The sequence below is a fragment of the Vibrio sp. 10N.222.52.B7 genome (assembly GCF_041474275.1).
GTDB lineage: Bacteria > Pseudomonadota > Gammaproteobacteria > Enterobacterales > Vibrionaceae > Vibrio > Vibrio crassostreae_C.
Genome location: NZ_JBFRTU010000011.1, coordinates 111,892 through 199,910, shown reverse-complemented (window position 1 = coordinate 199,910; position 88,019 = coordinate 111,892). Strand labels below are relative to the sequence as shown.

Sequence of the window (88,019 nt, the reverse complement as noted above, 5' to 3'; positions counted from 1 at the left end):
CGTGATAGGGAATCTCGCTTTCCAATCAACTACCAACACCACAACTCCCCTCTCTTCTCCAAATTTCAGGCAATAAAAAACCCAGCCGAAGCTGGGTCTGTTTAGCGCTCATCTCTCACCACGAGCTAATTTGTGGAAGCCTAACGTCAACACTATCGGTCAACGTGGCTTTTCAATCGATTAACCTAGTAGGCTAAGTGCCGAGTTCGGTGCTTGCTTCGCTTGAGCAAGAATCGAGCTTGAAGCTTGAGAAAGGATCTGAGACTTAGTCATCTGAGTCGTTTCTTTCGCGAAGTCGGTATCTTTAATACGGCTCTTAGATGCGTTAACGTTCTCGTTAATGTTGTCTAAGTTGCTGATAGCGTGGTCGAAACGGTTTTGGAAAGCACCTAGCTCAGCACGGTGACTGTCTACATACTTAAGGGCCGCATCGATTACTGCTACAGACTCTTGTGCGCCGCCAACAGATGTTACGTCGATAGTATCAACCGTTACGTCTTTAGCTGCTTGAATACCTAGCTCGCCCGCAAGACCGCCAGAGAAAGACACATCGCCGCTCACTTTGTTGTTGCCTGTGAACATTTGTAGCTTGCCGTCTTCAGTAACAGACGCTTTAACAGAATCTTGTTGACCGTTGATGTAAGTCGCTAGCTCTTCGATGTCATCACCCGCTTTTGCGCTGATGTCGATTTCTTGTGCTTGGCCGAAGTTGTCAGTGAACGACAGTTTTAGGTCGTTAGAGCCCGCTTGAACGTTCCAGTCTTTGTCTTTCGCGTTCTCAGTTTGGTAGCTCTTACCACCCATCTGAGCGTTATCAGAGCGCATGTCTTTCAGTTGAAGCATTACAGCTTCACCGTTATCCGCACCGATTTGGAATGATTTAGTACCGTGAGTACCGTTAAGCAGCTTGTTACCACCAAAAGACGTCGTTTCCGCGATACGGTTCAGTTCGTCGTTCAGTGCTGTTACTTCTTCTTGAATCGCTACACGCTCAGATTTTGAGTTTGAGCCGTTTGAAGATTGTAGAGACAAATCACGCATACGTTGCAGGATGTTAGTCGTCTCGTTCATTGCACCTTCAGCAGTTTGTGCAATTGAGATACCGTCGTTCGCGTTACGTACAGCAACATCAAGGCCACGACTTTGAACGTTCAAACGGTTCGAGATTTGTAGACCCGCAGCGTCATCTTTTGCGCTGTTGATTTTTGAGCCAGAAGCTAGACGCTCCATTGATGTTTGTTGTGCGCTGTTTGCATTGTTTAGGTAACGTTGCGCTGTCATCGCTGAAACGTTTGTATTTACATTCACTGCCATGGTGACTTCTCCAATTGATTTTCCGGTATAGCGGTTTCCGACGTCTCGGAAAACCAAGTAGTTATCTCTAAGTTACTTTTAATAACGGCGTGATTGGCGAAACCTTTAGGAAAAAAACAACAAATTTAAAGAAATAGCGGTAAAACAGAAGAAAGCGTGACTGGTCGTAAAATTATAGAAAAAAGATGAGAAAATCGCTAAAGTTGCCGGGAAGTCAGTCGAGTGAGAAATTGTATTTTTATTCGCCAAAAAGCACCGGCCAAGCTGAAATGCTTTTATAAGATTGTAGGTAATTCATTAACCTAATAACGTTAAAGCTAGATTCGGCGCTTGCTTGGCTTGAGCGAGTATCGTTGTGCTCACTTGCTGCAGTATTTGTTGCTTGAGCATTTGAGTGGTTTCTTTGGCGTAGTCGGTATCTTTGATTCGACTGTTTGATGTCGCCAAATTCTCATGAACGTTTTCAAGATTGTTAATGGCATGATCAAAGCGGTTTTGCATTGCCCCTAATTCAGAGCGATGGCTATCGACATACTTCATCGCCGTATCCAAAATAGAGACGGCGCGCTGAGCACCACCCACATCCGTTACATTGATGTCATTAACTGACTCGTAATAGCCCGCTGACATCGAAAGCTCACTGGCTAATGAACCTGAAAAAGAGATGGTACCCGCGGTATCTTCACCTGACATATAAATCTGAAGTTGTCCGTCATCATTAACAGAAGCCGATAAGAGATCCGTTTGACCATTAATGTAAGTCGCCAACTCTTCGATATCATCGCCCGCTTTCGCATTAATGGTGATCTCTTGAGGCTGACCAAAACGATCCGTAAACGACATCGTCATATCATTCTGGTTTGATTTCACTTCCCATGAATCACTGGCCATGCCATTAGCAACGTAGCTAAAGCCGCCCATGTTGATGTCATCAGTACGCATGCTTTTCAAACCAATCTGCACAGCTTCGCCCGAACTGCCGCCGATTTGAAACGAGGTGTGCCCAAAACTGCCGTTAAGGAGTTTTTTACCACCGAATGAAGTGGTTTCGGCAATTCGATTCAGCTCGTCATTTAACGCGGTGACTTCTTCTTGAATAGCGATTCGTTCCGATGAACTATTCGAGCCGTTACTCGCTTGTAGGGATAAGTCTCGCATGCGCTGCATGATATTAGTGGTTTCATTCATAGCTCCTTCTGCAGTCTGCATAATGGAGATACCGTCGTTAGCATTTCGAACAGCAACATCAATGCCACTCATCTGTGCTTCTAATCGATTTGAGATCTGTAAGCCAGCCGCATCGTCTTTAGCGCTGTTAATACGACTCCCTGAAGCCAAGCGCTCCAAAGATTGGTTCAGCATGTTATTGGCATTAGAGAGGTTTCTCTGGGCCACCAGCGCTGAGACATTGGTATTAACAGTTATAGCCATAGACCTTCGCTTACAAAAAGAGGAATAAAACTCACGATTGCTCTTATATCGACCAATTCATATAAAGCTTTAATAAAAAAGGAGCCCTGAGGCTCCCTTTGTTTATTCTTTTTGAGACGACTTACTTAATCGTTAATGCACTCAACATCTCAGTTGAAGGAGCAAAGTAATACGCGCCAGTCACCGCTTTAGTAAAGCGAAGCAGTTGGTCTGTTTTGCCATCAGTTACGCCGTACATGCTCTCTAACATCGCATCGAAGTTATGACGAACGTTACAGTAAGCAATGAACAATAAGCCGTGGTCGCCCGTAGCAGTACCGTAAGGTAGACTGTGGCGAACAATCTTAAGCCCCTTGCCTTCTTCTTTGATATCCACACGGCCAACGTGAGACGCCGCAGGAACATCATCTAACTCAATTGAATCAGGTTTAGTTCGGCCAACCACTTTCTCTTGTGCCGATACATTCAATCGGTTCCAAGCAGGTAGGTTATGCACAAAACGTTGCACCATCACATAACTACCACCAGCGAACTCACCTTCAGGCACAATCGCCACTTCAGCGCGCTGTGCGTCTTTCGGGTTTTCTGTGCCATCAACGAAATCGGTCATGTCACGTGAATCTAGGAAGCGGTAACCGTAGGTTTCATCTACTACTTCAACGTCCGCTGCTACTTCAGATAGCAATTTACGTAGGATGAAGAAGTGCAGATCGTGTCGATTTGAATGACAGTGAATCAGAACATCAGACAATGTGCTCGGTGCAGTGACGTCACCCTCACCAAGCGCAGGGAAATCAATTAGATCAGAGGGAGCAGCTTGCTCGAACTTATCCCAAAAAGCTTTTGAGAACGCAACCGACGCCGTTAAGTTCGCATCTGGTTGAGTTTGGTTAAGCTCGTCGATTAGAGTCGGAAGCTTTTGAATTTCAGCTAATACGTTAGCAGCGTTAGCATTCACTTTTAATTGAACGTAAAGAGCGAAAGGCCCAGCTTCTGGCAAGATAGCACTTTGAACGTTAGGCTGCTCATTTGAGATGTTAAGCATAGATTAATCCTTTCATTTTTAGCTTCTAAGTATAATTGTGAATGGGACAAATGTTTTGATAAGAATCAGTCTTCGAGCTCAACCACTTTAAAGCAATCCCTAGCGGCATGACTATTGGTTAGAAAAAGCGCTAACCATAGGAGCAACAACAGGGTGATGCCATTTGACCAACGGAACCATCCGTTATCCAAATAGATTAAATAAACGGTATGAGACCCCTGCGCCAAGATAGCCATCATAGTGACCCAACGCCCCCAAGACACGACTTTATTGAGGCGTTTTCTATCTGGTGTTCTAAGTCCAAACAACCACATCAGTAGCAAGCTAGGGATACTTAAAGCAATTCCGACATAAAACATCTGATGGTCAGGGTAAATTATTTCGAGGATATCCGTTCCCGACTCTCGGCTTGCGCCAGCAACAATGAAAACGACCAAAGCTTTCGCCAGAAATAGCCAACCTAACCATAATAAGATCGGGGCTTTCAAAAAGCCGTGTTTGTCGTATTGTTCTATGGAGTACCGCACAAATCTCACTTTCACTTATTTTCAAACCAACACTTTAACGCAAATCATTCATACTTAACTAGGTTTGCGTTATCTTATTGGTTAATCCGTTTTAATTATCGAACTCAGTATGAAAAAGAAAACTAATACACCGTCTGTTGAATCTCAACAAGAAGCACTGAAGATAGCCAAAGCGACGCAAAAGCCAGCTCAAACCAAAGAACAAACGAAGTTGATTGCTCAAGGTATCGAGAAAGGCATCGCACTTTACAAGAAACAGCAAAAAGAACGCAGTCGCCAAGCTGATAAAGCAAAGAAACGTGTACAGAAAGAGAAGCAGACTCAACAAGCTAATCTAGACGAAGAGAACAATGTAGACACGAGTATTGAAACAACATCAAATCACGCCAGTAAATTGCCGTGGTTACTATTGATCGCAAGCTGGGTTGGTTTCGCGATTTATTTGATGAAATAGCAGGGTTGACGTATGAAAAAGGAATTAGTCGCTTTCACTATGACTGGCATGTTATTAGGGTGCACGACACCGACGACAGTCCCGCATAGCGAAGCTGACCAAGTACAAATGGATTATCACGGACTGATTAATATCAGCAAGTGCGAGTACAAAGGGGAAGTCACCGGCAGCGAAGGCCACTGGTACAGCTACCTATTTTTCCCAAATGACACGCTGATTCAAGGCGCAATGAACGAGTTAAAATTCAACGCCATTGAATTAGGTGCGGACACCGTTATATTCACACTTCCCCAAGACTTTAGTACTTCCGTCACTATGCTTGGCACAGCCTATCTGTGTAAGGGATAAAGTTAATCAGTAAATCGGCATCTCGATATGCTTTGATTTTATGGCGCCCAAAAGAAAGCCAGCTTTCGCTGGCTTATGCACTAAATCCAAGGCTTGTTGCTATATCGCCTTTACGTTCGATCACCCATTGACTATCAAATGGCCCCCAGTCGGATAACTGGTAATAACCATCATTATGACGTCGCCCATCTTGAACAAACATAAGTTCGATACCGATCCCCGGTAACGCCTTGAGTACATCTTGAATAGTACGACGAGGCCAACCCGTTTTTTCGATGAGTTTAGGCACATTTGGCCTATCAAGGCTTTCCACTAACAATGCTAAATATAGCCGCCTTGCAAAAACAGGACTCAACTCCATTGACACCTCCTATATATGTGCAACTCAATTATTTCTTTTTTCGCTGACAACATGTTGAGGCTGATCAATAAGTCTCCAATAGTGACATTTTCTTACTGTTTTTTTTCACTCTATGAAATATTCCTCACTCTATTTTGTCTGAATTGCAGCTTCCTGATAGGATTCAACTCATAACAACGAAATAAAATCACCCAAAGGAAGAATAATGACTATCACTATGTTTGGCATTCCGAACTGCGACACCATCAAAAAAGCAAAAAAATGGCTAGAAGCTGAAGGTATTGAGTTCGAATTTCACGATTATCGTAAACAAGGCATCAACGAAGAGCTGGTAAAAACTTTTTGTTCAGAACTTGGTTGGGAACTGGTGCTAAACAAACGTGGTACGACTTATCGCCAACTGACTCAAGAACAAAAAGACACGCTAACGGAAGAAAAAGCAGTGGCTCTGCTTGTTGAACAACCGGCAATGATCAAGCGCCCAATTTTGAACGTTGATGGCAAGCTTCACATCGGCTTTAAAGCTGATCAATATGCCGCTATTTTTGCGTAATTAGTAGTATTAGAATAAATAACAAAGCGTTGAACCTCCCCTATTCAGCGCTCAACAATTAATGACTAGACGTTTTATTTAAACAAGGAATTCAAGGATGACAGATAGCCCAACTTTGGCTCTGGCAAAAGACCTAATCAGCCGTCAATCGGTAACCCCTGAAGATGCAGGCTGCCAAGATCTGATGATTAAACGCTTAAAAGCATTAGGCTTTGAAATCGAAGTGATGGTATTTGAAGATACGACGAACTTCTGGGCGCGCCGTGGTACAGAAGCGCCTCTCTTTGCCTTTGCTGGCCACACTGATGTTGTACCTGCTGGCCCAATTGAGCAATGGAACACTAAACCATTCGAACCGACTATCGTAGATGGCTTCCTGCACGGTCGCGGCGCGGCAGATATGAAAGGTTCTCTAGCTTCAATGATCGTTGCAGTAGAACAGTTCATTGCTAAACACCCTGATCACACCGGCTCAATCGGTTTCCTTATCACGTCAGATGAAGAAGGTCCTTTCATCAACGGTACGGTACGTGTTGTTGAAGCTCTGATGGCTCGTGGCGAGAACATCGACATGTGTATTGTGGGTGAACCATCAAGTACTGAGTACGTCGGTGATGTCGTGAAAAACGGCCGTCGTGGTTCTATCACGGGTGATCTAACAGTTAAAGGCACACAAGGTCATGTTGCTTACCCTCACCTAGCGAACAACCCGGTACATAGCTCTCTGCTTGCGATCAATGAACTGGCTACTACCGAGTGGGATAAAGGAAATGACTACTTCCCGCCAACCAGTTTCCAAATTCCAAATGTGAGTGCGGGTACTGGTGCTTCAAACGTGATCCCTGGTGAGTTTAATGTTCAGTTTAACCTACGCTTTAGTACAGAGTTAAGCAACGACATCATCGTTGAGCGCATCACAACGACACTCGACAAGTATGATTTCGAATACGACCTAAGATGGACATTCAATGGCGACCCGTTCTTAACAGACGCAGGTTCACTGCTTGATGCTATTGTTGATGCAGTGGGTCACGTCAATGATGTGAAACCAGCACTGCTAACGACTGGCGGTACATCTGATGGTCGCTTTATTGCACGTATGGGCGGACAAGTGGTTGAACTAGGCCCTGTGAATGCAACGATTCACAAGGTTAACGAATGCGTGAAGGTAGCCGATTTAGAAAAGCTAACTGACATGTACGAAAGAACATTAGTGAACCTATTCGCTAAATAGTCTTTCATCAGCGATTCATAGCATCCAATTATTGAGAGACTCGTTATGACACCAGAGCAGCTTACCGGACAATCAGATTCTCATCTAGAGCCTAGCCTGATCGGCACCAAGACCTTCTTGGTTCACAGTGAGGTTAAGAATGACCTGAATAATTTGATTGAAGCTGCTCAGCTCGCTGGTTTTAAAATGGAGATTGCCAGTGGCTTTCGCGACTATGAAAGGCAATCTCTGATTTGGAACCGTAAGTTTTCTGGCGAAGCTCCGATATTAGATTCAGAAAGCCAACCTCTTGATGCTTCAAAACTGACCGAACAACAAAAGCTATCGGCTATCCTGAGATGGTCTGCGCTTCCCGGCGCGAGTCGTCATCATTGGGGTTGTGACTTCGATGTCTTTGCTCGTAACCACTTACCTGAAGGCATACATCTGCAATTAGAACCATGGGAATACCTTACTGGCCACCAGCAATCGTTTTACCAATGGCTATCAGTTCATGCTGCACAATTTGGTTTCTTCTTTCCTTACAGCCAAGATTTGGGTGGTGTGGCGATCGAACCATGGCATATCAGTCATCGCAAAGTATCGGAGTCGTGTTTATCACAGTTATCTCCGACTTTACTTGGCAAGCAACTCCAATCTAAGCCAGTATTAGGGTATGAGATTATTATGGAGCAGCTAGACGAGATCTATGCACGCTTCGTAGCGAATATCAGTCATTAGGAGCGCTTATGTTGGAGTGGCTTACAAACCCTTGGGTTATCATCATCATCGTAGTTAGCGTTGTTGTGGGTAACATCGCAGCGCTCAAACAGACAGCCAATATGGATCTGACGGGGCGTGGTAAAACTGAGCGAGATTTAGATAAGCTCAATCGCTCGGATAAACTTAACCAAGAGAAAGCTGAAAAAGAAGAATCCAAAGACAATAAAGACGCATAGCCTTTTGCTTTGGCTAATCAGCTTGATTGACCAATTTTGATTGACCAATGTAGCCTGATGACAACGAATACAATAAAAAAGAGGACACAGTGTGTCCTCTTTTTTATTTGCTTTTGCTAATCACAAGGCTGATTTAACTCAGCTTGTGACGGCTTGAATGACTACTCAGCTTTCGCTTCTTTGTCATCTTTGGTTTGGTCAGCAATATGCGCTAATACCGGAACCATAGACTTAAGCAGCTCTTCTTCTACTGGCTTACCTGATGCATCCGTTACGTTGATTGACGTACGGTTGCCAAGGTCACCAAATAGGAAGTTGTAAGTGCCTGGCGCTAAATCGATAGGCTGTAGGCCAATTTCTTCCCAGAACTCATCATCTGGTGCTGCGTACTTCGCCTTCACCGTACCCTGAGATTGATTGCGTTCTTCAAGCTCAAAGCCCATAGCAGGCAACAAGTTAGGCAGGCGCTGCCAGAATACATTGTATGGTGTACGAGCAATAATCACAGGGAAACCACTGCGGTCCGCACCCATTGAGATTGGGATTCGCTTCACCAACTCTTGCGCTTTCAGCGCTGCTTCAGCACGAAGGTTTTCATCGTACTTAGCCATAACTAGGTTAGTCAGAAACGCGTTGTAACGCTCTTTATTGGTTGCCGTTACCGGTTTCTCTTCAGTACCTTCACGCCAATCAATCAGGTTAATCTTGAAGCCGTGACGGTTGTTCGCTTGGAAACGAGACATAGAGTAACGACTACCAATCTCTACGTCTTCATCTTCAGAAACCCAAGTTACCCAATCGGTCTCAATCTCATTCTCTGATTGCTCACGAATACCAATGCCACGCTGAGCCAGCATATCTACAGCCGTTTGCCACACGCGGTCTGCCTCTTCTGCGCGAAGAAGCCATAGTGTCACTTCACCGTTTTGACGCTCAGCACGAGCACCCGGGATCAGTTCAAGAACCTGTTGCGGTGGACGAATATCCACTTCACGACCAGTACCACCACTGAATTCACCGCTTGGGATGTCAAAATTTGGGTAGAACTGAGGCTGAGCATCTACAGGCAATTGCCATTGTGAAAACTCAGGTGTTTCTAAGTATTCGAAATCATCTTTGGCTTGGCGACGTTGAGTCGGGTTGCCAGAACATGCTGTAAGAACGAAAACAGCCAGTGACCCAATCACTAGCTGGTGAGAATACTTCATTTATACTCCTAAATGCCGAAGGTTCGCTTCGGCATCACTTCATACGTTTTAGTAAATGCACGCTTCAGTCATTGCTTGAGCAACAACAGGTTGAGCTGGCTCTGACAGTTCAGTCAGCGGTAGACGTAAGCCACCTTCAGCAATCAGACCCATTTTATGAACCGCCCATTTTACGGGAATAGGGTTAGACTCAACGAACAAATTCTTATGTAGAGGCATCAAACGCTCATTGATCGCTTCCGCTTCTTCAAACTTACCTTCTTTTGCTAGCTTGAACATGGTTGCCATATCAGCGGCTGCAACATTGTTCGTTACAGAGATCACGCCATCGCCACCACGCTTAACAAATTCTAGGCCTGTTAAGTCATCACCACTTAGTAAGATAAAGTCTTCGCCACAAAGTTCACGGTGAATTGCAATTCTGTCGAGATCACCCGTCGCATCTTTCAGTGCAACGATGTTTTCGATCTCAGCAAGACGAGCAACCGTTTCTGGCAACAAGTCTACCGCAGTACGACCTGGAACATTGTATAGAATTTGTGGAACGTCACTGACTTCAGCAATCGCTTTGTAGTGTTGGTACAAACCTTCTTGAGTCGGTTTGTTGTAGTAAGGCGTTACGCTCAGGCAACCAGCAATACCAGAACCATTCAACAAACGGCTGAATAGAACAGATTCATGAGTTGCATTTGCACCTGTACCAGCGATAACGGGAATACGACCATCAGCAAATTCAACGATCTTGTTGACGACTTTGACATGCTCTTCAATAGTGAGTGTTGAAGACTCACCTGTTGTGCCAACCGCAACCAGACCATCACTACCTGCAGCAATATGGTGCTCAACTAACTTTTTAAGGCTGTCGAAATCCACTTCACCATCTGTATTAAATGGCGTAACTAGCGCAACGATACTTCCTGAAAACATGTCTATCTCCCTTAATTTATTCTTTTTGCATGTTACTGTAAGCCAATCAATAAACACAAGACATTAAAGTGGCTTACCGGCAACATCTGCATTAAATATTGTCGTATGTTTGAGGTAAAACGACTTCTAACGGCGTTCTACCTAGAATTTGGGTAACCTGCACTCAATCTAGCGGATAGCACATCACTGGATGTCAGTAACAAGTAAGCTGTGCTCTCATCGCTCTATCTCATTTTTTAACGCGCTCGATATTCTTATCATTGGTTGCATGTTCGAAGCAAGGTCGCACATAAAAAGCCCCGCACGCACGCTTATTCCACGAGCTAACTGTGCTAACATGCATGAATCAATGGAATATAAAGAGACGTGATTTTATGACTCAACATCTAGTAATCACAGCTGTGGGCACTGATCGCCCAGGTGTATGCAACCAAGTGGTTCATTTAGTCACCCAATCAGGCTGTAACATTATTGATAGCCGTATCGCCCTGTTTGGCGAAGAATTTACGCTTATCATGCTGCTGTCTGGAAAGGCAAACAACATTACCCGCGTTGAAACCACCTTGCCCTTGCTTGGACAAGAGCACGACTTGATTACGATTATGAAGCGAACCTCAACTCATGATGTTATTGAGAACTCTTACACAGTAGAGGTGTTCGTTGAGTCAGACGATAAAATCGGACTTACTGAGCAGTTTACCCAGTTCTTCGCAGACCGAAACATCGGCCTCGATTCGTTAAGTGCACGAACCATCAATAAATCTAAGGTTCAACTCGACAACGACCAATTCCATATCTCTATTACCGCTTCTGTGCAATCAGAATGTAATTTGATGCAGCTACAAGAAGAATTCGATTCGCTGTGTCAGAGCCTATCAGTCCAAGGCTCGCTCAACTTTATCAAAAACAGTCTTTAAAAAGGAAATGTCATGAATACGCTAACGGCTGGTGTTCCAGCACCTGCTTTTTCTCTTCCAGATCAAGATGGCAATATCGTATCTCTTGGGGACTTCAAAGGTAAAAAAGTACTTTTCTATTTTTACCCTAAAGCAATGACTCCAGGTTGTATTGTGCAAGCGGAAGGCCTGCGTGATATCAAAACACAGCTTGATGACCTAAATGTGGTTGTTCTAGGTGTGAGTGTTGACCCAGTAAAACGTCTACCAAACTTCGTTGAGAAGAAATCTCTAAACTTCACCCTGCTATCTGATGAAGACCACAGCGTTGCTGAACAGTTTGGCGTTTGGGGCGAGAAAAAATTCATGGGTAAAATCTACGACGGTCTGCACCGTATTAGCTTCCTAATTGATGAAGAAGGTCAGATTGAACATGTCTTCAACAAGTTCAAGACTAAGACTCACCACGAAGTGGTTCTAGATTACTTCAATCAAGAAGCTTAAGGGCGATTTGAGTGAGTTAATGACTTAGATTCATCACTTTCTAAGGCAATAGCAACACTCATTAAGCTAATGATTAAGCTAAGAGCAAAAAGGCCGAACATCATGGATGTTCGGCCTTTTTCTATAACAAGATCAATTACTTTTGATGTTCGGGGTCATCGTCTAATGCGTGACTCGGTAAGGCATTCCAAACCGCCTTAACTAACGTTGCCAACGGGATAGCAAAGAACACGCCCCAGAATCCCCACAGTCCACCAAACACTAACACGGCAACAATAATGGCCACTGGGTGCAGGTTCACCGCTTCAGAGAAAAGAACAGGAACGAGCACGTTACCATCTAGCGCTTGGATAATACCGTAAGCGAGAAGCAACCAGTAAAACTGAGGCTCTAATCCCCACTGGAACAAGCCAACAATCGCTACTGGAACAGTCACAGCCGCCGCGCCGATATAAGGAATCAGTACTGAGAAACCAACCGCGACAGCCAACAAGACTGAATAACGCAGATCCAGAATCGCGAAGGTTACGTAGCTGACACCACCAACGATTAAAATCTCTAAGACTTTACCGCGAATATAGTTCGAGATTTGCTGGTTCATCTCTTCCCATACTTTGGTCGCTAAACGACGATTTCGAGGAAGTACACCGCTCGCCATTCTGATCATCTCTTCTTTGTCTTTTAACAAGAAGAAAATAAGCAGTGGTACAAGAATCAAGTAAACCACTAAGGTCGCTAAGCTCACAAGAGAAGCAAGAGAACCTTTGACAACACTTTCACCAAAACCTAACGCTTTGTTCTTGGCGTTAGACATAATGGACTCAACGATCTGCAGGTTAGCTAATTCTGGATAGCGTTCAGGAATCGTCGCAATGAAGTTTTGCAAGCTGCCATACATGCTTGGGATATCATTAATTAGATTGCCCACTTGTTGCCAAATGGTTGGTACCAAGCCAAAGATCGCAAGTAGCATCACGCTAAAGAACATCATGATCACCAACATCACCGAAGGCGTTCTTGGAACACCGAGTCTTTGAAGTTGGGTAACAGGCCACTCAAGCAAATAAGCCAACACAATCGCAACCAAGAGTGGCGCAATTAGGTGACCAAAGAAGTAGATCGTAATAAAGCCGAAGAGAATGATGGCAACCAAACTGACAGCATGGGGATCAGAGAAACGTCGTTTATACCAACGATTGACCATTTCAAGCATCTGACTGCAATTCCTTTTTAGTGACGAGGAGATGATGGTAATTAGAGCAAACCTCAGTGATGACGTCATAGGCTTGCTTAGACAAATAAGTAACAATATCTTTCATCGAACTGTTATCAGACACATAAATTGACAATGACTGCCCTACTTCTAACTTTACACTGTGACGCTTGGCTAATAATAGCGCCATTGGACAGCGCTCTTGGCGTAAATCTAGAATATTAGGTGTCATTCTTGAGCTCGATGCTTATTATAAGGGTCGTATTGTAATCTGTTTTTGAAAACGCGCCATCATTCATTCATCCTCCTTCATGATAGCGCACGCACTTGGCAAAGGTTAAATCAGATAAAGAACCAATTTCCATTGCACTTGTCTTACTGTCAGAAGAAACGGAGTATTACTGACTAATATGTTTAAACGCGCTCGCTCAATTGCTTGCTTATGCATCGCAGCTACATTAAGCACCCCAACTATGGCGAATACCAATAGTTTGGAGCTACCAGATATCGGTACCGCTGCTGGCGGCACACTCACTATCGACCAAGAGCTTATCTATGGTGATGCCTACATGCGCATCATCAGAAGTAGCCAGCCTATCGTAAACGACCCAGTTCTAAATCTATATATTGATACTCTTGGCCATCGTCTGGTCGCGAACGCAAATGATGTAAAGACACCTTTCCAGTTCTTTATGATCCGTGACCGCAACATCAACGCCTTTGCTTTCTTTGGTGGTTATGTTGCTTTGCACTCAGGTCTATTCCTGCATGCACAATCTGAAAGTGAATTAGCTTCTGTATTAGCGCACGAAATCGCGCACGTAACCCAACGTCACTTAGCGCGTAGTATGGAAGACCAAGCGCGCCGCTCTCCAGCAACCATTGCAGCGCTAGCAGCCTCTGTATTACTGGCAATTGCAGCTCCTGAAGCCGGCATTGCAGCCCTAACGGCAACGACTGCGGGTAATATGCAAAGCCAAATCAACTACACCCGTAGTAATGAAAAAGAAGCCGACCGCTTTGGTATCAACACGCTAGCAAAAGCTGGGTTTGATGTGAATGCGATGCCACGTTTCTTTGGCCGTTTAGCTGATGAATATCGCTATGCGAGCACACCACCGCCAATGCTACTGACTCACCCATTACCAGAAGACCGAATTACCGATTCACGTGCTCGTGCTCGTAGTTACCCGCCACTGAAACTGGCTCCCTCTCTGGACTACCACCTAGCAAGAGCCCGCATTGTTGCGCGCTATGCTGGCATTAATAATGATGCTGCTCTTGATTGGTTTGAGCGTCAGCTAAAGAAAGCCCCTAAAGCTTTGGTTCCGTCATTAGAATATGGCCAAGCACTGGTTTACCTAGACTCTAAAAAATTAGACAAAGCAGAGCCCATCCTGAACAAGCTGATTAACAGCGATCCAACCAACCTATTTTATCTAGATGCTATTTCGGATCTGCACATCGAGAAGAAGCAGCCTGAGATTGCGATTAAAGAACTTAAATCGGCACTGGTTCGTCAACCAAACAACCCGGTTCTGACCATTAACTACGCCAACGCACTGATTGAAAATGAAGATCTTCAAGAAGCGGTTCGCGTATTGCAGCGTTACACGCACGATAACCCGAATGACACCAATGGCTGGCACTTACTTTCAAAAGTAAATACGAGCCTTGGTAATAGCGACGAAGAACTGGCTGCTCGTGCAGAAATTTTGGCACTGCAAGCCAACTGGAACAAAGCGATTCAGTACTACACGCAAGCAAGCCAAATCGCAGAATTAGGAAGCCTAAAACAAGCACGCTACGACGCTCGAATTGATCAGCTAATGATTCAACGAGAGCGCTTCTTGTCGCTACAATAGAGTGTTTACTGGTAACAGCTCGTTACCAGAATAAAAAGAAAGCTCAACGTTACACAAAAAAGAAGTCACCCCTGGTGGCTTCAGCTAAACAACTAAATCAAAAATAATAATGAGGAAGAACCATGTCTGTCGTGATTTATCATAACCCACGCTGCTCAAAGAGCCGTCAAACTCTAGAAGTGCTTCAGGAAAACGGCGTACAGCCAGAGGTCATCAAATACCTGGAGACTCCGTTAACAGTTGAACAGCTGAAAGTACTGTTCACTCAGCTTGGTTTTGACAGTGTTCGCGACATGATGCGCACCAAAGAAGCGGACTACAAAGAAGCAAACCTTGGCGATGCTTCAGTTACTGATGAAGATCTTTTCGCCGCGATGGCAACCAATCCAAAACTGTTTGAGCGCCCAGTCGTTGTCGCGAACAACAAAGCAAAAATTGGTCGTCCACCAGAGCAAGTGCTAGAGATTCTGTAATCCAATATGAGCATTAACATTCTTGTTCTTTATTACAGTCGCCACGGCAACACACAAGCTCTAGCAAGGCAGATTGCACGAGGGGTTGAATCCATCCCGAACTGCGAAGCTATGCTAAGGACGGTGAACGACGTGTACACAGTAGAAGAGCAGCCTGATTCGCGTTATCAACCAACCGATCCTATTGCCTCGTTACAAGAACTTCGATCTTGTGATGGTTTGGCGCTAGGCAGTCCGGTTTGGTTTGGTAACATGGCCGGGCCAATGAAGCACTTTTGGGATAGCACGACATCAATGTGGATCAATGGTGATCTCATCGATAAGCCAGGTTGTGTATTTACCTCTTCTTCATCATTGCATGGTGGTCAAGAGACAACACAACAAAGCATGATGTTGCCCCTGCTTCATCACGGCATGTTAGTCGTGGGCATCCCCTACTCAGAACCGGCGCTGCACACCACTCAAACTGGTGGTACGCCTTATGGTGCAAGCAGTACTGGAGAGAGCGCTTCACTTAGCAAAGAAGAGATTGAGTTGGCGCAAAACCTAGGTAAACGCCTAGCGCGCATCGCAATAAATCAGAAGGGAATTTCTCAATGATGTATATGCCAGAGAAGGCTATGTCTCCCAAAACCAAGCTATTTCGCTACCTTGCTTTAGCGGGCAACTTGTCGCTTTTATTCTGGGTGGTGGCTTGGCAGATGACGCTTTCACCGCACCCTCATCTCAGTAATGTCACACTGGCGATTGCTTGGGCTATCCCGCTGTTATTGCCATTACCGGGCATTTTAGCAGGAAAACCTTATACGCACGCATGGGCAAATTTCGTCTTGATGCTCTATTTCCTACACGCATTAACTATCTTGTATGTAGACGATGGTGAACGTTTATTAGCGGCTGTAGAACTGCTTCTGACGACTCTAGGTTTCGCGGGCAATATCTTATTTACTCGCTTTAGAGCCAAAGAGTTAGGCATCAAGTTGAAGCGTCTTTCTGAAGTAGAAAAGAGAGAAAAAGCTAAGTTCGAGCAATAATATTGAGCCCATGCTTTTAAACTGACCGCTTACAAACAAAAAGCCCTGCGAGATTGCTCTTGCAGGGCTTTTTTCAAGTTTTCATTTCAATCAGTCATGTCAGCTGACAATTATGAGCGAACCCACTCGTATACCAAGCTTGGCTTAGCATGTACTGGCGCAGTGATGGTTAGATCTTCTGTACTAGAATCCTCTAACGTTGCGTCAGGCGTATTCGTTAGCTCAGCATCCTCAGATACCTCGTTGCCCTTAATCACTTGTACGCCTGAGTCAGTTTCGTCACCAACGACTTCAGCAGCGTCTGTTGAATCATCACCTACAGACATTGTGTTGTCTTGAGTTTCAAATTCAGGGCTCACTTCAGGCTCAATGTAAGATTCTTCAACCTTCGCAACTTGGCGAATACTTGCTACTTCTTGCTCAAACTCTTGTTGAGTCGACAATAAGTGAATTCGGAAAGTGACTTCGTTGTTCTGAATCTTCAGAATATCTAGGCTTGCCACCGAGTTTAGACGCTTAAGTGCGTTCTCTAACTGGAAGAAGTCTTGAGCATTATTCAGGCTAATAAACTGCGTTAAAATCGATTCTGATGACTCACTCGCTACCGTCACAGCACTTTTGCCTGCGTAGTAGTTACTGATTTGGTCAACTAACTTCTTAGAAGTCGTGTCGCTGTTACCCGATAGTGAACCACTTACAGGCGATGTTGGTGCACTCGTCAATTGACTTGGCTTTTGATCGTATAGAGCCCAACGTAGGCCTGAAGATTGAGCCTTTATCACCAACACAGCATCAACAGGATAACGCTGACTCGCTTTACTGATTGGCGTAACAAAGCTACCCCACAAATCAGAAGTCGCAATACCCGTAATATCGTCAAAGTCACCCACAGGCAGCGTTAGAGGCAAGCCACGCTCTTTTGCGTTCGCTTGTAAGCTAGCTGCTAACTGTGAGTTAGAGTGTTCCCATACGATGTTCTTGTCGTAGTTGTCCTCTTCCACAAGCCAAACAAGGATGTTTGAACGCGTGTCAGGCCAGTAAGGTAACTGTGCTTGAGTCAACAGAGAACGGATTTGAGCACCGTTAAAACGCATACGCAATGTTGATTGGTCATTGCTTTCGCCAAAACTCATTTGAGACATGTACTGCGAACTCTTGCGCATCGCCTTTTGAATCGTCTCATTCGAAGCGACATCAGTTTGGCCAGTCGCACGTATCAATACCTGCTCCATACCTGTATTTCTTGCCACTTGTTCTGGCTGTTTGTCTTCAGCGTTAATCGCAACTTCAGCACTAAAAATATCTACTTGAGTTAAGGCATAACTCGGAGAGGCTAATAGTCCCATCAACAACAATGCTATGTAGCGCATACTGATCCTAATATTCAAATCTTGTGCCTAGATGATAAGCAACTATGGATTGAGGGGCAAGGTCGATAGCGCCCACTGTGTTTAATAACCACAAAATATCACCTGGCCATGATAAATCGCTCACTTATAAACTGAATTTCTAGGGCTTAGATGGATATAAAACATCACTAAGATAAATAAATTTGATCTATTTGGTGTAGCAATCGATTGCCAAGTGATAGAATCCCGCGAATTTTATTTTTCGCTTTTCATATAACGACCATTTTAAGGACATAACATGAAAAATGCTCTGCAAGGTGCGCAAATGCTGTTTGTAGCATTTGGTGCGCTTGTACTCGTGCCGCTACTAACAGGACTTGACCCCAACGTTGCACTCTTTGGCGCAGGTATCGGTACCCTTTTATTCCAACTTATTACACGCCGTTCAGTGCCAATCTTCTTAGCATCTTCTTTTGCATTCATCGCGCCTATCATGTTTGGTATTCAAACTTGGGGTGTCGGTGCAACCATGGGCGGCCTAATGGCGGCAGGTGTTGTGTATGTACTAATGGGCGCGTTAATTAAAGTTCGTGGCGTTGGCTTCATCCATAAACTGCTTCCACCAGTCGTTGTTGGCCCTGTGATCATGGTTATCGGTTTAGGTCTTGCACCTGTTGCAGTTAACATGGCGCTAGGTAAGACAGGCGATGGTGCGGTTCAGCTTGTTGATGCAGACGCTGCCCTGTGGATCTCTTCAATTTCACTGTTAGTGACGATTGTCATCAGTGTGTTTTCAAAAGGCTTCCTTAAGCTACTGCCAATCTTCGGTGGTATTGTTGCGGGTTACATCACCAGCTTGGTATACGGCGCGGTAGACTTCACTCCAGTAGCGCAAGCATCTTGGTTAGCACTGCCAAACTTCACAACGCCAGAGTTCAACATCAACGCTATCTTTTTTATGGTATTTGTCGCGATTGCACCTGCCGTTGAACACGTAGGTGATATGCTTGCGATATCTAACGTGACCGGTAAAGACTACCTTAAAAAACCAGGTTTACACCGCACTATTACTGGCGACGGTGTGGCAACAATTGCCGCTTCAATGCTGGGCGCGCCGCCAAACACTACGTACAGTGAAGTAACAGGCGCAGTAATGCTTACCAAAGCATTCAACCCTGTGATCATGACTTGGGCTGCAGTCACAGCCATCGTTCTTGCATTGGTTGGCAAGCTAGGCGCACTACTTCAAACGATTCCGGTTCCTGTAATGGGCGGAATCATGATTCTACTGTTTGGCTCTATCGCAACAGTGGGTCTTAACACGCTAATCAAAAACAATGTTGACCTACACAAATCACGTAACCTTGTGATTGTGGGCATTACTTTAGTCTTTGGTATTGGCGGCATGGCCTTTGGTATCGGTGACTTTAGCCTACAGGGCGTAAGCTTGTGCGGTATCGTTGCGATTCTACTTAACCTAGTACTTCCAGAAGAGCTAGGTGACAACACTGTGGTAGATAAAGCTCAAATCGATTAATGAGTCGGTAAGGCTAGATTCCAAAGAATCACAACCTAACAAGATCAAAAAAGGGAGAGCATCGAATGCTCTCCCTTTTTATTAATACCGTTAATTCAGCGAGTTAAGGAACTGTTTAGAGTCACTTAAGCTGAAACCGAATTACTTAGTACCGAAGATCTTATCGCCAGCATCGCCAAGACCAGGAACAATGTAGCCCTTGTCGTTTAGCTTCTCATCGATTGCAGCCGTGTAAAGCTCAACATCTGGGTGCGCTTTTTCTAGAGCAGCGATACCTTCAGGAGCAGCAACAAGCACAAGAATCTTAAAGTGCTTACAACCTTTCTCTTTCATCAGGTCGATAGTCGCGATCATAGAACCACCTGTCGCAAGCATTGGGTCTACCACTAGAGCAATACGCTCATCGATGTTAGATGCAAGCTTGTTGAAGTATGGTACTGGCTCAAGTGTTTCTTCGTCACGGTAGATACCAACAACGCTGATACGTGCACTTGGGATGTGCTCAAGAACGCCGTCCATCATGCCTAGACCAGCACGTAGGATTGGCACTACCGTTACTTTTTTACCTTTAATTTGGTCAACTTCTACTGGACCGTTCCAACCGTTAATCGTCACACGCTCAGTTTCAAAGTCTGATGTCGCTTCGTATGTTAGAAGGCTACCCACTTCTGTCGCTAGCTCACGAAAACGCTTAGTGCTAATCTCACCTTCACGCATCAGGCCAATTTTATGTTTTACTAGCGGGTGTTTCACTTCAACAACTTTCATTTCCAACTCCGGCAATATTTAAACAAACCTGTAGATTATACACGAACTCTAAGGTTATTTCAGAATCTTTATTCTAATAAAAAAAACCGCGCAAACGTTTGCTCTTCATATTCAAGCCCTGTTAGAATAGCGCCGTTTTCACATCCAACTTAAGTTCGAGGACTATCCCGTGAGTGGTAATACTTCTTCTCTAAGCTACAAAGACGCTGGTGTTGATATCGACGCAGGTAATGCACTAGTAGACCGTATTAAAGGTGCTGTTAAACGCACTCGTCGCCCTGAAGTAATGGGCGGTATTGGTGGCTTTGGCGCCCTATGTGAACTTCCAACGAAATACAAAGAGCCAGTACTTGTTTCAGGTACTGATGGTGTTGGTACTAAACTTCGCCTTGCTTTGGATCTGAAAAAACACGACACCATTGGTATCGACCTAGTGGCAATGTGTGTGAACGACCTAATCGTTCAAGGTGGTGAGCCTCTATTCTTCCTAGACTACTACGCAACAGGTAAGCTAGATGTAGACACAGCAGCAGACGTTGTTTCTGGCATCGCTGAAGGTTGTGTTCAAGCTGGTTGTGCACTTATCGGTGGTGAAACTGCTGAAATGCCAGGCATGTACGAAGGCGACGACTACGATGTAGCTGGCTTCTGTGTTGGTGTTGTAGAAAAAGCGGACATCATTGACGGCACTAAAGTAGCAGCAGGCGACGCACTTATCGCTGTTGGCTCAAGTGGTCCACACTCAAACGGTTACTCTTTAATTCGTAAAGTCCTAGAAGTTTCTGGTGCTGATAAGAGTGAAGAACTAGAAGGTCGCACTATCGGTGAGCACCTACTAGAACCAACTAAGATTTACATCAAATCGGCACTTAAGATGATTGCAGAGCATGACATTCATGCTATCTCACACATCACAGGTGGTGGTTTCTGGGAAAACATCCCACGCGTACTTCCTGAAGGTACTAAAGCAGTCATTGATGGCAAGAGCTGGGAATGGCCTGCTATCTTCAACTGGCTACAAGAGAAAGGTAACGTGGAGACATTCGAAATGTACCGCACTTTCAACTGTGGTGTAGGCCTAGTTGTTGCTCTACCTAAAGATCAAGCAGACGCTGCTGTTGAACTACTGAAAGCTGAAGGCGAAAACGCTTGGGTTATCGGTGAGATCGCAAACGCTGAAGCTGGCGAAGAGCAAGTTGAAATTAAATAAGTGATACGCTCACTTACTTAGTTAATCAATGAGGACCTAATGGTCCTCATTTTGCTATTTAGCCCGCAGAAAACCTTAGTTTATGTAGGTACATTGTAAACAATTCAGTTAATCAATCGTATGACCCACTCTATGAAAAACAATCACTCAAATAAAACCAGTCACTCTCAGAAAAACATCGTTGTGTTAGTTTCAGGAAGCGGAAGTAACTTACAGGCTATTTTAGATGCCTGCGATAGCGATATGATTGATGCATCGATTAAAGCTGTCTTCTCAAACAAAGCAGAGGCTTTTGGATTAGAACGAGCGAAAACCGCAGGTGTTGACGCTCATTCAGTGAATCCAAAAGACTTTGGTTCACGTGAAGAGTTTGACCATGAATTGATGGTTCAGATCGATGCTTACCAGCCAGATTTAATCGTACTCGCTGGCTACATGCGAATCCTGAGTTCAGAGTTTGTTCGTCACTATGCAGGGAAAATGGTCAACATCCACCCTTCTCTGTTACCGAAATACCCAGGCCTACACACCCACCAGCGTGCCATTGATGCGCAAGACAAAGAACACGGTACTAGCGTCCACTTTGTTACCGAGGAGCTCGATGGCGGCCCTGTGATCTTGCAAGCTAAGGTGCCGGTATTTGAAGATGATGATGCTGATATGTTGGCAAGCCGAGTGCTGACTCAAGAACACTGCATTTACCCTATGGTCTGCAAGTGGTTCGCGGAAGACCGTTTATCAATGGTCAATGGACAGGCTGTGTTAGACGGTAAAGCATTAGGTAAACACGGTTACGCAGAAGAGTAATTCGTCAAACGACTCTCAGACAACAAATTGCTGAAAAACAAAAAGGCCGCTTACTGACTGGTTAGTGCAGTAAGCGGCCTTTTTTATACGGTTCAAATAATACTATTCGGGATACTTAGCTCAGCTCAATGGTTCAGTTGGCGCTTGGCTTGCTACCTTCTTCGGCGCATAAGCGACATCTTCCAACGCTTGATGGTTATTGCCAATCAGCTCACCAAAATGAAACAGCGCATATTCGCCCGGCTTCATTCTAAACCACTCTTCATTGTCCGTAAGAGGTTGAGTTGCTACCACCGTCACCACATCATTTGGCGTAGTCTCTTCTTGGAAGTTTATCTCAACATCTTCATCAATCAGGCTCGCATTACCAAAAGGTGCGCGTCTGGTTATCCAGTACAAATGGTTAGTACAGTAAGTCATCACATACTCACCATCACTCAATAACATGTTAAATACGCCTTTCTCGCGTAGCTTGTCACAACACTCAGCCACGAAACGAAACATGCCTTCCATGTCTTGAGGTGGTTCAGGAAAACGTTCTTCTAGTTGTTTCAGTAGCCAACAAAAAGAGAGCTCACTGTCCGTTTCGCCGACAGGTCTAAAACGCCCACTCACCAGATCATCGTAATCTGATAATTGACCATTGTGAGCAAAGGTCCAATATCGCCCCCAAAGCTCACGGGTAAAAGGGTGTGTATTTTCTAGATTAACGCCACCACGGTTGGCTTGACGGATATGACTGACAACAGCTTGGCTTTTAATTGGGTAGTTTTGAACCAACTCAGCGATCTTAGATTCACAGCTCGGATTCGGATCTTTGAAGGTACGAAAACCCTTTCCCTCATAAAAGGTAATACCCCAGCCATCACGATGCGGGCCAGTGTTGCCTCCACGCTGCATAAGACCAGTAAAGCTAAAACAAATATCAGTTGGCACATTCGCGCTCATACCGAGCAATTCACACATGGTTTAATCTACTCCCTATTAAAACCAATGGAGCCAAAAAGCTGGGCTCCAAATGTCTGTAAAACTATTATTCCATCTCTTTTTCGACAAGCTGAATCACAATGTGGATGATCTTAATGTGAATCTCTTGGATGCGATCTGCGTAGCCAAAGTGTGGTACTCGGATTTCGATATCCGCACAACCCGCCATTTTACCGCCATCTTTACCCGTCAATGCAATCGTCTTCATGCCTTTCGCTTGAGCCGCTTCAATCGCTTTTAGAATATTGGCAGAGTTACCTGAAGTCGACAGACCGAACAACACATCACCTTTACGACCCACCGCTTCTACATAGCGAGAAAAGACATGGTCGTAACCAAAATCGTTACTTACACAAGACAGGTGGCTAGGGTCTGAAATCGCAATGCCAGCGTAGCCCGGGCGATTTTCACGGTATCGGCCTGTTAGCTCTTCCGCGAAGTGCATCGCATCACAGTGTGAGCCACCGTTACCACAAGAAAGCACTTTGCCTTCTTGTTTGAATGAGTCAGCAATCAGTTTTGCAGCCGCTTCAATTTGAGCAATGTTGTGATCATCACTCAAGAACTTGTTAAGAACGTCAGCAGCTTCGTTCAATTCACTTTTGATTAGGTCTTGGTACATAAGGCTTATCTCTTATATTTTTTTTACGCAACTTAAGGTACGTGAAATGAGAGCTGAGGGTTTTTCCCTCTTTTACCTGAGTTTACCCACAAACATGAAATAGTGTCGACACTTAAGCCCAAAGATTGCCACCTTAATTAACTTGTCGTTGTAAATCCGTCCAAATATTCGCCACCAACCTCTCACAATTAGAATTTTAACTCTATTGAGATCACTTTTTACTCACCTTGGAGTTTTACAAATATTTAATATTTTGTTTACACTTAACTGGTTAGACCTCTTACCTAAAACTTAATAACAATAAGTGATCTCTGAAAAGGAAATCGATCATGAACATATTGCTCTCCCTACTCGGCATGACCGCCATCTTAGGCGTCTGTCTTTACCATAGAGTTAGTCTGGTACGTGCATTAGTTGTATTAACCGGCGCAATGGTAGCATTAACACTGCTTGGCGGCGTGGCTGTTACCGGCTGGCTTTGCTATCTATTAGCCGTTGCGATCTTTGCTGTACCGACCATTCGTCAGACACTGATCAGCCAAAAAGCACTCTCTTTATTTAAGAAAGTTCTACCGGCGATGTCTCAGACAGAAAAAGAAGCACTAGAAGCCGGCACAGTATGGTGGGAAGCAGAGCTGTTCAAAGGCAAACCTGAATGGAAGAAACTTCAGAACATTGCTGACCCGAAACTCTCTGAAGCTGAGCAAGCGTTTTTAGATGGTCCAGTAAATATCGTGTGTGAAATGGTCAATGATTACCAAGTCACTCATGAGCTTGCTGATTTGCCACCAGAAGTATGGCAATACCTGAAAGACCATAAATTCTTCGCCATGATCATCAAGAAAAAATACGGCGGCTTAGAGTTCTCAGCTTACGCTCAATCTTTGGTTCTACAGAAGCTAACAGGCGTTTCTAGTGTATTGTCATCGACAGTTGGCGTACCTAACTCATTAGGCCCTGGTGAGCTTTTACAACACTACGGTACAGAAGAACAAAGAAACCACTACCTGCCTCGCCTAGCGGAAGGTAAAGAGATCCCTTGTTTCGCACTAACTAGCCCAGAAGCTGGCTCAGACGCTGGCTCTATTCCAGATTACGGTGTGGTTTGTAAAGGCGACTGGCAAGGCGAAGAAGTACTCGGCATGCGCCTAACTTGGAACAAGCGTTACATCACTCTCGCGCCTGTCGCGACGGTATTAGGCTTAGCTTTTAAACTTCGTGACCCGGATGGCCTGCTTGGTGATCAAAAAGATCTTGGTATCACTTGTGCGCTTATCCCAACGGATTTAAAAGGCGTAGAGATTGGCAACCGCCACTTCCCACTAAACGTACCTTTCCAAAATGGCCCGACGCAAGGCGACGATATCTTCGTGCCTATCGATTTCATCATTGGCGGTCAGAAAATGGCCGGTCAAGGCTGGCGTATGCTGGTTGAGTGCCTGTCGGTTGGTCGTGGTATCACACTGCCTTCAAATTCAACTGGTGGCATCAAGTCTGCCGCGCTTGCAACTGGCGCTTACGCTCGTATCCGCCGTCAGTTCAAACAGCCTATTGGCCGCATGGAAGGGGTTGAAGAGCCACTTGCACGCCTTGCAGGTAACGCTTATGTAATGGACGCTGCAAGTAACCTAACCGTTGCGGGCATCGACCTTGGTGAAAAGCCTTCGGTTATCTCTGCAATCGTTAAGTACCACTGTACTCACCGTGGCCAGCGCAGCATCATTGATGCGATGGATATCGTCGGTGGTAAAGGCATTTGTTTAGGCCCATCGAACTTCCTAGCTCGTGGCTACCAAGGCTCGCCTATCGCGATTACGGTTGAAGGCGCAAACATCCTGACTCGTTCAATGATCATCTATGGTCAAGGTGCGATTCGCTGTCACCCTTACGTACTGAACGAAATGGAAGCGGCTTATTCTGAAAGCAGCGATGCGCTTGATAAGTTTGATTCAGCGTTAGCAGGGCACGTTAGCTTTACGATGAGCAACCTAGTCCGCAGCTTGTGGTTTGGTTTAACCGATGGTCGTGGTTCTGATGCGCCAACACCTTCAAATAAAACAGATAAACAGACACAGCGTTACTACCAACAGCTAAACCGCTACAGTGCAAACCTAGCGCTACTGTCTGATATTTCAATGGCAGTTCTAGGCGGATCACTGAAGCGTAGAGAACGTTTATCAGCAAGACTGGGTGATATCTTAAGTCAACTTTACCTCGGTTCAGCAACGTTGAAGCGCTTTGAAAGTGAAGGCAGCCACGCTGAAGATCTACCGTTAGTACATTGGGGGATGCAAGATAGCTTACGTCAGACTGAAGTGGCGATTGATGAATTCTTAGCGAACTTCCCTAACCCTGTGATTGGTCGTCTGCTTCGTGTTGTGCTAATGCCATTTGGTCGTATCCGTCGTGCTCCAAACGACAAGCTCGATAGCAAAGTTGCGCACATTCTACAAACACCAAGCGAAACACGCTCTCGTATAGGTCGCGGCCAATACCTAGAAGCGACGGAATACAACCCAGTAGGTAAGATTGAAAAAGCGCTAGAAGTGATTCTTCAAGCTGAACCTCTGTTCGACAAAGTCTGCAAAGAGACACATCAAAAACGTGCCTTCTTACGACTTGATCTTGTTGCTCAGTTGGGACTTGAGAAAGGTATCTTAACGCAAGACGAAGCAAATCTTCTGATTAGCGCTGAGGAACATAGACTGTACACGATTAACGTGGATGACTTCTCACCAGAGGAGCTTGCAGCAAAATCTCAGTACCCAGACCAATCGATTGATAACGTCGCTTAAGGCCAGAAAAAGAAACAAAAACGGGACTACTATGAGTCCCGTTTTTTTGTTCATGATTTCGTTGCCACAAATTCCAATGCTTTATCTAGCAGCTTATTCTCTCTAGACAATCTAATCATCTAAGCGAGTTACTTGGGCGCCTTGAGCTGCATCTCAGGTAACGCTTTTTTCTTCGCCTTGACCTTACGAACCACAAACCAAATCAATAAGCCCAATAGAATAGCGACCACATTACCCACCGCAATAATGATCATACTGCGCTGTCTGTCATCTTCACGTTTTTGAAGGATCATCAACTCTGTTGCGATACGCTTCTGTTCAGCAAGAGCTTCTTCTTGAAGACGTCGTGACTCTGCTAAGTCGATATCTTCAACAACGCTGTACGACTGCTCGGTAATTGGAAAAATCAGCGGGCGCTGACTTGAAGCATCAGTGGCATAAACCATCCCTGACCAATTATAAATTCCTAAATCGCCATTATAAGGCACCTCTAAAGCGACTTTCATTGCGTCGACTTCAGCTTGCCCCTGCTTGTACATCACATATTCATCAGAAGCCTTGTGCTCAACATGAACCGCTAACGAGCTCGGTGCGATCATCCCCTGTTCACCAGACACCACAATAGTATGAGGTAAACCCTCTTTTCGTGATTGAATGAAGGTGCTAGTGATCGGTGTTGGGTAAACCAAGACTTCTTGCTCTTGCGCTCGCAGGAACACGCCATTACCAGAGGTAATACGCGCTCGGTATTTACCGGGCTCGATATCAATTGGCAAAGAGACAGTGAACACACCATCTCCGGCCTTTTCATCAAGATCAGCGCCATCATCGGCAAACTCGCCCATCACAACCGGCACCGGGCGCGCTTCTCTCACCAAAGACTCTTCGTTTTCAACAAACTTAGTAAAGGTAACCTTAAGCTTCACGCGATCGAGAAAATCGCGCAGCACCAGCGGCTTGCCATCAGAAGTCAGTCGAGCGGTAAATTTGATGCGCTCTGTTTGATACAACTTATCTGGGAACTCATTAGCATCCAAAACAAGATGAGACAGCAGCTTGATATTGTTCTTAGGGGAAACTTTACCTATCGCTTGCCAAGGGCCGGGCATCGGATTGTCGATAGAGATAATGTCCATGGACGATTCTTCGTACCAACGGACATTATCAGCATTGCGCCAAGAGTAGTATTTCTTGCCATCAGGGCGAACCAAAACGACAGGTTTAGAGTTATCGGCTCGATAAATCACAAAGGTGACTTGTTCAATACTGGGATCAACTCTAAAACGGTTGTCCAATAAACTCATAACGGATTCTGTTGCTGCATGTAAGCCAAAACTTAACAGCAATAAGCAACCGGTAGCCAATACCCTTAACATACTTTCTCCCTACTGACGCCAGAGGCAGCTTCCGCTTTTCTCGACGAGATCTAAACGACTTTGATGCGCTTCTACTTCATCGGCCGTAGCTCGTAAAACCTTTAGGGATTTTCGACCACTTTCTACTCTTCGTATGCTTTCGGCTTCGCCTTCCTGTTGACCAGCGTTAAATTGCAGCGAAGTTTGACCACCCGTCATCAATAAGTAGACGTCGGCTAGGATCTCCGCATCGAGCAATGCGCCGTGGAGAGTACGGTGCGAGTTATCGATACCGTAACGGTCACATAAGATATCTAGGTTGTTTCTTTTACCTGGGAATATCTTCTTCGCCATTGCCAAGGTATCGGTAACTTTACAGTAGTCATCCGTTTTACCTATCGCTGGGTTGAGCTTCTCAAACTCATAGTCCATGAAGCCCGTATCGAAGGGCGCGTTATGAGCCACCAGCTCCGCACCTTTGATAAAGTCGAGAAACTCTTTATGAATGTCTTGGTATTCAGGCTTATCAATCAAGAATTCATCGGTAATACCGTGAACGCCAATCGCCTCTTCTTGAATCGCACGATCGGGCTTGATGTAGACGTGGAAATGACGCCCGGTCAGCCTACGGTTGATGATCTCTACTGCACCAATTTCAACGATGCGGTGACCCATATAGTGAGGGCCACCTTCTGTATTCATACCGGTGGTTTCGGTATCGAGTACAACAATGCGCTTATTTTCGTTCGAACTGTTTTTTTCGTTCGTGCTTTGTTCTGGAGTGCTACTGGTATTCATAAGGATAACTGTGTCAGACTATGCCGATAATGTGCTTGAGGTAATAGTATCAAATCATGACGAAACAAGTTGAAATTTTCACTGATGGTTCTTGTTTAGGCAACCCTGGTCCCGGCGGCTATGGCATCGTACTTCGCTACAAAAAAGTCGAGAAGACGCTAGCAGAAGGTTTCACGCTAACAACCAATAACCGTATGGAAATGCTCGCCGCTGTCGTTGCTCTCCAAGCCCTCAAAGAACCTTGCTCTGTGATTCTGACCACAGATAGCCAATACGTGCGTCAAGGCATCACACAGTGGATTCATAACTGGAAAAAGCGTGACTGGAAAACAGCCGACAAGAAACCGGTTAAAAATGCCGATCTGTGGCAAAGGCTCGATAAAGAAACCGCTCGCCATAACGTTGATTGGCGCTGGGTAAAAGGACACGCCGGACACAGAGAAAACGAAATGTGTGATGATTTAGCGCGAAATGCAGCGGAGAATCCGACTCTAGAAGATACGGGCTATCAACCAAGCTAATCGTCTTTTTAATTAGACGCACATTTCAGAAAGCGATTTATAATTTCTTAAACTAATTGACAATTTCTCAATCGAATTGATAGATGAAAAGCCGACAACTAATCGGCTTTTTCTGTTTTTAGCGGATATGACGCTTTGGCTGAATCCATTGTACGGCGCGTATTGGTTCTAAAACTTGCCCCAACAGGCGAGAAACGTCGCTTAAGGTGCCAATGTGGTTTGATGGGTTTTAGCGGGTAAGTACGCTTACGAGCAACAATAAAGTATTGGCTTCCGGCGAAGGATGCACAACCACCTAAGCTGTTCTCCAACCACGTCCACATCGCTTGATACTTACTCATCGGAAACAGCGCGTAGGTGTCACAATGAATTACTTCATAGTTAAGTACACCTAACCAGTCTTTAATTCGACTTGGCGTGTACATACGCCCACTCCAAGGCAAGCTGTTCTTTCGCCAAGGCATCAAACTGGCAAGCCCAGTGACACTGATTGGGTTGAAGCCCGTGATAATGATATAGCCATCGTCCATCATCACTCGATCGACTTCTCTCAATAAGCGATGCGGGTCATTGCTATAATCTAGCTGATGACTCAGTACTACAACATCAAAGCTTTTCTCCAAAAAGGGTAAATTATAGCCATCCGCTATCACATTATGTAATGGGTTCTGGATATCTAGGTTTACTTGATGTTGAATGTTGCATGTGCAGCTAGAAATCTCACTACTGAGGCCACCGAGCTTGAGCATATGGTAACCAAATAGCTTTGGGCACCACTCATCGAGTCGAGTTTGAATAGATTCTCTCAACCAGTCCCCATTGTGCAATTGCGCCCAAGTGTAAGGACGTTCAAACTTCTTTCTGCTACGTGCTGGCTTCATCAATAATCTGTCTCACTTATTCTGTCGCACTAATAGTGACTGGAGAACCAATAATGTTACATATCAAAAGCATACCTGCATTTAACGACAATTACATCTGGCTGATTCAAAATAGCGATCGCCGTTGTGCTGTCGTCGACCCTGGTGATGCGGCTCCAGTATTAGAGTACTTGGCACACCATGAGCTAACTTTAGATGCAATCTTGATTACACACCACCACCACGATCACATTGGTGGTGTTCCAGAACTCGTTAGACAATTTCCCGGCGTGGATGTTGTCGGTCCAAGGAATGAACCTATCCCTACCTTAACTCATCCGGTCGATGATGGTGATCAATTAGAACTGTTTGGCGAAGTATTCCTCGTCCTAGGGCTCAGTGGCCATACTGCGGGTCATATTGGTTATGTGGGCGATGCCAAACTGTTTTGTGGTGATGTGTTGTTCTCTGCGGGCTGTGGCCGAATCATGGAAGGCACACCACAACAGATGTTCGATGCACTGAATAAGATCACGGCTCTGCCTCAAGAAACCGAAGTTTATTGTGCACATGAGTACACTGCAGCCAATATCGCTTTCGCATTAGCCGTAGAGCCTGATAACCAACATTTGCAGCAATATCGCGACCAAGTGAACCGACTTCGCGCTCAAAATAAGTCGACCATCCCCACAAATTTGAGACAAGAGAAGTTTGTGAACCCCTTCCTGCGCTATACCGAGCCAAGTGTAGTGAAATCAGTGTCTAATCGCACCGAGCAGACCGATCCTTTATCGGTATTCACCGCTTTACGTGCGTGGAAGAACGAATTTTAACAAATACAGACTTGTCACTCATAGGGGGTGGCAAGTATTATCATCGGCCGTTAATTAAAAAGGCTGTAACATGCGAGTTAAGTACAGCTGGGCTTTGGTATTACTACTTTCTGGTTGCCAATTAACTCAGTCAGAGAATCCAGACCAAGCTTCCGAGCAAACCAACACATCTCCTACTAAAGAAGTTTCTCAAGCGAACGTTTCATCAGAAGCAACAGCCAAAGAAGATCAAAAAGTTGAAGCACCTGTCGTTACTCCACAAACACAAGAAGATGTTTGGAAACGCATTGCGATGCAACTTGAAATGGAAGTGCCAGACCAAAAGAAGGTCGACTACTACCGAACTTGGTATCTCAAGCACCCGAGTCATCTAAAAACAGTATCAAAGCGTGCTGAACCTTTCTTGTATCTGATCACGACTAAGATTGAAGAAAAAGGCTTACCACTAGAATTGGCACTACTACCCGTTGTAGAAAGCTCTTTCGATGCGTTTGCCTACTCTCATGGCAGTGCTGCTGGTCTATGGCAATTCATTTCAGGCACTGGCAAAGACTACGGGCTTGAACAGAACTTTTGGTATGACGGCCGCCGCGATGTTGCCGCCTCTACCGACGCCGCATTGGACTTCCTCTCAGATCTTAACCGACGTTTCGATGGCGACTGGAATCATGCGATTGCTGCCTATAACAGTGGTGGTGGTCGAGTAAACAGCGCAATCCGCAAGAACAAGAAGCTTGGCAAGCCAATCGACTTTTTCTCTTTGGACTTACCAAAAGAGACCAGCAGCTATGTACCTAAACTGCTTGCTCTAGCAGATGTCATTGCCAACCAAGAAAAGTATGGCATCGATATTCCGGCGATCCCGAATAAGCCAGTGCTGACTCTGGTTAACCCTGAAGAACAGCTTGATTTAGCCATTGCTGCGAACTACGCAGGCATTCCTGTCAAAGAACTTCAAGGTTACAACCCGGCTTACAACCAATGGGCAACGGCACCAGAGAAACACCAACAACTATTACTTCCTTTAGATTCAGTTGAGAAATTCAACAAAGAAGTCGCTGCCAATAAAGGCAAAGGCATGAAGTTGGTGCGTTACAAGGTTCAATCTGGTGACAGCATTAGCGTACTGGCAAGCAAATATAACACCACCAGCAAAGTGATCCGCTCTGCAAACGGTTTGAGCAACAACAATATTCGTATTGGCCAGCACTTACTTATCCCAACATCCACCAAAGACGACAAGACATACGCCCTAAGCGCCTCAAACCGCCTAGCAAGCACACAGTCGAAGAGTCGTGGTCAATATAAGCTCAGCCATACTGTAAGAAGTGGTGACAGCCTATGGACGATTGCACGCGCAAATAAGGTCTCTCATCAATCACTGGCTAAGTGGAATGGCATGGGACCACGCGACACGCTTAGAGTTGGTCAAGAACTGGTCATTTGGAAGAACGGCTCAGACGGCGCCATCATCCGTACGATCTTTTATAACGTAAGATCAGGTGACACAGTCAGCGGTATTGCATCAAAGTTCAAAGTAAAAAGTACAGATGTTGTAAAATGGAACACTTTGCAGAACAAAAAATACCTACAGCCAGGACAAAAACTGAAGCTGTATGTTGATGTAACTAAGGTAAGTGTATGAACCCGTCAAGTAACCCACTCGTCATGCTGTTGGATATATTCCGTTCGCCAACAGCTTGTTTCTTAGCGCTTTATCAACGAAGTGCTTGGGGATGGCAACCCTACGTCGTATTAATGCTCAGCCCATTTTTGTTTTGGGGTGCTTATTTTTCGAATGTAGATTTTGCATGGTTAAGTGCGGAGCTCTCGCAGCAACTGGCTCAAACGAACCCTGACCAATTGGCGTTACTTGACAGCAATACCTTACTCGCAAGTGAAATCATCAGCGACGTATTTGGCCGAACATTAACCATCGTTCTATTGGCATTCTGGTTTAACCTAGCAACCAAGCCAAGCCAACATCAGCACAGCTTTTGGCGATGGTTTGCAGCGGCATCGGTTGTTATATTCCCAGCTGTTTTAGGTGATGTAGCAAGCTACGCAAGCCTGATACTCAAGCATGGACATGTGATGAACTACGCTGCCGACTTGAACAGCTTAAATGGCTTGATCAAGTTACCGCTAACTAATGATTGGTCACAGTTTGCTAGCTCATTACCACTGCTTCTGCCATGGTACATCGTGCTAGGTTATGCTGCGGTATTAACGTGGACTGAGTTTGAACGCGGGCAAGCGCTTGTGATTTCAGGCTTACCATGGGTTGGCTACTACCTAATCTGGGCGCTCTACATTTTAATCTTTTAAGTAGAAGAGATAAGGCTAGCGAAGACTCTCTAGCCTATTGTTCCGTTAGATTTCCCAAGGTAACCACCGTGCGAATGGTTAAGTTCCAATGACTAATAGCTAATCACTATTTAGCCTTAAAGGTCACTCGCATAGGGTTATGATCAGAAGCGTCCGTAATGGGCGCTTTTGCTTTTTCTACCTCTAGCCCTCGATAGAACACATGGTCGAGCACCAGTCCTGTAATGAACTGAGTTCTGTTATCTGGCTCAAAGGCAACTTCCGTCAAACCAACCTTCTCCAACGCATCTTTCAATACAGCAAAGCGAGCTTCACTCCAGCTATTAAAGTCCCCAGCAAAAATAACCGGCCCACGATACTTTTGCAGATTGTCAGTTAAGCTCTTGAGCTGAGCCTCGTAATCTTCCGTACCAAAGGTAAAGTTCACAGCGTGGATATTAATCACAGCCAGCTCTTCGCCATTGTTTAGTTGGTAACGCGACCAAAGCGCCGATTTAGGCAGTTGAAGCCAAGGTTCTTCATGAGTATAAGCACACGCTTCAATCGGTAAATGGGTTGCTAGGTTGAGTACCCCAGCACTTTGCTCAAAGGCCTCAAACGCATTAACACGTGTGCTTCCCCACTGTCCGCTCATTACCCATTGGCGAAGTCCTTCTGTCATACTCGCTTCTTGCAGCAAGACTAAATCGCTACCTGCCGACAGCTTATTTAACTCACTCTGCCAATTATTTCGGTTTTGCTTGTAGATATTCCACACCGTAATGTCTAAGCCATCAGACACATCAATCGCTTTCGGTGCAGAGTTTTGGTAGCAACTGTAGATGTCGTTACTGGTACTTTGAGAGGAAATGATCAGGTTGGGTTTATTCGGGATCACGAAGATAAAATGAAAACTAACGACAGCAAGCGTTATCAATAACGTGATAACAATGATGGTTTTCTTAAACATACAGCACCCTACCAGAGATGAAAAAGGAGCGATAAACGCTCCTTTTAGGGTAATAGTTTTTTTATACGGCGTCTTCGTCTTCTTCGCCAGTACGAATACGTACCACACGTTCAACTTCAGTAATGAAGATCTTACCGTCACCAATTTTACCTGTTTGAGCCGTCTCAATGATGGTATCAACACATTGGTCAGCCACTTCGTCGGTCACAACGATTTCTAGTTTCACTTTAGGTAAAAAGTCGACCATGTACTCTGCGCCGCGGTATAGCTCAGTATGACCTTTTTGACGTCCAAAGCCTTTAACTTCAGATACTGTCATACCCGTAATACCCACTTCTGCAAGTGCTTCACGTACATCATCAAGTTTGAATGGCTTGATAATGGCTTCAATCTTTTTCATGTTCATCCCTTAAACTGTGCGAATGGCTCATTATCGGTTAGCTATAGTAAACATTCAATGAAAAAAGCCAGAGCTTTAAAGCTCTGGCTCGAAATTTATCATCTTGTTTAATCAGCGCTTTGAGAAGGTTTTACTTAAGGCTTGCGTAGTAAGCGGCTAGATTCGCGATGTCTTCATCACTCAGCATTGAAGCTTGAGCCTGCATTACAGCGGCCAAACCGCCGGTGCGCTGGCCATTCTTATAGGCCTTAATTGATGAAGCGATGTATTGCTCGTTTTGACCTTTAAGGTTTGGATAGCCAGGGATCACTGCGATACCGTCTGCACCATGACATGCCGCACAGATTGCTGCTTTAGCTTGACCCGCAGCAACATCAGCCGCCAGAGCGTTACCACTCAATAGTCCAAATCCAAGAACTAATCCTAGTGTAATTTTCTTCATTGCATATTCCATTAATTATTTTTATTAAAGTGACGGTGAATTGTGACATAAACTTTTTCTACTTGCTCCAAAGCGCTTCACAATCTTGACCTTCGTAGTTTTTATCTACGAATAAGCCTAAAACAGCGATCACTCGATCGCCATCCATTAATATCGGCGTTCTGCGTCTTAACCAACTGGGTACTTGGTACTCTTGAAACAACTTCTTAAGCTTCCTGCTATGACCGCGCCCAACAGGGTGTGCTGACAATCCCTCAGGGTTAAATATCACTCGCAGTGTTCCTCTCGTTGTGTTGAGACTAAAATGTTGCGCATCACAGTGGTTAGATACACCATCACTCGCCGCTGAAGTTAAGTGTAGTTCCCCTAAACCGTCAGGCAAAACTAAGCTCTCTTCCATCGAGATATCACTTTGCCAGTTCGACAAGTCTTTGGTCTCTTTGACGACATAGAGCTGATGATTAAAACGTCTAACCTCAACCTCATTCAACACCAGCTTAGGGTTGGCGTCTGCCTGAGCACATGCCACCTCATCCCATATAAGTTTGAGCTGCTTTTGGCTCGGCATTGGTTGATTACAGCGGCTCAGCCACATTCTTAATAAGCGTGCACGCAGTAAATCAGAGTGCTGAGATAATACCTCAATACTTAAGCTATGCTTCTCAGTCAAAGCTTGTTGTAAGTGAGATTCTAACAACTCATCCAACAGTAACTCTTGCTCTGCACATAGCTGAGCACTACGACTGACCGATTCTCGAAAACTAGGCCAACGCTCGGTCAGTGTCGGAGTGACTTGATGACGAATAAAATTACGGTCAAAGCGAACGTCTTGATTACTCTCATCTTCTATCCAAGTTAAAGCCATATCGCGCGCCGCCCCTTCAATATCCGTTCTCGTCACCGACAGCAGTGGGCGAACGATATGAGCACCTGAAAATGGCATCACTTTCGCCATTGAAGAGAGCCCTTTCGGACCACTGCCACGCTTAAGAGCTAACAAGAAGGTCTCGACTTGGTCATCGATGTGCTGGCCTGTCACTAACACATCACCTTGTCTAATATGCTTTTTAAGGGCTTGGTATCGCGCGTCTCGAGCCAGCTTTTCAACGCTTTCTCCACGGCTAATATCTAGCGAGACTCGTTCAATGAACAAGGATACCGACACAGCATCACACCATGTTTTGCACTGCTCTGCCCAATAATCAGCATTGTTGCTTAAGCCGTGGTGAACATGTACCGCACAGCAATCGATGTGATGGGACTTAGCGAATTGGGCAGCCAACTCCAACAACACTCGTGAATCGACACCACCACTGAAAGCGACGATCAACCGACAAGGCTTAAGCGCGCTTTGATCAAGTACAGATGTGAAGGTATCAATTAAGTGTGTCATGAGGCTAATAAACCAAGAGATCGTGTGTTAAGGGATAATGTTTTAATAATAAAAAAGGGTTGGCACTGAGTCCAACCCTTTCATCATTTGTTCGTATAGCTAGCCTTATCGCTAAGGCAAGTTATCAGCAGTAGCCGTAGCTCATTAGACGCTGGTAACGACGCTCAAGCAGCGTTTCGTTATCAAACTGCTCTAGCTCTTCTAGCTGTTTAACTAACATGTCTTTCATGTTTTGAGCGGTTTGTGCAGGGTCGCGGTGCGCGCCACCTAGAGGCTCAGGAATGATTTCGTCGATAAGCTCAAGCTCTTTAAGACGAGGAGCAATCAGGCCCATCGCTTCAGCTGCTTGTGGTGCTTTATCTGAATCGCGCCATAAGATTGAAGCACAACCTTCTGGAGAGATTACTGAGTACGTAGAGTACTGAAGCATGTTCACGTAGTCACCAACACCAATCGCTAGTGCACCACCAGAACCGCCTTCACCCACAACGTTACAGATAACAGGAACTGAAAGGCCAGCCATCACTTTTAGGTTTTTAGCGATAGCTTCAGATTGACCACGCTCTTCAGCACCAACACCTGGGTATGCGCCCGCTGTGTCGATGAAAGTAATAATAGGCATGTTGAAACGCTCAGCAGTTTCCATTAGACGTAGCGCCTTACGGTAACCTTCTGGCTTTGGCATACCAAAGTTACGGATCACTTTCTCTTTAGTCTCACGACCTTTCTGGTGACCAATAACCATAACAGGACGGCCATTTAGACGAGCCATACCACCCACAATAGCTTTGTCGTCAGCGTAAGCGCGATCGCCCGCCATCTCTTCAAACTCTGTGAATGCATGCTCCAGGTAATCTTTGGTGTAAGGACGTTGAGGGTGACGAGCAAGTTGAGCTACCTGCCATGCACCTAAGTCACTAAAGATTTTCTGTTTAAGCTCTAAGCTTTTTTTCTCTAGTTGTTCGATTTCTTTGTCTAGATCTACCGCTGTGTCACCACCGTGACGCGAAACGTCACGTAGCGCTTCGATTTTTGCTTCAAGTTCAGCGATAGGCTTTTCAAATTCTAGAAAGTTCAGGCTCATCTATGAATCCTTGTTGATTCAGCTCCGCATTCGCGAAGCTAAATTTTAGTTAAATTCGAGTTCTACTTGGCTATTTCCAAGCAGCTGTTTTAATTCGTCTAGTAATGTATCACTTGGCGTCACGCGCCATTCTGTGCCCAATGTTAACCGCGCTCTAGCGTCGGCACGCTGGTAGTATACATTGACTGGGACCGTTCCGGCTCTATAAGGTTCTAAGATTTGACTAAAGCGTTCAAAAAATTGACCGTTAATTTGGGATTGGTCGATAGATATCGACACCCCACGAGCATATTTCTCACGGGCGCTTCCTAAGTCCATGACCTCGCGCGCGGACATTTTAAGCCCGCCATTGAAATCATCAAAGCTGACCTGTCCGGAAACGACCACAATTTTGTCTTTTTCGAGCAATTCTGCGTAGCGATCGAGCGCATCCGAGAACAACATCACTTCCATTCGGCCCGAACGGTCATCAAGTGTCATCAAACCAATTCGCGTGCCGCGCTTCGTTGTCATCACTCTCGCAGCAATCACCAAGCCTGCAATTGTTAGTGATTGGTCACGACGCGTTGGCGTGGCATCTTTCAAACGACAGCTAGTGTATTTCGCTAACTCTTTGATGTAAGCGTTAACCGGGTGACCCGTTAAATACAAACCAAGCGTTTCACGTTCACCCTCAAGCCAAATCTTCTCAGGCCATTTAGGCACTTGGGTATACTTGTGTTCAACCTCTTCCGGAGCGTCGGTCAACACGCCAAACATATCAGATTGACCAAAAGACTCGGCATGGTGATGTTGACTCGCTGCCTTCACCGCATCTTTCAAAGATGCCATCATCGCCGCTCGGTGAGGACCTAATCTATCTAAGGCTCCGGATAGAATCAACTTTTCGATAACACGTTTATTAACCTTCTTCAGATCAAGACGTGCACAGAAGTCGAATAAGTCTTTAAAGTAACCACCTTTATTTCGCGCTTCAATAATCGCTTCAATAGGGCCTTCACCGACCCCTTTGATCGCACCGATGCCATAAACAATCGCGCCATCTTCATCCACGTTAAAGCGGTACAGACCCGAGTTGATATCTGGTGGTAAAAGCTTGAGCTTCATACGGAAACATTCATCAACAAGGCCAATAACCTTCTCGGTGTTATCCATATCTGCCGTCATTACCGCAGCCATAAATTCCGCTGGGTAGTGCGTTTTCAGCCATAGCGTTTGATAAGAAACCAGTGCATATGCTGCGGAGTGAGATTTGTTAAAGCCGTAGCCCGCAAATTTCTCTACCAAGTCAAAGATCTTCATGGCCAGCTCGCCATCAACACCATTGGCTTCAGCACCCTCTTTAAAGGTACCACGCTGCTTTGCCATCTCTTCTGGCTTTTTCTTACCCATCGCACGACGCAACATATCCGCTCCACCAAGCGTATAACCAGCGAGGATCTGTGCGATTTGCATTACCTGTTCTTGGTACAGGATGATGCCGTACGTAGGTTCTAGTGTCTCTTTAAGCGATTCGTGCTGCCACGTTTCATCTGGGTATGAAACCGCTTCTCGGCCGTGCTTACGGTCGATAAAGTTATCTACCATGCCTGATTGCAGAGGACCCGGACGGAACAAGGCTACCAATGCGATAATATCTTCAAAACAGTCCGGTTGTAGACGTTTGATCAGGTCTTTCATACCACGCGATTCCAGCTGGAATACCGCGGTGGTTTCAGAATTTTGTAATAGGTTAAATGACGCTTGGTCATCAAGAGGAATCGACTCGATACGAACCGGCTCTTTGCCTTCTTTCTTCAGGCGAGGGTTTACAAGGCCTAACGCCCAATCGATGATGGTCAGAGTACGTAGACCCAAGAAGTCGAACTTAACCAAACCGGCGGTTTCAACGTCATTCTTATCGAATTGCGTTACTGGGAAGTTACCTTCTGCATCGGCATAGATTGGCGCAAAATCGGTGATCGTGGTGGGTGAGATAACAACACCACCTGCGTGCTTACCGGCATTTCGCGTACAACCTTCAAGGATGCGACACTTATCAATCAGCTCACGAACTTCTTCATCGCCATCGTAAAGCTCTGGCAATGCAGGTTCAGCAAGGAATGCTTTCTCTAGCGTCATACCCGGGTCTGGCGGTACAAGCTTTGAAATTCGATCGACGAAACCAAACGGGTGGCCCAATACACGGCCTACATCGCGGATTACCGCTTTTGCCGCCATGGTACCAAAGGTGATGATCTGAGAAACAGCATCACGACCGTACATCTCGGCTACGTGATCAATAACTTGGTCGCGTTTATCCATGCAGAAGTCGATATCGAAATCGGGCATAGATACACGTTCTGGGTTCAAGAAACGTTCGAACAGCAAGTCATATTCAAGTGGATCAAGATCGGTGATATCCAATGCGTAAGCCACCAAAGAACCGGCACCAGAACCACGACCCGGACCTACTGGTACGTCGTTATCTTTTGACCACTGGATGAACTCCATTACGATCAAGAAGTAACCCGGGAACCCCATATTGTTGACAACTTCAAGTTCAATCTTAAGTCGCTCATCGTATTCAGGTCTGCGTTCAGCTCGAATTTTCTCATCAGGGAATAGAAACGCTAAACGACGCTCAAGGCCTTCTTCTGATTTTTTAATCAAGAAGTCTTCAATCGCCAAACCTTCCGTTGGGAAGTTAGGTAAGAAGTATTCGCCCAGTCGAACTGTTACGTTACAACGCTTAGCAATTTCGACACTGTTTTCCAGTGCTTCAGGGATGTCTGAGAACAACTCACACATCTCTTCTTCACTACGCAAGTATTGTTGTGAGCTATAGTTTTTCGGTCGACGCGGATCAACCATTGTAAAACCGTCGTGAATCGCCACACGAATTTCATGGGCATCAAACAAGTCTTCAGAAATGAAAACCACTTCGTTGGTCGCGACAACAGGCAGGTCTTCTTGTTCAGCAAGCTCTAGCGCAAAGTGCAGATAAGACTCTTCATCCGGGCGCCCAGTACGAATCAGCTCAAGGTAAAAACGGTCTGCGAAATGTGTTTTGTAAAACTCAACGCTGCTTGCAACCAACTCTCGATTGCCTTTCAGCAGCGCCTTACCGATCTCACCCTCCTTCGCACCCGATAGAATGATCAGGCCTTCGGCATGTTCAATCAGCCACTCTTTATCAATAACAGGCTGATGTTGAACATGACCACGAAGGTAAGCTTTTGAAATCAATAATGTTAGGTTGTTATAACCTTTATTATTCGTTGCAATAACAGTGAGCTTGGTTAATTCATCGCCAAAATCCGGAGACTGCATCAAGAAGTCAGCACCAATAATAGGTTTAACCCCACACCCATGGGCAGTACCGTAAAACTTCACCAAACCACACAGGTTGGTAAAGTCGGTCAATGCTAGAGCAGGCATACCCATTTCAGCGACTTTTTTAACTAATGGTGGCACCTTGGATAGGCCATCCACCATCGAAAAGTCACTGTGTACGCGTAGGTGAACAAATTTTGGATCTGACATTATTTTTCCTGAGTTCTAGGTTTGAGCCTAGGATTACAACTGTGTGTATTCTATTTTTTTCTAATACAAGTTAGCAACTTTATTCGATGCTAAGCTCTAGTTAACGTAAAGCTCTAGTCTATGCCAAGAATACGTTTTACTGGCTTAAAGCTCTTTCGGTAATGCTCGGTTACACCATGTTTTTCAATCGCTTCGAAATGCGCTTTGGTCGGGTAACCTTTATGCTTAGCAAAACCAAACTCTGGATGCAGTTTGTCGAGTTCTTCCATCTCTTGGTCGCGAACCACTTTAGCGATAATAGACGCCGCACTGATCTCTGCTACTCGTAAATCGCCCTTTACAATAGCCAGACCGTCCATTGGAAGTTGAGGAACACGGTTACCATCGATCAGTGCCATGTCAGGCTGAACGCTCAACCCAGCGATAGCGCGCTGCATGGCGACCATGGTTGCCTGCAGGATGTTCAACTCATCAATTTCTTGTGGTGAACAACGACCAACCGACCACGCCAATGCTTTCTCTTTAATTTCAGGAAGCAGAGCAAGGCGCTTTTTCTCAGACAGTTTTTTTGAATCGTTTAAGCCTTCGATTGGGTTGTTTGGATCGAGGATAACCGCAGCAGTCACCACGTCGCCAACCAAAGGGCCACGTCCTACTTCATCCACGCCAGCAAACAGCTGGTAGCCTTGCGGGTATTCAAATGGAGGAAGCTCTTTTTTCTCTTTTACTGCCATAACTAATCTCTTAATATTCTGTAAGTAAGCGCTTTATGCTTCAACAAAAGGTCGGTCAATCAATTTCAATACTGCGTTAGCGGCTTGTTTGTCTGCGTCTTTACGGATCCAGTGATGCATCTCGGTAAAGCGTTCGATCAAGGCACTGTTATCGGCTGATAGCATTTTATCGACAGACGGGAACAAAAAGTCTGGGTGACACTCTTCAAGAATATGCTCTTTCACGATCTCTTCACCGGCCAAAATATTCGGCAGTGACACAAACTCAGTGATCGCCAACTTCTTAACAATGTAACCCGTCAGCTTATTTACTTTGTAACCAACCACCATAGGGCGTTTAAGCAACATACATTCGAGAGCCACGGTACCTGAAGCCAAAAGCACAGAATCAGCAGCGGTAATCACGTTGGTTGCCGTATCTTCGACTAACGTGAATTCAAGCTCAGGTGCGGTCGATTGCCAGATTTCAGTAAACTGCTTTTTACGTTGCTCGTTAACGAGCGCAACAACAAAGTTGATATCCGGATACTTCTGCTTAATACGCTGGCAAGTTTCGATAAATGGCTGAGCAATCAAACCCATCTCACCGCCACGACTGCCCGGCAGTACGGCTAACCACTGCTTGTCTTGATCAAGACCTAACAGCTCTCGAGCATCTTGTTTACTTGGCTCTAAAGGAATCGCGTCTGCCAACGTGTGACCAACAAACTCACAGGCAACGTTGTATTTATCATAAAACGCTTTCTCAAATGGCAGGAAGGCCAAAACCAAGTCGGTTGCTTTGTCGATTTTAAAGATACGTTTAGGACGCCAAGCCCACACGGAAGGGCTCACGTAATGAACTGTTTTAATGCCGGCGTTCTTAAGATCGAGTTCAAGTCTTAGGTTGAAGTCAGGCGCATCGATACCCACAAACACATCTGGCGGGTTTTGAGTGAAATACTTTACCAGCTCTGCTTTCACTTTTAATAAGCGAGGTAAACGGCCAAGTACTTCAACTAAGCCCATGACAGCCAGCTCTTCCATCTCGAAAAGAGACTCACAACCAAGCGCCTTCATTTTTGGTCCGCCAATACCCACGAATTCAGCGTTCGGGTACTGCGATTTGATTGCTTTGATAAAACCTTCGCCAAGCGTGTCACCAGAGAGTTCTCCGACAACGATACCTACGCGCAGTGGTTCATTCGAAACAAAGTCCGTGCTGTTGGTTGCTGTTTCTTGCTGTGCCATAGTTTTCCAATTCCCTTCTTGCCTAAAACAAAAAAGATCGCCTAATGATTAGCGATCTTTTTGTTATACCAATCTGATTAAGTCATTATTGTCGTACTTGATATGATTGGTAAACAATCATATCAAGTATTAACGAATAATACCGCGCTCAGAGTTCTCTAGCATTTCTAGCATAGGAGTAACCGAAGTAAACTCTTTCGCCATTTCAACTAAAGCCGCTTTCGCTTCTTCAAGTGTTTTACCTGAACGGTATAACTCTTTGTACGCTTTCTGTAGTGCACGAATTTCTGGTTTCTCAAATCCGTTACGCTTCAAGCCTACTAGGTTAAGGCCGAATGGAGCCGCGTGGTTACCCTGTGCAAGCACGTACGGCAGTACATCTTGAACAACTGCAGAACAGCCACCAATGTATGCGTAAGCACCAATTGAGCAGAATGGGTGAATCGCAGAAAGTGCCATAACACCAGCGTAGTCGCCAACCGTTACATGACCGCCAAGAATAGCGTTGTTACCAATGTGAGTGTGGTTACCAACAATAACATCGTGCGCTACGTGAGCATTAACACAAAGTAAGTTGTCATCACCAATCACTGTGGTTGCTTTGTCTTGAACCGTACCACGATGGATTTGAACCGCTTCACGAATTACGTTGCGATCACCGATCACAACTGTTGTGTCTTCGCCGCCGTATTTCTTATCTTGGTTTTCTTCACCGATAACAGCGTGTGGGAAGATACGGTTTTCTTTACCAATGGTTGTGTGACCTTTGATCACAACGTGCGACATCACTTCAGTGTCGTCTCCAATGGTCACGTTACCAGCAATGTAAGTGAAAGGCCCAACCGTCACGTTAGCACCGATAGTTACATCACCTTCGATTACTGCTGCCGGGTGAATTTTCGCTGTTTCATGAATCATATTAAAACTCTCTACGAGCACATTTAAGTTCAGCTGAACATACAACTACGCCGTCAACCTTAGCAACACCATTAAACGATGCGATGCCACGACGTTCTTTTAAGAATTCAACTTCGATAACCAGTTGGTCACCTGGTACTACTGGCTTACGGAATTTAGCTTTATCTACGCTAGCAAAGTAGTACAACTCGTTGCCAGAAGGCGCACCGAAAGATTTGAATGCTAGAAGGCCTGTTGCTTGTGCCATTGCCTCTAAGATCAACACGCCTGGAAATACAGGAAGCTGAGGGAAGTGGCCTGTGAACTGAGGTTCGTTAACAGAGACATTCTTAATTGCGGTCAGTGTTTTTTCTTTTTCAAAGCTAGTCACACGATCAACCATTAAGAATGGGTAGCGATGAGGTAATAGTTCCTGAATTTCAGTAATGTTCATCGTTGTCTGTTCAGTAGTCAAAGTCGTATTCCTATATATATTCTTTATTTAATTAGAAGGATTATAAACGAAAAAGACTCGCTGTACGCGAGCCTTTTATTAGAAATGCTGGAATTATGATTCCGCGCTCTTCTCGATAAGTTTTTCAACGGTTTTCAAACGCTTGTTCATTTCATCAATTCGATGAACACGCGTTGCTGTTTTACGCCAATCTTTATTTGGCTGTAAAGGAATACCTGAAGAGTACATGCCTTTCTCAGTGATGCTGCGCATTACCATCCCCATACCGGTGATTGTAACGCCATCAACGATTTCAATGTGACCATTAATCACACTGCCGCCACCAATAATACAGTACTTACCTATCGTCGTGCTGCCTGCGATGATAGTACCACCCGCAAGAGCAGAACCATATCCGATGTGAACATTGTGAGCAATTTGAAGTTGGTTATCTAAGATAACGTTATCTTCAATGATTGTGTCATCTAATGCACCACGGTCAATGGTAGTACACGCGCCGATTTCTACGCGGTTACCAATGCGAACAGAACCCACTTGCGGGATCTTAACCCACTCACCTTTCTCGTTCGCATAGCCAAAGCCATCAGAGCCAATAACAGTACTTGATTGGATCAGACATCCTTCACCAATCACAACTTCATGGTAAACACTTACGTTAGCCCACAGCTTAGTGCCTGCGCCAATTTTTGCATTTTTACCAATAAAGCAACCAGCACCGATGATCACATCATCACTAAGTACTACACCAGACTCAATCACAGCGTTCGCGCCAATAGACACATTTTGTCCAATGGTTGCTTCGCTAGAGATTGAAGCAGAATCAGCAATAGCCGCTGCGGGAGCAGGAGTAGTATCAAGCGCTTGAGCAACTTTAGCAAAAGCAACATAAGGGTCATTAACCACAATCACGTTAGTCTTGCACAGTTCACGCTCACTCTCTTTAACCATAATAGCGGACGCTTTACAGTCACCTAGGTGCTTGCTGTACTTCACGTTAGAAAGGAACGTAATGTTACCTTCTTGCGCTTTATCCATCGGAGCGACTGCTGAAACGGTAATTGTACCATCTCCGTGTAGCTCTCCCCCGGTAATCGTTGCCAATTCGGCTAAAGTCAGATTCTTCATAAAACTTATTTCAGTGCTTTAATTACTTTCTCAGAGATGTTGTATTCTGGCTTGCCGTATTGCAGAGCTTGAATATCAACGATCATGTCGTAGCCTTCTTTCTCTGCAACTTTCGTTACAGCATCTTGAATCACTTTGAATAGCTTCTGCTTCTCTTGTGCTTCACGACGTTGGCTTGCTTTTTCTAGTGCTTGAGCTTTGATTTTGTACTTGCTGTCTAGTTGGCCTACTTCGATACGTAGCTTCTCAACTTCGTCAGGACCTAGTAGCTCGCCATCACGCTTAAGCTTTTCAATCTTCGTTTTAGCTTCAGCTTGAATGCTCTGTAGCTCAGCTGCTTTGTCTTTGAACTCTTCCTGCATTTTTTGAAGAACAACTTCACGCTGAGGTAGAGCCTGGAATACTTGTGCAGTGTTTACATAACCCACTTTTTGCGCAGCTTCAGCAGCTGTTGCAAAGAAAGAAGAGCTAAGAACTACAAGGCCTAAACCTGCTGCTTTAATCATATTTTTCAAAATATTGTCCTTTAAATATTAGAAAGTTCTACCAATGGTGAATGTGAAGAATTCCTCATCATCACCTTCGTAAACTTTAATTGGTTTCGCTAGAGAGAAAACCAGTGGGCCCATCGGTGACATCCATTGAAGGGCTGCACCATAAGATGAACGGTAATTTGTTGGATCAGAGTAATCGTAGTAGTACTGGCCGCCACTGTTAGGTGCGCCACGGTCTACGAACTCGGTATCCCATACACTTGCCATATCGAAGAAGACACTGGTACGAATCTGGCTACGCGCTTCATCAGAAGCAAACGGTGTTGGTACAATTAACTCTAAGCTTGCCAAAGCAACCGCGTTACCACCTACTGAATCGTCAGTAGCGGTATCGTAGGTTGGGTTGTTACCTGTGCTGCTTCCGTAAACGGCTTTCGGGCCAGCTGAGTTAGAACCAAAACCACGTAGGGTTGTAAAACCACCTGCGTAGTAGTTCTCGTAGAATGGGAACAAGTTATCGTTACCATCTGTTTGACCATAACCATTACCATAGCCTAATCGGCCACGCATCAATAGTGTGAACTCATGCTTTTTGGTCAGCGGGATGTAATGTTTTACATCGTACTGCATTTTGAAGTACTGAGCATCAGAGCCTGGTACCGTCATTTTAGCGAAAGCACGTTGGTGGTTACCCTCAGTTGGGAAGAAACCACGGTTCAAATTGTTACGCGTCCATGAAATATTGATATCGAAGTCATCGGTTAAGATGTGCTCGTCACCGTATTGGTCGATACTTCTCGCGAACTGTTCAACTTGGATATAAGTCGGTACGTTACCGATCTTGTTGTGCGTATAGCCCACACCAAACTCGATACGGTTCAGCTCATCCATAGGGAAACCCCATGTTAGGCTGGTACCGTAACTTTGGTTGGTATAGTCGACGATGCCCGCTTCAGAGGCTTCAAATTCGTTGTAGAAAATCTTACCGCCTAAGCTCACACCATCAAGGTTCCAGTATGGGTCACGGTAGTCTAAGCTCACGTTCTTTTGGTAATCATTCATCATGGCACTTACGCCAACACGGTTACCTGAACCTGCAAAGTTATCTTGTTGCAAACCAACTTGGAAACTAACACCTGATTCAGTACCGTAGCCAACACCAAAGTTGATACTGCCTGAGTTCGCTTCCTTAACGTTGTAAACCAAATCAACTTGGTCTTCACTGCCAGGAACACGCACTGTTTGTACATCAACCGTTTCAAAGAAACCTAAACGGTTAAGACGGCTCTTACCGGTATCAATTGACTTAGAGTTAAGCCAGCTGCCTTCCATTTGACGCATTTCACGACGCAGTACTTCGTCTTTCGTTGAGTTGTTACCCGTGAATCGAATATCACGAACATAGATACGGCTGCCCGCTTCTACATTGATAACCAACGACACTTCTTTGGTCTCATCGTCAAATTCAGGAATCGTGCGAACTTGTGGGTACGCGTAGCCAGATTCACCAAGAATTCGTTTTACGTTCTCTTCCAAAGACGTTACCGAAGAACCGTTGTACGTATCGCCGTCTTCGAATGGCACTAACGCTTCGAAGTCAGCCTCACGACCGATTAATTCACCACGGAAAGAGACATCTTTAACGGTGTAGGCTTCGCCTTCATCGAGGCCAAGCGTGATGTAAACACCTTTTTTGTCTGGAGAGATCGCCACCTGCGTAGAGTCAACCTTAAACTTAAGGTAACCACGGTCAAGGTAGTAAGATTTCAGCGCTTCGATATCACCGGCTAATACTTGCTTTTGGTATTTTTCATCCGCAAGGAAATTCCACCATGCAACATCAACATTCAGATTGAAACGACTAAGCAGTTCAGAGTCAGAGAAGACTTCATTACCGATAAAGTTGATTTGCTGAATCTTAGCGGATACGCCCTCAGTAAACACAAACTTAAGGTCAGAACGGTTACGTGGCAGAGGTGTCACAACCGCTTTTACTGTCGCGTTGTACTTACCAACACTGTAGTAAAAATCTTCAAGGCCTTTTTCAATGTTACTCAGCGTAGTACGGTCAAGGGCTTCACCTTCACGAACACCAGACGCATCTAGGTTCTGCTGAAGCTGTTCTTCTTTAATCGCTTTATTACCAGAGAATGAGATGCTTGCGATGGTCGGTCGTTCTTGAACTTGAACAATCAATACACCTTCATCACGAAGTACTTTAACGTCCTCAAAGTTGCCCGAAGCATACAATGCACGAATGATCTCAGACACATCGCTTTCATCCACTTCATCGCCAATACGTACTGGCATTTTCAGTAGAGCTGCACCAAGTGCAACACGCTGTAAACCTTCGATCTTGATATCTTGAACTACAAAGTTTTGTGCTCCGTTCGCAGCCACACTAGTGGCCAATAGACTTGCGAACAGAATTTGCTTAATCGCCATACTTATTCTAATTATTCCTTGCTACTACCAATGCCTGTGAGAAACCATTCACAGACGAGTAAAATCGTTAAATATTGCCAGAGCCATCAATGAGAAGAGGATTGCCCCTCCCACTCTGTATCCCATTTCCTGAACTTTCTCAGGTACCGGTTTACGAGTAACGGCCTCAATAGCGAAAAACAGCAAATGTCCGCCATCAAGCATAGGCAGCGGAACCAAATTAATAATCCCTAAGTTAACACTAATCAGAGCCAAAAAGCCCAAGAAGTAAACCAGACCATAATCGGCGGTTGTACCTGCACCTTTAGCGATTGAAATAGGGCCACTCAAGTTGTTTAAGCCAACATCACCAACGATGAGCTTCTTAAGCATTGTCAGTGTCAATCCAATGATTTGACCTGTTTTATCAAATGCTTTTCCTACAGACTCAATTACACCAAATTGTAACTCAAAGCGATAATCTTCTGGCCATTCTGCGACTTCCGGAGCAATACCTGCATAGCCGATTGTCGAACCATCAGAAAGCTCTCGACTTTTTGGTGTCATAACCAATGACTGCTCGGCACCATTTCGCAATACGACCAAGTCCAATGATGTCATTGGATTAGCACGAATTAACTCAACAACCGACTGCCACTGTTCAATAGGTTGCCCGTTAATCTCAACAATTTTATCGCCAGCTTCAAGACCTGCATCGTATGCAGCGCCATCATCAATGATTTGAGCCAGTACGGTCGATATCTCTGGAGAATACGGTCTAAAGCCCAGCGTTGTCATTGCAGATTCAGTTTCTGGGTTGAACGACCAGTCTGAAATATCCAATGTCATTTGTTGCTCAAAGCCGATGTCGTCTTGAGAAGCAACCGTCACTGTCATGGATTGATCACCAATGTGCGATATCAACCCCATATTGACTGATTCCCAATCTGCGGTTTTGATTCCTGAAATAGATTTAAGTTCCATTCCAGTTTCAATTCCGGCTTGTGCAGCAATAGATTGTGGAGTGACTTCACCAATCACGGGCTTAACCGCGGGTACGCCAATCAAAAATACTAACCAATACGCGAACACCGCAAAGATAAAATTGAATGCAGGGCCTGCACCCACAATCGCCGTTCGTTTCCAAAGCGGCTTCTTGTCGAAAGCGTATTGCTGTTGATCTTCAGAAAGATCGTCAACACGACCATCGAGCATCTTAACGTAGCCGCCCAGTGGAATCACTGACAAGCTGTATTCAGTACCATCACGGCCCACTTTACTCCAGATTGATTTACCAAAACCAATCGAGAATTTTTCAACTTTCACACCACAACGACGAGCGACCCAGAAGTGTCCAAACTCATGAACAGCAACCAGAATGCCAAGCGCTACGATAAAAGATGCGAAGTTCCACAGAATTCCACTCATGCTAGCTGCTCTTTAATAAATTGAATGGCTATTTGACGAGACATATTATCGAGCTCGAGAAGGCTTTCCAAGCTATCTAAACCCTCAGAGTTATGTTGTTCACATACTTTGCTCATAACGTGTTCGTTAATGACAGCAATATCGGTAAACTTCACCTGATTATTCAAGAAAGCATCGACCGCGATCTCGTTTGCTGCATTAATGGCTGTTGTCGCATGCTGACCTAAGTAGCACGCTTCAATCGCTAACCTCAAACACGGGTAACGACTGAAATCTGGTTCTAAGAAGGTAAGCTCACCCACTTTAGTAAAGTCTAAAGGCTTAACACCCGCCTCGGTACGATTAGGGTAAGACATCGTCAAAGCGATTGGCGTTGCCATATCTGGTTCGCCCATTTGAGCAAGCACAGAGCCATCCTTGTACTGAACCATCGAGTGAATCACAGACTGCGGGTGAATGATGACCTTTAACTGCTCCTGAGAAGCATTAAATAGCCATTTCGCTTCAATGTACTCTAGCCCTTTATTCATCATAGTCGCAGAATCGACAGAGATCTTAGGCCCCATAGACCAGTTAGGGTGTGCAATTGCGCGTTCAGGAGTCACTGATTCGAGTTCAGCCACATCGGTATAACGGAAAGGACCACCAGAACCAGTCAGAAGAATATGGTTAATGCCGTTTTCTTCAAGGTTACAGCGGCCTAGGTTAGTTTGTACGTTCTGCGGAAGGCATTGGAAAATAGCATTATGCTCGCTATCGACAGGAAGCAGCTCTGCACCGTATTTTTCCACGGCGTCGATAAACAACTGCCCAGACATCACCAAAGCTTCTTTGTTTGCAAGCAAGATACGCTTGCCCGCTTTAACCGCAGACATAGTAGGAAGTAAACCAGCGGCACCAACAATCGCGGCCATTACCGTGTCCACTTCCTCTAGAGAAGCAACCTGACACATGCCTTCAGTGCCTGAAAGTACTTTTACGTTAGGGTAACTCACGGACAACACTTCAGTCAGTTGAGACGCTGCATCAGAGCAAGCCATAGCAACATAGCTTGGTTGCCACTTTTCAACTAACGCCAGCATCTTTTCAACATTCGAGCCTGCAGCCAGTGCAACCACTGAATAGAGATCTGGGTTTTGCTCAACGACTTTTAGTGTACTTGCACCAATTGAGCCGGTAGCGCCAAGGATAGTTAGATTTCGCATCACATATGACCGTAGAAATGTAATAAAGGGCAGAATCACTGCCCTTTTTTATTAGAATGCTAAATAAAGCAGAGCAAAGACAGGGAATGCAGCCGTTAAGCTATCTATTCTATCTAGTATACCACCATGACCAGGAATCAGATTACTGCTGTCTTTCACCCCAGAAACACGCTTAAACATGCTTTCAACAAGGTCACCTAGAACAGAAATAACAACGGTCACAAGGGTAATAACAATCATGTGAAGTGGGCTTGTGAATTGGATGTCAAACAAGTCAGCAAAGATCCAAGCCACGATCACCGCAGTAATAATGCCACCGATAAGACCTTCAATCGTCTTATTAGGGCTTACCGCTGGTGCCATTTTACGCTTACCAAAACTCTTTCCTGAAAAGTATGCGCCGCTATCTGCAGCCCAAACAAGCAAGCAAACAAACATCACCAGTTTAGCACCGTGGTAAGGATCAGCATCGATACCGTTAGCACGCAGGATAACCACACTCCAGAAGAATGGCAGCAGAGTCAGCACACCAAAGGCGTGACGAAGAAGAGAAGAGTCTTTCCATGCAGGCATAGACTTAGGATAAGTCACCGCCATGCCACTCGCGATTACCCACCAAATCGAGCCAATCGTTAGAATGGCGTAGTGAGCAGTAGACAAGTTATTAAGGCTAAATGCATCAAAAGGGATAAAAGCAAAACTTGCAGCACTTACCACAACCGTTGGAATCAACGCTACATAACGTGATTTGCTTTCAACAAACTGAGTCCACTCCCAAAAACCCAATAGCGAGATTACCGCTAGTGAAAGAATAAATGTAGGAAGTGATAACTCGAAAATACCTAGAATAACTAGGGGAGCTAAAATCAACGCCGTAATAATTCGTTGTTTCAAACCAAAAAATCCTTATTAACTGTCCATCAGAGCTTTAATTTGCTCACCGGTGCATCCAAAACGACGCTCACGGTTAACAAACCAAGTCACAGCTTCTACTAAGCTGTCTTCATTAAAGTCTGGCCAGAATTGTTCAGTGAAATACATTTCGGCGTAAGCCAACTGCCAAAGCATAAAATTACTAATGCGGCATTCGCCACTGGTACGGATAAGTAGATCGACTTCAGGAATATCTGCCATTGTCAGGTGCTGTGTAATCATAGCTTCATCAATGTCATCTACATTAATATCACCAGACTTTACCTGTTGAGCAATAGAGGTCATTGCTTGCTGAATATCCCACTTACCGCCGTAGTTAGCTGCAATATTAATAACCATACCCGTATTGGTGCTAGTCAAAGCTTCCGCTTCTTCTATCTTCTTTTGTAGTCGATCATTGAAACGACTTTTATCACCAATAACACGAAGTTGTAGATTATTTTTATGAAGCTTTTTAACTTCACTCGACAGCACTGAAATAAACAGTTCCATCAAGATACCGACTTCTTCTTCAGGACGACGCCAGTTTTCGCTACTAAATGCAAAAAGAGTAACGGCTTTAATGCCAAGTCTGGCTGCAGAAGAGATAGTTTTACGAACGGCTTGAACACCGTTTTTATGGCCAAAGACGCGAGGCTTGCCCTGAGCTTTTGCCCAGCGACCATTACCATCCATAATGATAGCAATGTGTTTAGGAAGAGAGTCTGTGAACGCTTGAGAATTATGCATAAAAGAGTGAATCAAATTCTAATAGTCGAACAGAGTAGCATAAAAAAACGCTGCACCGTGAGTACAGCGTTTTTCCGGAAAGAAAAGAATATGGAAAATTAAACTTCCATCAACTCTTTTTCTTTAACAGCTAGAACTTCGTCTACGTTCTTAACCGCAGCGTCAGTTAGCTTTTGAATTTCGTCTTGTGCTTTACGATCTTCATCTTCAGAGATTTCTTTATCTTTAAGAAGTGCTTTTAGATCGCCATTCGCGTCACGACGGATGTTACGGATAGCAACACGGCCACCTTCAGCTTCGCCACGAACGATTTTAACTAGGTCTTTACGACGCTCTTCCGTTAGCGGTGGAAGTGGAACACGGATAACTGTACCCGCAGACATAGGGTTTAGGCCTAGGTCAGATGTCAGGATTGCTTTTTCAACTAGAGGAGTCAGCGTTTTATCAAACACTGTAATAGCTAGTGTACGTGCATCTTCAGCGATAACGTTAGCTACTTGAGTCAAAGGCGTTGGAGCACCGTAGTACTCAACAGTAAGACCAGAAAGTAGGCTCGGGTGCGCACGGCCTGTACGAATCTTTTGCAGGCTGTTTTTTAGTGCATCAACACTTTTTACCATGCGCTCTTGAGCGTCTTTTTTGATTTCGTTAATCACAATTTCACCTTGATTATGTTCTTTCTTCAAGAAAGCTTTTTATTTGGAGTGATAAGGATAAGCTTGCCAAGGTACAACACCTCAGTAAGCCCGAAAAATTAGTCAGCGTCGCTGATTAATGTACCTTCAGTTTCACCCATAACCACGCGACGTAGTGCGCCTGGTTTATTCATGTTAAATACACGGATTGGCATTTTGTGATCACGTGCTAGCGTAAATGCAGCCAAGTCCATTACTTTAAGTTCTTTATCAAGAACCGTGTTGTAAGACAACGTATCATACAACTCTGCGTCTGGGTTTGCTACAGGGTCAGAAGTAAATACACCATCTACTTTTGTCGCTTTTAGAACTACGTCAGCTTCGATTTCGATACCACGTAGACATGCAGCAGAATCCGTAGTGAAGAATGGGTTACCCGTACCAGCAGAGAAGATCACAACGCGACCTTGACGTAGTTGGCTGATTGCATCTGCCCAGTTGTAGTCGTCACACACACCTTTAAGAGGGATTGCAGACATTACACGTGCGTTTACGTAAGCACGGTGAAGAGCGTCACGCATTGCAAGGCCGTTCATTACCGTTGCAAGCATACCCATGTGGTCACCAACAACGCGGTTCATGCCAGCTTCAGCAAGACCAGCACCACGGAACAAGTTACCGCCACCGATAACAACACCAACTTGAACGCCTAGTTCAACCAATTCTTTTACTTCTTGAGCCATACGATCAAGGATCGTTGGGTCAATACCAAAACCTTCTTCGCCTTGTAGCGCTTCACCGCTAAGTTTTAACAGAATACGTTGATACACTGGTTTAGGGTTCGTAGTCATGGAGTTTACCTTCCAAAGAGTTGATGATTAACAGTCATGGATAAAAACTGAGTAAGTCAGTTTGCATTCATAACCACTAACGTTGCCTTCAAAAATAGTTCACTATTCATAAAAAGACCGCAGCATTTGCCACGGTCTTTTTTCAAACAATACGCTAAGGATTAACCTTTTTGTACCGCTGCAACTTCGTCAGCGAAGCTCATTTCAGCAGCTTTCTCGATACCTTCACCAACTTCTAGACGTACGAAGTTAGATACTGCAGCGCCTTTTTCTTTAAGGATTTCGCCAACAGTTTTCTTAGGTTCCATGATGAAAGCTTGACCAGTTAGAGAGATTTCGCCCGTGAATTTCTTCATACGGCCGATAACCATTTTCTCAGCGATCTCTTGAGGCTTGCCTTCGTTCATAGCGATTTCAACTTGAACTTCTTTCTCTTTAGCAACTACGTCTGCTGGTACGTCTTCTGGGTTAACAAACTCAGGACGAGAAGCAGCAACGTGCATAGCAACGTGCTTAAGAGTTTCAGCTTCGCCTTCACCAGCTACAACAACACCGATTTTCTCACCGTGACGGTAAGAAGCTAGTGCAGCACCTTCAACGTAAGCTACGCGACGGATGTTGATGTTTTCGCCGATTTTAGCAACTAGAGCAACGCGAGTTTCTTCGAACTGTGCTTGTAGCTCTTCTACAGAAGCTTTAGAAGCTACTGCTGCAGCTGCAACTTCTTCTGCAAACGCAGTGAAGCTAGCATCTTTTGCTACGAAGTCAGTTTGGCAGTTAACTTCAAGAAGAACAGCTACACCGTTCTCTTCTTTGATGATGATTGCGCCTTCAGCAGCAACGTTACCAGCTTTCTTAGCTGCTTTCGCTGCGCCAGATTTACGCATGTTTTCAATTGCTAGTTCGATGTCAGCGTTTGCTTCTACAAGCGCTTTCTTACATTCCATCATGCCAGCGCCAGTGCGCTCGCGAAGTTCTTTAACTAGAGCAGCAGTTACAGTTGCCATTCTCTATTCCTCGGTTGATTCGAAAATAAGGTAAAAATCAGGGGCCAAAATGAGGCCCCCGATCTAACTATAACTTAGCTTACATTTAATAAAGATTTCAAAATCTATATTAGCTAAGCCAAGCGTGATTCAGAGCCGCTATTATTCAGCTTCTACAAAACCATCTTTTTCAGCAGCTACAGCAGCAACGTCTTTGTTACGACCTTCTTTAACCGCGTCTGCAGCAGCGTTTAGGTAAAGCTGTACTGCACGGATTGCATCGTCGTTACCTGGGATAACGAAGTCAACGCCGTCTGGGTTAGAGTTAGTATCAACTACAGCGTAAACTGGGATACCTAGGTTGTTTGCTTCTTTAACTGCGATGTGTTCGTGATCAGCATCGATTACGAATAGAGCGTCTGGTAGGCCGCCCATGTTCTTGATACCACCAAGAGACTTCTCTAGCTTCTCCATTTCACGAGTGCGCATTAGAGCTTCTTTCTTAGTTAGTTTGTCGAAAGTACCGTCTTGAGCTTGCGCTTCAAGTTCTTTCAGACGCTTGATAGACTGACGAACAGTTTTGTAGTTCGTTAGCATACCGCCTAACCAGCGGTTGTTAACGTAGAACTGGTTGCTGTTTACAGCAGCTTCTTTAACAGCTTCAGATGCAGCGCGCTTAGTACCAACGAAAAGAACTTTACCTTTCTTCTCACCAACTTTAGCGATTTCTGCTAGAGCTTCGTTGAACATTGGTACAGTTTTTTCTAGGTTGATGATATGTACTTTGTTACGAGCACCAAAGATGAATGGCTTCATTTTTGGGTTCCAGTAACGAGTTTGGTGACCGAAGTGAACACCAGCTTTAAGCATATCGCGCATTGATACAGTTGCCATTTTAAAATCCTCTATGGGGTTAGGCCTCCACATCCCCCATGAATCCGACCCCTAACAACTAACCACTTTTCAGCCGTTATCTGTGTTGTTGAGGCACCCCGGAACATGTGTCGGAATGTGTGTGATTTAAAGAAATAAGTTAGTGGACATAAAGCTTGTTTCGCCAATTGGAGAAAACAGTCCTGATGTCCGGCGCGCTTTATACCATATTTTGTCTATCTATGGCTAGAAAAAATTCTAAAAATGGCGACTGCTATACTGATCCCTATCGGCGAATTTCACCTATAAATAGTGTCGCTATTCATTCACTTCTGTCTCAATAAATTGATCACGATTCACTCACGTTGAGTAGTATCCACCAGCAATGTATGGGCATGGGAATGTTGCGCTAAAATGCTGCACTGATAGAATAACCCCAATATGCACACTTAGGTGCTACCAAATTAAGAGATATGCAATGGCTGTAAAAATTAAAACTGCTGAAGAAATTGAAAAAATGCGCGTCGCCGGCAAGCTGGCCGCTGACATTATTGAGATGATCGAGCCTCACATCCAAGTGGGTACCACGACGGAAGAGCTCAATACGCTTTGTCATGAGTACGCTCTAGAAAGAGGTGCATACTCTGCGCCACTCGATTACCACGGTTTCCCTAAGTCTATCTGTACGTCTATCAATCATATTGTGTGTCACGGCATTCCCGCGTCACAAGACGAGACGGGTAGCACAGGTCAATTCAAACCTGCGGTACTCAAAGATGGCGACATTCTGAACGTTGATATCACAGTTATCATCCCTGATGACGCAAATGCCGATCTTAGTACTCGCCCTCAAGGCTACCACGGTGACACCTCTAAGATGTTCCTAGTGGGTGAGGTTTCACCTGCAAACAAGCGTCTGTGCATGGTTGCTCAAGAAGCACTTTACGAAGGCATGCGCCAAGTTAAGCCAGGTGTTCAACTTGGTCAAATCGGTACTGCTATCGAGAAGTACATCAAAACAAACAACAAGAACAACCCACGCGCTAAGTTCTCTATTGTTAAAGATTACTGTGGTCACGGCATTGGTTCTGAATTCCACGAAGATCCACAAGTAGTTCACTACAAGAACAGCGATCGGACCGTGCTAAAAGCAGGCATGTGCTTCACTATCGAGCCAATGATCAACGCGGGTAAGTTTGGCTGTCGTCTTGATGACGAAGATAGCTGGACAGTATACACAGCAGACAGCAAGAACTCGGCTCAATGGGAGCACACTCTGGTTGTAACTGATACTGGTTGTGAAGTACTAACACTGCGCAGCGATGATACAATCCCACGTATCATGAAGAACGCTTAGTTCACCGAACTGAGCGCATCAGCCTTTTAAAAATATCCTCGCATTGTCGAGGATATTTTTTATCCACTCAATTTCGATTTTCCATCAGCTTCTGTTAAATTGTTTACTATTCTCATTTGCTTGCACGGATAGCAGACTATGCCTTATCAATGCCCTCTTACGTTCAATGACGAACAAATTGAAATCTGCGAATTAAAAAATCAGCTCGAGATCTTCACGCAGTATCAAAAAAATGAATTTCTGAACCACCATCCCGTCACCGATTTGGTTCTACTGCGCTCCGAATACATGGATTTACTTCTCAATCGTTTGTGGGAAAATTTCGGATTCAACAAACTGCCTCATATTTCACTTGTCGCAGTGGGTGGTTATGGTCGTGGCGAACTGCATCCTTTGTCTGACATTGATATTCTCATTGTCTCGCAAAAAACACTACCACCAGCTCTTGGTGAAAAGGTCAGTCAATTCATTACTCTACTTTGGGATTTAAAGCTCGAAGTTGGCCATGCTGTGCGAACTATTACTGAGTGTCTCGATATCGGCACCGATGATTTAACCGTCGCGACCAACCTACAAGAGTCGCGATTGTTATGTGGTAGTGAAGACACTTTCCAAGAACTAAAACTGAAGATTCATTCCGATTCATTTTGGCCAAGTGAGACGTTTTACAAAGCCAAGATTCAAGAACAGAGAGAGCGTCATGCTCGCTACCACGACACCACCTATAATTTAGAACCGGACATCAAATCGACTCCGGGAGGGCTCAGAGACATCCATACCCTGAGCTGGGTTGCGCGTCGCCACTTCGGCGCGACCTCTTTGTTAGAGATGAGCAAATACGGCTTTCTGACCGATGCTGAATATCGTGAGCTCGTTGAGTGCCAAGATTTTTTATGGCGTGTTCGCTTTGCATTGCATATTGAACTGCGCCGTTACGACAACCGTTTAACGTTCGCGCATCAAGCTCAAGTCGCTGAACACCTGGGTTATACGGGTGAAGGAAACCGTGGTGTTGAGATGATGATGAAAGAGTTCTACCGAACCCTTCGTCGTGTTGCTGAACTGAATAAGATGCTGCTTAAGCTGTTCGATCAAGCGATCATCAATGGCGGTCAAACCCAAGACGCTGAAATTCTCGATAGTGATTTCCAACGTCGAGGTTCGTTGATCGAAGCGCGCAAGCCTGCCCTATTCCAAGCAAGACCAGAAACCATTCTCGATATGTTCATCCATATCGCCAATGACTCGACTATCGAAGGGGTAAGTCCACCAACATTGCGACAACTGCGTACGGCACGCCGTCGATTGAACCGATTCCTGCATACCATTCCTGAAGCTCGTGACAAGTTCATGGATCTAGTTCGCCACCCTAATGCCCTGCACAAAGCCTTTAGCTTAATGCACAAATTGGGCGTGCTCTCTGCGTACTTACCGCAGTGGAGCCAGATCGTTGGTCAGATGCAGTTTGACCTATTCCATGTTTACACCGTGGATGAGCACAGTATCCGCCTGCTCAAGCACATCAACCGCTTTGGTCAAATCGAAAACCACGATAAGCACCCTATCTGCTGTGAAGTCTATCCTCGAGTACAGAAGAAAGAGTTGCTGATCCTTGCCGCTATCTTCCATGACATCGGCAAAGGCCGCGGCGGAGACCACTCTGAGATAGGTGCGGTTGAGGCTTACTCTTTCTGTATTGAACACGGGCTATCGAAGCCTGAAGCCAAACAAGTCGCGTGGTTGGTACAAAATCACCTATTGATGTCAGTAACGGCTCAACGTCGTGATATCTACGACCCAGATGTGATCACCGAATTCGCCAAAAAAGTGCGTGATGAAGAATCACTCGAGCTACTGGTTTGTTTAACCGTTGCCGATATCTGTGCGACTAACCCTGAGCTATGGAACAGTTGGAAACGAACCCTGTTAGCTGAGCTGTTCCACTCAACGCAGCGAGCACTGCGCCGCGGCTTGGAAAACCCTGTCGATGTCAGAGACCGTATTCGTCACAACCAACAAATGGCATCAGCACTGCTGCGTAAAGAAGGCTTCACCGCTCGTGAGATTGAAGTGTTGTGGCAACGCTTTAAGGCCGATTATTTCTTGCGTCACACACATAAACAAATCGCTTGGCACTGTGAGCACTTACTTCGCCTAGAAGACCCAAGCCAACCGTTAGTGCTGATCAGTAAGAAAGCGACGCGCGGTGGCACAGAAGTGTTCGTTTATTGTAAAGACCAAGCAGCACTGTTTGCGACCGTGGTTGCCGAACTCGACAGACGTAACTTTAACGTTCATGACGCGCAGGTCATGGTTAGCAAAGATGGTCATGTTTTGGATACCTTTATCGTACTAGACCAGCACGGCGAAGCGATTGATGAAGCAAGACACAAAGCCGTTGCTAAACATCTGACTCATGTATTGACTGATGGCCGCCCGACTAAGATTAAGACGCGTCGCACGCCACGTAACTTGCAACACTTTAAGGTCAAAACCTTAGTTGAGTTCCTACCAACCAAGAGCAAGAAACGTACCTTGATGGAGTTAAGAGCTCTTGATACGCCGGGGTTATTGGCTCAAGTCGGTGCAACCTTTGCGGAGCTAGACATCAACTTGCACGGTGCCAAAATCACCACCATAGGTGAGCGAGCAGAGGATCTGTTTATTCTGACCAGTGAAGCGGGAGGAAGGCTGTCTGAAGAACAAGAACAGGCACTAAGAGAACGATTAACCGAGCACGTTTCTGAACTCGCACCTTAGAAAGCGAATTCAGTCTAAAAACAGGTTTAATAACCAAATAAGTGTGGGCAAAGATAGAGAGCGATCTTGCCCACAACTTACAATCAATTCACAGATATCAACTATCTAGCTCGTCGTTAGGCTGCTACATTGATCAAGTCAATTACATAAAAGTATTACATTCATAACCTAGAGGTCGCTTATGTATCCAAACCTCACTGGCTTAGGTATCCACGAACCTAAACAGATTGAACGTTACTCCCTTCGCCAAGAAGCGCACAAAGATATCCTGAAGATTTACTTTCGTAAGCAGAAAGGGGAACTGTTCGCGAAAAGCGTTAAATTTAAGTACCCACGACAAGTAAAAAGTGTGCTTGTTAGCGGTGGCAATAATCAATACAAAGAAGTGACAGAGATTAACCGCAACCTCACTCTTGTGATTGATGAACTCAACAAAATCACCAAACCGACGCCAACGGCTGAGGTGGATGTGAAGCAGAAGATCCTTACCGACTTACGCCATCTAGAGAAAGTGGTATCAAGCAAGATCGCTGAGATCGAAGCTGATCTAGAAAAGCTAAAATGATCCCGCGACTAACTATTACTGTTAACTAACCAACATTAGTTATGCCGTTAAGGTTATACAGATACAAAAAGGGCTGATATCACTATCAGCCCTTTGTTTTTTATTCTATTTTCTCTATTCACTTAGACTGGAGATTGCCTAAACACGCGAGACTTACTTAGACAAGCAAGTTTGAGCATCGATTAAGTTAGTATCCCACTCAAAGGTTTCAAACAACCTTAGCCAAGTTTCATCAAGGTTGGCCTTCATCACCAACTCTTCTTTTGTGAAAGGATGGATAAAGCGAAGCTCAGAAGCGTGCAACAACAAACGATGCGAATCTAAATCATCACGGAACAGTCGATTGTGCTTACCATCACCATGTGAAGTATCACCGACAATCGGATGTCTTAGATGAGCCATGTGACGACGCAGCTGATGTTTGCGACCTGTCTTTGGCATCATCTCAACCAAGCAGTAGCGGCTCGTAGGAAAGCGTCCTGTTGAATATGGCACTTCTACTTTTGCTAGCGGTTCATAGACTGTCACTGCCTCTTGCGCTTCTTTGTCTTCTTTCGCGAACTTATCTGCGATCTTATCCAGCTCAACCTTAAGTGCATAATCGAGCGTATCGCCCTCTTCTATCCAACCACGGACAATCGCATGATAGGTTTTTTGCATCTCATGATTAGCGAACATTGGCATCACCTGTGAAGCAACCTCACTCGACAACGCAAACACCAACACACCCGATGTCGGTCTGTCTAAGCGGTGTAATGGAAATACATGCTGACCAATTTGATCGCGCAATGTCTGCATAACAAATTGCGTTTCGTGTTTATCCAACCATGAACGATGCACTAGCATGCCAGCGGGCTTATTCACCGCGACAAAGTACTCATCTTGATAAATGATCTCTAACATTACGCACATACCTCATCAATGCTCTGAATTGTCACTAGCAGTTCGACTTTGTCTGCCTCATTTTTCCACACTTCACCAAAATAAGGATGGATAGCAAAGCCTTTCGGTAGGCTCATTTGGGCATCCATCATTGCGTTGATCTTAACGATAAAGATCCACTGCAACCACTCTTCCGGTTGTAACGAATCAATCCCGAAAGGTTCAACGCTCGCCAGAGCTTCATCCGAAGGCGGAAGCGTGCTCCATAGCGAACATTGGCGCATTTGTTCTTCTAATTGTTGAAGTAAAAGAGGTAACTTTGTGGCTGCTGTCATTTTTCACCAAGTTATTTATCTAGTGACCTTGAAATTGGGGCATAGAGTACCATCTATTTAGGAAAGAAAGTTAGGAGCTTTATTACTATGGAAACGATTCACACGCTCACTCAGTTACTAAAGAATAGCGGTTGCCAGTACGATATCTACGACCTAGGTCGCCGTATTCAGAAGATCGACAACACCTTATTCTCTGATGTTGAGCAAGGGAAACAGCCGTACCCATTTCCACTTCAGAAACAAGCTCACTTAGCGATTAGTTACTGGAACGAACACAAGCAACCTTGGATCTGGTTCCTAAAATTCAAACTGGACGAAAGAGGCCTATTACATCAAGGTGATGTCGGCAATTTCCTTAAGTTTGTTATCGAAGCGATGGGCACACGTTTGAACGGTGAGATCAGCGAAGAGCAACAACAAAAGCTGTCAAACAACCCATATACCTTCAAGCCTTCAGAAGACAAAATGGCCGTGTTCCATAGCCAAGTAAGAGCAGGTTTAGACCTTGCAACGAGCCAATACTACGAACACGCTCAACACTACTTCACAGGCGATCTAGGCTGGGACAACTGGAAAACCGTTGGCCTACAAGGCATCACTGATATGTGTGCTCGTTTAGGCAGCCAACAAAATGGTGTCGCGATTCGCAAAGCATTGAATAAGCTGCCTTCAGAACCTCTATACGCGACTCTCGGGGCGCTTGAGCATACGCAAATCAATGACAAGCTCGCTCAACGCTTACAAGAAATGGCAGAGAATGAGATTAACAGTCAAGAGCCAGATCTGTTCTTACTGTCAGCACTGGTACGTGCCCTTTCTGGCGCAGAGCAAAGCACAACCAACGCCGTAATTAACCAAGTTCTGGCTAGCCCGCGCTTAAGCCACCAAGAAGTATTGATTGGTTTGGCTGGTCGCAGCTGGCACGCACTGCAAGATCCTGCGATTGCTGAGCAGTTCTTGCTGCGTCTCGCACAAACGGGCAACCAAAACTTGTTCAATCAGTTATTTGCAGATTTAGTGATGATTCCGACACTGAGAATGGTATTTTTACCATTATTGAACTCGAACCCATCACCAGAACTCGCCAATGCACTTGTAGAATTACAACAAGCGGCTAAGTCGCAATAGATACCAGACAGAACAGCTCAGTAGCTCATAACAAAAAGCTCAAATCACGAACGGAATAGAGAGATAAAAGGAAGTATGGATTAAATGATAGATAACTTATTGGCTATTTTGATGCTGTGCTTCTTTTGCTTTCTGTTTTGGCAACAGCGCAGGCAATCCGAGCTTGCGAAAGCTGCCATTGCGAGAAAATGTAAAGAGCTCGACTTACAGCTATTAAGTGTTGCCTTTAGTGGTCATAAACTTAAGATGCGCCATGAGCTCACCACCATTTGGCGCTGGCACACCGTGTATCAATTTGAGTTTTCAGCGTTAGGTGATGACCTGTACCAAGGGAAACTGACCATGGTGGGCTTCCGTTCTATGCGGTTTGAGCTACAGCCTCATAGAATGTAACGTCGCAATACGCGGTATAACTATATTCATGATAAGGGCCAAACTGATCTTGTTTGGTCTCTTTAAATGCAAAGCCTAACTTTTCAAGTAACTTAATTGATGGGTTATGACCAACATTAACGGTCGCGACAACATTCGTTAGGTGTTCTTCAAAACAAACCAAACTAAAGAAAGGTTTTAGCACTTCACTAGCAAGGCCTTGATTCCAAAACTCCTTGTCCAGAATAAATCCCAGTTCATGCTTCCCTTCTTCAGACGAAACAAACAAATGCCCAAGGTATTCGCGGGTTTGGTTGTGGATAATGGCTCGGCAAAAACCAACGTTGTCGTTCAGTATTTCTTGAAATAGGTGTTTTGCAGAGGCAATAGAATGCGGCCCGTTCATTTCAGCACGATTGATGGGGCAGCAATTCAACTTGATAAAGTCATGTTCTAACTGCTCGGTATAAGGTACCAACAGCGTTCTTGAGGTTGCTATCGTCATAAAACACTCCTTGTGTTGACCATTAGCAGAAAAGCAGATGTCGCGTGCTTAGATAAAAGCTCCTGAATTAAAGAGAGCCCCTAGATAGAGAAAAAGCCTTAGGAAAAGAAAAGCCCCGACACCGAAGTGTCAGGGCTAGGGTCTTACTCGCAGCAGTCCGGCTACTAATTAATGCTCCATGCATCATCCATAATAGTGGCTGTAATCCTTCAGCTCTTTCCTTTACTTCGCCGTCCTAGCGGTGTCCAATCATCCTGAAAGCTAACAATCCTAGTTAGCGCACATCACTTGTTCCGTGAGCGGTGTCCTTTACATCGTCCTGATGCTAATCCAACCCTTTAATCCTAAAGGTGTCCATTGTCATTCCGTTGCAGCTAACTTCCTGTTAACTGACTGTATCCCTACAATGTCCTTACGCTCCATGCTTGATCACTCAATCCTAAGTAACCAAATCTTCATCCTGAAGATAACCAAATCCTTGGTGCTTTCCTGTTCCGTGTCAGAATCCTTCCGACAAGGTTTAATTTACGCGATTTAGGATTTCGGACAATAGATTTGCATCACATTTTGAATTCAAGAAAGTTGTTAATTATATAAAACAATTAAAATTCAACACCTTAACCATGTGCACATCAATCTCTCTAGCGATGTATTCGTGTTATCTCACAACCTTTGTAAGAGATCTCTCACAAGCCATGGGCGGTTTTATGATTCGCTATCATTCACCAGAGCGAGTAAAATGACTAAAGACTAAAAATGGAGATCAACATGCTGACAAAAGATGTTTCTGAAGAGTTGAAATCAGTGCTTGAAGGACTGCAAGCGCAAGGGAAAGAGCCGACAGTTGCTTTAGTTAAGGCTCGTATGAGCACATCCGTTCCGATGCCCGCTTTAATCACGACCATCAAGAGCTGGAAAAGCGCAAATCGTGTTCCTAAAGTTGAAGTCGCGACACAAGAAGAGCCAGCACTTGATCGTGTTAGCCAACTGGAAAAGCAAATCCTTGAACTCACTGCTCGCGTTGCCATGCTTGAAGCTAAACTAACTGATCAATAAGGCAACTGAGCAATAAGTTGACCGATAAATAAGCTAACAGAGAAATAGAACACTATGAAGATATGGGTTGATGCGGACGCTTGTCCAAAGGTTATCCGAGAAACAATCGTACGCGCAGCTGAGCGCACAGGGGTTGAATGTACCTTTGTGGCAAACCATCTGGTTCCCGTTCCTAAACGCAATAACATTCACTCAATTCAAGTGCCAAGCGGGTTTGATATTGCTGATGATGAAATCGTAAAGCGCACTGAACCCGGCGATCTTGTGATTACATCCGATATCCCTCTGGCTGACGAAGTGATCACTAAAGGTGGGCAAGCACTCAGCTCTCGTGGTGAGCTTTACACCAAAGAGACCATTAAAGCGCGTCTGAACATTCGTGACTTTATGGATACCATGCGCTCAAGTGGCATCCAAACGGGTGGACCAAGTGCCCTTTCTCAAACCGACCGTCGTGAGTTTGCCAACCACTTAGATAGAATTCTAGCCAAACGCTAGCTGGCTCATCCGAGCTTAGCCTAGTTCTATCTCTCCATAAAAAATCAAAAAACCTGCAAACAATGCAGGTTTTTTTAATATCAATTAGAAGAAGGTTTCCCCTACTCTACAACTAAGGCGTGTAGTACGTTGCAGCGCCTGGACCTACTGGTAGACCGAATACGAATACCCATAGGTAGAACAAGATGCTCCAACCAAACATGAATACCATTGAGTAAGGCAACATTGTCGCGATCAGTGTACCGATACCTAGGTTCTTCATGTAGCGAGTTGCTACGGCAAGGATAAGACCGAAGTAGCTCATCATTGGTGTAATGATGTTGGTTGTTGAATCACCGATACGGTAAGCCGCTTGAATCGTTTCAGGTGCGTAGCCTACTAGCATTAGCATTGGAACGAAGATTGGCGCTGTTACTGCCCACTGTGCAGAAGCTGAACCGATCATCAGGTTAATGAAACCACACATTAGGATGAATGCGAAGAACAACATTGGACCCGTTAGGCCGATATCCTGAAGGAATGTTGCGCCGCCTACAGCAACCACTTGACCAAAGTTCGTCCACTTAAAGAAAGCAACAAACTGTGCAGCAAAGAATACAAGAACGATGTACATGCCCATTGAAGACATCGACGTTGCCATTGCATTAATCACATCACGGTCATTCTTCATTGAACCGGTAATTTTGCCGTAAACAAAACCAGGAATAGCAAAGAATACAAAGATAAACGCGACGATACTTTTCAGGAATGGAGAGCCTGAAATCGTGCCCGCCTCTGAACGTAGAACACCGTCAGCAGGAACAACAGTCCAAGCTAAAAGCGCACTCACGATTAATACAGCGACACCCGCCAATCTAAGGCCTTTCTTCTCAATAGCAGTAAGCTTACCCATTGAGTCATTTGAAAGATCTTCAGACGCGTCTTCGACATTGTATTTACCCAGTTTAGGTTCAACAATCTTCTCTGTTACCAATGCGCCGGCAATCGAGATAAAGAAGGTCGAAATAAACATGAAGTACCAGTTTGATTCAGGGCCAACAGAGTAAGATGGATCAAGCATTTGTGCTGCTGTTTCTGTGATACCAGAAAGCAGTGGATCAACCGTACCGATAAGTAGATTTGCAGAATAACCACCAGATACACCAGCAAATGCTGCCGCTAGACCTGCTAATGGGTGACGACCCAATGAGTGGAAAAGCATTGCTGCAAGAGGGATAAGTACTACGTAACCCAGCTCTGAAGCCGTGTTAGAGATAATACCGGCAAATACCACGGTTACAGTAACCATGCGCTGAGATGCGCCCATTACCATGCCGCGCATTGCCGCAGATAATAGACCTGAGTGCTCAGCAATCGCAACACCTAGCATTGCAACAAGTACAGTACCAAGTGGCGCAAAGCCAACAAAGTTCGAAACTAGATTCGTTACGATGAGTTGTAAGCCTTCAGCATTAAGTAAGCTTACAACGTGGATCATACCATCAGCAGCACGACCACTAGCACCTTCAGGGCGAGGGTCCATGACAGACACTTCAAAGTAACCAGCAATACCTGAAGAAACTAGGATTGCGACACAGAAGATAGCAAAAAGAGTGATTGGGTGGGGTAAAAGGTTCCCCAAATATTCAACGCTGTCTAAAAAGCGTGTGAAAATAGGTTTTTTTGGTGCGTTGTTTTTTATTGAAGCAGATGAACTCATCTGTTCCCTCCTTGTGTAGTTATTCCTGTGCAATTGTGACAAAGATGTTCAAATTGCCAGCGAAGGGTACGCGACAAAAATATCAATTAGAAATTCAAAATGTTACAAAGTGTGTAACAAACGACGACTTTTAACTCTATTTGAACAATTAATTAGCAAATAAATCTATATTAAACACAAAATCTAGATTTATAATTCACAAGCACACATTCACTAGAAATATAACTCACAATATAACCCATTGATTCACTTGAAAATAAAATACATCGTACGTTAAATACACACTCGATATCCGGTTAAGTTCCTCTCGAAGGAAAAGAAAAACAGACAAATGAATGAAGTTTGACTTTCCCCTCGTTTTTACACACATGTCACATCATATTGACGGTTATTTTTGAACCGCTTTAAATCTTGGATTGGATTTACAGATCACATAGTGACGCCCTCTACGCTTAACTATCTGGCAATCAGGGTGACGGCTTTTCGCACTTTTAAGTGATTTAACAACTTTCATTATTTAGCTCCCTTACCTAATTGACCAAAACGACGAGTGAAGTTCGCAACGCGTCCCTCTTTATGTAGCACTCGTTGTTTGCCCGTATAGAAAGGATGCGACTTTGGCGACACCTCAATCGTGAAGTAAGGGCAAGTATTGCCGACTTCCCATTCGATAGTACGGTCTGTTTTTAGCGTTGAGCCGATTAAGAAGTACTCATCGACACTGGTGTCATGAAAAACCACGGGACGGTAATCTGGATGGATATTCGGTTTCATTGTATTCCCCTTAAATAACCAACTTGATATGTTATAACACTACAAGTGACAATTGTTATCAAAAGAAAAACAAGCGATTTTATGATATTTTTCCGTCTTAATCGTAATCAGAGAACACCCAACTATGTACACAATTGAACCTGTTGGCTTTATTGAGTCTCCTTATAAAGAGAAGTTCGCTGTGCCAAGGCAGCCCAGGTTGGTACCCACATCCACCTCAAGAGTCAGATTGGTTGATGCAGCAAACTGCCTTGAGTCTGTTCGTGATATAGAGCAATTTAGCCATGTTTGGTTACTATTTCTGTTCGACAAGAACCTTGAAGCAGGCTGGAAACCAACTGTGAGGCCACCTCGCCTTGGCGGGAATGAACGTATTGGTGTATTCGCGTCACGTGCCACATTCAGACCAAATGGAATTGGCATGTCTGCGGTTGAACTAAAAGGTGTGTCTCAAGAGAAAGGACAGACTTGGTTGGATCTCGGCAGCGTCGACTTAGTAGACGGTACACCGATCATCGACATCAAGCCTTATATCCCCTATTCAGATTCGATTCCGGATGCATTGGGAGGGTTTGCCGCCGATGAACCAGAAGTGCTCGACGTTAACTTTTCGCAGCAAGCGCAAAGTAAGCTCGCAAGCCATCCACAAGCGCGCCATATCATTCAGGTGATCAAAGAAGTATTAGGCCAAGATCCGCGACCTGCCTATAAAAAAGGCAAGCCTGACAACAAGGAATATGCGGTAAATTTGTTCAATCTTAACGTGAAATTCGTGGTTGAAACGCTTTTCATCAATGTAACTGACATTGAACGCTTTTGAGATCCCAAATAGGCTGATATTATATGCGGCTATATCAGATTTGCTGTGGTTACGAACGACAGTAAGTTTTCTTTTATCAATGATGAAACGGATACCATAGAATGCGTACCAGTAACTACCTTCTTTCTACTCTGAAAGAGACTCCAAACGACGCAGAAGTTATCAGCCACCAGCTGATGCTACGTGCAGGTATGATCCGTAAGCTAGCTTCAGGTTTATATACTTGGCTACCTACTGGTCTACGTGTACTGCGTAAAGTCGAAAATATCGTTCGCCAAGAGATCGATAATGCAGGTGCCGTTGAAATCTTGATGCCCGTAGTTCAACCGTTTGAGCTTTGGGAAGAGACTGGCCGTTCTGAAAAGATGGGGCCTGAGCTACTTCGTTTCACAGACCGTCACTCTCGTCCATTTGTTCTTAGCCCAACAGCTGAAGAAGTGGTAACGAGTCTAGTACGTAACGAGATCAGCTCTTACAAACAGCTACCTCTAAATCTGTACCAAATCCAGACTAAATTCCGTGATGAGCGCCGCCCTCGTTTTGGCGTAATGCGTGCACGTGAATTCTCTATGATGGATGCGTACAGCTTTGATATCGACAAAGAAGGCTTAGAAAAGTCTTACCAAGCGATGCACGATGCTTACTGTAAAGCATTCGACCGCATGGGCCTTGAATACCGCCCGGTATTAGCAGACTCTGGCGCAATCGGCGGCAGCGGCTCTCAAGAGTTCCACGTTCTTGCTGAAAGCGGCGAAGACCTAATCGCATTCTCTTCTGAATCTGATTACGCAGCGAACATCGAGAAAGCAGAAGCACTAGCTCCTACTGAAGAAGTTGCAGCGCCTACTCAAGAGATGGAATTGGTTGATACGCCAAACGCAAAAACAATCGCAGAACTTGTAGAGCAGCACGGTCTAGCAATCGAGAAGACAGTTAAGACTCTATTCGTTAAAGCATCTGATGAAGTAGAAGCAGATATTATTGCTCTAATCATCCGTGGTGACCACGAGCTTAACGAAGTGAAAGCAGAAAACCTTCCACAGGTTGCTTCTCCGCTAGAGATGGCTTCTGAAGAAGAAATCCGCGCACTTGTTGGTGCAGGTCCTGGTTCACTTGGACCTGTTGGCCTAGAGCTACCATTCATCGTTGACCGCTCTGTTGCTGTAATGAGCGACTTTGGCGCTGGTGCAAACGTAGATGGTAAGCACTACTTCGGCATCAACTGGGGTCGTGACGTTGAGCTGGCTCAAGTTGAAGACCTACGTAACGTTGTTGAAGGCGACCTAAGCCCATGTGGTCAAGGTACTATCCAGCTTAAGCGTGGTATTGAAGTTGGTCACATCTTCCAACTAGGTAATACTTACTCTAAAGCAATGAACTGTAACGTGCTTGGCCCTGATGGTAAGAGCGTAATCCTAGAAATGGGTTGTTACGGTATCGGTGTTTCACGTGTTGTTGCATCTGCTATCGAGCAAAACCACGATAAATTCGGTATCACTTGGCCAGACGCACTAGCGCCGTTCCAAGTTGCTATCGTACCAATGAACATGCACAAATCTGAGCGCGTTAAAGAAGCAGCTGAGAAGCTATACGCTGAATTAACAGCTATGGGTATCGAAGTTTTATTCGATGACCGTAAAGAGCGCCCTGGTGTTATGTTTAAAGATATCGAGCTTGTGGGTATCCCTCACACTATCGTTATCGGCGATCGCAGCATGGACGAAGGTAACTTCGAATACAAAAACCGTCGTACTGGTGATAAAGAAGCTATCGCAATGGACACGGTTATCGAGCACCTTAAGGCTCAACTAGCTTAGTAATCCGATTACTGACTAGATAAACATTGAAAGGCTGCCGTTAGGTGGCCTTTTTTGTGCCTGTCATTTCGCTTCAAACTCCCTTCTATTTATCAGTAGAGTAAATAACGTAAGTTAATCCCCTGTTCATCTTTAAATCCGTATATTGGTGTCATCAACTTTTTGGACATGCTCACCATTGGAGGTATCGATGGATATCAAAAGCTTACTGAACCAAGCACTTAAATCAGATCTCGTAAAACAAGGTACTCAGAAACTTTCACAAGGGTCTTCAAGTTTAAGTGGCCTTTCTCAAGGCAGCAATAGCAAGAGTAGCAGTAAAAGTACACTCGGAGCCTTCGGTGCAGGCGCAGTTGGCGGAGGACTGTTAGGTGCGTTAATGGGCTCTAAGAAGACTAAGAAAATGGGTAAGAAAGCGGCTGGGATTGGCGGCGCAGCAGCACTGGGCGCTTTGGCTTATAAAGTCTACAACGACTACCAGTCCAAACAAGGCCAGACACCTAACGCCGAACAGGCTCAGTTTGATGAAAATGATGCAAACCACAGCGTGCTGATTCTACGATCGATGATTGCCGCGTCTAAAGCTGATGGCCATGTTGATGAAGAAGAGATGGCTAAGATAGAGCAAGCCGTCGAGAATATGGGCGCTGATTATCAACTGACTAAATTGGTCTCTGAAGAACTGCATAAGCCACTCGACCCAAGCGAAATCGCTCAACTGGCAACGTCACCTCAACAGGCGAGTGAGATCTACTTAGCCTCTTTGATTGTGGCCGACGAACAGAATTTCATGGAAAAGGCGTACCTGAAAGAGCTCGCGAAACAGCTCAATCTTGCTGATGAAGTCACCTATCAACTTGAACAACAAGTCTCTGGCTAATCGGCAAGTACCAAACGAAGCCGTAAAGAACGGCCTAAGCAGCGAGCTAACCAAGTGAGATATTGAGCAAGGACAAACTAACTCTGAACTTGATCAGATCCACTTTGTTTTTGCTTATCTCTATGTGTATATTGAGATCAGTTATCATTTGGTTAGGTATAAAAATGAAAGTATACGATTGTTGTGATTTGGTTCGTGAACTGTATTCTCAAATTGGCAGTGGCGACCAAGGCTATATCCCTAAAGCGATCACCTGCGCGGTAAAAACATTGAATGACCTTGCTGCAGATGAATCTCTTCCTAAAGAAGCGCGTGAGCGTGCAGCATTTGCCGCTGCAAACCTGCTGATCTCAGATTTCGAGGACTAATATGAACCTCGCTAATTTTGAAAAAATGGATCCTGTAATGTTGATGAGTATCGTCAACATGAAGCTACGTGACGACTTCGGTGGTGATTTAGATCGAGTGGTCAACTTCTACGAAATCGACAAAGCAGCCTTAATCGCTAAGCTCGCGTCTGCTGGTTTTGAGTATCTTCCAGAAGCTAAACAGTTTCGATAGTCGTTTAAAAAATCTTCCTATTTAAAGACCAGCCTCTGTGTTGGTCTTTTTTTGTTGGTGATACGTAATAAGGAAACACGCAGCAAACCCATTATAAATTATCTGTATGCACCTATACTTTTATATCTTAGAGTCAACGAACGCGCCTTGAACCAAAGCGTATTGTTGTATAGGCTACCTAAACTAGCATATAAAACTCATCACTCAACTTGATGATAGTGAAGGATTAACAATGAAAAGACTCGGACTTTTAGCCGTTATCGCAGCCGCACTCACCGCAGGTTGCGCTTCAAATACTCAGCAAGACAACTTTCGCGAAGCCTCTTTTGAGCTGTGTAATACTGAAGTCGATATTTACTCTGTAAGCCATGATGAACGAGTTCGTATTGTCTGTTCTGATGGCTCTAAATTCGCTTTGAACAGCGAAGACACATTAGAAGTGATGCGTGACATCAACATCGACTACTGTGATGGCGAAGGCCTAGGTAAGTTCAGTGAAAGCCGCCACTACTACTCTTTCAAGTGTAAGTCAGGCACCCTACTTAGCATCAAAAAGTAGAATCGACACTACCAAATACCAAAGGGTTAATGTGAAAGCATTAACCCTTTTTAATACCCGCTTTTCTTTACTCTTAATCCCAAATCCACCAGCCACCAGATACAAAAAATAGCTCCTTTAAAGAAGCCTCTAGTATCATTGCTTTTCAAAGTAGTTGTTTGAAATTCTAAGAGAGCACGCAGAGATTACGGGTGTAAGTGAGCATGCTCGACAACGTAATACCCAAAAAAACAAAAAAAGCTCCCAACAGGAGCCTTTCAAATCGTATTTTTCAATCAAATAGCTTTAGTTCAAGGAAAAGGCGCGGAGTTTACGAATGTAAATGAGCACCTTTGACACAGAAATTAAGCTATTTGAGCCAGAAAAATTAAGCGTAAACAGGTAGACGCTTACAGATCTCTAGTACTTTTGCTTTAGTCGCTTCGATAACAGACTCATCACCCATGTTATCTAGGATGTCACAGATCCAACCTGCTAGCTCTTTCGCGTCTGCTTCTGAGAAACCGCGACGAGTGATAGAAGGAGAACCGATACGGATACCTGAAGTAACGAATGGGCTACGTGGGTCGTTTGGTACTGAGTTCTTGTTTACAGTGATGTTTGCTGCACCTAGTGCTGCATCTGCTTCTTTACCTGTGATGTCTTTGTTGATTAGGTCAACTAGGAACAGGTGGTTCTCTGTAGAACCTGAAACGATGTTGTAACCACGAGCTAGGAATTCAGCAACCATTGCTTTTGCGTTAGCAACAACGCGTGCTTGGTATTCTTTGAACTCTGGCTCTAGAGCTTCTTTGAACGCTACTGCTTTACCAGCGATAACGTGCATTAGAGGACCACCTTGGCCGCCTGGGAATACTGCTGAGTTCAGCTTCTTGTAAAGATCTTCGCCTTCGTTAGAAAGGATTAGACCACCACGAGGACCCGCAAGCGTTTTGTGCGTCGTTGTAGTTACTACGTGAGCGTGTGGCACTGGGTTCGGGTAAACGCCTGCAGCGATTAGACCTGCTACGTGAGCCATATCTACGAACAGGTAAGCACCTACTTTGTCAGCGATTTCACGCATGCGCTTCCAATCACAGATTTGAGAGTAAGCAGAGAAACCACCGATGATCATCTTAGGCTTGTTCTCGATAGCCAGCTTTTCCATCTCTTCGTAATCGATTTGACCCGCTTCATCGATACCGTAAGGGATGATGTTGTAAAGCTTACCAGAGAAGTTTACTGGAGAACCGTGAGTTAGGTGACCACCGTGTGCTAGGCTCATACCTAGAACCGTATCGCCTGCATTTAGTAGTGCCATGTATACAGCGTTATTTGCTTGAGAACCTGAGTGAGGCTGTACGTTTGCGTACTCTGCACCAAATAGTTCACATGCACGTTCAATTGCTAGAGTTTCAACTTTGTCTACGTACTCACAACCACCGTAGTAACGCTTGCCTGGGTAGCCTTCAGCGTATTTGTTTGTTAGCTGAGAACCTTGAGCTTCCATTACACGTGGGCTTGTGTAGTTTTCTGAAGCGATAAGTTCGATATGCTCTTCCTGACGAAGAGTTTCTTCTTGGATAGCTGCGAATAGATCCGCATCGTAATCAGCAATGTTCATGTCACGCTTAAGCATCTGTATCTCCTGACTCAGATTGTACTGAAAGTTTCAAAAAAACCACACAACGACCGAAAGCAAACGTTTCCGTCACCGTTTTGATGTGACGCATTCTACATAATTTGATCTAGGTCATAAAGAGCTAATTGCAATTTTATCATGCAGTTTTTTCATAATCACAAATAAGATTCATCATGGTTATTTGGCTTATCCAACCAAAGATGGCGCTTACTGTCAATTTTACGCTTTACACCCTGTAAAACGCAGATTACATAGGTTTACCTTAATTTTGCCCCTCAAGCTACCGAAAGCTAAGGTTTTTCTCTACTATGCACGCCTTTATTGGTTAGGTAATTATAAAAACGATGGAAAAACACTCACGTAAAGAAGATTGGGTAGCGATTCTCACTGGCACGTTTTTAGTGGCGTTAGGCGTCTTCTTTTTACAGTCAGCGAACCTGCTTACCGGGGGCACTACTGGCTTGGCTCTGCTTTTGAGTCAATTCTTGCCTGTAACCTTTGGTATTTTGTACTTTGTTGCCAATTGTCCATTCTATTTATTAGCATGGAAACGATTCGGCCGTAGCTTTGCTATTAGCAGTGCGATTTCTGGTGCTTTAGTGTCTGTGTTTGCCGATCATTTATACTTAGTTATCTCGCTAGAAGTTCATAACGAGATCTATTGTGCTGTTGCCGGCGGCTTACTAATGGGCTTAGGTATGCTAATCCTATTCCGTCACCGCTCAAGTCTGGGTGGCTTCAACGTACTGTGCTTGTTTATCCAAGACCGCTACGGTATCTCGGTAGGTAAAACACAAATGGGTATTGATGCATGTATTCTGTTTGCATCGTTCTTCTTCGTGTCACCTTGGGTGATTGCCGTTTCTGTATTAGGCACCGCAGTATTGAACATCGTATTGGCAATGAACCACAAACCAACTCGCTACTCGGTGAATTACGCGTCTTAGAGTTCATTACCTGCTCTGTCGTTGCTGGCACTCGATGCTCAAACTTCTCGCAAGTAGACTCGAGGCACGATATTCCAGCCATCACTAAAACAAAAAAGGCTTTGGGGAGCACTCCAAAGCCTTTTAACAGCCGAATCCTTTAAGGGGAAGAGAATCAAGCCGATTGAAATAAAAACAAGGCTAACCTTCGATCAAAAGAATACGAGTCTCGTAAGGTTGCAAAACTTGATGATGAGACGCCACTAAACTCTCGCTCACTTGATAATTAGACAACAAGCTCTTAGCCTTTGCCATCTCAAAACGTTCAGGTAAAACGCATTCAGCCTCTTCACCATAATAGTTGTTAATGCACAGCAGAGTTTGTCCTTCACTCTCACGAGAGTACGCAAATACCGACGGGTGCTCAGGCAATAGATCTTGATAGCTGCCATCCGTAATCATTGGTACTTGTTTGCGTAACTCAATCAAGCTCTTATAGAAATAAAAAACAGAGTCTTTGTCTTCCAGTGCTTGCTCAGCGTTAATCTCAGAGTAATTATTCGCTACATCAAGCCATGGCTGAGCTTGTGAGAATCCGGCGTAAGGCTCACTATTCCATTGCATTGGTGTACGAGAGTTATCACGAGATTTCTGCGCTAGAATCGCCATCATATCTTGATGAGCCACACCATCACGGTTAACCATGATGTCGTACATATTGGTACTCTCAACATCACGATACTGGCTGATGTCAGTATAGCCAGGGTTGGTCATACCAATCTCTTCACCTTGATAGATATAAGGCGTGCCTTGCATCATGTGCACAGAAGCAGCCAACATCTTGGCCGACTCAACACGATATTGCTGATCATCACCTAAGCGGCTCACGACTCGCGGTTGGTCGTGGTTACACCAAAACAATGCGCCCCAGCCCTTGCCGTTCAAACCCGTTTGCCAATGATTGAAGATCGACTTGAGCTGCAAGAAATCAAACGGCGCATTAGTCCACTTCTCACCATTGGTGTAATCCACCTTAAGGTGGTGGAAGTTAAACACCATCGATAACTCGCTGTTATCAATGTTTGAGTACTGTTGGCAATGCTCGAGTGTCGTTGAAGACATCTCGCCTACTGTCACGCTGCCGTATTTCTGGAATACCGCTTCGCTGATCTCTTTCAGGTATTCGTGCACTCGTGGGCCATCAGTGTAAAAACGACGACCATCACCGATATCATCATTGGGGAAGTCTTGCTGTTTCGAAATCAGGTTGATCACGTCCAAGCGGAAACCATCAACGCCCTTCTCAGCCCAGAAGCTAATGACGTCTTTCACTTCTTCGCGTACAACCGGGTTCTCCCAGTTAAGGTCGGCTTGCTCTTTCGCGAATAGGTGTAGGAAATACTGACCCGTCGCTTCATCCATTTCCCATGCATTACCACCGAACTTAGACTGCCAGTTGGTTGGTGCTTGGCCGTTTACAGGATCTTTCCATATGTAGTAGTCGCGGTATGGGCTGTTTTTATCACCCAATGCTGACTGAAACCACGCATGTTCTGTTGAGGTGTGGTTTACCACGATATCCATCACGATACGAATACCACGTTGGTGCGCTTCAGCCAGCAATAGGTCGAAATCTTCCATGGTGCCGAATTGCGGGTTAATCGCGTAGTAATCTGAAATATCGTAGCCGTTATCGATCATTGGGGATGCGTAAACTGGGGTTAACCAAATGGCATCCACACTCAAGTGTTTAAGATAATCCAGTTTTGAAATGATCCCTTTGATGTCGCCAGTACCTTTACTGCCACTGTCACAAAAGCTCTTTGGGTAGATTTGATAGATGGTTGCGGTTTTCCACCAACTTTCATCATGCTCAGTCATCGCCATCTCTAACACTCACTTACCAGAAAATATAAAATAAAAATCACCATGTGAATCATGGTCGAATAGCCGTTATAACTAAAAGAAAAAGCTATAACTAAGAGAAAAAGCGATGGCTCACTTTGGAGTCATCGCTTATTAAATGCATTACGCGTTGGCGGTTTCTAGTTCGCCTTTCATCTGTGCTCGTTTATAGAAGAACAGTGTTAACGTGACGGGTAGTACAATCGCCACCAGCATCGCAATTAAGTAAACAGACCAATATTGCGGTTGAATCGATAAGATGCCTGGCAAGCCACCAACACCGATACCATTCGCCATCACTCCTGCACTACCACAGATAGCAGCCGCAGCGGCACTGCCAATCATTGCGCTCAGCATTGGGAATTTGTATTTAAGGTTGATGCCGTACATCGCTGGCTCTGTTACACCTAAGTAAGCAGAGATTGCAGCTGGAACCGAGATATCTCGTTCGCCTTCGCGTTTGCTTAAGATGATGATGCCAACAACCGCTGAAGCTTGTGCAATATTTGATAGCGCAATCAAAGGCCAGATTGGTGTGCCGCCTAAGTCTTGCATCAGTTGTAGGTCGACGGCATTGGTTGTGTGGTGAATACCTGTAATAACCAAAGGTGCGTATAGGAAGCCAAAGACTACTGAACCAAGAATCGCAAAGTCACCCGTCATTGCCGCTTTAGCCGCGAATGCCACGCCATCGCCTAACATACGGCCAAATGGGCCAATGAAAGCGTGCGCTAGAATCACAGACAAAATAATCGATACGAACGGCACGACAACAAGGTACAGGTAAGAAGGAACAATACGCTTAAGGTTGGTCTCGATGAAGGCCAGAGCCACACCCGCTAACATCGCAGGGATCACCTGAGCCTGATAACCAACTTTCTCTATCACGAACAAGCCAAAGTCCCACACTTCAGGTACCGATTTACCTATCATGTATGCGTTCATGAGTTGTGGTGAAACTAAGGTCACACCGAGCGTGATACCCAAAATAGGGGTTCCGCCAAGCTTCTTAACCGTAGCCCAACACACGCCAACCGGTAGGAAGAAGAAAATAGCTTCGCCGATCAACCATAAGAAAGAGTGAACGGTTGCCCAGAATTGACTGATTTCAACGAGGGTTTTGCCGTCGAACATGCGAATGTCGCCAATCACATTACGGAAACCAAGAATCAAACCACCTGTAATGATGGCAGGCAGCAGTGGTACGAAAATTTCGGCTAAATGGGAGATACCACGCTCAAGGAAGTTCATGTTTTGACGAGCAGCCAGCTTCGCCTCATCTTTTGATGATGCCTCTTTACCTGTCTGTTCAATCAGAAGTGCGTACACTTCATCAACTTCAGTGCCAATCACAACTTGGAATTGGCCTGCATTAGTAAAACAGCCTTTTACTAGCTTCAGTTTTTCGAGTTCAGCTTTGTTGGCCTGCTCTGTATCGTTCAATACAAAACGCAGTCGAGTCAGACAGTGGCTGACACTCGCAATGTTTTCTTTACCACCGACTAACTCGATAAGACGCGCAACGTCTTGCTTCGCTATCTTACTCATACTACCCCACCCTGGTTTCATTCAATTACTCATCTAAACCATGCAAGCTATAATCACTCAGACTTAGATTTATGGGAACATTCCCAATTACGGTTATTATAATGCCCGTATGAATGATAAATTAAAATGGGAACAATCCCATTAATTGAAAGAGATCACACTCTAATTTTAATCTAAGCCGTTCAATTTCGCTTAATTGAGTGGATTATAGAATAGGAGATTGCGTATGATGAGAGATCTCTGAATTGCCTAAAAGCTGAGAGATCAATAGATTAGCAGCCAACTTACCTGCAGATTGGTAACCAGGATCAATGCTAAATACTCGTGGGAATAAGAAAGAGAGAAGATCATTACCACCAACGCCAGTGACGACCACATCTTCACGTTGTAGTTCTTGCAGACGCTTGATTACACCAAGAGCCAGCGTATCACTGGCACAAACGATCGCTTGAGTCGCGGGAGTTAACACCTCATCCACCAGCTGATAAGCACTTTCGTGATGAAGTTGACCAGTACGATAGTTTGCCACTGAACCTGTGTTTTCACACCAATCGAGATAAGCCTTAAGACGCAGTTCACCGGTTGATTTATCACTAGGATCAACCCCGATAAAGCCAACGTCAGAGATCCCTTGATCCGATAAATGCACCAACGCACTATTGATCACCTGTTGGTTATCATAGTTAATCGACGTCACGTTCTCGGTATCCAGAGCAATCACCACCGCTTTGTGTTCCCAAGCTTCGATTGCCGGAATATCGCAGTCAGTAAAACCAAATACAATAATACCATCAACGTTACGACGCTTTAGAACTTGCAGGTGCTCATTGGCTTTATCTCTATCAAGTTGGCTTTCCATGATCACGACATCGTAATCCGCTCGATACAACTCGGCCAGCATCGTACTTACCGCTTTGTTTTCAGAAGGAGAGTCCAGACGAGAAATGATTACGCCGATGACTTTTTGACTGCCACCGCGCATCGATTGCGCAGATTTTGAAGGCGTGTACCCAGATTCTTGAATTACTCTTTCCACCCTTTCACGGGTTTCAGGTTTCACTTTTGGATCATTGGTCAGAACGCGTGATACGGTTGACTTACCAACACCGGACAGCTTTGCAATATCAAGAATAGTGAGTTTTTTGCTCATAAAAAGTCTAACGTTAAAGGGAAGAGAAGAAAAAGTGAGGGTAGATTCCCTCACTTAACTGTTTGTAAATACTAGCAGTTCTTACTATGACTTACTTTTGGCAATTTCGATAGACTACGCGACCAAGTTCTAGACGCGCATTGTCACCTTTCGTGCGCAAAGTGATGCTGTTAATCATCTCTGAAGTGCCATCATCTAAGATGTATTTGGTTCCTGAGCCCGCTGGAACTTGAGTCAGGCGGTATTCATTATCAGGCAAGCGTAGTACCGCTTTTTCATTATCAAGATAAGACACATCAAACGAGACGTCAGACTCACATTGATAAGTCGCGAATTGATCATTCGATGTTGCGCTATCAGTCTCAGGGGCTGCTGATTTAGAGCACCCAACCAATGCTACTGTACATAGAGATGCTACCAACATAGCTTTCATACTTCGTTCCTCATCTTTATATAGTCAACGACACTTAGCCTATTCACAGGTTCGAACAAACCTAATGTAAGTGCCTAATGATAGGTCCATACCTTAGTGATAAATAAAACGTTTAGCCTTTTAAGAAAGCGGGTACGTCTTTAATGCTATCAAGTACCACGCTAGCCAACGCTTCACCTTTTTCAGTGATGGGTTTACCCGTTCTTACCAAGACTTTAGTACCAACACCTGCTGCTTCTGCAGCCATCATGTCTTCCGCTTTATCGCCGATCATGACCGAGTTAGCCATATCAATCTTCAGAAAGTCACGAGCAGAAATGAACATGCCTGGCTTTGGCTTACGACATTCACAATCTTGCTTGTAGTCACCAATACCGTGCTCAGCGTGGTGAGGACAGTAATAAATGCCATCGAGCTCGACACCATTATCAACAAAGTTCCAATCCATCCACTGCGTTAAAGAAAGAAAACGGTCTTCACTAAACATGCCGCGAGCAATACCAGATTGGTTGGTCACTAGCACCAATAAATAACCCATATCTTTAAACGCTTTCGCCGCTTCAAACACACCATCGATGTATTCAAAGTCATGCTCATCATGTACGTAGCCGTGATCAACGTTAATCACTCCATCACGATCTAAAAAAACAGCAGGTTTAGACAAAATTTTGTTCTCTATCAACTCTCTATTAATCATTAATTATTACACGCTTTATTTGCTTCATCACTATCTATTTAGTTTTGCGTTCGTTAACGATTTGTTTCTAGCTTAGCCATACAATCGACGTTTAGCCGTCTAGACGTAAAAATATCTATTGACTTAGATCATAGAACACCATAGCATCGTCTGTAAATCGAGCGAGCTATCGACATATTATTCTGTTCTACCTGCACGGGTTTCTCTATGATTAAAGTGAATCAAGTCAATAAGGTTTTTTATCAAGGCACTAAAGAAATCAATGCCTTAATTGATATCAACCTCCACATTCCTCAAGGTCAAATCTTTGGAGTCATCGGCTCTTCAGGTGCAGGCAAAAGTACCCTAATCCGCTGTGTAAATATGTTGGAAGCCCCGACTTCGGGTGAAGTGATTGTTGATGGTATCGACCTAACAAAACTCAGCAAATCAGAGCTTAGCGAAGCGCGCCGTAACATCGGCATGATATTCCAGCACTTCAACCTGCTGTCTTCTCGTACTGTATTTAACAATGTAGCACTGCCTCTAGAACTTGCTGGTAAAGATAAAGCGATTATTGAAGCGAAAGTCAGCGAGTTACTTGAACTGGTTGGCCTTGCTGATAAGCGTGACACCTACCCGGCAAACCTAAGTGGTGGTCAAAAGCAGCGTGTGGCGATTGCTCGCGCACTGGCCTCTGACCCGAAAGTACTGCTATGTGATGAAGCCACCAGCGCATTGGATCCAGCAACAACTCAATCTATCCTTGAGCTGCTGCGTGAAATCAACCGCAAGCTGAACATCACTATCCTGCTTATTACACACGAGATGGATGTGGTTAAAAGCATTTGTCACGAGGTTGCGATCATTGGCGGCGGTGAATTGGTAGAGAAAGGTACAGTCGGTGACATCTTTGCTCATCCGAAGACAGAGCTAGCGCATCAGTTTATTCGCTCAACGTTGGATCTGACGATCCCTGAAGATTACCAAGCACGTTTGCAAGAGACTCGCGTAAACAGCAGCTACCCGCTGGTGCGTCTTGAGTTTACTGGTGCAACGGTTGATGCTCCGCTAATGACGCAAATCGCACGTAAATTCAATATCGATGTCAGCATCTTAAGTTCTGACCTTGATTACGCCGGTGGCGTGAAGTTCGGCATGATGGTCGCTGAACTGTTCGGTAATGAAGCAGATGATAATGCTGCTATCCAATTCCTACGCGACAACAATGTAAAAGTAGAGGTGCTTGGTTATGTCCTTTAGTTTCAACGAGATTGCTGACTGGATCAGCCTTAACAGTAACCTTCTATTAGGCGCAACAGGCGAAACGCTTTACATGGTTGCTGTTGCAGGCATTGTTGGCTTCGCGGTCGGTATTCCACTAGGCGTGATTCTGCATACGACAAAAAAAGGTGGCCTGTTAGAGAACACCAAAGTAAACAAGATTCTAGGTGCGATTGTGAACGTGGGTCGTTCAGTACCTTTCTTAGTTTTGATGGTTGCGATTATTCCACTGACTAAGATGCTGATTGGTACCTTCATCGGTACAACAGCAGCGATTGTTCCACTGACGATTGGCGCTATCCCATTCGTGGCTCGACTTATCGAAAGTGCACTACTTGAAGTACCAACAGGTCTAGTGGAAGCGGCCCAATCAATGGGCGCAACACCAACACAAATCATCAATAAGGTTCTGCTTCCAGAAGCACTACCGACTATCATCAACTCAGTAACGATTACGCTAGTGACTCTGGTGAGCTACTCAGCAATGGCCGGTACTGTAGGCGGAGGTGGCCTAGGTGATGTCGCGATTCGTTACGGATTCCACCGCTACGATGTGACCATCATGGCTGTGACAGTAGTGATGTTGATTGTGCTGGTACAAATTATTCAATCAATCGGTGATTCATTAGTTCGCCGTGTTGACCACAGATAAAGACTCACACATAAAGAGTAGAGTCGTCTGAACCTAATTAAATAGATTTATTAAAAGGAGATTATTATGAAATTTAACCTTAAAGGTTTACTAACTATCGCAGCAGCAGCTTCAGCGCTAGTTCTAGCAGGTTGTGGCGATAAAGAAGTGGATACTTCTAAAGTAAAAGTTGGCGTAATGGCAGGTGCAGAAGCGCAAGTTGCTGAAGTGGCAGCTAAAGTAGCGAAAGAGAAATACGGCCTAGACGTTGAACTGGTTACTTTCACGGATTACGTAACACCAAACGCAGCTCTAGATGATGGTTCTATCGACATCAACGCATTCCAACACGCACCGTACCTAGATCAGCAAGTGGCTGACCGTGGCTACAAGCTAACTATCGCTGGTAACACGTTTGTTTACCCAATTGCGGGTTACTCTAAAGAAGTGAAATCGGTAGACGAAATCCAAGACGGTGCTCGTATTGCTGTACCAAACGACCCTACAAACCTAGGTCGCTCTCTACTTCTTCTTGAGCAACAAGGTCTTCTTGAACTTCGTGAAGGCGCAGGTCTTCTAGCTACAGTTCGCGACATCGTAGGTAACCCTAAGAACCTAACGATTGTTGAACTAGACGCAGCTCAACTGCCACGTTCTCTTGATGATGTTGCTCTATCTATCATCAACACAACTTACGCGAGCTCTATCAACCTGACTCCACAAAAAGATGGCGTATTCGTTGAAGACAAAGATTCTCCTTACGTAAACCTAATCGTTTCTCGTGAAGACAACCTAAACGCTGAAAACGTACAAAACTTCGTTAAAGCTTACCAAACTGAAGAAGTGTACAACGCAGCTTCTGACATCTTCCAAGGTGGCGTCGTTAAAGGTTGGTAATCAACTAAACGACAGCACTGTATAGATACCCGAAGGGGCTGACATAACGTCAGCCCCTTTTTTAATGATAAAGATTTGCTAGAAAGTAAAGCATCTCAGATTTAAGCGAAACAAAGTCGATTACTTCAGGTGATCCCAAGAGATGTTTGACACCAATCGGCAGTCATCACACTTGAAATAGAAAATATCGTGGATAGGCGCATCTAGCAGCCATTCACCACCACATTGCGGGCATTTGCGCTCTTTTTCATCTTTCAGGCTGATCCCACCGACACGGTATAAGTAGTAGTAGGTTGGAACCTTAGTCAGATACTCAATGCGCCCTCTTAGACCCCAACCGCGTTTAAACAGCACACTCTTCGTGTCACTGATCTCGGTTAGCGTTGCATGTTCCGCGCGACAACCACCACCCATTTGTACTTCATCACAGGCTTGCCATTCGGTCTGCCATTTCAACACGGCTTTATGGTCGCCATTGAAGGTAGGTGGATTGCGATACAAAGGGATTGGTAGCAAGCTATCGCCACTACGCAGCGGTGAACAGGTGTGCACGAATGTCGTGTATAACACCTGCCAGCTTGGTGTTTCATCTTCTGCCACTTCTTCTGAGTTCAGATCTCGACCTAGCAAACGTATTTTAGGCGCTAGTAGGCTCGCGTTAGACAAGCGATCAAAACACACTTTCACAAAGTCTGAGTGATTCCGCGGGTGCAAGCTATCTTGCTCCGGGCACACAACGCGAACATAGAATTCCCCATCGCCCATCACGATTGGGAACTCACGACCTAACACTTGTCCGTTATAACGAAGTGCATCCATTAAGCCATTAACCGCCTTGTCGACAGCGCTTACCGTTGTGTTATCAAAACACTCAAATTGAAGTTCTAGTACGTACATCTATTTATACCGCTGGTTGTAGCTTTTCTAAAAATTCTGCCAATGTCTCGGCGAGCACATCACGATTTTTGGTACCTAAGCGCTCCAAAATCACGTTACCCGTTAGGTTACAGATAGAGATAACATCCAGCTCAGCATCGGTCGCGGCAATGAAAACCGTTGGTTTTAGCTTCAAGCGACGCTGAGTTACTAGGTGACCCAAAATGTTTTCTTGTAGGCATTCGAAGTCTTCATCACTCCAAATCTGTAACAGAGTCAATTCGTTACCATCGAAAGTTGCGTTCATATCTGCGCTGAATTGTGCGCCGTAGAAAGTTTTGATGTCTTCATGCAGAGTCAACTCAATACCGGTTTCAACGTTGGTGAAATCCGCGAATTGCTCACGTGGATAGTGCTTCCACAACACGGCATCGCCACTCTTTTCTTCTACGCATGGCGATACGATGTCCACCAACTCCTCATTACGAGGTAAGCTTTGGTGTTTCTGCTGCCACGCGTCAACGTATCGCTGACTAAAAGAAAGTAGTGCGTCTTGAGCACGTTGAGTCATGAAAATCTCCTAAACACAAAATAATAAATAGAATCCGAGCCCTTTCCGCGCCGATTAAGCGATGACTTAATGACAGGGTAAGGGGGATTCAGTAAAATCGACCCCATTCTAATCGAATTTGAAACGAAAGTATGAGCAAATATTCTGACGCAAAAGAGCTAGCGGGTTTAACCCTTGGCCAAAAAACTGAGTACTCTAACCAATACGATGCAAGTTTATTGCAACCAGTGCCTCGTAGCCTTAATCGCGATGATCTTGCGCTAAACGGCGAGCTGCCTTTTGTTGGTCATGATATTTGGATGATGTACGAGCTTTCGTGGCTAAACACCAATGGTCTACCACAAGTGGCTGTCGGTGAAGTTTTCATCCCAGCAACCAGCCCAAATTTAATTGAATCAAAATCTTTCAAGCTGTACCTAAACAGCTACAACCAGACTCAATTTGAAAACTGGGATCAAGTAACCGAGCGCCTGACCCAAGATTTGTCGGCATGTGCAGGCGAAACGGTGATTGTGAATGTAAACTCAGTAACCGACTACACTAACCAACCTATCGTGACGATGGAAGGTGACTGTATCGACAACCAAGACATCCAAATCACTAGCTACGACTTTGAAGCGTCGCTGCTTGAAGGCGCTGCTGGCGAACAAGACGTTGAAGAAACACTGCACAGCCACCTATTGAAGTCGAACTGTTTGATCACCAATCAACCGGATTGGGGCAGCGTTGAGATCGCATATTCTGGTAAGCAAATTGACCGTGAAGCTCTGCTACGCTATTTAGTTTCTTTCCGTGAGCACAATGAATTCCACGAACAATGTGTTGAGCGTATCTTCACTGACATCATGAAATACTGTGCACCTTCGAAGCTAACTGTGTTCGCACGTTACACACGTCGTGGTGGTCTGGATATCAACCCATACCGTTCAACAGAGCAAGATAGACCAAGCCACAATAAGCGTATGGCTCGCCAATAATCAGGCGAGAACCACCCACACTTATTTGAACCTACCAAATCTTTAAAGGGACATTGAAATGCGTTGGTTATACGTTGTTAGTCTATTTATTTTAAGCTTAAGCACATCGGTCAATGCGTCGGTTTATTCGTCGGCGCTACTCAATGAAGCCAATAATTTGGTTGAGATCGAGCCGAGCCAAGCAAAACAAATGGCCAACAGCTACCTAACGCTGCGTGTCCTTTCTGATCAACGCGAGAAAAGCCCTTCAGCTATTTCTCGCGAAGAGACAGACTCCTCGATTCGAACACCAAACAGCAGTATCGATGCGTATAAGATCTTAGCCAAAGCGGAATACAACCTTGGCAATATGCGTATTGCGATTCAGCACATCGACAAAGCCTCCGAGCTAGCGCAAACCTATAAGCTTGATTACCTAAAAATAGATCTTCAGATCCTAAAAGTTCGCTTACTTTGGCTGAGTGATAGAAAATCAGCCAAAGCAAAATCAGAGCTCACTAACATTGAAACAAATCTAGAGTCGGTGAATAAAACCTTACGCTTAACGGAAGGCATTACCTATCGCTTGATCATGTTGAAAGCCGACATCGCCTCTTACGACAACAAGATCGATGAAGCCGAAAAGTTCTATCAAGAAGCCAAAACCTATCTCGATCAACGTTACTCTGAAAAAGTCACCATCGACTACCATATCTCCGTCGGCGAGTTTTATCTGACTCACAAAGAGTACAACCACGCGTTATCCGAGTTGTTGTATGGCTACTGGAAATCAGTAGAGGGCAATCTAAGTTCACGTTTGGCCAAGGTCAACCGCCTACTTGCGCAGCTTTTCTTTGAGCGCCAAGTGTTGGATAAAGCGTTAGAACACCTATCTCAAGCCGCTGATTTCTATGACAACTTTGAAAACTCGCCTGTCTTAGCACAAGTGCTTAAGAAAATGGGGGATGTGTACTTCTATCAAGGGAAATATAACCTTGCCTTGGTACACTTCTTCAACGTTCTTGATCACGAAAGCACTGACCGAGATATCCACCAAGTCATTGATATCCGACTAAGTCTATCGGCGACCTACTTACGCCTTTATAACTACCCTCTAGCAGAACAGTACCTAACCCGTGCCCTTGAGCTGCTGGAATATACCGACATTCCAAAGCTGGAAGGCCGTGCTGCACTGTTATCTGCAGGGTTAGCGTATCACCTACAAGAAAGCGAAGACGTGATAAAGCATGCGACACGTGCACTTGAGATCTCACGCCAGATAGAGAACATGCGCCTTTCACAACGCTCGTACTACTTACTTTCTTTGGGTTATGAACAGGCAGGTCGTCCACAGCAAGCATTGGCAAACCTCAAGCAATACAACAGCCTTGTCTCTCTAGAGCAGCAAAAACTCAACCGTGTTGGCGAAGACGCGTTCCGTCAACAGAAAGAATTTGCCGAACAAACCCTGCACTACGCAGGCCAAGCGCAAGAGCTAGAGCAATACAAACTGGAGCATCGTAAGTTCCAAAAAATATCGTTCGCCCTATTCCTGTTCAGCATTGTCTTGTTCTTCTTTGTTCTGCGCCGTGGCTATCTCATTCAAACCTTAGCCAAAGAAGTGGACTCACTGCGCACCGACCTATTTACGCACTCACGTTCAAAGCTTCCGAACTTAAGAATGCTCAATGCGAAGCTCTCTAACTCGCTGGAACAAACCAGCCAGACCTTCGAACAGTGGCAACTTGGCGAATTGATTCATGAGCCACTCAACGACCGCTTACGCTTCGTGATGATTGATTTACCGTTCTTACGCAATATGTACACGCAGAACGGTTACAAAGCCGGTCTAGAACTGGAAGACGCTTTCGGTGAATTCCTAAAATCTAAGCTTGAAGGCCCAGCTCGTGTCTACCACTTCTCGGATGCGAACCTGCTTTATATCGAGCCAAACGCGGACCGTGATTTGTCGCCTGAGGACATGTTCAGAAAGATTCAGTCTTGGGTGAATGACTTCGAAACAGAGCGAAACATCAACCGAACGGTCCGTATGGGCATCGCTGACTACCC

General features: G+C 44.9%; 90 protein-coding genes. 39 read left to right on the top strand and 51 right to left on the bottom strand.

Going from position 1 to position 88,019, the window contains the following annotated elements:
* Positions 1 to 180: 180 nt before the first annotated feature.
* The 4 genes from AB4512_RS05000 to AB4512_RS04985 all read right to left on the bottom strand — a co-directional run bounded on the left by AB4512_RS05000 (position 181) and on the right by AB4512_RS04985 (position 4,317).
* Complete coding sequence (locus tag AB4512_RS05000) at positions 181 to 1,314, bottom strand: flagellin (protein ID WP_102300543.1); 1,134 nt, start codon at positions 1,312 to 1,314, stop codon at positions 181 to 183.
* A 297-nt stretch (positions 1,315 to 1,611) separates the two neighbouring features.
* Positions 1,612 to 2,745 (bottom strand): flagellin, encoded by a 1,134-nt coding sequence (locus AB4512_RS04995; RefSeq protein ID WP_017063389.1) that lies wholly within the window; start codon positions 2,743 to 2,745, stop codon positions 1,612 to 1,614.
* A 121-nt stretch (positions 2,746 to 2,866) separates the two neighbouring features.
* A complete protein-coding gene (locus AB4512_RS04990) occupies positions 2,867 to 3,790 on the bottom strand; it encodes a Dyp-type peroxidase (protein ID WP_102326347.1) in 924 nt (307 codons plus the stop codon).
* Positions 3,791 to 3,855: 65 nt separating this feature from the next.
* Positions 3,856 to 4,317 (bottom strand): DUF2919 domain-containing protein, encoded by a 462-nt coding sequence (locus AB4512_RS04985; RefSeq protein ID WP_032500395.1) that lies wholly within the window; start codon positions 4,315 to 4,317, stop codon positions 3,856 to 3,858.
* A 109-nt stretch (positions 4,318 to 4,426) separates the two neighbouring features.
* On the opposite strand from AB4512_RS04985, the gene AB4512_RS04980 reads away from it, so the two are divergent.
* Both AB4512_RS04980 and AB4512_RS04975 read left to right on the top strand, forming a co-directional pair.
* Positions 4,427 to 4,771 (top strand): DUF2956 domain-containing protein, encoded by a 345-nt coding sequence (locus AB4512_RS04980; protein WP_017110359.1) that lies wholly within the window; start codon positions 4,427 to 4,429, stop codon positions 4,769 to 4,771.
* A gap of 12 nt (positions 4,772 to 4,783) precedes the next feature.
* Complete coding sequence (locus tag AB4512_RS04975; protein ID WP_229633341.1) at positions 4,784 to 5,119, top strand: DUF4156 domain-containing protein; 336 nt, start codon at positions 4,784 to 4,786, stop codon at positions 5,117 to 5,119.
* Between the two features lie 73 nt (positions 5,120 to 5,192).
* Here the strand turns inward: AB4512_RS04975 and AB4512_RS04970 are convergent, their stop codons facing one another.
* Positions 5,193 to 5,480, bottom strand: coding sequence for a helix-turn-helix domain-containing protein (locus AB4512_RS04970; RefSeq protein ID WP_029223467.1), 288 nt, complete (start codon positions 5,478 to 5,480; stop codon positions 5,193 to 5,195).
* A gap of 205 nt (positions 5,481 to 5,685) precedes the next feature.
* Here AB4512_RS04970 and AB4512_RS04965 point away from each other — a divergent pair, with 205 nt between their 5' ends.
* The 4 genes from AB4512_RS04965 to AB4512_RS04950 all read left to right on the top strand — a co-directional run bounded on the left by AB4512_RS04965 (position 5,686) and on the right by AB4512_RS04950 (position 8,205).
* Positions 5,686 to 6,033: an ArsC family reductase gene (locus AB4512_RS04965; protein WP_065103115.1), complete on the top strand. Its 348-nt coding sequence runs from the start codon at positions 5,686 to 5,688 to the stop codon at positions 6,031 to 6,033.
* 97 nt (positions 6,034 to 6,130) lie between these two features.
* A complete protein-coding gene (dapE, locus tag AB4512_RS04960; RefSeq protein WP_372174546.1) occupies positions 6,131 to 7,267 on the top strand; it encodes a succinyl-diaminopimelate desuccinylase in 1,137 nt (378 codons plus the stop codon).
* A gap of 45 nt (positions 7,268 to 7,312) precedes the next feature.
* A complete protein-coding gene (locus AB4512_RS04955; RefSeq protein WP_017063385.1) occupies positions 7,313 to 7,987 on the top strand; it encodes a M15 family metallopeptidase in 675 nt (224 codons plus the stop codon).
* Between the two features lie 8 nt (positions 7,988 to 7,995).
* The gene (locus AB4512_RS04950; RefSeq protein WP_017060702.1) at positions 7,996 to 8,205 is read left to right on the top strand and encodes a DUF2897 family protein; all 210 of its coding nucleotides are present in this window, start codon (positions 7,996 to 7,998) and stop codon (positions 8,203 to 8,205) included.
* Between the two features lie 161 nt (positions 8,206 to 8,366).
* Here the strand turns inward: AB4512_RS04950 and bamC are convergent, their stop codons facing one another.
* Both bamC and dapA read right to left on the bottom strand, forming a co-directional pair.
* Positions 8,367 to 9,413, bottom strand: a complete 1,047-nt coding sequence (gene bamC, locus AB4512_RS04945) for an outer membrane protein assembly factor BamC (RefSeq protein WP_372148755.1) — start codon at positions 9,411 to 9,413, stop codon at positions 8,367 to 8,369.
* 48 nt (positions 9,414 to 9,461) lie between these two features.
* On the bottom strand, positions 9,462 to 10,340 hold the full coding sequence (dapA, locus tag AB4512_RS04940; protein WP_017060704.1) for a 4-hydroxy-tetrahydrodipicolinate synthase: 879 nt from the start codon (positions 10,338 to 10,340) through the stop codon (positions 9,462 to 9,464).
* A 374-nt stretch (positions 10,341 to 10,714) separates the two neighbouring features.
* Between dapA and AB4512_RS04935 the strand changes: the two genes are divergently transcribed.
* Positions 10,715 to 11,257: a glycine cleavage system protein R gene (locus tag AB4512_RS04935; protein WP_017060705.1), complete on the top strand. Its 543-nt coding sequence runs from the start codon at positions 10,715 to 10,717 to the stop codon at positions 11,255 to 11,257.
* Positions 11,258 to 11,269: 12 nt separating this feature from the next.
* Entirely contained in the window at positions 11,270 to 11,740 is a 471-nt protein-coding gene (gene bcp, locus AB4512_RS04930; protein WP_017060706.1) for a thioredoxin-dependent thiol peroxidase, read from the top strand.
* A 136-nt stretch (positions 11,741 to 11,876) separates the two neighbouring features.
* Here the strand turns inward: bcp and AB4512_RS04925 are convergent, their stop codons facing one another.
* Positions 11,877 to 12,953 (bottom strand): AI-2E family transporter, encoded by a 1,077-nt coding sequence (locus tag AB4512_RS04925; RefSeq protein ID WP_372174544.1) that lies wholly within the window; start codon positions 12,951 to 12,953, stop codon positions 11,877 to 11,879.
* Positions 12,946 to 13,185: a sulfurtransferase TusA family protein gene (locus AB4512_RS04920; RefSeq protein WP_017060709.1), complete on the bottom strand. Its 240-nt coding sequence runs from the start codon at positions 13,183 to 13,185 to the stop codon at positions 12,946 to 12,948. Before AB4512_RS04920 ends, AB4512_RS04925 begins: the two co-directional genes overlap by 8 nt.
* A 178-nt stretch (positions 13,186 to 13,363) precedes the next feature.
* On the opposite strand from AB4512_RS04920, the gene AB4512_RS04915 reads away from it, so the two are divergent.
* From AB4512_RS04915 to AB4512_RS04900, 4 genes are all read left to right on the top strand, one after another.
* The gene (locus AB4512_RS04915; RefSeq protein ID WP_017060710.1) at positions 13,364 to 14,818 is read left to right on the top strand and encodes a M48 family metallopeptidase; all 1,455 of its coding nucleotides are present in this window, start codon (positions 13,364 to 13,366) and stop codon (positions 14,816 to 14,818) included.
* 122 nt (positions 14,819 to 14,940) lie between these two features.
* Complete coding sequence (gene arsC / locus AB4512_RS04910) at positions 14,941 to 15,291, top strand: arsenate reductase (glutaredoxin) (protein WP_017060711.1); 351 nt, start codon at positions 14,941 to 14,943, stop codon at positions 15,289 to 15,291.
* A 6-nt stretch (positions 15,292 to 15,297) separates the two neighbouring features.
* Complete coding sequence (gene wrbA / locus AB4512_RS04905) at positions 15,298 to 15,891, top strand: NAD(P)H:quinone oxidoreductase (RefSeq protein WP_017060712.1); 594 nt, start codon at positions 15,298 to 15,300, stop codon at positions 15,889 to 15,891.
* Entirely contained in the window at positions 15,888 to 16,325 is a 438-nt protein-coding gene (locus AB4512_RS04900; protein ID WP_017060713.1) for a DUF2069 domain-containing protein, read from the top strand. Before wrbA ends, AB4512_RS04900 begins: the two co-directional genes overlap by 4 nt.
* 110 nt (positions 16,326 to 16,435) lie before the next feature.
* On the opposite strand, the gene AB4512_RS04895 is transcribed toward AB4512_RS04900, so the two are convergent.
* Positions 16,436 to 17,695 (bottom strand): DUF2066 domain-containing protein, encoded by a 1,260-nt coding sequence (locus AB4512_RS04895; protein WP_017060714.1) that lies wholly within the window; start codon positions 17,693 to 17,695, stop codon positions 16,436 to 16,438.
* A 277-nt stretch (positions 17,696 to 17,972) separates the two neighbouring features.
* Between AB4512_RS04895 and AB4512_RS04890 the strand changes: the two genes are divergently transcribed.
* Positions 17,973 to 19,211, top strand: a complete 1,239-nt coding sequence (locus tag AB4512_RS04890) for a uracil-xanthine permease family protein (protein ID WP_017060715.1) — start codon at positions 17,973 to 17,975, stop codon at positions 19,209 to 19,211.
* A gap of 141 nt (positions 19,212 to 19,352) precedes the next feature.
* Here AB4512_RS04890 and upp read toward each other — a convergent pair whose 3' ends face one another.
* On the bottom strand, positions 19,353 to 19,979 hold the full coding sequence (upp, locus tag AB4512_RS04885) for a uracil phosphoribosyltransferase (RefSeq protein WP_017060716.1): 627 nt from the start codon (positions 19,977 to 19,979) through the stop codon (positions 19,353 to 19,355).
* A gap of 169 nt (positions 19,980 to 20,148) precedes the next feature.
* On the opposite strand from upp, the gene purM reads away from it, so the two are divergent.
* Together purM and purN are read left to right on the top strand one after the other, a co-directional pair.
* Positions 20,149 to 21,189: a phosphoribosylformylglycinamidine cyclo-ligase gene (purM, locus tag AB4512_RS04880; protein ID WP_008222945.1), complete on the top strand. Its 1,041-nt coding sequence runs from the start codon at positions 20,149 to 20,151 to the stop codon at positions 21,187 to 21,189.
* Positions 21,190 to 21,321: 132 nt separating this feature from the next.
* On the top strand, positions 21,322 to 21,996 hold the full coding sequence (gene purN / locus AB4512_RS04875) for a phosphoribosylglycinamide formyltransferase (RefSeq protein WP_372112393.1): 675 nt from the start codon (positions 21,322 to 21,324) through the stop codon (positions 21,994 to 21,996).
* A 120-nt stretch (positions 21,997 to 22,116) separates the two neighbouring features.
* Here the strand turns inward: purN and AB4512_RS04870 are convergent, their stop codons facing one another.
* Both AB4512_RS04870 and lpcA read right to left on the bottom strand, forming a co-directional pair.
* The gene (locus AB4512_RS04870; protein ID WP_372112394.1) at positions 22,117 to 22,962 is read right to left on the bottom strand and encodes a class II glutamine amidotransferase; all 846 of its coding nucleotides are present in this window, start codon (positions 22,960 to 22,962) and stop codon (positions 22,117 to 22,119) included.
* 67 nt (positions 22,963 to 23,029) lie between these two features.
* Entirely contained in the window at positions 23,030 to 23,605 is a 576-nt protein-coding gene (gene lpcA / locus AB4512_RS04865) for a D-sedoheptulose 7-phosphate isomerase (RefSeq protein ID WP_017063379.1), read from the bottom strand.
* 329 nt (positions 23,606 to 23,934) lie between these two features.
* Between lpcA and fadE the strand changes: the two genes are divergently transcribed.
* Positions 23,935 to 26,400 carry an acyl-CoA dehydrogenase FadE gene (gene fadE, locus AB4512_RS04860; protein WP_029235127.1) on the top strand — a complete coding sequence of 822 codons (2,466 nt, stop codon included), beginning with the start codon at positions 23,935 to 23,937 and terminating at the stop codon, positions 26,398 to 26,400.
* A 128-nt stretch (positions 26,401 to 26,528) separates the two neighbouring features.
* Here fadE and AB4512_RS04855 read toward each other — a convergent pair whose 3' ends face one another.
* Both AB4512_RS04855 and dnaQ read right to left on the bottom strand, forming a co-directional pair.
* A complete protein-coding gene (locus AB4512_RS04855) occupies positions 26,529 to 27,776 on the bottom strand; it encodes a TIGR03503 family protein (protein ID WP_065583988.1) in 1,248 nt (415 codons plus the stop codon).
* A 9-nt stretch (positions 27,777 to 27,785) separates the two neighbouring features.
* On the bottom strand, positions 27,786 to 28,553 hold the full coding sequence (dnaQ, locus tag AB4512_RS04850) for a DNA polymerase III subunit epsilon (RefSeq protein ID WP_017060722.1): 768 nt from the start codon (positions 28,551 to 28,553) through the stop codon (positions 27,786 to 27,788).
* A gap of 56 nt (positions 28,554 to 28,609) precedes the next feature.
* Between dnaQ and rnhA the strand changes: the two genes are divergently transcribed.
* Positions 28,610 to 29,074 (top strand): ribonuclease HI, encoded by a 465-nt coding sequence (gene rnhA, locus AB4512_RS04845; RefSeq protein WP_065583989.1) that lies wholly within the window; start codon positions 28,610 to 28,612, stop codon positions 29,072 to 29,074.
* Positions 29,075 to 29,172: 98 nt separating this feature from the next.
* Here the strand turns inward: rnhA and AB4512_RS04840 are convergent, their stop codons facing one another.
* Complete coding sequence (locus AB4512_RS04840; protein WP_017060724.1) at positions 29,173 to 29,955, bottom strand: class I SAM-dependent methyltransferase; 783 nt, start codon at positions 29,953 to 29,955, stop codon at positions 29,173 to 29,175.
* A 53-nt stretch (positions 29,956 to 30,008) separates the two neighbouring features.
* Between AB4512_RS04840 and gloB the strand changes: the two genes are divergently transcribed.
* The 3 genes from gloB (at position 30,009) to AB4512_RS04825 (ending at position 33,095) form a co-directional block, all read left to right on the top strand.
* On the top strand, positions 30,009 to 30,767 hold the full coding sequence (gene gloB / locus AB4512_RS04835) for a hydroxyacylglutathione hydrolase (RefSeq protein ID WP_017060725.1): 759 nt from the start codon (positions 30,009 to 30,011) through the stop codon (positions 30,765 to 30,767).
* A gap of 70 nt (positions 30,768 to 30,837) precedes the next feature.
* A complete protein-coding gene (locus AB4512_RS04830; protein WP_017063374.1) occupies positions 30,838 to 32,412 on the top strand; it encodes a LysM peptidoglycan-binding domain-containing protein in 1,575 nt (524 codons plus the stop codon).
* Entirely contained in the window at positions 32,409 to 33,095 is a 687-nt protein-coding gene (locus tag AB4512_RS04825) for a YIP1 family protein (RefSeq protein ID WP_017060727.1), read from the top strand. Before AB4512_RS04830 ends, AB4512_RS04825 begins: the two co-directional genes overlap by 4 nt.
* Positions 33,096 to 33,201: 106 nt before the next feature.
* Here the strand turns inward: AB4512_RS04825 and AB4512_RS04820 are convergent, their stop codons facing one another.
* The 21 genes from AB4512_RS04820 to rpsB form a co-directional block, all read right to left on the bottom strand.
* Positions 33,202 to 34,044 (bottom strand): endonuclease/exonuclease/phosphatase family protein, encoded by an 843-nt coding sequence (locus AB4512_RS04820; RefSeq protein ID WP_017060728.1) that lies wholly within the window; start codon positions 34,042 to 34,044, stop codon positions 33,202 to 33,204.
* A gap of 61 nt (positions 34,045 to 34,105) precedes the next feature.
* A complete protein-coding gene (gene glnB / locus AB4512_RS04815; RefSeq protein WP_017063373.1) occupies positions 34,106 to 34,444 on the bottom strand; it encodes a nitrogen regulatory protein P-II in 339 nt (112 codons plus the stop codon).
* Between the two features lie 130 nt (positions 34,445 to 34,574).
* Entirely contained in the window at positions 34,575 to 34,898 is a 324-nt protein-coding gene (locus tag AB4512_RS04810; protein WP_170791809.1) for a cytochrome c, read from the bottom strand.
* A 46-nt stretch (positions 34,899 to 34,944) separates the two neighbouring features.
* Positions 34,945 to 36,279, bottom strand: a complete 1,335-nt coding sequence (gene tilS / locus AB4512_RS04805) for a tRNA lysidine(34) synthetase TilS (protein ID WP_372098325.1) — start codon at positions 36,277 to 36,279, stop codon at positions 34,945 to 34,947.
* A gap of 124 nt (positions 36,280 to 36,403) precedes the next feature.
* Positions 36,404 to 37,363: an acetyl-CoA carboxylase carboxyl transferase subunit alpha gene (accA, locus tag AB4512_RS04800; RefSeq protein WP_017060731.1), complete on the bottom strand. Its 960-nt coding sequence runs from the start codon at positions 37,361 to 37,363 to the stop codon at positions 36,404 to 36,406.
* A gap of 45 nt (positions 37,364 to 37,408) precedes the next feature.
* Positions 37,409 to 40,888 (bottom strand): DNA polymerase III subunit alpha, encoded by a 3,480-nt coding sequence (gene dnaE, locus AB4512_RS04795; RefSeq protein ID WP_372174542.1) that lies wholly within the window; start codon positions 40,886 to 40,888, stop codon positions 37,409 to 37,411.
* A gap of 113 nt (positions 40,889 to 41,001) precedes the next feature.
* Entirely contained in the window at positions 41,002 to 41,622 is a 621-nt protein-coding gene (gene rnhB, locus AB4512_RS04790) for a ribonuclease HII (RefSeq protein WP_017069379.1), read from the bottom strand.
* Between the two features lie 33 nt (positions 41,623 to 41,655).
* Positions 41,656 to 42,852, bottom strand: a complete 1,197-nt coding sequence (lpxB, locus tag AB4512_RS04785; protein ID WP_017069380.1) for a lipid-A-disaccharide synthase — start codon at positions 42,850 to 42,852, stop codon at positions 41,656 to 41,658.
* A gap of 129 nt (positions 42,853 to 42,981) precedes the next feature.
* A complete protein-coding gene (gene lpxA, locus AB4512_RS04780; RefSeq protein WP_372174540.1) occupies positions 42,982 to 43,770 on the bottom strand; it encodes an acyl-ACP--UDP-N-acetylglucosamine O-acyltransferase in 789 nt (262 codons plus the stop codon).
* A gap of 1 nt (position 43,771) precedes the next feature.
* Complete coding sequence (gene fabZ / locus AB4512_RS04775) at positions 43,772 to 44,224, bottom strand: 3-hydroxyacyl-ACP dehydratase FabZ (RefSeq protein WP_009847408.1); 453 nt, start codon at positions 44,222 to 44,224, stop codon at positions 43,772 to 43,774.
* A 93-nt stretch (positions 44,225 to 44,317) separates the two neighbouring features.
* A complete protein-coding gene (lpxD, locus tag AB4512_RS04770; protein WP_171732507.1) occupies positions 44,318 to 45,349 on the bottom strand; it encodes a UDP-3-O-(3-hydroxymyristoyl)glucosamine N-acyltransferase in 1,032 nt (343 codons plus the stop codon).
* 5 nt (positions 45,350 to 45,354) lie between these two features.
* Positions 45,355 to 45,855: an OmpH family outer membrane protein gene (locus tag AB4512_RS04765; protein ID WP_017056311.1), complete on the bottom strand. Its 501-nt coding sequence runs from the start codon at positions 45,853 to 45,855 to the stop codon at positions 45,355 to 45,357.
* 27 nt (positions 45,856 to 45,882) lie between these two features.
* The gene (gene bamA / locus AB4512_RS04760) at positions 45,883 to 48,288 is read right to left on the bottom strand and encodes an outer membrane protein assembly factor BamA (RefSeq protein WP_017069384.1); all 2,406 of its coding nucleotides are present in this window, start codon (positions 48,286 to 48,288) and stop codon (positions 45,883 to 45,885) included.
* 48 nt (positions 48,289 to 48,336) lie between these two features.
* On the bottom strand, positions 48,337 to 49,695 hold the full coding sequence (gene rseP / locus AB4512_RS04755) for a sigma E protease regulator RseP (protein WP_017060736.1): 1,359 nt from the start codon (positions 49,693 to 49,695) through the stop codon (positions 48,337 to 48,339).
* Complete coding sequence (ispC, locus tag AB4512_RS04750) at positions 49,692 to 50,900, bottom strand: 1-deoxy-D-xylulose-5-phosphate reductoisomerase (RefSeq protein ID WP_017060737.1); 1,209 nt, start codon at positions 50,898 to 50,900, stop codon at positions 49,692 to 49,694. The genes rseP and ispC overlap by 4 nt, the downstream gene beginning before the upstream one ends.
* Positions 50,901 to 50,951: 51 nt before the next feature.
* Entirely contained in the window at positions 50,952 to 51,794 is an 843-nt protein-coding gene (locus AB4512_RS04745; protein ID WP_017063365.1) for a phosphatidate cytidylyltransferase, read from the bottom strand.
* A gap of 15 nt (positions 51,795 to 51,809) precedes the next feature.
* Positions 51,810 to 52,562 carry an isoprenyl transferase gene (locus AB4512_RS04740; protein ID WP_017063364.1) on the bottom strand — a complete coding sequence of 251 codons (753 nt, stop codon included), beginning with the start codon at positions 52,560 to 52,562 and terminating at the stop codon, positions 51,810 to 51,812.
* 98 nt (positions 52,563 to 52,660) lie between these two features.
* Positions 52,661 to 53,218, bottom strand: coding sequence for a ribosome recycling factor (frr, locus tag AB4512_RS04735; protein ID WP_017060741.1), 558 nt, complete (start codon positions 53,216 to 53,218; stop codon positions 52,661 to 52,663).
* 98 nt (positions 53,219 to 53,316) lie between these two features.
* Positions 53,317 to 54,048, bottom strand: a complete 732-nt coding sequence (gene pyrH, locus AB4512_RS04730) for a UMP kinase (RefSeq protein WP_017060742.1) — start codon at positions 54,046 to 54,048, stop codon at positions 53,317 to 53,319.
* A gap of 161 nt (positions 54,049 to 54,209) precedes the next feature.
* Complete coding sequence (tsf, locus tag AB4512_RS04725) at positions 54,210 to 55,055, bottom strand: translation elongation factor Ts (protein WP_017063361.1); 846 nt, start codon at positions 55,053 to 55,055, stop codon at positions 54,210 to 54,212.
* A gap of 141 nt (positions 55,056 to 55,196) precedes the next feature.
* A complete protein-coding gene (gene rpsB / locus AB4512_RS04720; RefSeq protein ID WP_032546326.1) occupies positions 55,197 to 55,928 on the bottom strand; it encodes a 30S ribosomal protein S2 in 732 nt (243 codons plus the stop codon).
* A gap of 457 nt (positions 55,929 to 56,385) precedes the next feature.
* Here rpsB and map point away from each other — a divergent pair, with 457 nt between their 5' ends.
* The 3 genes from map (at position 56,386) to AB4512_RS04705 (ending at position 60,589) form a co-directional block, all read left to right on the top strand.
* Positions 56,386 to 57,264 carry a type I methionyl aminopeptidase gene (gene map / locus AB4512_RS04715; protein ID WP_017060743.1) on the top strand — a complete coding sequence of 293 codons (879 nt, stop codon included), beginning with the start codon at positions 56,386 to 56,388 and terminating at the stop codon, positions 57,262 to 57,264.
* A 138-nt stretch (positions 57,265 to 57,402) separates the two neighbouring features.
* Positions 57,403 to 60,024, top strand: coding sequence for a bifunctional uridylyltransferase/uridylyl-removing protein GlnD (gene glnD, locus AB4512_RS04710; RefSeq protein ID WP_017060744.1), 2,622 nt, complete (start codon positions 57,403 to 57,405; stop codon positions 60,022 to 60,024).
* 181 nt (positions 60,025 to 60,205) lie between these two features.
* A complete protein-coding gene (locus AB4512_RS04705; RefSeq protein WP_004734354.1) occupies positions 60,206 to 60,589 on the top strand; it encodes a DUF3461 family protein in 384 nt (127 codons plus the stop codon).
* Positions 60,590 to 60,742: 153 nt separating this feature from the next.
* Here the strand turns inward: AB4512_RS04705 and truC are convergent, their stop codons facing one another.
* Positions 60,743 to 61,492, bottom strand: a complete 750-nt coding sequence (gene truC / locus AB4512_RS04700; RefSeq protein WP_017060745.1) for a tRNA pseudouridine(65) synthase TruC — start codon at positions 61,490 to 61,492, stop codon at positions 60,743 to 60,745.
* Positions 61,492 to 61,806 (bottom strand): YqcC family protein, encoded by a 315-nt coding sequence (locus tag AB4512_RS04695; RefSeq protein ID WP_017063358.1) that lies wholly within the window; start codon positions 61,804 to 61,806, stop codon positions 61,492 to 61,494. The genes truC and AB4512_RS04695 overlap by 1 nt, the downstream gene beginning before the upstream one ends.
* 87 nt (positions 61,807 to 61,893) lie before the next feature.
* Here AB4512_RS04695 and AB4512_RS04690 point away from each other — a divergent pair, with 87 nt between their 5' ends.
* A complete protein-coding gene (locus AB4512_RS04690) occupies positions 61,894 to 62,934 on the top strand; it encodes a DUF3549 family protein (RefSeq protein ID WP_017060747.1) in 1,041 nt (346 codons plus the stop codon).
* An 84-nt stretch (positions 62,935 to 63,018) separates the two neighbouring features.
* A complete protein-coding gene (locus AB4512_RS04685) occupies positions 63,019 to 63,327 on the top strand; it encodes a DUF3301 domain-containing protein (protein ID WP_017060748.1) in 309 nt (102 codons plus the stop codon).
* Here AB4512_RS04685 and AB4512_RS04680 read toward each other — a convergent pair.
* Entirely contained in the window at positions 63,293 to 63,811 is a 519-nt protein-coding gene (locus tag AB4512_RS04680; RefSeq protein ID WP_017060749.1) for a GNAT family N-acetyltransferase, read from the bottom strand. The genes AB4512_RS04685 and AB4512_RS04680 overlap by 35 nt on opposite strands.
* 768 nt (positions 63,812 to 64,579) lie before the next feature.
* Between AB4512_RS04680 and AB4512_RS04675 the strand changes: the two genes are divergently transcribed.
* Positions 64,580 to 64,867 carry a hypothetical protein gene (locus AB4512_RS04675; RefSeq protein WP_017069390.1) on the top strand — a complete coding sequence of 96 codons (288 nt, stop codon included), beginning with the start codon at positions 64,580 to 64,582 and terminating at the stop codon, positions 64,865 to 64,867.
* Between the two features lie 54 nt (positions 64,868 to 64,921).
* Positions 64,922 to 65,365 (top strand): YaiI/YqxD family protein, encoded by a 444-nt coding sequence (locus tag AB4512_RS04670; RefSeq protein ID WP_017063355.1) that lies wholly within the window; start codon positions 64,922 to 64,924, stop codon positions 65,363 to 65,365.
* A 112-nt stretch (positions 65,366 to 65,477) separates the two neighbouring features.
* Here the strand turns inward: AB4512_RS04670 and AB4512_RS04665 are convergent, their stop codons facing one another.
* From AB4512_RS04665 to AB4512_RS04655, 3 genes are all read right to left on the bottom strand, one after another.
* Positions 65,478 to 67,064: an AbgT family transporter gene (locus AB4512_RS04665; protein ID WP_010436458.1), complete on the bottom strand. Its 1,587-nt coding sequence runs from the start codon at positions 67,062 to 67,064 to the stop codon at positions 65,478 to 65,480.
* A 388-nt stretch (positions 67,065 to 67,452) separates the two neighbouring features.
* Complete coding sequence (ykgO, locus tag AB4512_RS04660; protein WP_010436457.1) at positions 67,453 to 67,578, bottom strand: type B 50S ribosomal protein L36; 126 nt, start codon at positions 67,576 to 67,578, stop codon at positions 67,453 to 67,455.
* Positions 67,578 to 67,838, bottom strand: coding sequence for a type B 50S ribosomal protein L31 (locus tag AB4512_RS04655; protein WP_136982694.1), 261 nt, complete (start codon positions 67,836 to 67,838; stop codon positions 67,578 to 67,580). Before AB4512_RS04655 ends, ykgO begins: the two co-directional genes overlap by 1 nt.
* A 124-nt stretch (positions 67,839 to 67,962) precedes the next feature.
* On the opposite strand from AB4512_RS04655, the gene tsaA reads away from it, so the two are divergent.
* From tsaA to AB4512_RS04625, 6 genes are all read left to right on the top strand, one after another.
* Positions 67,963 to 68,658: a tRNA (N6-threonylcarbamoyladenosine(37)-N6)-methyltransferase TrmO gene (gene tsaA, locus AB4512_RS04650; protein ID WP_017063354.1), complete on the top strand. Its 696-nt coding sequence runs from the start codon at positions 67,963 to 67,965 to the stop codon at positions 68,656 to 68,658.
* Between the two features lie 101 nt (positions 68,659 to 68,759).
* Positions 68,760 to 70,475, top strand: a complete 1,716-nt coding sequence (locus tag AB4512_RS04645; protein WP_010436451.1) for a proline--tRNA ligase — start codon at positions 68,760 to 68,762, stop codon at positions 70,473 to 70,475.
* A gap of 190 nt (positions 70,476 to 70,665) precedes the next feature.
* On the top strand, positions 70,666 to 71,355 hold the full coding sequence (locus tag AB4512_RS04640) for a tellurite resistance TerB family protein (protein ID WP_017060754.1): 690 nt from the start codon (positions 70,666 to 70,668) through the stop codon (positions 71,353 to 71,355).
* 164 nt (positions 71,356 to 71,519) lie between these two features.
* Complete coding sequence (locus AB4512_RS04635) at positions 71,520 to 71,723, top strand: YaeP family protein (protein ID WP_008222923.1); 204 nt, start codon at positions 71,520 to 71,522, stop codon at positions 71,721 to 71,723.
* 1 nt (position 71,724) lies between these two features.
* Positions 71,725 to 71,916, top strand: a complete 192-nt coding sequence (locus tag AB4512_RS04630; RefSeq protein WP_004738555.1) for a DUF4250 domain-containing protein — start codon at positions 71,725 to 71,727, stop codon at positions 71,914 to 71,916.
* Between the two features lie 232 nt (positions 71,917 to 72,148).
* Positions 72,149 to 72,475 carry a hypothetical protein gene (locus AB4512_RS04625; RefSeq protein WP_017072003.1) on the top strand — a complete coding sequence of 109 codons (327 nt, stop codon included), beginning with the start codon at positions 72,149 to 72,151 and terminating at the stop codon, positions 72,473 to 72,475.
* Between the two features lie 367 nt (positions 72,476 to 72,842).
* Here the strand turns inward: AB4512_RS04625 and glyA are convergent, their stop codons facing one another.
* A complete protein-coding gene (gene glyA, locus AB4512_RS04620; RefSeq protein ID WP_017066387.1) occupies positions 72,843 to 74,093 on the bottom strand; it encodes a serine hydroxymethyltransferase in 1,251 nt (416 codons plus the stop codon).
* A gap of 347 nt (positions 74,094 to 74,440) precedes the next feature.
* On the opposite strand from glyA, the gene AB4512_RS04615 reads away from it, so the two are divergent.
* On the top strand, positions 74,441 to 75,043 hold the full coding sequence (locus tag AB4512_RS04615; protein ID WP_017060757.1) for a YitT family protein: 603 nt from the start codon (positions 74,441 to 74,443) through the stop codon (positions 75,041 to 75,043).
* A 180-nt stretch (positions 75,044 to 75,223) separates the two neighbouring features.
* Here the strand turns inward: AB4512_RS04615 and treC are convergent, their stop codons facing one another.
* The 5 genes from treC to gmhB all read right to left on the bottom strand — a co-directional run bounded on the left by treC (position 75,224) and on the right by gmhB (position 80,755).
* Positions 75,224 to 76,909 carry an alpha,alpha-phosphotrehalase gene (gene treC / locus AB4512_RS04610; RefSeq protein WP_372174538.1) on the bottom strand — a complete coding sequence of 562 codons (1,686 nt, stop codon included), beginning with the start codon at positions 76,907 to 76,909 and terminating at the stop codon, positions 75,224 to 75,226.
* Positions 76,910 to 77,050: 141 nt separating this feature from the next.
* Complete coding sequence (treB, locus tag AB4512_RS04605) at positions 77,051 to 78,475, bottom strand: PTS trehalose transporter subunit IIBC (RefSeq protein ID WP_017069492.1); 1,425 nt, start codon at positions 78,473 to 78,475, stop codon at positions 77,051 to 77,053.
* Positions 78,476 to 78,680: 205 nt separating this feature from the next.
* A complete protein-coding gene (treR, locus tag AB4512_RS04600) occupies positions 78,681 to 79,625 on the bottom strand; it encodes a trehalose operon repressor TreR (RefSeq protein WP_017060760.1) in 945 nt (314 codons plus the stop codon).
* A gap of 91 nt (positions 79,626 to 79,716) precedes the next feature.
* Positions 79,717 to 80,058 (bottom strand): MliC family protein, encoded by a 342-nt coding sequence (locus tag AB4512_RS04595; RefSeq protein WP_017060761.1) that lies wholly within the window; start codon positions 80,056 to 80,058, stop codon positions 79,717 to 79,719.
* Between the two features lie 112 nt (positions 80,059 to 80,170).
* Positions 80,171 to 80,755, bottom strand: coding sequence for a D-glycero-beta-D-manno-heptose 1,7-bisphosphate 7-phosphatase (gene gmhB / locus AB4512_RS04590; RefSeq protein WP_017060762.1), 585 nt, complete (start codon positions 80,753 to 80,755; stop codon positions 80,171 to 80,173).
* A gap of 207 nt (positions 80,756 to 80,962) precedes the next feature.
* Between gmhB and metN the strand changes: the two genes are divergently transcribed.
* The 3 genes from metN to AB4512_RS04575 all read left to right on the top strand — a co-directional run bounded on the left by metN (position 80,963) and on the right by AB4512_RS04575 (position 83,546).
* Entirely contained in the window at positions 80,963 to 81,997 is a 1,035-nt protein-coding gene (gene metN, locus AB4512_RS04585; RefSeq protein ID WP_017060763.1) for a methionine ABC transporter ATP-binding protein MetN, read from the top strand.
* Positions 81,987 to 82,670: a methionine ABC transporter permease gene (locus AB4512_RS04580; RefSeq protein WP_372098315.1), complete on the top strand. Its 684-nt coding sequence runs from the start codon at positions 81,987 to 81,989 to the stop codon at positions 82,668 to 82,670. The genes metN and AB4512_RS04580 overlap by 11 nt, the downstream gene beginning before the upstream one ends.
* A 66-nt stretch (positions 82,671 to 82,736) precedes the next feature.
* Entirely contained in the window at positions 82,737 to 83,546 is an 810-nt protein-coding gene (locus tag AB4512_RS04575) for a MetQ/NlpA family lipoprotein (protein WP_017060765.1), read from the top strand.
* A 120-nt stretch (positions 83,547 to 83,666) separates the two neighbouring features.
* Here the strand turns inward: AB4512_RS04575 and AB4512_RS04570 are convergent, their stop codons facing one another.
* Both AB4512_RS04570 and syd read right to left on the bottom strand, forming a co-directional pair.
* Complete coding sequence (locus AB4512_RS04570) at positions 83,667 to 84,443, bottom strand: Zn-ribbon-containing protein (protein ID WP_372174536.1); 777 nt, start codon at positions 84,441 to 84,443, stop codon at positions 83,667 to 83,669.
* Positions 84,444 to 84,447: 4 nt separating this feature from the next.
* The gene (syd, locus tag AB4512_RS04565) at positions 84,448 to 84,993 is read right to left on the bottom strand and encodes a SecY-interacting protein (RefSeq protein WP_050633962.1); all 546 of its coding nucleotides are present in this window, start codon (positions 84,991 to 84,993) and stop codon (positions 84,448 to 84,450) included.
* A 131-nt stretch (positions 84,994 to 85,124) separates the two neighbouring features.
* Here syd and queF point away from each other — a divergent pair, with 131 nt between their 5' ends.
* Together queF and AB4512_RS04555 are read left to right on the top strand one after the other, a co-directional pair.
* Positions 85,125 to 85,970 (top strand): NADPH-dependent 7-cyano-7-deazaguanine reductase QueF, encoded by an 846-nt coding sequence (gene queF, locus AB4512_RS04560; protein WP_372174534.1) that lies wholly within the window; start codon positions 85,125 to 85,127, stop codon positions 85,968 to 85,970.
* Positions 85,971 to 86,028: 58 nt separating this feature from the next.
* Positions 86,029 to 88,019: tetratricopeptide repeat protein (locus AB4512_RS04555; RefSeq protein ID WP_372174532.1), on the top strand; the 1,991-nt coding region annotated here is incomplete at its 3' end.

Coding starts and splice junctions, on each gene's coding strand:
- AB4512_RS05000 (WP_102300543.1), bottom strand. CDS start 1,314: ATGGCAGTGAATGTAAATACAAACGTTTCAGCGATGACAGCGCAACGT.
- AB4512_RS04995 (WP_017063389.1), bottom strand. CDS start 2,745: ATGGCTATAACTGTTAATACCAATGTCTCAGCGCTGGTGGCCCAGAGA.
- AB4512_RS04990 (WP_102326347.1), bottom strand. CDS start 3,790: ATGCTTAACATCTCAAATGAGCAGCCTAACGTTCAAAGTGCTATCTTG.
- AB4512_RS04980 (WP_017110359.1), top strand. CDS start 4,427: ATGAAAAAGAAAACTAATACACCGTCTGTTGAATCTCAACAAGAAGCA.
- AB4512_RS04975 (WP_229633341.1), top strand. CDS start 4,784: ATGAAAAAGGAATTAGTCGCTTTCACTATGACTGGCATGTTATTAGGG.
- AB4512_RS04970 (WP_029223467.1), bottom strand. CDS start 5,480: ATGGAGTTGAGTCCTGTTTTTGCAAGGCGGCTATATTTAGCATTGTTA.
- AB4512_RS04965 (WP_065103115.1), top strand. CDS start 5,686: ATGACTATCACTATGTTTGGCATTCCGAACTGCGACACCATCAAAAAA.
- dapE (WP_372174546.1), top strand. CDS start 6,131: ATGACAGATAGCCCAACTTTGGCTCTGGCAAAAGACCTAATCAGCCGT.
- AB4512_RS04955 (WP_017063385.1), top strand. CDS start 7,313: ATGACACCAGAGCAGCTTACCGGACAATCAGATTCTCATCTAGAGCCT.
- AB4512_RS04950 (WP_017060702.1), top strand. CDS start 7,996: ATGTTGGAGTGGCTTACAAACCCTTGGGTTATCATCATCATCGTAGTT.
- bamC (WP_372148755.1), bottom strand. CDS start 9,413: ATGAAGTATTCTCACCAGCTAGTGATTGGGTCACTGGCTGTTTTCGTT.
- dapA (WP_017060704.1), bottom strand. CDS start 10,340: ATGTTTTCAGGAAGTATCGTTGCGCTAGTTACGCCATTTAATACAGAT.
- AB4512_RS04935 (WP_017060705.1), top strand. CDS start 10,715: ATGACTCAACATCTAGTAATCACAGCTGTGGGCACTGATCGCCCAGGT.
- bcp (WP_017060706.1), top strand. CDS start 11,270: ATGAATACGCTAACGGCTGGTGTTCCAGCACCTGCTTTTTCTCTTCCA.
- AB4512_RS04925 (WP_372174544.1), bottom strand. CDS start 12,953: ATGCTTGAAATGGTCAATCGTTGGTATAAACGACGTTTCTCTGATCCC.
- AB4512_RS04920 (WP_017060709.1), bottom strand. CDS start 13,185: ATGACACCTAATATTCTAGATTTACGCCAAGAGCGCTGTCCAATGGCG.
- AB4512_RS04915 (WP_017060710.1), top strand. CDS start 13,364: ATGTTTAAACGCGCTCGCTCAATTGCTTGCTTATGCATCGCAGCTACA.
- arsC (WP_017060711.1), top strand. CDS start 14,941: ATGTCTGTCGTGATTTATCATAACCCACGCTGCTCAAAGAGCCGTCAA.
- wrbA (WP_017060712.1), top strand. CDS start 15,298: ATGAGCATTAACATTCTTGTTCTTTATTACAGTCGCCACGGCAACACA.
- AB4512_RS04900 (WP_017060713.1), top strand. CDS start 15,888: ATGATGTATATGCCAGAGAAGGCTATGTCTCCCAAAACCAAGCTATTT.
- AB4512_RS04895 (WP_017060714.1), bottom strand. CDS start 17,695: ATGCGCTACATAGCATTGTTGTTGATGGGACTATTAGCCTCTCCGAGT.
- AB4512_RS04890 (WP_017060715.1), top strand. CDS start 17,973: ATGAAAAATGCTCTGCAAGGTGCGCAAATGCTGTTTGTAGCATTTGGT.
- upp (WP_017060716.1), bottom strand. CDS start 19,979: ATGAAAGTTGTTGAAGTGAAACACCCGCTAGTAAAACATAAAATTGGC.
- purN (WP_372112393.1), top strand. CDS start 21,322: ATGAAAAACAATCACTCAAATAAAACCAGTCACTCTCAGAAAAACATC.
- AB4512_RS04870 (WP_372112394.1), bottom strand. CDS start 22,962: ATGTGTGAATTGCTCGGTATGAGCGCGAATGTGCCAACTGATATTTGT.
- lpcA (WP_017063379.1), bottom strand. CDS start 23,605: ATGTACCAAGACCTAATCAAAAGTGAATTGAACGAAGCTGCTGACGTT.
- fadE (WP_029235127.1), top strand. CDS start 23,935: ATGAACATATTGCTCTCCCTACTCGGCATGACCGCCATCTTAGGCGTC.
- AB4512_RS04855 (WP_065583988.1), bottom strand. CDS start 27,776: ATGTTAAGGGTATTGGCTACCGGTTGCTTATTGCTGTTAAGTTTTGGC.
- dnaQ (WP_017060722.1), bottom strand. CDS start 28,553: ATGAATACCAGTAGCACTCCAGAACAAAGCACGAACGAAAAAAACAGT.
- rnhA (WP_065583989.1), top strand. CDS start 28,610: ATGACGAAACAAGTTGAAATTTTCACTGATGGTTCTTGTTTAGGCAAC.
- AB4512_RS04840 (WP_017060724.1), bottom strand. CDS start 29,955: ATGAAGCCAGCACGTAGCAGAAAGAAGTTTGAACGTCCTTACACTTGG.
- gloB (WP_017060725.1), top strand. CDS start 30,009: ATGTTACATATCAAAAGCATACCTGCATTTAACGACAATTACATCTGG.
- AB4512_RS04830 (WP_017063374.1), top strand. CDS start 30,838: ATGCGAGTTAAGTACAGCTGGGCTTTGGTATTACTACTTTCTGGTTGC.
- AB4512_RS04825 (WP_017060727.1), top strand. CDS start 32,409: ATGAACCCGTCAAGTAACCCACTCGTCATGCTGTTGGATATATTCCGT.
- AB4512_RS04820 (WP_017060728.1), bottom strand. CDS start 34,044: ATGTTTAAGAAAACCATCATTGTTATCACGTTATTGATAACGCTTGCT.
- glnB (WP_017063373.1), bottom strand. CDS start 34,444: ATGAAAAAGATTGAAGCCATTATCAAGCCATTCAAACTTGATGATGTA.
- AB4512_RS04810 (WP_170791809.1), bottom strand. CDS start 34,898: ATGGAATATGCAATGAAGAAAATTACACTAGGATTAGTTCTTGGATTT.
- tilS (WP_372098325.1), bottom strand. CDS start 36,279: ATGACACACTTAATTGATACCTTCACATCTGTACTTGATCAAAGCGCG.
- accA (WP_017060731.1), bottom strand. CDS start 37,363: ATGAGCCTGAACTTTCTAGAATTTGAAAAGCCTATCGCTGAACTTGAA.
- dnaE (WP_372174542.1), bottom strand. CDS start 40,888: ATGTCAGATCCAAAATTTGTTCACCTACGCGTACACAGTGACTTTTCG.
- rnhB (WP_017069379.1), bottom strand. CDS start 41,622: ATGGCAGTAAAAGAGAAAAAAGAGCTTCCTCCATTTGAATACCCGCAA.
- lpxB (WP_017069380.1), bottom strand. CDS start 42,852: ATGGCACAGCAAGAAACAGCAACCAACAGCACGGACTTTGTTTCGAAT.
- lpxA (WP_372174540.1), bottom strand. CDS start 43,770: ATGATTCATGAAACAGCGAAAATTCACCCGGCAGCAGTAATCGAAGGT.
- lpxD (WP_171732507.1), bottom strand. CDS start 45,349: ATGAAGAATCTGACTTTAGCCGAATTGGCAACGATTACCGGGGGAGAG.
- AB4512_RS04765 (WP_017056311.1), bottom strand. CDS start 45,855: ATGATTAAAGCAGCAGGTTTAGGCCTTGTAGTTCTTAGCTCTTCTTTC.
- bamA (WP_017069384.1), bottom strand. CDS start 48,288: ATGGCGATTAAGCAAATTCTGTTCGCAAGTCTATTGGCCACTAGTGTG.
- rseP (WP_017060736.1), bottom strand. CDS start 49,695: ATGAGTGGAATTCTGTGGAACTTCGCATCTTTTATCGTAGCGCTTGGC.
- ispC (WP_017060737.1), bottom strand. CDS start 50,900: ATGCGAAATCTAACTATCCTTGGCGCTACCGGCTCAATTGGTGCAAGT.
- AB4512_RS04740 (WP_017063364.1), bottom strand. CDS start 52,562: ATGCATAATTCTCAAGCGTTCACAGACTCTCTTCCTAAACACATTGCT.
- pyrH (WP_017060742.1), bottom strand. CDS start 54,048: ATGACTACGAACCCTAAACCAGTGTATCAACGTATTCTGTTAAAACTT.
- tsf (WP_017063361.1), bottom strand. CDS start 55,055: ATGGCAACTGTAACTGCTGCTCTAGTTAAAGAACTTCGCGAGCGCACT.
- rpsB (WP_032546326.1), bottom strand. CDS start 55,928: ATGGCAACTGTATCAATGCGCGATATGCTTAAAGCTGGTGTTCACTTC.
- map (WP_017060743.1), top strand. CDS start 56,386: ATGGCTGTAAAAATTAAAACTGCTGAAGAAATTGAAAAAATGCGCGTC.
- glnD (WP_017060744.1), top strand. CDS start 57,403: ATGCCTTATCAATGCCCTCTTACGTTCAATGACGAACAAATTGAAATC.
- AB4512_RS04705 (WP_004734354.1), top strand. CDS start 60,206: ATGTATCCAAACCTCACTGGCTTAGGTATCCACGAACCTAAACAGATT.
- truC (WP_017060745.1), bottom strand. CDS start 61,492: ATGTTAGAGATCATTTATCAAGATGAGTACTTTGTCGCGGTGAATAAG.
- AB4512_RS04695 (WP_017063358.1), bottom strand. CDS start 61,806: ATGACAGCAGCCACAAAGTTACCTCTTTTACTTCAACAATTAGAAGAA.
- AB4512_RS04690 (WP_017060747.1), top strand. CDS start 61,894: ATGGAAACGATTCACACGCTCACTCAGTTACTAAAGAATAGCGGTTGC.
- AB4512_RS04685 (WP_017060748.1), top strand. CDS start 63,019: ATGATAGATAACTTATTGGCTATTTTGATGCTGTGCTTCTTTTGCTTT.
- AB4512_RS04680 (WP_017060749.1), bottom strand. CDS start 63,811: ATGACGATAGCAACCTCAAGAACGCTGTTGGTACCTTATACCGAGCAG.
- AB4512_RS04675 (WP_017069390.1), top strand. CDS start 64,580: ATGCTGACAAAAGATGTTTCTGAAGAGTTGAAATCAGTGCTTGAAGGA.
- AB4512_RS04670 (WP_017063355.1), top strand. CDS start 64,922: ATGAAGATATGGGTTGATGCGGACGCTTGTCCAAAGGTTATCCGAGAA.
- AB4512_RS04665 (WP_010436458.1), bottom strand. CDS start 67,064: ATGAGTTCATCTGCTTCAATAAAAAACAACGCACCAAAAAAACCTATT.
- ykgO (WP_010436457.1), bottom strand. CDS start 67,578: ATGAAAGTTGTTAAATCACTTAAAAGTGCGAAAAGCCGTCACCCTGAT.
- AB4512_RS04655 (WP_136982694.1), bottom strand. CDS start 67,838: ATGAAACCGAATATCCATCCAGATTACCGTCCCGTGGTTTTTCATGAC.
- tsaA (WP_017063354.1), top strand. CDS start 67,963: ATGTACACAATTGAACCTGTTGGCTTTATTGAGTCTCCTTATAAAGAG.
- AB4512_RS04645 (WP_010436451.1), top strand. CDS start 68,760: ATGCGTACCAGTAACTACCTTCTTTCTACTCTGAAAGAGACTCCAAAC.
- AB4512_RS04640 (WP_017060754.1), top strand. CDS start 70,666: ATGGATATCAAAAGCTTACTGAACCAAGCACTTAAATCAGATCTCGTA.
- AB4512_RS04635 (WP_008222923.1), top strand. CDS start 71,520: ATGAAAGTATACGATTGTTGTGATTTGGTTCGTGAACTGTATTCTCAA.
- AB4512_RS04630 (WP_004738555.1), top strand. CDS start 71,725: ATGAACCTCGCTAATTTTGAAAAAATGGATCCTGTAATGTTGATGAGT.
- AB4512_RS04625 (WP_017072003.1), top strand. CDS start 72,149: ATGAAAAGACTCGGACTTTTAGCCGTTATCGCAGCCGCACTCACCGCA.
- glyA (WP_017066387.1), bottom strand. CDS start 74,093: ATGCTTAAGCGTGACATGAACATTGCTGATTACGATGCGGATCTATTC.
- AB4512_RS04615 (WP_017060757.1), top strand. CDS start 74,441: ATGGAAAAACACTCACGTAAAGAAGATTGGGTAGCGATTCTCACTGGC.
- treC (WP_372174538.1), bottom strand. CDS start 76,909: ATGGCGATGACTGAGCATGATGAAAGTTGGTGGAAAACCGCAACCATC.
- treB (WP_017069492.1), bottom strand. CDS start 78,475: ATGAGTAAGATAGCGAAGCAAGACGTTGCGCGTCTTATCGAGTTAGTC.
- treR (WP_017060760.1), bottom strand. CDS start 79,625: ATGAGCAAAAAACTCACTATTCTTGATATTGCAAAGCTGTCCGGTGTT.
- AB4512_RS04595 (WP_017060761.1), bottom strand. CDS start 80,058: ATGAAAGCTATGTTGGTAGCATCTCTATGTACAGTAGCATTGGTTGGG.
- gmhB (WP_017060762.1), bottom strand. CDS start 80,755: ATGATTAATAGAGAGTTGATAGAGAACAAAATTTTGTCTAAACCTGCT.
- metN (WP_017060763.1), top strand. CDS start 80,963: ATGATTAAAGTGAATCAAGTCAATAAGGTTTTTTATCAAGGCACTAAA.
- AB4512_RS04580 (WP_372098315.1), top strand. CDS start 81,987: ATGTCCTTTAGTTTCAACGAGATTGCTGACTGGATCAGCCTTAACAGT.
- AB4512_RS04575 (WP_017060765.1), top strand. CDS start 82,737: ATGAAATTTAACCTTAAAGGTTTACTAACTATCGCAGCAGCAGCTTCA.
- AB4512_RS04570 (WP_372174536.1), bottom strand. CDS start 84,443: ATGTACGTACTAGAACTTCAATTTGAGTGTTTTGATAACACAACGGTA.
- syd (WP_050633962.1), bottom strand. CDS start 84,993: ATGACTCAACGTGCTCAAGACGCACTACTTTCTTTTAGTCAGCGATAC.
- queF (WP_372174534.1), top strand. CDS start 85,125: ATGAGCAAATATTCTGACGCAAAAGAGCTAGCGGGTTTAACCCTTGGC.